Genomic DNA, 115343 nt, shown 5'->3' with positions numbered 1-115343 from the left:
CTTTTTATGTAATTATAATAGGAGTAATATGGTTGCTGTTTTATTTTGAAATCTCAATGGTTATATATATTGCAAGCTTTTTCTTAATTTTAATGATGGTTAGCATAAACTATTTAACTTTTCATTTTGTTATTAGAAGCGTACTGAAGCTTAACTACGATGATTTTTCCTTAAGGTTAATTAAAAAGGTTAATCATAAAACTAATGGCTGACATTGTTAATTTTTTTTAACCTTTGCTAAAATTATAGGAAGGTAGACGGAATTGTGTTATAATATATAATAAATTAAATTGTCTTTATATTCTTGCATAAGAAAAAAATAGCATTATTTATAAAATTTAAGCATTTTTATAGACTTCATTAATCCTTTCACTTAAATAGAAAATAATTTATACAAAGTAATACATTTTTTATACATAAATTGGGGTAAATTAATATAAGTATCGTTGGAAACTATTCTAATCTGTTTAACTATTACTTAGCAGAATGTATAATTGCAGCATATTTATAGTAAATGGACTGTAGATAAATGCTGCTTTTTATAGAAGTCCCAATAGTGATTTAGATATTTCTGGATCATATCATATTAACTAATTAAGGAGGTTTTTTTATGCACAAAAGACTTTTTATCCCTGGACCAGTGGATGTTGCACCAGATGTATTAGAAAAAATGGGAACCCAAATGATTGGCCACCGTACTAAAGAAGCTTCAGTATTACAACGTAGTATTTCTGATAAAATGAGAAAGCTTATGTATACTGAAAATGAAATTCTTTTATCAACTACATCAGGTAGTGGATTGATGGAAGGTGCAATCCGTTGTTGTACACGAAAAAGAGCAGCAGTATTTTCTGTAGGCGCTTTTGGAGACCGTTGGTTTAAAATGGCTAAGGCAAACGGTGTTCCAGCAGATAAATTTTCTTCTGAACTAGGTCAGCCAACGACTCCAGAAATGGTAGAGAAAGCTTTATCAACTGGAAAATATGATTTAGTAACGATTACTCATAATGAGACTTCTACAGGAATTCAAAATCCAATTGAAGAAATTGCAGAAGTTTTAAGAAAATATCCAGATGTTATTTTCTGTGTGGACACAGTTAGTTCTTTAGGTGGAGCAAAAATCGAAGTAGATAAGTTAGGTATTGACGTTTGTATTACATCTACTCAAAAATGTTTAGGATTGCCTCCAGGGTTAGCAATTTGTTCTTTCTCTCAAAAGGCATTAGAAGCAGCAAGACAAGTTGAAAATAGAGGTTTATACTTAGACCTTGTAGAGATTTATGATTATATTCAAAAGAAAGATTACCAATATCCTTCTACACCATCACTATCCCATATGTTCGCTTTAGATTATCAATTAGATAAAATTATGGAAGAAGGTATCGAAAATAGGTTTGCTAGACATAGCCAAATGGCTAATTATGTTAGAGAATGGGCAAACAAGCACTTCGAAGTATTACCAGAAGAAAAGTATGCTTCTGAAACATTAACCACGATTAAAAATACAAAGGAAATTAGCGTTAAAGACCTTAATAATAAATTAGCAGAAAAAGGCTACATGATCTCTAATGGTTACGGAGATTTAAAAGATAAAACCTTCCGTATTGCCCATATGGCAGACACTACGTTAGAAGATATAAAAGTATTATTAAATATTATTGATGAAATACTAAACCAATAAGGGGGTAGTTAATATGGCTAGAATACTTGTAGCAGATGGAATGGAGCAAAGTGCTATCGAATCCCTTCGAGCAGCAGGACATGAACTTGTTGAAGAATTTTATGAAGCAGATGTGTTAAAGGAAAAAATCAAAGAATTCGATTGTATCGTTGTTAGATCAGCCACCAAAGTAAGAAAACCAATTATTGACTCTGCCCTTGAAACAAAACAGCTAAAACTTGTTATTCGTGGTGGGGTTGGGGTTGATAATATTGATGTAGAATATGCTATGGAAAATGGCATTCAAGTAAGAAATACACCCTTAGCCAGCAGTGCATCGGTTGCAGAATTAGCAATTGGTCATATGTTTGCATTAGCAAGACACATTCATATTGCTAATGTTACCATGAGACAAGGTAAATGGGATAAAAAGAAATATGAAGGAATCGAATTAGCAGGAAAAACCCTTGGTCTAATTGGTTTTGGTCGGATAGCTAAAGAAACTGCTAAAAGAGCAAAAGCTTTAGGAATGAAAGTAATCTATACAAACAGATCTGGAAAAGTTGAAGGTGAAGATGAATATACCTATATGCCCTTTAATGAACTCATTTCAAATTCTGATTTTATATCCCTACATATTCCAGCTGGTCCAGAAGGTAAGGCTGTCATAGGAAAGCAAGAATTTGAAATGATGAAGGATGGTGTGTATATTATCAACACTGCCCGTGGTGGCGTAGTTTGCGAAAAAGCCCTCTTAGAAGCGCTAGATACAGGCAAGGTAGCTGCAGCTGCAATTGACGTATTCGAAGAAGAACCAACTAAAAATGAAGCACTGTATACCCACGACAAGATTTCTCTTACACCCCACATTGGAGCATCTACTGGTGAAGCTCAAACAAGAATTGGAGAGGAAATTGTAGAGATCATAACTAACTTTTTTAAATAGGAGGAATATGAATGGCAGTAGTTAAACCCTTTAAAGGAATAAGACCTAATCCAGAATTAGCAGAGCAAGTAGCAGCCCTGCCTTATGATGTTATGAATCGTGAAGAGGCAAAGGCAATGGCAGGAGATAATCCCCACAGCTATCTTCATGTAAGTCGTTCTGAAATAGATTTACCAGAAAGTGTTGATCCATACGATCCAATTGTTTATCAAAAAGCTAATGAAACCTTTAAGTTAATGCAAGATCAAGGTGTTTTAATTCAAGATGAAGAGCCAAGATACTATATCTATAGACAGATTATGGACGGTAGAGCTCAAACAGGAATTGTTGCTTGCGCTTCAATTGATGAATATGTAAACGATACCATCAAAAAGCATGAGTTTACAAGACCAGTTAAAGAAGTAGATAGAATTAATCATTTTGACTATTGTAATGCCAATACAGAGCCTGTATTCTTTGCATATCGATCAAAAGCAGAAATACAAGAATTAATTTATAACTGGATCGATAATCATAAGCCTGTTTATGATTTTACAACTGAAGACGATATTGCCCATATTCTTTGGGTAATTGATGATGCTTCTGTAATTAACTCTATTGAAGAAATGTTTAAAGGAGTAGATTACCTCTATATTGCAGATGGACATCATAGAACAGCTTCTGCTGTAAAAATTGGACTAAAAAGAAGAGAAGAAAACCCTGGTTATACAGGTGATGAAGAATTTAATTACTTTATGACAGTTATTTTCCCAGATGAAGAGTTATTAATCATGGACTACAACCGTGTTGTAAAGGATTTAAACGGTAATACTGTAGAAGAGTTCTTAAATAAAGTTTCTCAATCTTTTACAATTGAAGAAGTTGCAAGTAGTGAACCCTATAAGCCAGAAGATAGACACATTTTTGGAATGTATTTAGAAAATAAATGGTACAAGCTTACTGCAAAAGCGTCAATCATCAATGAAGATGATCAAGTAGAAAGACTAGATGTTAGTATCCTTCAGACGAATCTACTAAACCCTATTTTAGGGATTGAAAACCCACGTACAGATAAGCGAATTGATTTCGTTGGTGGTATAAGAGGATTAAAAGAATTAGAGAGAAGAACAAGTACAGATATGAAGGTAGCTTTTGCATTATATCCACCTTCAATGGAAGAATTATTTGCTATAGCAGATGTAGGAGAAGTAATGCCTCCAAAATCAACTTGGTTCGAACCAAAGTTAAGAAGTGGTCTATTTATTCATGAATTATAGAATAAACAGACAATAAAATTATAAACTATAAATAACAACCCTTACCTTGGTAGGGGTTGTTATTTATGTTATAATTTAGAAATAGAAATCGTTAGAGGAGCTGACACAAGATGAATTACTATTTAGGTAAAAAAGTAGAAGTAATAGTAGATAGACCCTTGGGTTCAAAACATCCAGAACACAATCTCATATACCCAATCAACTACGGCTACATCCCCAACACATTATCGGGAGATGGAGAAGAGATTGATGCCTATGTAATAGGTGAATTTCAACCATTAGAATCTTATGAAGGATATGTAGTGGCTATTATCCATAGAAAAAATGATAATGAGAATAAATTGGTGGTAAGTAAAGAAGAAAAACTTTATTCGGTAGATCAAATAAGAGCATTAGTAGAATTTCAAGAGAGGTATTTTGAGTCAGATATTATAACCCTACAGCAGTTTTATAGTAATAATAAAAAACAAAATGATGAAAATAGCTTAGCCTTAGATTTTAATCACGAAAAAAAATCCCTATTAGAATTACTTGAAAGAGATGGTAAAATGGTCTTAGCTACTTCTCTAAACAATCAAGTAACAGCTAGAACTATGAGTTGTATCATCTTAGGGGAAAAAATTTATTTCCAAACTGATAAAGTCTTCGAAAAGTATCATCAAATAATAAATAATCCGAGGGTTGCCCTATGTATTAACAATATTCAAATTGAAGGAGTTGCTGAAGCTAAAGGACATCCCTTAGACGAAGAAAACAAAGATTTTTCAGAAAAATTTAAAAAGCTAGAATATAGAGCCTTTGAAAAATACTCCCATATGGAAAATGAGGTTTTAATAGAAGTTGAGCTTAAACTAGTAACCATATGGAGGTATGAAAAGGGGAGGGCCTTTAGAGATTATATAGATTTTAAAAATAAAATAGCTTACCGTAGCTATTATGAACACAGCTAGTGATAGTAAAGCATATTCTATTGACTAATAAGTGAAAGACAAAATTATTTTAAGGAGGTGCAATTCCCTTGAAAAGTAGTATTCTAAAAATTATACTCATAAATATAAAGGGGGGCATTGCCCTCATATCTTTACACTTCATTAGAACAAAGCTATCCTTTACAGATGAATATTACTATCTTAAGTTAATCACCAGTTCTGCTATTGTTTTATCACTACTAGGATTATTAAATTATATATTTGAGGAAATTGCATAATACCATAAATCTGAATTTATATTCGTTTTATGCAAAGGTGAAAGCTGAGTCGTGCATTGTGAAAAGCAGATGGCCGAAATCTAAGATTTCGAGGCAGTCGCTTTGTTATAAACTTTAATACTAATTACAAATGTTTATAATATTGAACTGTTAGTATGAAAGTTTATAACATCATTTATATTACTCATTGAACACTAAACAGCGAAGTTTTCATTTTGCATTAATATAAATTTAATATTAATTATGCAATTTCCTCATTTATAAATGTAATACTAGATGATGCTGATGAAACAAAACTGTAAACCTTTATCGGAAATTAAGTAGATTGAAAACCTTGGAGAAATTCCATTCTAAGAGGGGGAAAAAGAATTGTTTAAGAAAAAATTATTTGGTATTAGTCTTATCATTGCATGTATATTAATCTTTATTATTCCAGGCAAACTGCCAGAAGCACCATCAGGGGGCATGTTTAGATATGAATATGGGTTCCCTTTAAGATTTATAACATTACATCAATACAACCCAACTAGCCGCTGGTTAATGACTAATTTAATTTCTGGGAATAGAAGCATCGCATTTGATCCTGTCACCTTAGTCATAAATGGACTAATCATTTATTATCTAATTGGTTTATTTTTTCCTTTTAGTGAATCCCTAAAAGAAAAAAGCCCCTTAAAGGATAAAAAACTATTTAAGTATCTAGGTCTTCTATTTATAACAATTTTATTAAATTACAAGCTACCCCATAATTCTAACTCAATTATTCAATATATTATTCCAGACATTACAAATGGAACTAGAACCTTACACATATCTAGTTTCCCAATTCTAATCCTCTTTGCCTTTAGTATAGGAAGACTGTTTGACCTACCTAGATTTAAAGAACACAATAAAATATTGCTATTTATTGTTGTCATTGTCGTTGTTATTCCTTTAATGGTATATTCAATTAACTTTTCTAGAACTGCCTTTCATACCATAGCTGGAAGTGAGCTTTCTGCTCTTGACTGTGACTTTAAGAATAGCAGTATAGATTTTAATCATATTAATGATGATGAGGCTGAGATAAAGGTAAGACTTGAGCTAATAGACTACACGACCAAAGATAAAGCCTTTAAAGTTAACGTTCATATTCCAGATCAATGGAAGTTATTTTTTGGTGTAGAGTACTTTCAATTACCAGAGATGTATACCACCGAGGGTCACAATAAAATAACAATAGAAGAGGTATTATATTTTGAAATTGGCGAAGGGTATAAACTGCTAGATGTTTTGAATTTTCGATGGAGAAATGAAACCTTCTACTATGAACTATATAACGATGAAGAAAGGATTATGTTAAAGGATCATGGGCAAAGAAGTTCTATAAGATTAAATTTTTTAACTATTTTTCCATTAATAAATGCTATATAATTAATAGTGCAGTATTATTTAGCTTATGTAGGGGGAACTATAAATGACCGAAAAAGTATCAGCCAGACTTGTAGAAGGTAGTATTTCAAAAAACCTATTTTCTATTGCCGCCCCAACAATGTTGGGGTTTATGTTTCAAATGTTTTACGATTTAGTAGATATGGTTTGGATCGGTAAAATATCAGCAGAGGCAGTTGCAGGTGTAACCATTTTTACTACAATGTTTTGGATTGCTAATGTACTAAATGATATTATAGGGACAAGCTCTATCTCTCTTATTTCCCAAAGTTACGGTAAGGGAGACGAAGACCGTACAAGTCTATGCATTGAGCAAGCATTAACCTTTAAAGCTTTAGTTGCAATAATAGCAGGGATCATCTTTTTAATTATTCTAAAACCACTTCTAGGCTTTTTTACCACTGATGAACTTGTATTTCAATCGGCAATTAATTATGGTTACATTAGGGTCTTCTTTTTACCAATCATGTTTTCCTCCTATACGGTTAATACTGCCTTTCGATGTGTAGGGGATGCAAAAAGACCCATGATCATCATGATTATAGCCGCCATCTTAAATATCATATTAGACCCAATTCTAATGTTTGATATCATTCCTGGAACATCTATCCCAGGCTTTGGTTTAGGTGTATTTGGAGCAGCCTTGGCAACTGTAATTTCTGTCTCAGTTACATTTATTGTTGGGTTTGCATTTATTTTATCTGGTAAAACTCGAGTGAAGATTAAGTTAAAAAGACTTCTAAAGTTAAATAAGGAAATTGATAAAAAACTAATTACAATTGGCCTACCAGCAGGTGTAGAAGCATTGTCTAGAAACCTTGTGGGAATTGTTACCCTTAAGTTTGTTACCCTTTATGGAACAGATGCAGTAGCTGCGATGGGAATCGGTAATAGGCTTTTTGGTTTTGCCTTTATGCCTCTTGTTGGATTATCAATGGGAAGTAGCTCAATTGTTGGTCAGAGCCTAGGGCATGAAAATTTAGATCGAGCAAAAAAGACAGCAAGATATGCTTCATATTATGGAGCTTCAATGATGGCTATTGTAACCTTATTAACTTACCTATTTCCAGCTGAAATTATGGGTATTTTTATAAAGGAGACTTCGGTAATAGAGGTAGGTATACCCATGTTAAGAATTATTGTACCAGGCTTAATATTGGCAAGTATTATGATGGGGACGGGAAGTGTCTTTTCAGGCTCTGGATATAACTTACCCTTTTTAGTGTCTAGTGTGATAGGAAAGTGGGGAGCTCAAATTCCACTCCTTTTTCTAGTGGTGTATCTATTTAGATTACCGATTGAAGCTGTATGGTTTACATTTGTCATCGGTAATCTTGTAGAAATGATTGTGATGTTAATATCCTTTAAAAAGGGAGCATGGGAAACAATGAGGGTATAAAAAAATATGATATAAAAACTATAAAGCATTAAGAAAAGTCAGCTAGCTTCTCTTAATGCTTTTATAATGCTAATCCATTAATAATTATTACTAAATTATATCTATTAGGCTTATAATTGAACACTAGTCTTTTATATTTAAATTATGTCTTCGTTGCAACTCATTACGTAAAGTTCTTTTATATTAAATAATTAAAAAGATTTTCCTATTCCTTATAAAAAATGTATGAAGCTATGTTTCGCTATTTTATCAGAAATTCAGCAGCTAAATAGTAAGTGTCAAAATCACCAGCAGATCGAAAATTAAGTATATCTTTTATAATACGATATTCACCTGAATCTAAACTTCCGTAAAGCCATTTCCAATCAACTGTCCAATTGGCATCACTTCCAGAAGATAAATTATAACCAATATCATTAAATCCATAATTGCCCTCAATCATTACTGGGACCCTATACCAATTTCCATTAATCTTTTTTTCTAACCAATAGTGTTCACCAAAGATACAATTATAGTTGGAAGAATTCTCAAAATACAAAGTCAAACCTGTATTAGAAATAGAATCGTTAATAACAGTCATTTTAACACTGTCAAAACTATTTAAAGTATGGTAAATTGAAGCATCCCATTCTAACTCATTAATTTCACCAGATATACTCAGTTTATTACTATAGGTACTACATCCTGCTATCAGAGAAACAACGATCAGAATACAACTAATGTAATATGTTTTTTTTAACATTTTCCCACCTCTTTCTTATATTTTAGACGTAAAACAAACTAATTTGTTCCAAAAAAAGAACTGCATGGAGGGGAGCCAGCAGTTCTTAGTTAGTTGGTTATAGCTTCTTACCAACTTCGGTAACAAACCAATTCCATGTTTGATGGGAAGAAGCTCGATAATTTGAATCGATTAATATTCTAGGGCAATTTTTCCCAGACCAATTATTATGGGTCCGTAATCGTCCTGTTCCCCATCCATATTCTCTGAGGATCTTTGCCGCCATGTTAATGGCATTATTTAATGTAGTTGTTCGATTACCACTTTCACAAATTTCTAAACCAATACTTTTTCTATTACCTGTCCCATTACTACCATCACCAGCATGCCAAGCAACCTCATTAAATGGTATTGCCTCAATTGATTCATTTTGATCAACTACAAGATGCCATGAAGCTGTAATGGTGTTACTAGAATTGGTTAACCAATTTCTTTCACCAGGGGCATAGGAGCTAGGGTTAGCGGTGGAATGAATCGTTAAATATTCAGGAATCATTGCCAAACCTGGTCTTCTATTATAGGGAGTAGAGGGTGGTATATGATTTACTGTGTAGGGATAGTTAAAACGTAGATATTTTAGTCCTTCCTCAATACCACTATCAATGTGGGTAGCATTATTTTCGATGTAGATTCCACCAAACCCACAGGTAGAAGCAGTTGTGTAGACTTGCGTAACGGTCCTATTACTAACTCTAATGTCGGCTGCACTGCCATATAAGTGCATACTATTAGCACCCCCACCTATACCATTGTTATAATTAATACTTCTAAATCCAGAGACAATCGTAACTGGATTATTGCCAGCCTTCCTTCTTAGGGCCTCCAGCTTCCACATTAAACGGCGTACATTTTCCCTTACTGTAGTAGCTCCCACCTTACCACCAGTGAAGCCGCCATTTCCTTTACAGTGAAATTCGCTCCAAGCAAAATGACGAGTAGAACCATCTGTTCCATCCAACCAATTTAATTGTTCATGGGATTGAGGTCCAACGATTCCATCTGCAATTAACCCATAGGAGCTTTGAAAGCGAATTACTGCAGCTTCAGTTTGAGGTCCAAACGAGCCATCAATTGAAATACATACTTCCTGTGGAGAATCTGATGCCCATCCAGCAACTTTAATTTGCAACTCCCTTACATCTTCACCAGTATCACCACGTCTTAATGTTCTAGTCATAATAACGCCTCCTTAAATTTTTAATTATATCTAAGTACCTTAATGAGAAATCTTTAAAGAGTAAAAATAGTAGAGGTCTTAGTATATTTAATAAAAGGAGTTGAAGTTAGAAAATGTAAACTATGATTGTAAAATTAATAAACATAATATTAAGGAAAATGCATTACAATAAGGATAAATTTTCTTATGCTATATTTTAGATTAATAATAATTTATAATAAATTATGCAATTTACTGACTTATATATTATAAATAAACATCTAACACAAATAATAGAAATAAGAAAGCAATTATGATACCATTATAATTGATGAAATGATAAAGAGGGTGAAAACTTGAAAAAACTATATATAGTAAGACATGGTGAAACAAAATGGAACATCGAAGGTAGAACACAAGGATTACAGGACTCAGCCCTAACCGAAAAAGGGCTAAGACAAGCAGAATTATTGGCAAATAGGTTAAAAACAGAAGAGATAGACATTATTTTTTCTAGTAGCTTAGATCGAGCTAAAACGACAGCTGGTATAATAGCTGATTATTTACATATTCCATGCCATTATAAAGAAGAACTTAAAGAACTAGGTTTTGGTAAATGGGAAGGTTTGACACTAGATGAAATTAAGGAGCATTATCCAAAAGAATTAAATGACTGGCATTATAATCCTCATCTATGTAAAATTCCTGAAGGTGAAGATATCTTGTTAGTTCAAAAAAGAATGATTCAATTATTTAATGAGTTACAGCATAGACCAGAAGAGAACGTACTGTTAGTTAGTCATGGCGCAGTTATTAAATTATTTCTCCTAGCTTTTTTAGAAATGCCCCTAAACCATTACTATCGAATAACTCAAACTAACTGTGCTATAAATATAATTGAATTTAAAAATAAAGGACCTGTTCTAACAAAGTATAATGATACATCTTATATGGAAATACTCTTAGAAGGAGAACTGTATGACGAATAATAATGTAATTGTAATCGGTGGTGGGCCAGCAGGGATTATGGCAGCCCTCACCGCTGCGAAAAGTAAAAAAAGAGTGATTTTAATTGAGAAAAACAATGAAATCGGTAAGAAGTTAGCTATTACTGGTGGCGGAAGATGTAATGTTACTAACACTGCATCTCCAGAAGATATGATCAAAAAAACAGTTACTAACGGCAAGTTTTTATATAGTGCCCTAAACACCTTTACAAGTTCAGATTTAATGAATCTTATAAAAGATAAGGGAGTCCCATTAAAAGTAGAAGCTGGTGGTAAAGTTTTCCCTGTTAGTGACCGCTCAAGGGATATTATCCATTTATGGGAAGAAGAACTTAAGCTTCATAAAGTCGAGGCATGGTACAGAAATACAGTTAGTAAAATTATTGTGGAAAATGGTGAGGTAGTGGGTATAGAATTAGAGAAAGGTAATAAACTTAGTGCTGGCAAAGTGATCATAGCCACAGGCGGACTATCTTATCCTGCTACCGGTAGTACTGGTGATGGCTATCGTCTTGCAGAATCTGTAGGCCACAAAATTATTCCGCCTAAACCAAGTTTAGTACCCCTTGCTATTAGTGAAGATTGGATTAAAAACTTAATGGGAATCTCTTTAGAACATGTTAGAATTACAGCTACACCTAATAAAAAGAAAATAATCTCTGAAGGGCCAATGATCTTTACCCATTTCGGACTTTCAGGGCCTACAATATTAGAAATGTCTTCATATTTAAATCAATACTTAATTGAAAAATCGGTTAAACTAACATTAGATCTTATTCCTGATCTATCAGAAGAATCCGTTGAAAGAATATTTCTGAATCTAGAGCATAATGGCAACAAAACAATTAGAAGTATATTAACTAAATATCTTCCCAAAAACCTGATATCAAAACTGCTAGAGATATTAGAAATAGATGGGGAAATAATTTTGAACCAATTAACTAAAAAAGCTAGAAGTAAATTATTATCTGCCCTTAAGAGAACAGAACTGACAGCTTCGGGTTTAAGAAGCATTAAAGAAGCGATCATAACATCTGGTGGCGTCTCTGTTAAAGAAATTAATCCTAAAACAATGGAATCAAAAAAAATAAAAGGACTATACTTTGCAGGCGAAGTAATTGATGTAGATGCACTAACTGGAGGCTATAACCTACAAATTGCATTTTCTACTGGTTACTTAGCAGGAAGTAATTTATAAGAAAGGAGGGAGACTATTGCGAAAAGATAACTTCTTTAGTATTCTCGAGAAAATTCTTCTAGTACCAGCTATACTATTATTAATTACTGTTATAATCTATAATTCCCTCGAGATGGTTAATATTCAACAAAAAACTGTCCTACTAGGAAACAGACAAGAGTATAATCTACAAGCACTAGTCTCTCCCTATGGGGAAATTACAATATCAATAGATGGAAATGCTAATTATCCTCAACTAGAATTAATGATCAATGGACTAGTTGCAAAAAAATTTAATGAGGATAATAGCGTTACAGTATCTGTCAGAGATGGGGATTTAGTTCAAGTAAATGCTTCTATGTATCAAGAAACTATTGATATTAGATTAGATGAAGCCTCCAATAATATTAGAATTCCAAACTTACATGCTACTTGGACTTTGAATAGCAATATAGTAGTACTATCGACAATTCGTATTCAATGACTTGAGAAATTGGTGAAACTAATGTATAATTTTCTATAGACAACCACCACCGATTGGTGGTTTATATTTGTTAATAGGAGGAAAACTAATGGAGGCAATACAAATTGCCATAGACGGTCCTGCTGGAGCTGGGAAAAGTACCATAGCTAAGAAAATTGCGAAGGATTTAAATTATATCTATATTGATACAGGTGCAATGTATAGAGCTTTGACTTACCAGGTGCTACAGTCAGGTATTCCCCTTCATGAAGAGGAAAAGATCGTAAAACTGGCGAATGAAACAGACATTATGTTTAGAGATGGAAACATCTATCTTGATCAAAAAAATATTAATACAGAGGTTCGTAGCAATAATGTTAGTCTTTATGTATCCCATATTGCTAAGATTTCAGAAGTTAGAAACATTTTAGTCGATATGCAAAGAAAAATTGCAGCCAATCAAAATGTCGTTATGGATGGTAGAGATATAGGCACAAATGTACTACCTAACGCTGCATTAAAAATATTTCTAACTGCATCTGTAAAAGAACGTGCTAAAAGAAGGTATGAAGAACTTATACATAATGGCTCTACAAAGGAAAGCTTCGAAGAAATAGAAGCCCAAATTCAAAAACGGGATGAAATCGACGCTGGTAGAAGTTGTTCACCCCTTGTTCAAGCAGAAGATGCAATAACAATTGATACAACAGGTCTCACAATTGATGACGTTTGTAAATTAATTAAAGGGCTTATATCAGAAAAAGTCCCAGTTTATAAATAAAAATTTGTATGTATGATAAAATATTTCATATAAAAGAAGGAATTTTATATAATTTATAGAATTTTTATAGGTCTACGAGTTGAAGCCTATTTTAGGAGGATTATAAATGAAGGTTATTTTAGCAGAGTACTCTGGTTTTTGCTTTGGAGTAAAAAAAGCCATAGACACAGCATTTGATGAAATTCGAGAGAATAAAAATCATCAAAAAATTTATTCTCTAGGTCCATTAATACATAATCCTCAAGTGGTACAAGAACTTAAACAAAATGGTGTCGAGGTAATTGAAAACCTCGAAGAAATCAACGAAGGTAATGTGATTATACGTTCTCATGGCGTACCTGAGAGAATTTATCAGGTAGCAGAAGAGGCTAATCTCAAATTAACTGATTCTACTTGTCCCTTTGTACGAAGGATTCAAAAAATCGTAAAAGAATATTATGATAAAGGCTATCAAATAGTCATTATCGGAGATCCAAATCATCCTGAAGTTATAGGAATTAATGGTTGGTGTAATGATGAAGGGATTATAATAGAATCAGAAGGGGATATAGAAGGATTATCTAGTGATACCCCAACCTGTGTTGTTGTTCAAACCACAATGTCTATTGCAGTTTATGAAGGATATGTAGAACAAATTAAAAGCAAAATTAGAGACTTAGAAGTTTTTAATACAATTTGTAATGCAACACGTCAAAGGCAAGATGCTGCTAGAAGATTAGCTGAAGAAGTAGATGCAATGCTGATAGTTGGCGGATACCATAGCTCAAACACACAAAAACTTGTTTCTATATGCAAAGAAATTAAACCCGAAGATACTTATCATGTAGAAACAGCTGATGAATTGGATCTTGATCAATTATCAAAATATCAAACGATTGGTGTTACAGCTGGGGCATCAACCCCTCACAAAATCATTAACGAAGTAGCAGAGAAAATTAAGCGTATATAATAAACTTAAAATACTAGGAGGTTTTAATAATGAGTGATATGTTTAACTTTATGGATGAAATTGAAAAATCTATGGTGAGATTACATAGAGGTGAAGTCGTAACAGGTAAAGTAATTAACGTTACCGATAATGAAATTATGGTAAACGTAGGATACAAATCTGATGGTATTATCCCAAAGGAAGAAATATCAAACGACTACTCAGTTAATCCAAAAACTTTAGTAAATATCGGAGACGAAATTAAAGTTTATGTTATTAAGGTAGATGATGGCGAAGGAAACGTTCTTCTATCTAAGAAAAGAGTAGATATGGAAAAAGGTTGGGAAGATTTAGAGAAAATTAAAGATAGTAATGCAATTATTGAAGCAAAGGTTGTTGAAGTTGTTAGAGGTGGAGCAATTGCCATCGCAAGAGGTATTCGTTGTTTTATCCCAGCTAGTCAAATTTCAGATACTTTTGTAGAAGATTTATCTACTTTCGTAGGAAAGAAATTTAACACAAGAGTAATTGAAATCGATCGTAGAAAGAACAAAGCTGTATTATCAAGAAAAGTTGTTTTAAAAGAAGAAAAAGAAGAAGCTAAAAAAGATGTTTTAGGTAAAATTGAAAAAGGACAAAAGATTAAGGGAAGTGTTAGAAATATAGCAGACTTTGGAGCTTTTGTTGATATCGGTGGAATAGATGGTTTAATTCATATTTCTGACTTATCTTGGAATAGAGTTAAGCATCCATCTCAAATTTTAAAGGTTGGAGATGAAGTAGAAGTAGAAGTATTAGATTTTGATAAAGATAAAGAAAGAATTTCTTTAGGTTTAAAACAATTACAACCACAACCATGGGATTTAGCGGAGCAAAACTATGCAACTGGTGATATAGTAGAAGGTAAAGTTGTTAGAATGGTTGACTACGGTGCTTTCGTTGAGTTAGAACCAGGTTTAGATGGATTAGTTCATATATCGGAAATCAGTGAAGGATATGTAAAAAAACCTTCAGAAGCCTTAGAGATTGGACAAATTGTTAAGGTTAAAGTTTTAGAAGTTAATGCTGAGCAAAAACGTATTAGTTTAAGTATTTCAGCAGCTAATAAAACTGAAGGAGAGGCAGAATTTACAAATGATGAAAGTTCTGTAACGATAGGAGACGTAATTAATTCTGATGAAAAATAAAGAGTCTTTGACTCTTTATTTTTTACAATAAGGGGGGACAAGTAATGGAGGGCTATCCGTTATTTATTCAGAAAATTTATAAAAAAACAGGCATTGATTTAGCTAGTTACAAAGAGCGTCAAATGAAGCGGAGAATTGAGTCCTTGATTGCAAGAAATCACTATGATTCCTATGATGATTATTTTAATGCCCTTTGTAATGATGGTAAATTGTATGAAGAATTTATTAACTACCTAACAATAAATGTTTCAGAATTCTATCGAAATCCTCAGCAGTGGGAAGTTTTAGAAGAAGATGTACTTCCAACATTATTAAAACATAAAAAGAGAATTAAAATTTGGAGCGCAGCATGTTCAACTGGAGAGGAACCCTATTCTTTAGTTATGCTACTAACCAAATTTATGTCATTACAAGATATCAGCATTTTAGCAACTGATATTGATTTAGGTGCTATTGCTAAAGCAAAAGAAGGGATTTATACTGCCAAAAGTATAGAAAATCTCCCTAAGGATTTTGTTTCTAACTACTTTCAGTTAGTAGATGGTAAATATCATATTAAAGATTCTATAAAAAAACAGGTTACTTTTCAAAAACATAATCTTCTAGAGGACCCCTATCCTCCTGATTGTGATTTAATAATATGTAGAAACGTTATGATTTATTTTACAGAAGAGACTAAGGCCAAAATGTATCATAAGTTTTATGAATCATTAAACGACCACGGAATCTTTTTTGTAGGTAGTACAGAACAAATTATTTTACCTAATAGATACAAATTAACGCCAACAAAAACATTTTTTTATAAAAAAATGACATAAATTTTTTATCTCCTCCATATTCCTTTTAATTAATGGATTTTGGGAGGAGATAAACATGCTTAAAAATAGAAGGGAGGCTATTCATTGAATACCAAAGAACTTATTCAAATCTTAACAGAAACACCTGGTGTTTCAGGCTATGAAGAAGAAGTTTCACGTGTCATCGAAAATCAACTAAAAGATTATTGTGACGAAGTGAGAAAAGATTCATTAGGTAATGTTATTGCTTTTAAAAAAGGAAGCAAAGGGACTGGCAAAGTTATGCTAGCAGCCCACATGGATGAAATAGGGTTAATGGTTAAAGAAATCGATAAGAATGGTTTTATTAAGTTCACCAACATAGGTGGTGTAGACCAAAGAACTCTTTTATGCCAAGAAGTAATCATCCATGGAAAAGAAAAGGTTTATGGAATTATTGGAGTTAAACCCCCTCATCTAACTACTGAAGAAGAAAGAGGTAAAGCCTTAAGTATCGAGTCATTAATGATTGATACTGGGTATTCTAAGGAAGAAGTAGAAAATCTTGTATCCATCGGTGATGTCGTTACCGTTAAAAGACAACTGATTACCCTACAAAACGATTGGGTAGCAGGTAAAGCATTGGATGACCGTGTAGGGGTAGCTGCTTTACAGATTTGTTTAAAAGAACTTCAAAATTATAACCATCATGTAGATGTTTACTGTGTGGCAACTGTTCAAGAAGAAGTTGGCACCAGAGGAGCCATTACTTCAACTTTTGGAATTGAACCAGACATTGGTATTGCAGTAGATGTTGGTTTTGGTAAGACTCCAGAATTAAGTCAATATGGAACGATTGAAATTGGTAAAGGACCAGCCCTCACAACAGGTCCTAATATCCATCCTGCAATATTTAATAGTTTAAAGGAAACTGCAAAAAATGCCTTTATTGGATATCAAGTTGAAATAGCCACTGGCCACACTGGAACAGATGCTTGGCCAATGCAAGTAACAAAGTCTGGTGTAGCAACAGGGGTATTATCTATACCTCTAAGATATATGCATACCTCTGTAGAAACCTTAAGTCTTTCAGACGTTGAAAAGACAGGTAAGCTAATGGCTCAATTTATCATGAGCTTAAATGATAAGGATATGGAGGAGTTCTTATGTTATTAGAAAAATTAACGAATGCCTCAGGTGTTTCAGGTGATGAAAAAGATGTAAGAAAAATCATCCTTGATGAATTAAAGGGCTATGTAGATGAAATTAAAGTAGATCGTATGGGAAACATCATAGCAAAGAAAAAGGGGAAAGTAGATAAACCCCATATAGCTTTAGCCGCCCATATGGATGAAGTAGGTTTTATGGTTAAGGGAATCGACAGTGCAGGTCTAATTAAGTTTGCACCTGTTGGTGGAGTTGATGCACGTATATTAATTTCTAAGATGGTTTACGTTGGAAGTAAACGTATTCCTGGTGTAATTGGGGCCAAAGCTATACATATGCAAAAGCCTGATGAGAGAAAACGAGCTGTGTCTATTGATGAACTTTATATAGATATTGGCTGCAAAGATCAAGCAGAAACTGAAAAACATGTTTCCGTTGGAGACTACATTGTTTTTGATGGTAAATATACAGAATTCGGTAAAAATAGAGTCAAAGCAAAAGCTTTAGACGATCGTGTAGGTTGTGCCATAATGGTTGACCTACTAAAAATGGATTTACCAATAACAGTTACTGGAATCTTTACTGTACAAGAGGAAATTGGTCTACGGGGAGCAGAAGTTGCTGCTAATCAAGTAAATGTCGATTTAGCAATTATTTTAGAAGGCACTACTTGTTCAGACGTATCAGATGTTGAGCCTCATTTCCAAGTAACCGAGCTTGATAAAGGTCCTGCTATATCTTTAATGGATAGAACATCCATCTATCACCGTAAATATGTAGATTCTTTGGTTAGAACAGCAGAAGAATATAATATCCCTTGGCAATATCGTAAGACTACTTTCGGTGGAAATGATGCCGGAAGATTCCATCAAGCAAAGAGTGGTACTCCATGTGTCTCTGTAGCAGTTGCATGCCGTTATATACATTCTCCAGTTTCTGTTATGAGCATGGATGACTTTAAGAATACCAAAGAATTAATGGTTAAATTCATCGATAAAATTAGCAAGGGAGGCGTGCTATAATGTATACAATTAATAAGGAATTAGTTAAAAAATTATGTTCTACATATTCACCTTCAGGAAATGAAAATAGAGTTAGAGAGATTATTGAGGCTGAAGTAAAGGGCTATGTCGATGAGGTTTATACAGATGCCCTAGGTAATTTAATTGCCCATAAAAAAGGAAACGGTAAAAAATTAATGTTAGCTGGACATATGGACCATATCGGTTTAATGGTTACTTTTATAGATGAAAAAGGGTTTTTACGTTTCACCAACATTGGTGGAATTTCACCATCAATTTCTCTTTCCCAAAGAGTTATCTTTGAAAATGGAACGATTGGTGTGATTGGTAGTGAAAAGTTAGATAGTTTAAAAGACTTAAATTTAGATAAATTATTCATAGATATCGGGGCATCTTCGAAGGAAGAGGCTGAAAAGATGGTATCTATTGGAGATACTTGCGTATACTATGCAGAATGCTTAATTGATGATAAAAAAGTATTCTCGCCAGCATTAGACGATCGTATCGGTTGTTTTATTATGATTGAAGCTTTAAAGTTGATGAAGGAAAGTAATAATGACCTTTACTTTGTTTTTACAACACAAGAAGAGCTTGGACTGAGGGGAGCTAAAACAGCAGCCTATGGAGTTAACCCAGACTTTGGTATTGCCTTTGATGTAACTGCAACAGGAGATACTCCGAAGGGCATAAAAATGTCAGTAAAACTAGGTGAAGGCCCAACTGTAAAGGTTAAGGATAATTCTGTAATATGCCATCCAAAGGTTAAGAACTTCATGATAGAGCAAGCAAAGAAAAACGATATTCCATATCAATTAGAGGTCTTAGAATTTGGTGGAACAGATTCAGGTGCAATTCATTTAACTAGAAGTGGAGTACCTTCTGGGGTAATGTCTATTCCTACAAGATATATCCATAGTACTAATGAAATGTGTGCCATTTCCGATATTGAAAATGCCGTTAAATTAACTGTTAAATTAATCGAAAATGAAATAGAGTAATAATAAATCTCTTTACAATAGTTAAAGCAGGTATATAAAAATGAGGATTTTTCAGAATCCTCATTTTTTTATGTAAAGAATTTCTTCAATTTGACACCGAAGGACTTTTGAAGGACTTTCCTCTGAACTTCCCCTCATCATAACATACTGAAAATTTGAGGCTAAATATAAGCAATCTATACAGTAGCATATTATTGTTATATATACATAAATCCTTCAATATATTAATAATATAGTAGAATTATCAGGAGGGGCCTTAGAATGATTATAGTAATAAAGAAAAAAGTAGCCTTTAGTCTATTAATATTAATTTCTCTATTATTGGTAATTGTAATCTTATCTTTTTTTTCTTCGGGATTATTAAATGTTATACAATTCAATAACAAAGATATTTTACAGGGGAGAACAATCGTTATCGATCCTGGTCATGGTGGAATAGATGGAGGCACACATTATAAAACAGAAATTCTAGAAAAGGACATTAATCTAGACATTGCCCTTAAGCTTCGCAAAGAGTTAGAAAAAAAAGGAGCAACGGTCATTATGACTCGAGAGACTGATGATTCTCTTGATGATCATGTTAACAATGGCAATCGCCATTCTGAGGATTTAAACGCAAGAGCAAGAATAATTAATCAAAGTCAACCTGAACTCTTTATTAGTATTCATGTTAATTATATCAATAACATAGAAAAATTTGGTCCTATTGTCTTCTACTATAGATCCAGCGACCCTAGCAAAAGCCTAGCTGAACATGTTCATAGAAACTTAAGTAAATTATCTGCCTATGAAAACAATCATAGTAAACTAGAAAAAAATCCGCTACCTAATAATTTTTTTGTCTTGCGGAATACAATCTCCCCAGGGATATTAGTTGAAACAGGATTTATTTCTAATGAAAAGGACAGACAATATTTACAAAACGAAGAGCATCAAGAAGAAATAGCAAAGATGATTACAATAGGAATAATGGAATACCTTTCGTTGCGATAATATCATATGAACTATAACTATTATTAAGTATTTATTAATGAAGTTCTTTTCTGTTATATAATGTATCTTTGTCAGCTTTAGTTATATTTTGAAAGGGTTGATTTGATGAATCAGCTTTATGTTCTAATCATTAAAAAAAAGCCACTGACAATAATATTGTTCATTTCAGTACTAATACTATTAGCATTAATTATTTGGGTTAAGACAGATTATTTTGAGGAAGTAATAAATTATAGATATGATGACTCAGTTGTTGTTAGAAGTGGCTCTGAGAGGGAAAAATTAATCGCTTTAACTTTTGATGATGGTCCTCACCCACGATTTACCCCTGAAATCTTAGATATACTATATGAATACAATGCAAAGGCAACTTTTTTTGTATTAGGAAAACATGTTAAATTGTATCCAGAAGTACTCCAAAGACTAATAGATGAAGGTCATGAAGTAGGAAATCATACATTTACCCATATTGACGTAACAAAATCATCCTATGGGAAAATAAGTAAAGAGTTAGACGATACAGATAATATCATTTATTCAGTAATTGGTGTTAAACCTAATATTTTTCGCCCTCCCTTTGGTTTTTTAAATAATAATACATTACATATTGTAAAAGAGCGAGGCCATCGAATTGTTTTATGGACTGCTAATCAAGATCCTAGAGACTGGAACAGCCCTACTGCAGATAGCATAGCTAATCATATCATAAGAAATGTTGGCAATGGTAATATAATTCTATTGCATGATTATGTTCCAGAAAAAAATAGTCAAACTGTTGAGGCCCTCAAAATTATCATTCCAGAACTCATTAAAGAAGGTTATCGATTTGTAACTATTTCTGAGCTTCTAGAGATGTCAGATTTACGATGAAAATTAATTGACAGGCTTTTTATTTTTAGCAAGCCGAGGTGATCCAAAGCCTACCCTTGCAACAAGGCAAGATAGCGTTATTTCAGAAGACCATGTAGATTATAAAAAAGTCTTGGATTTTATTAATTCAAATAATAGATAAAGGCAATTCTCTTAATCTAAACTACATCACCAAAAGCACAAAGAGAACCTTTTCTTGTCGAAATAACTCAAGAATCGTCCCAAACAATTGAAAAATAGAGGAATTTGTATTACGAAAATCTCAATCTTTAAAAGGAGAAAAGGGGGAGGATATTGAAAAAGATAGTAGGGGGTGTAGCAAATGAAAAAAAACAACGATATCTATTCAATTAAAGAAGTTGCAGAAATCACAGGGTTTGAAGCTCATGTTATTCGTTTCTACGAGAAAGAATTTCAACTTAAAATTCCAAGGACCGAGGGAAATAGAAGATATTTCACTTATAAAGAAATAGAAGATTTGCAGTATATTAAAAAGCTACAAGATAAAGGACTAACTAATCCACAAATTAGACAAGTTCTTAAATCACCAAAAATTATTATAGATTCCAAGCAACGAAACGAAGTAGCAATATCAAATAACCCAAAATCAGTTACCGAAACAACAGATAAAGTAGATCATGAGACATGGCTTAGGGAAGCAGTAGATTTTATAAAAATGGAAGTTACTGAATCATTAAAAGGTTTAGACCACAAAAAAGAAATAGAGGAACTATCTCAAAAAATAGATGAATTACGTAATCAATTAAATAACCAAGAGAAGGATGTATTAATTGTTGAAAATGCTAAATTAAAGATGAAACTAAAAGAAAAGTCTTATGAAGTTGCTGAACTTAAAGACAGGCTTAAAAGAGATCAACATCAAAAAAAATCCTTCTTCGAAAAAATTTTTACTCCTAAAAAAACAAAAGAGAGTATTCGTATATAAATTTAGTAAATTGCTTACTCATAACTATTAATTTATATAAGTTTCATGTAAGAATGTAAGTAGTAAAAAAATTGAGGGACCCATTGGACACTAAATAGAGATTTCTATTTTGCATTAATATTTATTTAATATTAGTTATGCAATTTTATTAATCAAACACTAATACCTTCCCAGAGATATAAGCTTTCTAAATCAAAAGTAAAATAAAAAATAGGTTAAAGCAGAAAATTATCAAAGTAAAGGTAACTATCAAAGCAAAAGTGATTATGAAAACAAAGGTTATTCTAATCTACTGGAGAATAGTCTTTGTTTTATTTTTTTTGATTTATTCTTTTGATTTATTCTTTTGATTTATTTATTTTTTTTATATGTATTTTTATTTACTTTCTTTAACTAATTCTTTTAGTAAATCCAATTGTAGGATTAACTCACTAAAATTAAGGCAAAATAATAAAAAAGCAACTCTATGAAGCTAATAAATGGTATAATAGCTTTCAGAAGAAATAAAACTTAATTTATGAAATACAAACATTAAAGGATGATAGAGCTATGACAAATTTTTTACCGATAAGCAAAGAAGACATGAAAACAAGAGGGTGGGATCAATTAGATTTTGTATTGGTTTCTGGTGATGCCTATGTAGATCATCCCTCCTTTGGGCCTGCAGTGATAGGAAGGATACTTGAAAATAGAGGATATAAAGTTGGGATTATTCCGCAACCAAAGTGGGATACAACAGAAGGTTTTAAGGTCTTAGGAAAGCCAAGACTAGGTTTTTTAGTTACCTCTGGAAATATTGATTCTATGGTAAACCACTATTCCGTAGGGAAAAAGAGAAGAAAAGATGATCTTTATTCCCCTGGGGGTAAAGGTGGTTATCGACCTGACAGAGCCACTATGATTTATTCCCATCGAATAAAAGAAGCCTTTAGTGATGTCCCGATTATTCTTGGAGGTATAGAGGCAAGCTTAAGAAGATTTGCCCACTATGATTATTGGGATAATAAAGTTAGAAGATCAATTCTATTAGATGCTAAGGCAGATTTAATTGTCTATGGCATGGGTGAGAGGCAAATTGTAGAAATAGCAGAGGCTTTAGAAAGTGGTCTACCTGTCTCTGAAATCACTTTTGTTAGGGGTACGGTGTATAAAACAAAAGATAAAGGTAGAGCCTATCAGCCGATATTTTTACCCCATTACGATGAAATACTAGAATCAAAGAAGAAATATGCTGAAAGCTTTATGTATCAATATAATAATATGGACTCAATTGTCGGAAAACCGTTAGTAGAACCCTATAGAAATTTCTATGTTGTCCAGAATCCTCCCCATGAGCCAATGACTCAGGCAGAGTTAGACAATATTTATTCGTTACCCTATGTAAGAACCTACCACCCCATCTATGAAAAACAGGGGGGGATTCCAGCAATAAAGGAAGTTAAGTTCAGCTTAATTAGTAATCGTGGTTGCTTCGGTAATTGTAATTTCTGTGCTATAACCTTCCATCAAGGTAGGGTAGTTCAGTCACGAAGTCATCAGTCAATTTTATCTGAAGCAGAAAAAATTGTTTGGGACCCAGAATTTAAAGGTTATATCCATGATGTAGGTGGTCCAACAGCAAATTTCCGCCATAAGGCATGTAAAAAACAAGAAAAACATGGAGTATGTAAAGATAAACAGTGTCTTTTCCCTAACCCCTGTAGTCAGTTAAAAATTGATCATAAAGACTATTTAAAATTATTGAAGAAATTAAGGGAATTACCTAATGTTAAAAAAGTTTTTATTCGTTCAGGTTTAAGATATGATTATTTGATTCACGATAAAAATGACGAGTTCTTTAAGGAGCTTTGCAAAAATCATGTAAGCGGCCAACTTAAAGTAGCACCAGAGCATATATCCGATCAAGTTCTAAAAACAATGGGGAAACCATCGAAGGAAGTTTACGAGAAATTTGTAAATAAATACAATAAAATTAATAAAGATTTAGGGTTAGACCAGTATTTAGTACCTTATCTAATGTCTAGTCACCCTGGTTCAACTTTATGGTCTGCAATAGAACTGGCAGAATATCTAAGAGACTTAGGTCATATGCCAGAACAGGTACAAGACTTTTATCCCACACCAGGTACATTATCCACCTGCATCTATTATACTGAGATGGACCCAAGAACTATGGAGCCAGTCTACGTACCTAAAACTGCCCATGAAAAGGCAATGCAACGGGCTTTAATTCAATATCGCAAGCCTCAAAATTATAATCTTGTCTATGAAGCTCTAGTAAAGGGTGAAAGGGAAGACTTAATAGGCTACGGTAAAAACTGTCTAATTAGACCAAGACACGAAAGACAATCATTTAAAAAGGACAAACAAAAGGATCATAAGAAGAAAGGGCAAGACAATAGAAAATCCCAAAGTAAGAAGGAGAAGAATGACAGAGGTTCTAGGCAGGATAATAAAAAGAACACCCCTATAGGAAAAGATAATACTAAAACTAAAAATAAAAATAAGAATAATGATAAAAACAGAAATACCAAACCTGCAAAAAATACTTCAACCAGTGGAAAACAAGGAAATAATAAAAATAGAGGAAAAAGAAAGTAACTTTTTTCTTTATAAAGCCATAGTCATAAAAACTATTTAGATGAAATTTCAAATAATTTCAAATAGTAAGCACAAAAAAGCTGTCTTAGATTTAATTATCTTAAGACAGCTTTAATTTATGTTTAGCTAAATTATGATTTGAATTTATTTCTTGATGTTATACATTTCATTAATCTTTGATATTTAATTAATCTATATAATCATAATGTCTCTAGACAGTTCTACCAGGGTAGTTAGCAACTGCTTGCTTTAAGATCTCCATAGATTTTCTTAAATCATTTTCATTTAAGATGTAAGCAATTCTAGCTTCATTTTTTCCTAAACCAGGAGTTGCATAGAAGCCTTCAGCTGGAGCTAGCATAACCGTTTCTCCATCAACATCAAAATCCTTTAACATCCAGATAGTAAACTTTTCAGCACAATCAACAGGTAATTGAGCTACAACATAAAAGGCACCAGTAGGCTTTTTACATAATACACCAGGGATATCATTAAGACCTTCAAAAACAATATTTCTTCTCTTGTCATACTCTTTATTAACTTCTTCAAAATAGTTCTCTGGAGTCTTATATAGCTCAACAGAACCAACTTGCTCTAAAGTAGGAACACAAAGTCTTCCTTGGCAAAGCTTTAGAATTTGTTTCATTAAGTCTTTATTTTTGCTAGCAAGTGAACCGATACGAGCTCCACAGGCACTATATCTCTTAGATACACTATCTACAATGATTACTCGATCTTGGATTCCTTCAATATTTCCAAAGCTAGTGTATTCTAATCCATCATATACAAACTCTCTATAAACTTCGTCAGCAATAATGAATAGATTATATTCTTTAGCTAGGTCAGCTAATAATTGAATTTCTTCTTTTGTGTAAACTACTCCAGTTGGATTACCAGGGTTTGAAAGGATAATAGCCTTAGTTCTTGGGTTGATAGACTCTTCAATTTCCTTTCTAGAAGGCAGGTGGAAACCATCTTCAGCTCTACAAGTAATAGGTGCTACACTAACGTCAACCGCCGCACTAAATCCATTATAATTAGTATAGAAGGGCTCTGGTACTAATACCTCATCTCCAGCATCAGCTACAGCAATAATAGCAAATAATAGAGCCTCAGAACCACCATTGGTAATTAGAATTTCATCATTTTCATAGTGCATGTCATACTTTTTGTAGTATTTAATAATTTCATCAATCAACTCAGGCATCCCTTGTGACAATGAATATGCAAGTACCTTCTCATCGAAATTTCTAATTGAATTCATAAAAGACTCTGGTGTTTCAATATCAGGTTGTCCGATATTTAAGTGGTATACTTTTTTACCTTGCGCCTTTGCTCCTTGAGCATATGGAACTAGCTTTCTGATTGGAGACTCTTGCATAGAAGTAATTCTCTTTGAAAAATTCATATTAATTAACCCCCCTAAATATGTAATTATTCCTTATCAATTTTTATCATATCATATTTGTAAATAAAATTATACAAAAAACTGGGTGAAATCAAATAGATGAAATAATCAAAATAGTTTTAAAATACTTTAAACTTTCTTAATGAATTTAAGCTAAATAAAAAACTATGAATCTAACTGTTTGACAGAAATATATGTAATACATTACAATTAATACAATTAACGTACCTAATTAATCATATAATTTATCCTTCTAAAGATTAGAAAATTTTACTATGAAAAGGAGGGAACTAATTGAAATCTACTAAAATATTATTAGTGATTGTGATAGGTTCTATTCTTATTTTTTTAAATTCAGGTTGTACAATTTTAAAGGCTTCTACTACATATGATGCAGAAAAAACCATCAATGACCATTTTAAATACAAAAGTAATAATGATTTAGAGATGTTTGAAACAACTATTTCAGAAGATTTGCGGCACTTAGATTGGAACTTTGATAATATTGCCTCTATTGAAATTCTAAAGCTAGAGTTAGACACAAACAAAAATGTAAAAAACAGCTATATAGAATATGGTAGAGGTAAATTAAAAAATGTAGTAAAAAATGATATTAAAGTCTTCTTAGTGAAGTATGAAATCCTATTACATGAAGAAACAATGGATCATAAAAATGGAATCTATGAAAGGTATTACTTTCTTATTAAATCCAACGGAGAATGGTTAATTGACGATTTTGGAATGTAACGAAAAATAGCACCAAAAAAGATAATCTTTATTCTGATGAATTAAGGGACTCATTACATAATGCTTTTGTATCCAATTTAAAATAAGCAATCCTATTCGTTAAAACAACGCCTTAATTTTTGCATATAGCAAAAATAGGGTGTTTTTTTATGTTTTATTTGTGATATTCCTACAAAGACCAAAGTCTTTCTTGGGAAAATTTAAAGGTTAACTTCGTTGAAACTCACTACGTAAAGTTCATTTTATTGAAATAATTAAAGTAGAACTTTCTATTTGTTATAAAAAATTCTTTGTAATGAACGACAGTAGTTAGCCATATATATGTAAAAACCCTTTATGGACATGTTAGTGTAGGTTTTCATATTTTAACGGAGGTGAATTGCATTGAAAGGTTTTAAATATTACAAACCCCAGAGTTTAAAGGAAGCTAGTGAACTTTTAAAAGAATATAATGGTGAAGCCCACATTCTTAACGGGGGAACAGATCTAATAATAAGGATGAAAGAGAATTTTTTACATCCCAAAGCTGTGGTTGATATTAAACACATACCGGGGTTACATGCTATTACCTTTGACAAAGAAGATGGCCTTCGAATTGGTGCTTGCCTATCCTTAGGAACTATTGCCCATCATCGAGATGTTGTAGAAAACTTTCCCATCATAGCTGATTCTGCAGAGGTGGTAGGTTCTGGACAGATTAGAAATAGAGCAACTTTAGTAGGTAATATTTGTAATGCTTCTCCTTTAGCAGACACCGCCACACCTCTTTTAGCTTTAGATGCTGAAGTTATAATCTACTCACCAAATGGAACCAAACTAATTTCTATTCATCACTTTTTTAAAGGAGTTAGAAAAAACTGCCTAAATGTTGGTGAAATTGTGACAGGGATTAAGATTCCCTATTCTAAAAATCTTAAAGGGGCTTTTAAAAAGGGGTCTAGAAGACAAGATGTTGATCTTTCAACTGTATGTACCTCAGTTGTTAAAATAAATGATGAAATAAGAATTGCTTTAGGGGCAGTTGCACCAACACCAATAAGAGGAAAAATGGCTGAGGCTTTTGCAAAAGGAAAAAATTTAACTCATGAGACGATTACAGAAATAGCAAAAATAGCAGTAGCTGAAGCTTCACCTATTGACGATGTTAGAAGTTCTAAAGAATATCGACTCCATATGGTGGAGGTATTAGTTACAAGAAGTCTTGAAGAATTGAAAGTCTAAGGGAGTTGATAATTAATGAAACATGAAATTTATTTCACACTTAATCATGAGAAAATTCTTCATGAAGTTAAAGCTAATAAAACCCTCCTTCAAATGCTAAGGGAAGATTTTGATCTAACGGGAGCTAAAGAGGGGTGTGGTCAGGGAGAATGTGGCGCATGTACAGTATTACTTAATGGAAAGCCCATTAATTCATGCTTAGTGCTGGCAGTTGAAGTAGATGGTAAAGAAATTACAACCATCGAAGGTTTGTCTGAAGGGATCAATTTAGATGAATTACAAAAATCCTTTATTACTAATGGAGCTCTACAGTGTGGTTATTGTACACCAGGAATGATTATGACAGCAAAAGGATTTTTAAATGCTAATCCAACCCCTACCTTAGAAGAAATAAAAGTTGCTATTAGTGGAAACTTGTGTAGATGTACAGGGTATAAGCGAATTATAGAAGCTATTATTGAGGTTGCAGAGGAGAATCAAAGTAAAGATTAGTGGGAGGGGATATTGGTGAAGTATGTGGGAAAAAGCGTAACAAGAGTTGATGGAATAAAAAAAGTAACAGGAGATTTAAAATATGTAGATGACCTAAAGATGCCTGGGATGCTCTATGCTGCTGTTAAAAGAAGTCCTTACCCCCATGCTAAAATTATCAATATAAACATAGAAGAAGCCATCAAATTACCAGGGGTAAAGGTAGTAACTACTGGGAAAGATTTCCCCAAAAGAGTAGGTCTTTACTTGGCCGATAAAACCTTTATGGCAGTAGATAAGGTTAGGTATCGAGGAGAAGCTGTTGCGGCAGTAGCCGCAGAAACGAAAGAAATTGCAGAAGAGGCAATAAGTCTTATCAAAGTTGATTATGAAGAATTGCCAATAGTATCAAATGTTTTAGACGCAATAAAAGAAGATGCTCCTTTAATTCACCCAAACCTAGGAGAATACAAACATGCACCAATTTTCCACACCCTACCAGGAACCAATATAAGCGAACACTTTAAGCTTAGAAAAGGTGATGTAGAATTAGCATTTGAACAGGCTGATTTTATCTTGGAAAGTGAATTTTATGTACCCCATATTCAACATTGTCCAATCGAGAATCACAGTGCCATTGCACAGTTTGATAGAGAAGGTCGTCTGACTGTTTGGGCTAGTTGCCAGTCCCCATATGCTGTAAGAGCAGCGCTGGCAGATGCCTTCAAAATCCCTAGCCATAAACTGAGAGTCATTTCTCCCTCTGTAGGTGGCGGGTTTGGGGCTAAAGCAGGTACAACTTTAGAAGGAATCATCATTCCCCTTGCAATGAAAACAAAGGGTAGACCTGTAAAATTAACCTACTCTAGAGAGGATGAGTTTAATAACTCTTATGTAAGGCAAGCCATGTATGCCACCTTTAAAACTGGCGTAATGAAGGATGGTAAAATAGTTGCTCTAAAGTCTAATTTTATATGGGATGGTGGAGCCTATACAGAGTATGGCGTAAACATTGCAAAATCTGCGGGTTTTGCTGCAGCAGGTCCCTATGATGTCGAAAATATCCATTGCGACTCTTATGCTGTATATACAAATAATCCTGTAGGGGGTCCCTATAGAGGATTTGGAATGTCAGAGATTCATTTTGGCATAGAGCAGAATATGGATATTATTTCTGAGAAGTTAAAAATAGACCCTATTGAAATTAGAAAACTAAATGCCCATAAACCCGGTGGCAGAACGGCAACGAACGCTTTGGTTGACGATGCTTGTGGTCTTATTGATTGTATCAATAAAGTAATTAATGACATCGAATATCATAAGCCTTCCCAACAACCTAAGGAAGATTATAAAGTAAGGGCTAAAGGATTTGCTTGTGGAATGAAGGCCCCATCTATGCCTAATAATGCAGCTTCTTCTGCCATTATACGAATTAATGAAGATGGTTCTGCCTATTTATCCGTCAGCGCTCAGGATATTGGTCAAGGTTCTGATACAGCATTAACACAAATTGCAGCTGAAATACTAACCATTCCACCTGAAAACATAAGCATTAATACAGGTGATACTGCCCATAATCCCTATGAGTGGCAAACGGTGGCCAGCCGTATTACCTATTCAGCTGGAAATGCAATTATTAAAGCCTGTGAAGATATAAAGGAACAGCTATTCCATTTAGCCAGCATTAAATTAGGGATTTTTCCAAGAGACCTACAGCTGGAAGAAGGATTCGTTAGATCTAGCATCTATCCTAATAAAAGAATACCAATAAAAGATTTAGCATTAGGGCTTTCAATGGAGGACGGCTCTGCTGTCCATGGTCCTTTGATTGGTAGAGGTACTTTTATTCCAGAGAATATACGAAATTTTGATATGGATACTGGTTTAGCAGATAATCCAGTTGTTTTTTGGACCTATGGATGTTACGGAGTTGAAATAGAAATCGATACTCAAACAGGAAATATTAAAGTATTGAAGGTTGCCTCCTGTTTTGATGTAGGCAAAGCTATTAATCCTGATCTAGTAAAAGCCCAGTGTGAAGGTGCTATTGTTCAAGGGATTGGTTCTGCTATATTTGAAGAAATAATTATGCAGAATGGTAGATTCATGAACCCATCCTTTATGGACTATAAAATTCCAACAGCTAATGACATACCAGAGATGTTGGTTAGCTATGTAGAGAATCGACAAAAAGATGGTCCCTTCGGAGCCAGAGGAATGGCAGAACCAGCAATGATCCCTGCTGCACCAGCAATTGCCAGCGCCTTTTATAACGCAACGGGAATAAGAGTAAAAGAACTACCCCTAACACCTGAAAGAGTTGTAAAAGCATTAAAAAATCATAAAATACTAAATAAAAAATAGTGAAATTAACTAATTAACTAATTAGCTAATCTATCCTACATCTTTAACAATGAGGCAACTGCACCAATCTTCTTAATTTATATTAATATAAAGAGTTAATATAATGAATTAATATAAAGAAATACTTCACTATAACTATTTTTTTGGTAAACCTCTCCAAAATTAAGATTTTATAGTCACTAAAGGATGTGTAACAAAGTGCATGCAATCGAAATATGTAGTCATCTAAAAAGGGATATCGAAACTGGTAATATACGTCGAGGGCAAATCCATTCAATTTTTTCAAGGGCCTGTAATATTATATCCCATGATAGGTTAGTAACTTTACTAAAGGAAGATAAGCCAATGGCACCCTATTGCATTAAAGTTAAACCCTATAGTCAAAACTTTTATGACTTCAACCCTTTAATAATCTATGGCGGGTCTTCGGTTAATTTTTCTTTAAAGGGCTTAAGGCTACAAAGTCAAGTTGCTTCATTTACCCATAATATAGATTTTGACCTCCATAACTTAAACATGTGGAAACCACAACCTATTTTTGATTTTAAAAAAGACAAATTAGAAAATGTCTATAAGAAGATGGAAATTTCATATCACTATCTATACCATAAAGGAAATCTAGAAGGAATGGGGGCTTTGTTCTTTAACCTCGATCTAAATCAAGCCCAACAGTTCATCAGTAAAAGATTAATTACTTTTATTGAATGTGCAAAAAAAATGGATAAAATTCATATTTCTAAAGCTACATCTTCTATCATAGGTTTTGGCCTAGGCTTAACCCCTTCAACCGATGACTTTATTACAGGATTAATGATTGCTAATGTATATTTTGCAGATTACTTTAATAAAGATAAAAGGGACATCTTATCTTTCAATGAGGAAATGATTAAAGCCGTAGCTGGCAAAACAACTTTAGTTAGTGAAAATCAATTAAGGGATGCCGCTAGGGGTGAGGTTAATCAAACAGTAAGAAATTATATCATTAACTTATTATCAGTGGTAGATGATCAAGGATTTTATAGCGGATTAGAAGACTTAGTAAGAATCGGTAATACATCAGGATCTGACCTGCTTTGTGGAATCTTAATTGGAGCTAGCAATATTTTAAATAGTTAGGGGGAAAGATGGTTGAAGATCATTTATGAAATCCGCAGAAATACCTATTATGATTCAGTAACCCTAATGTTAATTACAAAGGAAGTGAAGAAAAAAACAGGGGTTATAGAAGTTTTATTAGGCATGGCAACCGACTTAAATAAAGAACTAGCAATAAATCTAAATCTTTGTAGTAAAGAAATAGAAGAGGCAGGAGTAAATGATTTTTTTATAAGTGTACTAACGGAAACAGACTTAGATATTAAAGAAATTTTAAAAGATGTTGATGAATTATTAATGTCAAATAAAAATGATGATCAAGCTGAATATAGCCCAGTTACCCTAGATTCTGCATTGAAATATCAGCCAGACTCTAACATTGTCCTTATCTCTGTAGCAGGTCAATACGCAGCTGAGGAAGCAAGAAAAGCGTTAGAACAAGGTCTTCATGTTATGCTCTTTAGTGATAATGTTTCCCTAGATGAAGAGCGGGAACTTAAACAATTAGCATCGGAAAAGGGATTATTAATGATGGGTCCCGATTGCGGAACAGCCATTATCAACCATGTTCCTTTAGCATTTGGAAACGTAGTTAGAAAAGGTAATATTGGAATAATTGGTGCTTCTGGAACAGGTACACAAGAAGTAAGTGTATTAATACATAAGCTTGGGGAAGGTGTTTCTCAAGTACTTGGAACAGGTGGAAGAGACTTAAGAAAAGAAATTGGTGGGATTATGATGCTTCAAGGCTTAAAGAGCCTCTTAATGGACCCTCAGACAAAAGTAATTGTACTAATTTCTAAGGAACCCGATGGGGAAGTTGCAGATAGAATCTTAAAATTAGTTTCAACCTCTCATAAACCTGTGGTTATCAATTTCATAGGTGGTAATAAAGAAGAAATTGAAAAATATGGAGCTTATAGAGCAATAACATTAGAAGATGCAGCCTATAAAGCGGTTTCTCTCCTAAGGGGCATTCAATTAAAAGATTTCGAAGATTTTTCTTTTGATAGCTCAATTATTCATAAAATTGTTAAAAAGGAAGTTGCTGGTTTTCATCCTTCCCAAAAATATATTAGGGGATTCTTCACGGGGGGAACCCTTGCAGATGAAGCGATGAAGCTAATAGCAGATTTTTCTCTTCCATTATCTGATAATACATCAAATACAAAGAATATATGCATAGACCTTGGGGATGACCAGTTTACCCTAGGAAGACCCCATCCAATGATTGACCCTGCCATCAGAGCTGAATGGTTATTAAAATCAGCCTCCGATGATGAAGTTGCCTTAGTATTATTAGATTTTGTATTGGGTTATGGTTCCCATAAAGATCCAGTTGGTGAAATGATACCAGCTATTAAAGAAAGTAAAAAATTGATGAAGGAAAGAGGCAGATCCCTTTCAGTGGTTGCTTCGATTTGTGGTACAGAATTAGACCCTCAAAATTTAATTGAATCCAGCAGAAGGTTAGAAGATATAGGCGTGATTCTTATGCCTTCTAATGCACAAGCAGCGAGATTATCGGCTTTAATTCTTAAAGGTATTGAAAACCATGGGGGTGTAGCGGATGAATAAAATTAATCAACTGTTTCAACAAGATCTTAAAGTAATTAATATTGGACTAGAATCCTTCTATCGTGATCTAAAAGAACAAAAAACTAAAGTGATTCACGTTAATTGGAGACCAACTGCAGGGGGGAATAAACGGCTAATAGCACTTTTAGCTCAGTTAAAGAAATAAGAATAAACTTATGGGGGATAGAAGGGGGAGCGTTAATGATTAAAGAAAAAATACGAAGAGCCAACCAAGAAGCTTTAGATAGAATTCTAAAGGCACAACCCACCTTAATAGGTATCGGTAAAGCAATTGATGAGGTTCCTGGAATGGAAAAAAATATGATTCTTCATGCAGGACCCCCCATCAAATGGAAGGACATGACAGGTCCACTAAAGGGAGCAATTATTGGTGGACTGATTTATGAAGGCCTAGCCCACGATGAAGAAGAGGGCCTTAGGCTAATCGAATCAGAAAAAGTAATCTTCGAACCCTGTCATCACCACCTTGCGGTTGGACCAATGGCTGGAGTTATTACTGCATCCATGCCAGTATGGATTATCAAAAATAAGACCTTTGGAAATTATGCCTACTGTACATTAAATGAAGGATTAGGAAAAGTTCTTAGATACGGAGCCTATAGCCAAGAAGTAATTCAAAAACTAAAATGGATGGAAAAAAAGTTAGCCCCAATACTAAAAGAATCCCTTGAGTTATCAGGAGAAATTGATCTTAAAAGTATCATTTCGCAAGTTCTGCAAATGGGAGATGAGGGACATAATCGCAACAAAGCAGGTACTTCCCTCTTAATTAGGGAGTTAGCACCTTATATCACCATGACAAACTATTCATCAGTAGATCAATACGAGGTACTTAAGTTTATCCATAGCAACGACCACTTCTTTTTAAATCTAACAATGCCAGCCTGTAAAGCTACCCTAGACCCTTTAGCAGGAATTAAGTATAGTACATTAGTTTATACCATGGCTAGAAATGGAACTGAATTTGGAATAAGGGTCGCAGGCATTAAGGGAAGATGGTTTACAGCTCCTGCTGAGATCATAGATGGGCTTTATTTTCCTGGTTATACAATGGCAGATGCAAACCCAGATATTGGAGATAGTGTAATAACAGAAACAGCAGGTATCGGCGGATTCGCTATGGCAACTGCCATTCCCATTGTACAGTTTGTTGGTGGTACCCCCGCTGATGCTATGAATTTTACAAAATCAATGTATGAAATTACAGAAGGAGAAAGTCATCACTTTAAAATACCTGTCTTGAGTTTTAGAGGAACCCCAACAGGAATTGATATTATGAAGGTGATCGAAACTGGTATATTGCCTATCATTAACACAGGGATTGCCCATAAAGATCCTGGGGTGGGACAGGTGGGCGCTGGTTTAGTTCGTCCACCTATGAAATGTTTTGAAGAGGCGTTAGAAGCTTTTGTCGCTATGATACAAGAGGAAGGAGAACCTGCTTAATTACATGTTTTATTAAATTAAAGGGAGGAATTATAATGAACATTCTTGATTTATGGAAAAACGTAAAGATGTATGATTTAACTCAAAACCTAAGCCATTTAACCCCACCGTGGCCAACCTATGAACCGCTACAGATAAAATTTTTTAAGCGATTATCCCCTAATGGTGCCAATGGGCAATTAATAACAACCTCAAATCACGTTGGAACCCATCTTGATGGCCCGCTACACTTCGATACCTCTGGAAGGGATATTGCTTCTCTGCCTTTAGATAAATTAGTAGGACCAGGAGTTGTGGTTGATCTCTCAGACATCGCTGAAGATTATGGCATCTATACGCCAAAGGATATTACCGATAGAGTTGAAGTTAAAAAAGGCGATATCTTAATCATTAATACAGGTTATCACAAGTATGGATGGGATCAACCAGAAGCTGATGAAAGAAGATATATGCTAAGACATCCAGGGCCATCAATGGACTTCATCAAATGGGCGCAAGATATGGAAATTAAGTGGATTGGTGTTGATTGTGGCTCTGCCGATCACCCAATGAACACAAAAATTAGAGAATGGGAACCAAGAGAAGCTAAAATGGCTGATGAGTATTTACAAAAGAAATATGGTGAAAGTTTAGAAGAAATTTATAGTTGGCCCGACACCTACCAAGCAATGCATGTTCAGGTATTCCCAAAACCTCATGAAATTATCCATGCCGAAAACTTGGGGGGAGAAATTGATCAGATTCTAAACAAACGTTTAATAATTGGTTGTTTTCCATGGAAATTTGTAGGTGGCGAATCTAGTATCTGCCGCATTTTAGCCTTCGACCTAGAGGCCTAATATTATGAAGGAACATATAGCAGCATGTGTTCAAATGGCAGTCGAACCAAATCAAATAGAAAAAAATATTCAAAAGGTTTGCTATTGGCTAGAGAAATCAGTAAAAGAATATGAAGCAGAGTTAGTTGTATTCCCAGAAAGCATTACGACTGGTTTCACACCAAATATGACTTCCGATGAATTTTACCAACTCCTTAAGCCAATCCCTAGTAATCACACAAAACCAATTCAAAAACTTGCAAAGGACTTGGGTGTCCATGTTATCTATCCTCTTTACGAAAGGGGGAAAATGCAGGGAGAAGTACTGAATAGTTCTATTTTAATTGATGATCAAGGAGAAATCCTTGGGAATTATCGAAAAACCCATCCTTTTCCTACCGAAAGAAAAGAAGGAGGTGGCTGGACGACCCCAGGTAAAAACCCAGTAATGGTAGAGACTAAGCTTGGGAAAATTGGAATGATCATCTGCTATGATGGCGACTTCCCAGAACTTAGTAGAGTTTTAGCCCTAAAAGGAGCAGAAATTATCACAAGACCTTCTGCCCTGCTAAGGAGTTATGAAATATGGGAACTAACTAATAAAGCCAGAGCCTACGATAATCATGTATATATTCTTGCTGCCAATGCTGTTGGTGCAGATGCAGGTGGCAACCTTTATTTTGGTCATAGTATGATTGTAAGCCCAATCGCTCAAACATTGGCTCTGGCAAGAGGTGGCGAAGAAATCATCGCTACAAAGCTAGTACCAGACCCCATCAAATATGTTAGCTATGGTACAAAATCTCCGATGATTTTCGATCATTTAGAAGATAGAAACCTAGAAGTATATCATGGAATTTTACAGGAGGGAAAAAGCTCCTTTGAACCTTCTAAGAGAATTCCCTATAAAAAATAATGGGGGGCAGGATAAAATGGAGTGTCCTTTAGAAAATATAAAAGTATTGGATCTGTCTAGGGTTTTGGCAGGGCCCTACGCCACTATGATTTTAGGGGATTTAGGAGCAGACATTATTAAAGTTGAACTGCCTAACACAGGTGATGATGCTAGGCAGTTTGGCCCCCATGTTAACAATGAAAGTGCCTATTTTATGAGTATTAACCGCAATAAAAGAAGCATAACTTTAAATTTAAAAGAGCATGAGGGTAAAAAAATTTTTCTGGAACTGATTTCTCAAGTAGATGTACTCGTAGAAAATTTTCGACCTGGAACAATGGAAAAGCTAAACTTAGGATACAAAGAATTAAAGGAGGTTAATCCTAAACTAATTTATGCCGCTACATCTGGCTTTGGTCATTCTGGGCCCTATAGCAAAAGGGCTGCCTATGATGCTGTGGTGCAGGCAATGGGGGGAATCATGAGTATTACAGGGGAAAAGGGTGGAAAGCCAACAAGGGTAGGTTCCTCTATTGGTGACCTTACAGCAGGTATGTTTACTGTTATAGGGATATTAACAGCCCTTCATAGCCGAAGTATTACTGGAAAAGGACAAAAAGTTGATGTTGCTATGCTAGACTGTCAAGTATCTCTACTAGAAAATGCGATTGCAAGATATGCCGTAACAGGGGAAGTGCCGAAGCCAGGGGGTAATCGTCATCCTTCCATTGTACCCTTCGAGTCTTTTGACACCCTAGATGGCGAAATAATGATTGCAGCCGGCAATGATGCCCTGTGGAAAAAATTGTGCCTCATTCTTGAAAGAGAAACATTGGTTGATGATGATAGGTTTAAAACTAACCCGCTAAGAAATAGTAACTACGAAGCTTTACGACCATTAATTAGCGAGGCTTTTAAGCTAAAAACCACCGCAGAATGGCAATTGCTACTTGACAATGGTGGCATTCCTAATGGACCCATCAACACAATAGATCAAGTTTTAGAAAATCCTCAGGTGCAGGCAAGAGAGATGGTAATAGAAGTAGAACACCCAGTAGCTGGTAAGTTAAAAATGCCCGGAATCCCAATAAAACTAAGTGATACACCGGGAAAAGTTAGAAGACCTGCTCCTATACTAGGACAGCATACTGAAGAAATATTGAAGGAACTACTCCAATATAGCAATGAAAAATTAAAGCGTCTAAAAGATAAAAATATTTTCTAAACCTATTATAAATTAGTTACTCATTGCTTCCATAAAAGGAAGCAGTATTTTTTTGAAAATAAGTATAAAATTTACGTTTATTAAAAACTGTGTTTAGATTGCTAAGTTGTGGTAATATTATATAGAAAAGAACTAATGCCATAACAGTTTATTTCGATACTTGATTAAAACAGTTCCATTTTTATAAATAATTATCTTTGACATTTGCAGCCTAGTTATGTACAATAAGTTTGGGTAACGCAAATGATTATCATAATCAATTGATTAAATGTATAGTTAATAGGGAGGTATTATCATGAGTCATATCCATATTCCAGATGGAATTATCGGTTCTGTATGGTGGATTACAGGTTACTTAATTGCTTTAGGTATTATCTATTTTGTTTTAAGGAAAGTAGAAGGTGAAGAAATCAGACGTAAAGTTCCAATGATCGGTATTGTAACAGCGATTATGATTATAGGGATGTCGGTTCCTTTAGGTATTGTACCAGTTCATTTAACCTTAGCTGTACTTTCAGGAATATTAATAGGCCCTGGATTTGCCTTTATATCTGTTTTTGTTGTAAACCTTATGTTGGCCCTTGTAGCCCATGGAGGAATAACCTTAGTAGGGTTAAATACCTTAATTGTTGGGACAGAAGTGTTAATAGGTTATTATCTTTTCAAAACATTAAGTAAAAAGCTAGGACAAATGCCTAGTACTGTAATTGCAACTTCCATAGCCTTAATTATATCCATGACGATGATGGTGACAATGGTGGGTTCTTTAGCTGGACTTAGAAATGCAATGCCAGACTTTCATCTCCATTCCCATGAAGAACAGTTAATTGAAGAAGGTCATGAAGAGGCTATAGAAAATGATGAATCACCAGCAGCTGGTGCTAAATATATTTTCTTTACAGGTTGGGCTGCGGTTATTATGGTTTTTGTAGTTGGTAATCTATTAGAATCCTTTGGTACTGCTTATATCATAAGGTTCTTTATGAAGGTTAGACCAGATTTAATTTACGAAAAAAAACCAAAAGAATTAGATGAAAATTTAAAGATAGATCAATAGTGAAAATTTAGCTAAGATATTAAGTATAATGTAAAGTAGGGGATGTAAATGCATATAGCTGAAATAGATCAAATATCAAACACAGGAGATAGCCTTTTTCATAAAGCTAAGGCTATCTCTAAGCTTCTTTTAACACTATTTCTCTTAACAAGTTTTATTATAACTAATGACGTTGTAAAATTAGGAGCCTTAATGATTATAGTAGGGTTATTTTTCTTCATTAGTAAAGTGCCATTAGGGCAGGTAGGACACCTTATTGTTTACCCTGTTATATTCAGTATTTTATTTGCGATTTTAAGATTTCAGCAATCATGGATACTAGGGATTATCGTTTTACAGAAGGCAGTAGGCGCAGCAATGACAATGGTTCTTCTTATAACAACCACCCCCTATGTTGACATTTTTGCTGTTTTCTCACTATTTCTTCCAAAATTATTAGTAGATATCTTACTATTTACCTATCGTTCTTTATTTATTTTAATTGGACAAATAGAAAACTTAGTTAAGAGTATTAAATTAAGGGGAGGTTATCATCCCTATAATATCATTGCTAACTTAAAAAATATTGGTGCTGCCATTGGCGTTATGATTATTCATTCCTTTGAAATGAGTGATCGAATGTACCAAATTTATACACTAAGAGGCTATAAGGGGGGCATTCCCATGACAGTAGCCTTATGGCCAATGAAACCAATAGACTATATGATCATAAGCTTAGGCATAATAACATTACTAGGGACGGTGATACCATGGAACCTATAATAAAAGTACAGTGTTTAAAACATATTTATCCCGATAAAACAGAAGTAAGTATATGTGGATTAGATTTTATCGTAAATCCAGGAGAGAAAATTGTTATTCTTGGTCCAAATGGAGCCGGTAAAACCACATTATTGTCTCACATTCTGGGACTTCTTTCACCTGTAGAGGGTACAGTAGAAGTAATGGGACTCAAACCTTATAAAAATTTTAATACCATCCGTAAAAACATTGGTGTTGTTTTCCAAAATGTTGATGAGCAAATTATTGGGCCAAGGGTTTATGATGATATCGCCTTTACCCCAAGAAATGAAAGAATGAATAAGAATGAAATAGATGAAAAGGTTAAAAGTGTTGCAAGATGCTTAGGAATAGAGGGCTTATTAGACAAAATCCCCCACTACCTAAGTGGTGGACAAAAAAAGAAGGTTGCCCTTGCAGGTTCTATGGTTATGTTACCGAAAATACTGATTCTAGACGAACCCTTTGATGCGCTAGATCCAAAATCTAAAGCTGAGATGGTAGCTCTATTAAAAGAATTAAATGAAATTCATGGGATTACATTGATTATTACCACCCATGATATAAACGTAGTACCTGAAATAGCTGATCGAGTATATGTGTTAAATGATGGTAAAATTGTTACATGCGGAAACCCACAAGAAGTCTTTAACCAAGTTGAAGTTATGAAGGCGGCAAACCTAGAACCACCTTTACTAACAGAACTTTTTTCTAGGTTAAAAAATAAAGGATATAACATTAAAATACCAAAAAACCTTAAAGAAGCAGAAGAAGAATTAATTAAATTATTAGAAACTAAAAAAATCATTACTGATTTTAACATTACAAATGAAGAAAAGGTTGTTTAATGAGGAATAAGCTACTAAACATAATAAGAATTGGGTTACTGGTATTAGGTATTTATGTTATCTGTTCACGACTACCAATCGGTTCTAAAGAGGATTTACTTCTCTTTTTTCAGCAAATGGAGAAGACGCCCCTAAGTGGAGTAATATTTATTATCATAACTGTGGTTGGTAGTCTATGCTTTATGCCTATTTCTTGGATGAAGGCAATTGCCGCAATCTACTTTGGCTTAACCTGGGGCTTTATTTATTCTTTATTAGCTGCAATTATTAGCTGTAGTTTATCTTTTGGAATAGCCCGACTACTTGGTAAAAGTTATATTCAAAGAATGCTTAATAAGTTTATTAAAGGAAAAGGAAGTAAATTTCTGACAGTATCTAAAAATATTGAAAAGTATAGTTTTGAATATATTTTCTTATTAAGAAATGTTTATGTCGTTCCTTTTACACCAATTAACTATTTCTTTGGTATAACTAACATTTCTTTTAAAAAATATCTTTTAGCTAGTATTTTGGGAATGATTCCTGGTACCTTTACCTATACCTTTTTCTTTGCTAAATCCATAGATATTCTTGAAAATTGGAGATCTGGAATAATTCCCATCTCATTTTTACTGCTATATTATCTATTAATGGGTTTCTTGAAGAAAAAGCTAGAGGCAAGAGAAAATATGCATGTTAAAGGAAAAATTAATCCTTAAAGACTTGTATTGAACTCATTAATATGTTAAATTATAAAATGGACAGTTCGAGAGCCTCCTGTCCTTAAATAAAACTAAGGCATTAATCATTTAGGGTCATATCATACTGAAATACCTTTGGGGGGCTTCCTAAAGGTTTTTAGGTTATGGTGATTTTATTGTGGCACCTTAAGGTCAATGCTTAGTATCTTAATAACTTATATTTTATAATCGAGGCTACCTATTTAGGTAGCTTTTTTGTTTGTTGAATAATTTTCTATTATATTTTGACATGAAAGGAGCTTTTCCATGAAGAAAGTGGGACTAACAACCACTGTTCCTGTAGAAGTACTCTTCGCAGCAGGAGTTACTCCGGTGGATTTAAATAACATCTTTGTTACTAGCGGAAAGGCATTAGATTATATAGAGTACTCTGAAGTGGAAGGCTTTCCACGAAACCTATGTGCTTGGATCAAAGGATTATATGCAACTGCCCTATTAACCGATATTGATATGGTTATTGGGGTGACAGAAGGTGATTGTTCTAACACAAAAGCCTTAATTGAAGTCTGGCAGTCTAAAGGGAAAGAGGTTGTCCCCTTCGGATTTCCCCAGAATAGAAGATACGAAATAATTGTTGAAGAAATTAATCATTTAATGAACTATTTTAATGTTGATTTAGAAAAAGTAGAAGAAGTTAAAAGAAGACTTTACCCAATCCGACAAAGAATTAAGTACCTTGATGAATTAACTTGGAAGACAAACCAAGCAACAGGCTTTGAGAACCATTTATGGCAGGTTTCTTCAAGTGATTTTAACGGAAACCCTAATGCCTTTTCAGATGAACTTGAAGCAACCATCAAGGAAATAGAGATTCGACCTCCCTTTCCCCAAAACGAAGTGCGATTAGGCTATATTGGGGTACCGCCCATCATAGAAGACCTTTATGATTTGGTAGAAGAAAATGGTGGCAGAATTGTCTTTAATGAAGTACAAAGAGCCTTCACGATGGCAAAGGAACCTATTGATACAGATATCTATCAAATGTATTTGAACTTTACTTATCCCTATCATTTAAATAGGCGACTAGAAGAAATACAACAAGCAATAGAAGAGAGGAAATTAGATGGCATAATTCATTACACCCAGAGCTTTTGCTACCGTGGTATCGAAGATATCTTAATTAAGAATCAATTGAAAGTGCCTGTATTAACCATAGAAGGAGATTTCCCCAGTAAAGCTGATGCCCGTACAAAGTTAAGGCTAGAATCCTTTATGGATATGTTAAAGGATTTTAAGGAGTGATGAGATGAGAACATTAGGAATTGATATTGGCAGTAGAGCAGTAAAGATTGCCCTTTTAATAGATGGCGTGCTAGAAAAGGCTGAGATTATCAGTACCATGAAATTTTATCGTGATTTTAGTAAAACGGTGGATGGAGAGGTAATGGTTAACCTTGATGCATTAGGATTAGGAGAAGTGAATCAGGTAATCAGTACTGGTTACGGTAGAAATAATATTCAAGTGGCTGGGGCTAAGGTAATTAATGAGCTTAAAGCCCATGTTTACGGAGCGTTATATCAAACCAAACTTGAAAACTTTACCCTACTAGACATTGGTGGCCAAGATTTCAAGGTAATAAAAGTAGAAAATAGCATCATGACTGATATGATTCTAAATGATAAATGCGCTGCATCTAGTGGCAGATATCTTGAAAATATGGCTGCTGTATTGGAGATTTCCTTAGATGAACTAAAAAAAGAATATGTTAATCCTGTACAGTTAAATACAACTTGTGCAGTATTTGGAGAATCAGAATTAATCGGTCAAATTGCCTTAGGTCACACGACTAGCCGACTGGCGGCAGGAATAAACTATTCTCTATATAAAAGAATAAAACCCCAAATACAAAAATTAAAGAGTAAAGTCTTGGTTTTAACTGGTGGTGTAGCCCAAAATGAAGCCATTATCCACTATCTGAAGGAAGACTTTGCTGAAGTTGTTATTCCAGAATATCCCCAGATTAATGGAGCTATTGGCTGTGGCTATCTTGGTTTGATAAAAGAAAGGAAGATTGGTAATGCATAACAAAACAATAGATGTAACGAAGATTTTTACCTTTGATAGTGCCCATAAGCTAGATCACTACGAAGGAGATTGTAAATATCTCCACGGACATACCTATAAATTAGAGGTAACCTTAAGGGGAAAGGTTGATTTTAGAGGAATGGTAATGGACTTCAATGACTTAAAAAGTATTGTTAAAGAGAAAGTACTTAATAAACTGGATCATCGATATTTAAATGATATTTTTGATTTTAATACAACCTGTGAAAATATGCTTGTGTGGATATTTCAAGAACTAGATGAAGCCATTTCTGATGACCGTGTAAAGCTTCAAAAACTGGTTTTATGGGAAACCCCTACTAGCTTCGGAACTTTAGAAAGGGATCAATACTATGCTGAAAGTTAATGAAATCTTTTTAAGTATTCAAGGAGAAGGTATCTCAACAGGATTACCAACTATTTTTGTTAGACTTTGCCAGTGTAACCTGCGTTGTTCCTACTGTGATACCATCTATTCCTACTCAGAAGGAGTTGAAATGTCCCTTGAAGATATTGTAGACCGTATTAATGCCTTTGGTTTCAAAAGGGTATGTTTAACGGGTGGCGAACCCTTACTACAACCAGAGGTTAACGATCTACTTAAGCTATTGGAAGATTTTGAAGTAAATATAGAAACCAACGGTACAGTAGATGTGAGTCAATTTTCCCTTGGTAAAAGCCATCGCTTTACGATGGATATGAAAGTCCCATCTTCAGGAGAATCTGATAAGCTGTGTTTAGATAACTTGAAGCATCTTAAGGAAACCGATGAAATTAAGATGGTGATCGGTAATCGCGAAGATTATGATTGGACAAAGGAAATTATAAAGAAACACTACCAAAAGGGATTATTAACCTATTCGCCAATATTTAATAAGATAGATCCCAAAATAATAATAGAGTGGATCCTTGAAGATAAGATTGATGCTAGATTTCAATTACAACTTCACAAGGTACTATGGCATCCAGATGAAAGGGGAGTCTAAAGATGAATGAAAAAAGGGTTTTAGAAGCTGTGAAAGTGATTCTGGAAGAAATTGGAGAAGATCCTAATAGAGAAGGTTTAATGGATACACCAAAGAGAGTTATGAAGCTTTTCAAAGAAATATATGGGGGCATTGGTACTGACCCTAAAGAAGAATTAAACGCTGTTTTTGAAGAAGACCATAGAGACATAGTCTTAGTTAGGGATATTCCCTTTTATTCAACCTGTGAACATCATCTCGTACCCTTCTTTGGAAAAGTCCATATAGGATATAAACCTAATGGCAAAGTAGTTGGATTAAGTAAACTTGTTCGATTAGTAGACAATGTTTCTAGAAGAGTTCAGGTTCAAGAACGTATGACCACCATGATAGCCGAGGCTATTCAAGAAAAATTAGATCCTGAAGGAGTAATCGTAGTCGTAAAAGCAGAACATCTATGTATTAGTATGAGGGGGATTAAAAAACCAGGATCCCAAACCACCACCATTACCACAAGGGGACAGTTTGACGAGGACGAGAAATTACAAAATAAATTTTTTAATATGTTGAATGTATAGGAGGGGTTCAAATGAAAAAGGCTGTTGTTTTATTATCTGGAGGCTTAGATAGCACAACTTGTATGGCTGTAGCCCATCATGAAGGTTATGAACTTTATCCAGTTTCTTTTGACTATAACCAAAGACATAAAAGAGAAATTAATCTTGCAAAAGAAGTAGCTACTTTCTTCAATGTAAAAGATCATAAAATATTTACAGTTCAAAATGTTGGAGGCAGTGCCTTAACTGATTTATCAATTGATGTGCCAGATTATGAGGGAGATGGAGAAATTCCTATAACCTATGTGCCTGCTAGAAATATTCTGTTTCTAAGTTATGCCCTTGGTTATGCAGAGGTAATTGGGGCAGAGGCCATCTTCATAGGAGTGAGTTCGGTAGACTACAGTGGATACCCCGATTGCCGACCAGAATTTATAGATGCCTTCCAGCAAGTAATAAATGTTGGTACAGCAGCAGGAGTGAAGGGTAAAGGAATTGAAGTAAAAACTCCCCTTATGAAGTTAACTAAAGCTGAAACGGTAAAGCTTGGCTTAAAATATAATGCACCCTATCACTTAACAACCAGTTGCTATAATGGAGGGGAAGAAGCTTGTGGGGTATGCGATAGTTGTGTGCTAAGACTAAAAGGCTTTGAAGAAGCAGGAGCAGAGGATCCGATTTTATATAACCAAAAATAGACTATGATTTATTATTAATATATATCAATATAGCTAGTTTAATCAAAACTTAATATTTCTATTTGTATTATTTTTATTAAGTTTTTTTTTATGATAAAATGACCATGACTTCTGAAGAATAGAAAGGTATAATAGTAAAAAAGTAATTGAGATAATTGCATATTGATATTAGATATATATTATGCAAAATAAAAACTACGCTGTATCTATTTAATGAGAAATACAACTCTAGATTACGGCTCTATGGTATGATAGAATACCCTCAATTATATAATGCTGATTTGCCATAAAAGTTTAAAATAAATAGAGAAATGGGGTTTCTTATGTTTAAGTTTAGCAGAAAAACAGAAAAAGATCTTATAATCATAGAAAAGGATTCTAAGATAAAAGCTCTACTAGATCAAATGACAGAAATCTTAGTGGAAATTAATCAGATAGTAAGTTCTACTAAGGAATCTACTTCTGAGATGGATGAAACAGCTAAGAAACAATCTTTAGCGATGACAGATTTAGTTGCCACAATTAAAGAGTTTACTAAAGGAACAGAAGAAATCACCCATAGCATTACCAAACTTTCAGACATTATAGCAACTACAACCCAGAAAAGTGAAGTAGTAAAGGTAAAGACAAATTATTTGGTTGATCGTTCAACACAAGGTAAATCTTCGATGGCAGCTACTGATAATAATGTTGCAATCGTAATGAAGGCAGTTACCCAGTTATCAAAGACAATGGAAAGGGTTGGAAACTCCACTTCGGAGATTCGTAATATCATCCAAATTATAGATAATATTGCAAATCAAACAAACCTTTTGGCCCTGAATGCTTCCATCGAAGCTGCCAGAGCTGGTGAGCATGGAAAGGGGTTTGCTGTAGTGGCACAAGAAATTAGAAAATTAGCTGAAGATGTTACAGGTGCAACTCAGAACATCGAAAAATTAATACTTGATGTTGAATCGACAACAAAAAACGCAATAGAAGATACTGCATCTAGTACCCAAAGTATTCAACAAGTCCATGCCTCTGTTAATGAAACTGATGAGGTATTTGAAGAAATTATATCTTCAATTAACGAAGTTCAACATCAATTAACCGTGATTATTGAAGAGATTGAAACTGTAAATGAATTTACCCATGACATTGTAAGTATTACCGAAGAACAGCTTGCTGGCTCAGAAGAGATATTGTCGTCTGCTGAAAGTGTAGATGCTATGGCTATCAATACAATGGAAAACAGTAGAGAAGTATCTAATTATGCAGAAAGTCTTTTTAAACAATCTAATACTGCGGCAGAACATATTGTGGGTCAACTTAAAAGTATAGCAGGTACTAGTGGCGAATATGGCTATCTATTTTATAGACATAGTACAGAGGGAATATTTGAATATGTCACAGAATCTGTAAGGGAAGTACTTGGTTATACCGTAGACGAATTTATGAAAAATTTCGAGAGTTTTCTTACTGATCATCCCATGAATGCAGAAGTGTTCAAGCATACTGAGCTTACTATTCAAGGTATCCAACAACCTAGGTATCAATTAGAATTGTTGAAAAAGGACAATTCCAAATGTCTTGCTGAAATTACAGAATTTCCTGTTTTTGATCAGTCGGGTAAAGTAATCGCTGTTGAAGGATTAGTACAAGTATTGACTGCTTAATTATTAAAATATAATTCCTTAAAATAACTCATAATAATTATTTCTTAATGGAAATACATAGCTACTTCCATGTAATTACTAATATCAAAGAGATGACATTAAAAAGTAGAAGGATTATTACTTTTGACCCACTGAATTATATTGGAAATTGCATTATTAATATGAGATTTAACAGAAAGTGAAAACTTTGCTGTTTAGTGTTCAAATTTTTTTGCAACTTCCTCAATGATCTATGATTGTTAAAAAAATTAAAAATAACTTAACTTTGATAGGATGCCTCTAAGTAGTCACTGTAATTTAATTACTAAACTACTTTGGAGGTTTTTTTATATAATCCTTTGTTAATCCTTTGTTAGTCCTATATAAGCGCTTTCCTCTTGAAAGATTTAACATGAATATCTAAAGCTATTATGCACATCAATAAATTATAGTTATCTCTACATCAACATGTAGATAATTTAATATGTAAAATAAAAGAAATATATTTGTAATACAATAGAAATTGACTTTATAGACTTTTATTCATATGATAGTTGTATAGTAGTGGGTGAAGCTATTGAATACAAACAATATCAATAAATAATATAACAGGACCTAGAGTGGAGGAACAAATTTGAAAAGACTAAAAGGAAATAAAAGAATTTTCATCGCAGCTTTAATTGTAGTATTTTCTTTAAATAATAGTATCATATTCGCAGATACAGTAGATAACTCTCAAAATATTAATGAGGGTGAAGTTAATAGTACAATACAGCAAATAGAAAGTACGCAGGTTTTACAAAATAAAAACTATACAGATCATGTAACCCTGGTTATTGACAGTACAGAGGTCTATCACAATGGTGATCTCTATTATTCTAATTTCCCCAATACGATCCGCAATGGAGTAACCTACATACCTTTAAGAGTTTTATCAGAAAGATTAGGCCTAACTGTTGAATTTGATAACTCAACTAAGCAAACAAAAATTAAAAACAATGCAATGGAACTTCAATTTCAAGTTAACCAGTCCCAGTATAGAGTTAATGGACAACGGTTAAACTCTACCCATGGAGTACCATTTATTGAAAATGATACCCTTATGGTACCGATCCGTACATTTGTTAATCACTTTAATATTAACGTAGAACCAGAGTTAGGAAACAACTTTGTTCACTTATATTGGAGTACTAGACCAGTTGCTAAGTTTTCAGTTAAGCCAGACAAAATTTATGCTACTCAAACTGTTGTTAATTATACTGATGAGTATGAACATCCACAAAATATTGGAATTGCCGAGGAGGTTTGGGAAGGTAGAGTTGATATATTCTCAGCTCCTGGTATTTATACAGTTACAAGAAAGGTTCAAGACCTAAACGGTGTATGGAGTGAGCCCTACGAATTGCAAATAACTGTTGTTCCTGCAAATCAACCACCAGTTGCAAAATTTAATACTAACAAGAGTAAATATAAAATAGGAGAACCGATCACTTACTTCGACCAGAGTTATGATGATGAGAATGCAATTACGACTAGAAAATGGACGAATAATGAGCCAGCATTTTTTGAAGCTGGGGAACAGGAAATTACTTTAGAGGTTGTAGATCAACATGGATTAAGTAATACCCTTACAAAAACAATTACCATTACTGATGATGTCATGTATACACGTGATGACTTTAATCCTTGGTTTACACCTGTAGGTCAAAAGTATATATTTAATAGACAAAATATCATTTCATTTCCATCGATTAAATATGATATAGAACACGAAACCCATACATTATACCGAAGCAATAGCCCAGAAACCATTAAGGAAGAAGGAATCTACTACCGTGATATTGTACAAGACAATGTTCGTGTAATGATTCATAAACAGAATCATCTAGAAAAGCCAGTGCATATTTATGTTGTAGCCACCAACATTAATGAAGAACCAGTGGAAATTAAAACGCCAAGTATTGGTATTGGTGGACCTCACGAACTAGTAACAACTACAGGAAAACTCGGCTTAGCACGTTATTTCAACAGTTTAAAATCACCAAGTCAAACAAGTGTTGTACTTGAACCAGGTGAAACTAAAATCATTTTCCCTGAAATTAACAGAGGTAGAGTTCGAAACAATGAGACATTATCAGTTTATGCAGAACTTCATACTTCCTTACCAGTGGAAATTCAAACGGTTATTCTAGATACTGAAAAAGATTTATTTGAAGAACTACCTTTCTTACCAGATATGCCAAAGGATGGGATCCACACTAGAGGAACCTTCTACCAAGGTAATCGTACAATCAGAGTTTCTGAACTAGTAGGTAGTGAAACCAAACGAATTGTCTTTGGTGATAGTGTTGAAGACGTAAGAATTCCTGGTGTAGACCAAATGTCTGGTGAAGAAACCTTGAATTTAGGAAACTTTGGTGTCTTATACAACCTAAAACTTGAGAAAGTTGCCCCAAACAGTATCATTCTTTTAAATGCTAGGGGAGGTTATTATAGCGGTGCTTTTCTAGTAAATGGTGAAGTTGTTCTGGTTACAGATGGAAGTCACTTATTAAACTCTAATGAAGTAGGTGTACTATATAAAACTGGAAACCGAGAAGAGGCAGTAGACATTGCTTTTATACCTGCATCGGGAAGTAATTTACCAATAAATATTGTAATTCAGCCATTACCTGAAAGAAAACATTAAATGTTTACAATATAGAATATTTGTGATATAATTTGTAAAATTCAAACAAAAAAGGCAATGAAGAGAAGAGTAGTTAAGAAGTGCTTTTTTACAGAGAACTCCCACAGGTGAGAGGGAGTATTAGGTTTCTTAATGAATAAAGCCTCGGAGCTTCGTATTGAACTATTTAATAGGGATGATACGACGGTCTTTCCCGTTATAGAAATAGGGTATAAACATTTTGGCCGTACCTGAAGAGGTTAATATGGTGACATATTGACAAACTGAGGTGGTACCACGAAGGATAATAACTCTCGTCCTCAAGATTAATAGTCTTGGGGGTGAGGGTTTTTTATTTTGTTACTATCTTTTATTCTTCTGCTCCAGTAAATTATATATTAACTTGGAACTTTTTTTATTTAAATACGTCATATGTTATAGTGATAAAATTAGAATATTATTTAAATAACCTATTAAACTCCTACACATAAAGTAAAAAAGGTCCTACCGACCTGTTCATGTGGAGGGGAGGTGACAATAAATTGAACTAAATCAACATTAGTGCTAAAATTAATATAAGGGATAACATCCTTAATAATCCTATTATTTCGTTACAAAATTAATGACATAAATTTAAAGAAAAGAAGGGCTCATATGAAAAAATATACTAAAGGTTTTATTTTATGCTTTGTGCTTTATTTTACAGTACTTTCTTTAGTAGGGTGTGTTAGCACTACTAATACCTCAAATTCGAGAAATTTCGGAGAAGAAACAGAAAGCCAATTACTACCAGCCTATGTTTATCAAGGAAATGATAAAAAATGGGGTTTTATCGATGTTACTGGTGAGTTTATTATTCAACCTCAGTATGACGAAACCTATGACTTTACCCACAATTTGGCTATCGTAAGGGAAAAGGGGTTCTATGGTGTTGTTAATAAAAAGGGAGAGTACGTTTTAGAACCAGAATTTCTTTATATACAAGACATCCATGATGATGTTATTGTTGGAATTAAGAATGATTACAATCATTATAGGTTGTATAACCATAATGGAAATTTAATCAAAGAAGTCAATGGAAATATTAGTGAATTTAGTGAAGGTATAGCTCTTTTTACCACTTCCAATGATTGGCCAAATGATAGATATGGGTATCTAGATACTAAGGGTAATATTCTAATAGAAGAAAACTTACTAAAGGGTACGGCCTTTCAAGATGGTGTAGCAGTTGTTCAAACTGAAGATATGACTTTTAGCGTTATCGATAAAAAAGGAACAGTTTTAAATATTTTTCAAGAAAGTATTATAGGAGAAATTAGCGAGGGCGTCTTAATCTATAGGGATGAAGTTACATCAAAAGTTGGCTACATCTCAATAAATGGTGAGAAAATCACCGAAGCAATTTTTGATGACGGGAATCCCTTTAAAGATGGATTAGCTGAAGTAATGATTACAGATCCTATTGGTAATAATTCTTACGGCCTAATTAACAAAGATGGTGACTATGTTTTAGAGGTAGACTACAATGGAATACAAGTGATTAATGAAGAATTGTATGCAATTAATAATTCTTCCGATCTAATAGGTCGTGTCTGGGACGATTATGTTCCAAAGGCAATCTTAGACCAAAATGGTGAATTGATAAGTGATTATATCTATTATCAAATTGGAAAGGTGACACAAGACATCTATTATGTTTTTGATGGAATCAACAGCTATATAACGGATCAGCACTTTGCTCCTTTACCTAATTTTCCTGAATTAAATGGGGCAGTAGAAATAACCTTTATTAATGGCATCTTTAAGATTCAACTAGATCATGAATTACTTTATCTTTCAGAGGAGGGTAAGACCATATGGCAGGATGAATATACCTACCCCCTAGCCAATGGCCCAAGTATTATCAAAAAGAAACTTAGAAGTGATCGATTTAACTTGGTATATTATCCCCAACTGATTAATCATCCTAATGCTTCAATTGAAAGGGATTTAAATATCTTAATAGAAAGTATTTTCCTTCCTGATGATGAAAAAGCTACAGATGAAGATTTTGAAGATTACTATCAAACGATTGATAAAGACTTCGAAGTTAATGAAATAGGAGAACTTCTTACTATAGTTGAAAAGGGATACCTCTATTTTCTAGGTGGTGCCCATGGTACCCCTTGGATCAAAAGCCACCATATAAATATTAACACAGGAGAGTATTTTACATTGAATGATCTATTCTTGCCAGATAGTAATTATCTTAGTAAGTTAGAGGCAATTGTATTAGAGCAAATAGAAGAACAACAAAAAGAAGATCCCATCTATTTTGAATGGGCCTCACCAACAGTTACCGACCAACAATTCTTTTTATTAACTGATGAAGGATTAGAAATTTATTATCAAGTTTATGAGATAGCCAGCTATGCAGTAGGAATGCCATCTTTCTTTATCCCCTATGAAGAAGTAATGGATCTCCTAAATACAGACGGTAGTTTTTGGAAATCCCTTGATATTTAAGCTACCCTCAAATATTATTTTTGTAGAATTTAAAAACTATGCCTCCCATAAAGGCATAGTTTTTTCTTATAAATTAACACATGATGGCATTATTTACTTTTTAGTGAATTTTTAATGTCAAATATATCTTCTTCATTCTGATGAAGCTTATGTTTAATAAAGGTAACCTCTTTTTTAATTATCGTCAGACTATCGTATGTAGACCTTTTAAATTCCCTTAAATCTGGTAATTGACCTGATAAACTGTCAAACTTTTTTTCAATACGTTTTTGTCCAAACTCAATATTAAGCTCTCGATCATCAAGGCTAGCTACTTTTGTTTCCAAATTAGAAACTCTAGCATCAAGTTTTAAAATCTTCTCATCTACCTTAATAATCTTATTCGTCAAATTCTGAATCTGTCCATCAAAACTTTCTACTTTACAATCCAATTTAATAACTTTTTCGTCTAATATCTCAAGTTTTGATAATATTTCTTTAAGTAATTCTTCCACAATAATCCCCCCAACGTTAAAGTATCGGCGTAATTAGATACTTGCTATTTTCTGTTATCCTTTAGCTAAAGGCATTCTAGTAATCCTTAGATACTCTTTGATAAAATAATTTAAAAATAGACTATGTTTTTCGATGTAAACAATTACACAAAACTGTAATTCTTATGGTAATTATATCATTAATTTCTATTAAATGTATATATTCTAATCTATCAATTATCTAAACTAATCAATCTATACTCAAATTACTTGTAAGAGAAGGAAATTTACCTATTTTGTGGAATATAAATTATAAAGCGACTTATCCTAGTTAATTTTTCTAGCTAATGTTATATACTTTTTTACAAGGGCAGATTTAATCAAGATTAAATTTTGGATATAGAATGTTAATTTTTTCGATTTTATTCTAGAGGAGGTCTTTGATGTTTGGGGGATTCTTACTAATTTTAATGGCTTTATTAATTCTTTATATTCAAGAAACTGATTGGCATAAGGAATACATCTATAACCATAATTTCGAAGAAAGAGAAGAAATTCTAGTTGATATAAGAAAAATTATAGCAGGCTGTATGATTTTTATAGGAATAATCATTATCATTATTAACTTATTCATTAAGTAGATGATTTTTTTAGAGGATAATCTTCAAGATTCATTTAGATTTTATCAACGGAAAAACTTTGAAATTAAAGCCTTAAATATAATTTCAGTCGAACAATTTAATCCAATTAGATTGTTTATCTGATTATCTTGAAACCCATTAGGTAACGTTCTTTTATATTTATATCATTAATAAAGAATTTTCCTATTTGTTATACAAGTTTGATGTAGATTTCAAGACAAATAATAGGGCTAGTAGAAAAAACTAGCCCTTAGTAATATATTAGAAAGGTAGTGTAGCTAAAAACAACTAAAAAATATGATCTCATTTAAATCGATACCAATAAACCGCCATCTCTGTCCCCAAAACTGCCACCCAGCAACTGATCTAGGTCCTACAAAGACAGGAAACAGAATAAATCGTCTCCGATCGATTAATTCAATTCTTGTAAAACGGTATAGACAAAATCGAATAGCTCCTGGATCAACCGCGAAGGGGCCAAAGAAATCGTCTATAGGTGGTGGCGGTCCAACCGGTGGTAGTCCGATTGGAGGTTGGGGGATACCCGGTGGTCTATCAAAGGGAGGTGGACCAAAAGGAGGTCTACCAAAAGGGGGTCTACCAAAGGGGGGTTGTTGAGAGTAATTAGCATAATGATCCATCTAAATCTCCTCCTTAAATAATAAGAAGTATTATATACATTACTAGCAAAAATTGTAACAAGTTAAGTTGTGGGTGTTGTATCCTGCTCCATAATATGAAGTACGTTGCTATTTGCTCCCTTAAAATTAGATATTCAAAGTTAATTAAATTCAATGCAAAGAGTTTTAACATAAAATATTTTAATTCATATCATATAGGAGGTTTTATTATGGCTATTATTGTTGAACATATGGATACTTGTAATAAATATATCTTATTAGGTACTGGCTATGGGGTCTACAAAGACACAAGAGAAAGCTTTTTTGGTGGTAATTTATTTCCCCACATAGATAAAGGTGATATACCAGTAGTAGCAGTAAGTGATGGAAATGGAATGATTAAATGGTTAAGTAGTGACTCAGTAAGGGTTTTAGAAATAGATGGTATTAAGATTGAATCCTTTGTAGGGATCCATACTGACGGGCAAGATAGCCATAGTCAATCCGAAGAAATGAATGAAACTTGCCCTGCTTGTAGTACAAATGTATCTGCAAATGCTAGGGTTTGTTATTCCTGTGGACTTACCCTCATTGATGATGAAAGCTAAGTGCCTTCATAAGCATCCCCCTAAAAACTATTAAATTAACTAAGACATTTCAACGACAAAAGTATAAGGATGTGGTTTTATGAAAAAAAGTAATAAAAGTAATGCTAGCAAATTGCTATGGTTAATCATCTACATGTCTATTGGCGGTATAATGGGATTCTTGATTGGTAAAGCTAGGTCTTCAGGATTGGAATTACCAAAAGAATACCGTGCATTATCAACATGGCTTAACATATTAATTTTTATAGGCACCTACATTGTAACTGTGGCTTTTCATGAGATGGGGCATTTTCTTAGTTTTTTAAGAAATGGAATTAAAATGAGGGCTTTAATAATAACAATATTCGTATTTATAACGGAACAAGGTAGTTGGAAGTTAAAAATTAGACCCAATAATGTTACAGGAACGGGAGGCATTGCTGTTCCAGACCTTGAGGTTGTAAAAGGTGAAGATGACTTTAGTAGACTACAAAAGGCATATGCTAAAGCAATTATTGCAGGTCCAATTGCTTCAATAATTTTTTTGTTTGCAGGCATACTGATCAGTATCCCGATTATGCTTCTTACCACAAATGTCTATCTTAAGTCATTCCTATTAACGTTTGTTATCTCTTTAATTATAATAACTTTTGTCTTATTAGCGTCATCTTTTATAAATAATGAAATAGCTATTGGTGACTTTCCAGCCTACAAACTGGCAAAAAAAGACACTTACTTTATTGCAATTCAACTTTATCAATATGCATTGTTTTCCTCTTATCCAGACGAGGTCAGAAAAGAGAATACATATTTAAGAAATGTCCTTTTAAGAGAATTAGAAAAGAAATTAGCTGATCTAGATACTCATGTGTTTACTCTTAGCATTATAGACGCATTTTTAGTAGAGTATTTAAGCGATTTAGTTAATGAACTCCCCTGTATAGTGATAGACTACATTGAGTTTTTGCAGGAGTCACCTGAAGCCATAAACAAGATACTAACCTCGGAGAATGCTTTAATACTATGGTTTCATATTATTAGATTCAATCATTTAAATGAATCCACTCAAGATAAAGCTAACGCTTTATATAGTAGGATTAAAGAACTAAAAAAACTTAAGTCTCCTGTTGAACTTTACTTGGCAAAGCAAACCGATCATTTATTAGGCATTAAGGATAATAGTCAATATCTACTAAACAAAAATAATATTCGAATATCTAGTGCCCATGGACTTTGGAAAAATTTCGAAGGATATTTTCTAGATGAGATAAGATTAAATGAAATGACTATTAATCAATAGCCCCATTGAGCTACTTTTAACTTGCGAAATTAAAATTAGAGAATTCCAATAGCGAATTGTCTAATTTAATTTAATCTATTCTATCTAATAAATCATCGTTAAGAATTGGAGGTAAATCTATGAAAACAGTTGTAGTTTACAGATCGAAGACAGGTTTTACTAAACAATACGCCGAATGGATTGCACAGGAACTCTCAGCCGACCTTCTCGAAGGAAATAATACAAGCTTAGAGAAATTGTTAACATATGATGTAGTAATTTTAGGTGGGGGTCTATATGGCTCTGGCATTAATGGTCTTAAGCTAATAACAAAGAACTTTCAGACCCTTAAAGAAAAGCAATTAATTGTATTTGCCACAGGTGCATGCGTTGGTAGAGAAAATGAAATAGCCGGGATACTCAATAAAAACTTTACCCTAGAACAACAGCAGAAGATCAAGTTCTTCTACCTACGGGGTGGCTATAATCATTCATTAGTAAATCCAATGGATAAGTTTTTGATGACACTACTTAAGTGGAAAATAAAAAGCAAAAAAACTTTAACACCCGATGAAAAAGGGTTACTGGCAGTCTACGATCATCCAGTCAATTTTACTCGAAGAAAAAATATAGAAAAGTTAATTACTTATGTACTTCAGTTATAATATAATTCCTTAACTAAAAGAAAAGAGGGATAACCTTGTATCAAGAAAATAGTATTTATAATAAACCAGAAGTGTATGACCTTCACTTTAATGATAGGAAAAGAGAGATGCTTCACGAATATTATAAAAGAATCTTAGAAGGAAAGGAAATTTATACGATACATGATTGTAGTTATGGCACGGGCAACTTAACAGATGAATTAGCAAGAATGGGTTATAAAGTTTCAGGTTCCGATCTAAGTTCTTCTATGATTCAGCAAGGGGTAGAGAAAAATCGTCAAGAAGGCTTAGCTATTGATTTGACACAATGTGACTTCAGAAACTTGACTAATCACATCCATAATCAATTTGATTGCGTCATGAGTACAGGTAACTCCCTGGCCCATGTTTCTAACGATGATGTTAAAATAGCCTTGAAGGAAATGACTTCTTTAATTAAAGATGGAGGCTATATCTATATAGACCTTCGTAATTGGGATAGAATTTTAGAAACCAATCAGCGTTTCTTTTATTACCCACCAATCATTAAGGATAATGAAAGAATTAATACAATTCAGGTATGGGATTACAATCTTGACGGTACAATGACCTTTAATCTATTATATACATTTGAAAAAGACCATCAAATTTATCACCGAGAAGAATTTAAAGTAGTTTATTATCCTTTAAAGAAGGATTTTCTTATTCAAGAACTTAAGAACTTAGGTTTCAAGGACATTTGTATTATGAATTTTATTCATGACCATATCAAAGACTTTAACAACATGGAATGGTATGTAATTATGGCAAAAAAGTCTATTGATTAACACTTTATGAGAATTGAAACATTTTAATAAAAAAGGAGATAATTTGATGGATGAGGTTATCAAATTAGTAGAAAATTGGTGGGATAAGATTTCTCTAGTGGAGGAATTAGATTATGATGATGAATATATCAATAGGCAGCTCAGGTGGAGAGAAATAGAACCCCTTCTTGTAGATGTTAAAACTATATTAGATATAGGGGGAGCTACAGGGGCTTTTTCTATCCCCTTGGCTAAAATGGGGTTTAAGGTAACCCATGTTGACATTTCAGATAGTATGTTAGAGGTTGCACGATCTAATGCAACGAAAAAAGAAGTTTCAAAAGATAATATCCATTTTGTTAAAGCCGATGCAAGAAATCTTCATATGTTCAAGGATAATGAATTTGATTTAGTATTAAACTTTGATGGCCCAATCTCTTTTTCTGGTGACGAAGCTAGTAATGTAATTGCTGAAAGCTGTAGAGTAACTAAGAAAAAGCTTTTAATTTCTGTATCAAACAAGGCATGTATGGTAGCAACATGGTTAAACTACAGCATGCAATCATTAGGGGATATTAGTAGAGCAGTAGAAGAAATGGCTCTATCTGGCGTTTGGGATCGCAGTAAGTATAACCTAGATGATCATTTTACTACTATATCAAAACTTAGAGCCTTTACAGCAACAGAAATTAAAGATGAACTAGAAAAAAATCAAGTTAAAGTCAAACATGCTCGAAGTATAGGTAGCTTAAGCCATCTCTATCTCCTACATTTATACAGACAAATGCCATCAGAAGAGGTAAAGGAGGCAATGAATAAAATCTGTAGGGTAGATGGATTTATTGATTTGTGCGAAAAATTTGATAAGGAAGTTATGCCTAATGGGCCTGGGTCCTTTAGAAGAGCAGGATTAATTGCCTTAGCAGAAAAATGTTTTTGATAGATCATGAAACAGCCTTTTATTTTATAAGGTTGTTTTTCTTAGCATTAATTAATGTCTACAAGAAATTTCTGAACAATTTTTTATTTACCTCTTTACATCGAACTAATGTTCGGTTATAATGATATTATCAAGTTAAGGGATGATACCACGGAGGTGTATATATGAAATATTTTATTTTTTCAGGTAAGGTAAAAGATCTCAGAAATTACTTAAAGGAATGGAGCAAAGAAGAAAAACAAACTAATTATTAAAAGGCAGGATAAATCCTGTCTTTTTTTATGAAAAAATTTAAGTTATAATAGATAGATATAAATAAGCTAATAATAAACATAGATTATCGTAATTAGGGAGGAAACTTATTTGAAACGAGAGACAAAATATGAAGTTACTTCATTAGACATACAAAATCAACAGGAATTTATTGACGCAATGAAGAACTTTAATCTTCAAGAATATGCTAAAGATCAAAGAAAGAAAAAATACATAGTCATTACCTATGGTTGTCAAATGAATGAGCATGACTCTGAAAAGTTAGCAGGGATGCTTCAAAATATGGGTTATGAAGAAACAAATGATAAAAAAGTAGCTGACATTATTATCTTTAACACCTGTTGTGTTCGTGAAAATGCAGAACTTAAGGTATACGGTAATATCGGCGCTTTAAAGAATCTTAAAAAGAATAACCCAGATATGGTTATCGCTGTTTGTGGTTGTATGATGCAACAACCTCAAGTAGTTGAAGAGATTAAAAGAAAATATAGGCATGTAGATTTAGTATTTGGAACCCATAACCTACATAAGTTTCCAGAGCTATTAGTAAATGCAAGACATACAGAAAACATGCTAGTAGATGTATGGGAGCAAGAAGGAGAAATTATAGAAGGAATTCCTTCTATCCGCAAGTATGGCCTTAAAAGCTTTGTAAACATTATGTTCGGTTGTAATAATTTCTGTACCTATTGTATTGTCCCTTATACAAGAGGACGTGAAAGAAGTAGAGAAGTTAATGATATCGTTTCTGAGGTTACTGACTTAGTAGCTAACGGTACTAAAGAAGTTACTTTATTAGGTCAAAATGTAAATTCCTATGGAAAGACATTAACTGAAAAAGTCACCTTTGCAGATTTACTAAGAGAATTGAATAAAGTAGAGGGGTTAAAACGTATTAGGTTTATGACATCTCACCCTAAAGATCTATCCGATGACTTAATTAATGCAATTGCAGATTGCGAAAAAGTTTGCGAGCATGCCCACTTCCCCTTTCAGGCTGGAAGTAATAAGATTCTAAAGGAAATGAATAGAGTATATACAAAAGAACAGTATTTAGAGAAGGTTGAAAAACTAAAAGCTAAAGTTCCAGACATTTCACTTACTACTGATATTATAGTAGGTTTCCCTGGTGAAACAGAAGAAGACTTTCAACATACACTTGATGTTGTTAAAGAAGTTAGGTTCGATTCTGCTTTTACTTTCCTTTATTCAATTAGACAGGGAACTCCTGCTGCAAACATAATAGAGCAAATAGATGAAGAAACCAAGCATGAAAGATTCAATCGTTTAGTAGATCAGGTTAATGAAATCTGTGGAGAGATAAATCAATCTTACCAAGATAAAGTAGTTGAAGTTCTAGTAGAAGGGCCAAGTAAAACAGACCCTAAGAAACTAATGGGTAGAACGAGACAAAACAAGCTAGTGAATTTCGTAGGAGATGAATCATTAATAGGTGAAATTGTTAATGTTAAAATTATAGACCCTAAGACTTTCTCTTTAAACGGAGAGATTCATCTATAGGTTCTAGGATTACAGTACTATCTTCTAACACAATATATTCTATATAATATGAAAAGCCCAGTAGGTAAGTTGACTCCATCACCCTTCTGGGCTTACCACTATGTTTATAACTATTGCTATTGCTTTAGATATATTTTATACAAGATTGTTTAAGATGAAAGACATAATGCATACCAATACAGGAAAAGCTTTAGCACAAGAGAGAACATGATATTATATGGGTTTATTAAAAATCTATATAGCATTTTAAAGGAGGTCTTCCACCAATATGGAACTTACTGAAGACAATAATCAAGACAAAATATCTATAAATGAAAACAAAGAAGCTTGGAATAAAGTAGCTTATGAAGCTTGGATTCAAAAATATGGAGAACCAACAGAAGCAGCAAAAAAAATACAAAAAAATCCCTTAAAAAGTCTTTCGGTACTCGGTGAAAAATTTGGGGATGTATCTAATAAACGTATTCTTAACTTAATGGGATCCAACGGAAGTAAAGCAGTAGCATTAGCCCTTATGGGAGCTGAAGTAACTGTAGTCGATTTTTCCGAAGGGAATAGAAGATACGCTATGGAAATGGCAGATGCAGCAGGAATAAAGATAGAATATCTTCTCTCAGATGTACTTAAGCTTACTGATGATGTCCTTAATAGCGACTATGACATCGTTTTTGCAGAAATGGGAATTCTACATTATTTCTTAGATTTAAGTCCCTTTATGAATATTGTTTTTAGAGCTTTAAAAAGTGATGGACTTTTTGTAGTTAGAGACTTCCATCCAGTTACTACAAAACTCATTTCATCAAGGGGAACAACTGCCAAAATAAGAAAACATAAGGTTACTGGAGACTATTTTAGCACAACCTTAGAAGAAAGTGACATTGCTTATTCTAAACATCTAACAGAAGCAGAACCAATTAAGGTACTTCTTCGAAAATGGAATATCGGAGAAATTGTAACAGCAGTTGCAGATTCTGGTCTTATAATTAAGTCACTAACCGAAGAACCGAATCTATCCTGCGAAGTATTTGATAAAGGGATTCCAAAATCCTTCACTTTGACAGCGAGAAAGTAATAATAATCTTTTTTTAGTTAGTTTTGGTTTGATAATTTATATATCCTTTCATTAATAATCTTTTGATTAAACTCTCCCCACATGGGTAAGTATAAAGAATACATTCTTCTAATATGTATTCTTTTTTTATGTAGAGTTTTATAATGTTAATTTATTTAATTTTATGATAAAAGAAAGAAAATGTTTGAAAATTTCACACTAACCCTTTATAATATATTTAATTCTTTTATTTTTTACAAAAGCTTTGACTAATAGTTTAATGATTTCTTAATAATAATAAGATTCTTATAGGAGGTGGTTCCATGAAAAAGAAAGACCTTATTAGACTTGCTATTGTTTCTTCTGCTATATCAGTATTGTGGGTATTTTACATGAACTACAAAATCTAAGTAATTGTTTCATAAATGATTCAATTATTTTAATAAGGAGCTAAAAAAATGAATTATTACCACATCATGCTCGATAGAAAGAAGATCAACAACCTAATAACACTTTGAGGATAGAATACTTTCAAATAGATTCTATCCTCTTTACTTTTTTAAGAGGTTCTCTATACTGTTTTTTATTTGAGGAAATTGCATAATTAATATTAAATTTATATTAATGCAAAATGAAAACTTCGCTGTTTAGTGTTCAATGAGTAATAGATTATTTTATCAAGGAAATTACTCATCTCACAATGCACGACTCAGCTTTCACCTTTTCATAAAACGAATATAGATTCAGATTTATGGTATTATGCAATTTCCTCATTTATTAAAGGAAAATTTAATTTTGTATAGAAGTATTAATTATAATAAATATAATGTAACTTTTAGGAGGTTACCATGCCATTTACTTTTGCTCACCCAGCAATTTTAATCCCTATTCGTAAAAAGCTAGAAAGACACTTTAATTTCTCAGCCTTGGTGATTGGCAGTATGATACCTGACTTTGAATATTTTGTAAGATTCAGACCAATAGCTTATTATAGTCATTCTATTATGGGGCATTTTCTCTTTAATATTCCTGTTGGATTATTCGTCTTTATTTTATATCATACTGTAATTAAAAAGCAGTTAATTCAACACTTTCCTAAACCCTTTGATGGATGGTATAAATCCCATGCTAATCACAAACTAGATTTATCTTTAAATAAGGACTTTTTTATTGTGATTGTATCTTTACTGATTGGTGCCATCAGTCATGTTTTTTGGGATGCATTTACTCATCAAGGCGGCTATTTTGTTAGACTTTTGCCAATTCTTCAAAGAAAGATGACCATTAATGCATTTTCTATCCCCCTATATAAAATTTTACAACATGGCAGCACTTTAGTAGGCTTTGTAATCATCATATTTTATCTATATTTAATTAGAGATCGAGAAAACAGCAAAATGAAAAGAGAAAACAGTAAGACTAAGGTAATTTATTGGTTTTTAAACTTAACTTTAGTCTTTGCAATTACATATACTAGAATGATATTAGGCTTCGGTGGTATTTACTTTAGATATTTCGGTATTATAATCGTTACATTAATTAGTAGTAGTTTAATTAGCATTCTTATTGTTTCAATCATTTTTAATATTATATCGTTGCCTACCGAATATGGACAAAAGTAAGGCATTCATAATCCCATAAAGGAGAGAGTTCTTAATGGAAGGGTTAGCTATATTATTTTTTATTATCATTGGAGTTTTCATCTACACAATAATGCAATTAGAAGGTTACCAAAAGAAAATCCATAATCATATTGAATCTATAGGAGGAAAAGTTGTAAGTATCGAAAAAAGGGGTATGTTTTCAGGTATTGGACCTTTTAGTATCGTAGGTAAAAATAGAACAATTTACAGAATCCTATATATTAAAGGAGATAGACAAAAAGAAGGTTGGGTAAGATTTGGGGGCTTAATGGGACCAGATTGGCGATTATAGAAGAATACATAATGATAAAGAATCAGGAGGAAATAGAATGAAGGTAGATTTTTACGAACTTGGTACAGTAGATAATCAAAAACTAAAATTTGGCGTAGTTGCAGCATATTCTAAAGGAAAGCTTGTTTTAGTTAGACATAAAGATCGAAATACTTGGGAAATGCCAGGTGGTCATAGGGAAGATGGAGAGGATATTAACGATGCAGGTAGACGTGAATTAGTAGAAGAGACAGGAGCTAAAGATTTTTCTATCAAGCCTAATTGTGAGTATTCCGTCACTAGAGATGGTGTTTCTTCCTATGGTAGACTTTTTTATAGCGAAATTTCAAGTTTTGATGAGCTTCCCCATCTTGAAATTGCCGAAGTAAAACTATTTACTGAGGTTCCAAAGGAACTAACCTATCCTGAAATAATACCTAGATTATTGCACCATACTCATTTAACTATATTATAAAAAAATAAAGGAGTATTTTATGACTAAAGATATCATCATTGAAAATACAATAGAATACGTACAGTCCCAACTGGCAGGAGAGGGTAGTGGTCATGATTGGTGGCATATACATCGAGTATATCAATTAACCAAGACCATAGCGGAAGAAGAAAAGGCCGATTTATATATTTCCTCAATGGCTGCCCTTCTCCACGATTTGGCTGATGAAAAATTAAATGAAAGTGAAGCTTTAGGTATAGAAAAGGTAAAAAATTGGCTAATAAGTCAATCTGTCCAAGAAGAAGACATTGATATTATCATCGAAATTATTTCTACCATCTCCTTTAAGGGAGGAAATGGACCCAGCCTTAGTAGATTAGAAGCTAAAATAGTACAGGATGCAGACCGACTGGATGCCATTGGTGCCATCGGTATAGCAAGGTGTTTTACCTATGGTGGGTATATTGGAAGTGTCCTTCATGATCCAAGCATTTCCCCACGGAAGAGTATGACAAAAAAAGAGTACAGAGATAAAAGTAAGTCTACAACCATCAATCATTTTTATGAAAAATTGTTAAAACTGAAGGATTTAATGAATACAAAAACAGGTAAACTAATGGCAGAAGAACGTCATAGTTTTATGGAATGTTATTTAAAGCAATTCTATCAAGAATGGGAAGGTAAATAAGATAATCACCCTTTAATGATCAGTCATGGTCATAGGGTGATTATCTTCGTTAAAATGAGATTTAATATCATTATTCTATCGATGAAAGTAGTTAATGAAGAATAATTTTGTTATAATAGTTTTATATGTAGTAATAGTAGAAGGAGGTGGGCGTTTGAAAAAATTAACTCCCATGATGCAGCAATATATGGACATCAAAAATAAATATCAAGATACCCTATTGTTATTTCGTTTAGGGGACTTTTACGAACTATTTTTCGAAGATGCCCTAACAGCTGCCCGTGAATTAGAGATCACCTTAACAGGTAGAGATTGTGGTATGGAAGAACGGGCACCAATGTGTGGCGTTCCTCATCATTCAGTAGATAGCTATATAGATCGTTTAATTACTAAGGGCTATAAAGTTGCCATTTGCGATCAGGTAGAAGATGCTTCCCAAGCAGTAGGAATTGTTAAACGTGATGTAGTAAGGATTATTACTCCTGGTACCATCATTGACACTAAACTCTTGGAAGAAAAAAAGAATAATTACTTAATGTCTATTTTTGGTGACGAGAGGGGTTGGGGAATCGCTTATGTCGACATCTCTACTGGTGAAACCTTCTCGACAGAAATAACAGGTGAAAATCTAGAAAGTAAGCTTTTAGATGAAATAGGAAAAGTTCAACCAAAAGAGATCATTTATTATACTGATTTAGAAAAAGTTAAAGACTTAAAAGACTTTTCTCTAGAAAAGAAGTTTAGTCTAGTAGTCCATCCTCAGCCCCAATGGTGTTATGAGGAAGAATATGCTATCGGACAATTAAAGGGACAATTTAATGTTATGGCCCTCGACGGATTAGGCTTCCATACTAGTCATTTAGGTATACATGCTACTGGCGGACTAATCGACTATTTAAGTACAACACAAAAAAGATTCCTTAGCCATATCAACAAAATTAATGTTTACCACATTAGCGAAACAATGGTATTAGATTTAACCACTAGAACAAACCTAGAACTTACAGAAACCATTAGAAGTAGAAGTAAGAAAGGGTCTTTACTTTGGGTGCTAGATAAAACCCAAACAGCAATGGGGGGAAGAATGATTCGAAAATGGATTGAAGAACCCCTTTTAAATCCAATTAAAATTAATCAACGTTTAGATGCTGTTGAAGCCTTAAAGGATGATCTCCTCTTAAGGCAAGAACTAAAAGAATACCTAAAGAATGTCTATGATTTAGAACGATTAGCTGCAAGAATTTCCTTCGGTTCTGCTAACCCCAGAGATTTAGTAGCTCTAGAAAACTCGATTCAACAATTGCCTAGCATTAAACAGCTTTTAACAAGCCAAAAGGGACTGATAGAGAACCTCTATCATCATTTAGATTGCCTTGAAGACATTGGCAGTTTAATTAAACGAGCAATTGTAGAAGATCCTCCCCTAACCTTGAAGGACGGAGGAATTATTCAAAAAGGATACAACCAAGAGGTGGACATGCTGCAAAGGGCAACTACTGAAGGAAAAGAATGGATTGCTACCCTAGAAGGTGAAGAAAAAGAAAAGACGGGGATTAAAAACTTAAAGGTTGGTTTTAACAAAGTTTTTGGATATTACCTAGAGGTAACTAAGTCTTATCTTAAGCTAGTACCCGATAGTTATCAAAGAAAGCAGACGTTGGCCAACTGTGAGCGATTCATTACACCAGAGCTTAAAGAGATGGAGTCAAAAATTTTAGGGGCAGAAGAGAAGGTAATGGTGCTAGAATATCAATTATTCATTGAAATAAGAGAGAAGATAGCAAAGGAAGTACAAAGAATACAAAAAACTGCTTCTAGTATTGCAGAACTTGATGCCCTTTTCTCATTAGCAGAAGTGGCAGCGGAAAATCAGTATGTGAAACCACAAGTAAATAATGAAGGTAAAATTAATATAAAAGAGGGCCGTCATCCTGTTGTAGAAAAAATGCTGGATCATGAAATGTTTATTACTAATGACTCCATAATGGATCATAAAAACCATCAAATTTCCATCATTACAGGTCCTAATATGGCAGGTAAATCCACCTATATGCGTCAGGTGGCTGTGATCATTCTCATGGCTCAAATAGGTTCCTTTATACCTGCAGAAGAAGCTACTATTGGTATTGTAGATAGGATCTTTACAAGGGTTGGTGCCAGTGATGACCTATCTCAAGGTCAAAGTACCTTTATGGTAGAAATGAGTGAAATGGCTAATATTCTAAATTGTGCTACCGCCAATAGCTTGTTAATATTAGATGAAATAGGAAGAGGAACCAGTACCTTTGACGGTTTAAGTATCGCATGGTCAGTTATAGAACATATCAGTAACAATGTTAAAGCAAAGACTCTTTTCTCAACCCATTACCATGAACTAACTGAACTGGAAGGAAAGATTACGGGAGTTAAAAATTATCGGATCTCAGTAAAGGAAGAGGGAGAAGATATTATTTTCCTAAGAAAAGTTATTGAGGGTAGTGCAGACAAAAGCTATGGTATTCAGGTAGCTAGGTTAGCAGGTCTCCCTAAAGAAGTAATTAATCGTGCCAACGATATACTACTACAACTAGAAGAGAATGATATTGCTAAAGTAGAGATAGATCCAACGGCTCAAGCTAGAGAAGTGGCAGCAACCTACGATTCTGAAAGTAGCAATGCTACGGATGATACTAATATTACTACTGATACTTCTGTTACCTTAGATACTATTGCTACTTCGATTACGCCACAGCAGTTAGACTTTAATTCAATGCTACAGCAATCGATATTAGATGACTTAAAAGAGATTAATCTATTAGAAACCACCCCAATTGAAGCATTAAATAAATTAGCACAGCTTCAAAAAAAACTTTCTCAGTTTCCTCAAGGGGGGAAATAGTCAATGATTAAAGTATTAGATGAATTAACAATCAATAAGATTGCAGCTGGTGAAGTAGTGGAAGGTCCCTTCTCGGTAGTAAAAGAATTAGTAGAAAATGCTATTGATGCAAAATCAACTACAATCCTTCTTGAAATAAAAGAAGGGGGTAAAAAATATATAAGGATTACTGATAATGGAGTAGGGATTCCCGAAGAACAGGTTGAAACAGCCTTTTTAAGACATGCTACTTCTAAAATAACAAAATTAGAAGATCTTGAAGAGGTGATTTCATTAGGCTTTAGGGGAGAGGCCTTAGCAAGTATCGCTTCTGTTGCTCAGGTAGAAATTATTACTAAACCAAAGGATCAACCCTATGGTATTAGTATGGAAATTGCGGGTGGAAAAGTCATTAGCAAAAAACAAGTGGGCTGTCCCTCTGGAACAACTATTATTGTAAAAAATATGTTCTTTAATACCCCCGCTAGAATGAAGTTTATGAAGAGTACCAGTAGTGAAACCTCTAAAATTAGTGAAATAATTACTCGATTAGCCTTAAGTAAACCTAGTATTTCCTTCAAATATATTAACAATAATAATATTATGTTTACAACCAGTGGCAAGGGAGATCTATCTCAAGTTATATTATCTGTTTTCGATAAAAATACTTACAAAAGTTTAATTCCTGTTAATAGCCAATTAAATAACCTTAAAGTTGAGGGTTATATTAGTCAACCTAGTTATGCCAGAGGAAACAGAAGCTATGAAATTGTCTTTATAAACGGAAGATTTGTTAAGAATAAGTTATTATTTCAAGCCATTGAAAACGCCTATAAAGAGCGTTTACCCATTAACAAATATCCTGTATGTATGATTAGTTTAAGTATCGACCCACGCTTTATTGATGTTAATGTTCATCCTACTAAAACAGAGGTAAAATTCCATCATGAGGATGAAGTTTATCATGGGGTGTATCGTGTTGTTAGTGAAGCCCTAACTAAAAGAATGTTAATCCCGAAACTTGAAGTAACAGAAAGGGTTTATGAAGGAAAAATTAACACAAAAACTAAAGATGAAGAACAGAAAAATCTAGATAAAGAACTGAAAAATTTTAGAGAAAATCATCAACATCAACAGGATCATAAGTTAATGAAGCAAGTCTCTAATAAAACAGAAGGATTAAAGACTTTAGAAGTTGATAAAACTGATAATAATCCTAAAGATTCTATAGACCAAAAGATCATTCCATCAAAGGAGATCAAGGAAGACCCTCCAGATAAGGAAAGTAAGCAAAAGAACAGTGTAGAAATTTTTAAGGATAAAACCGCCTACATTACGAATAATAACAAAGAAATGTCTATTGAAAAGCCTTCAACTTCCCATCAGGTTTTAGAGCAACTCTTGATTAATGAAGAAAACTTAAGCCATCATAATATGGTAAAGGAAGAGGAAGATATCCAAGAAAGTTTTATAAATTCTCTTTTAACGAATCAAAAAATTATTGGACAACTATTTAATACTTATATATTATTAGAAAAGGATGCTTCCTTGTATTTAATTGATCAGCATGCTGCCCACGAAAGATTAGTCTATAATAGAATCATGAAGGAGTTTAAGGAAGAAAAAGTAATTAGTCAGCAATTATTGTCTCCTTATGTACTTAATTTATCATCAGAAGATTATGGTGTGTTAATTCAACATATTAATAGTTTTAAGACAATAGGTTTTGACATTGAAGATTTTGGGCAAAATACCCTTATTATAAGGGGTGTTCCTGTCCTTTTAGGTGTACCTAGGGATTTTAATTTTCTTCTAGAGACGATAGATGATTTTAAAAATGGATACGATCGTAAAATCCCATTTCAAGAAAAACTTATCCAAAGGGCTTGTAAAGAAGCAATTAAAGGGAAGGATCAACTAAGTACTATGGAAATTAAAAAGTTATTAGAAGACTTAAAAGAACTTGAACCTCCATTAACTTGCCCCCATGGTCGACCAATCGTCCTTTCATTAACTAAATATGAAATTGAAAAATACTTCAAAAGAATTCAGTAGAAGGGAGAGGAACCCTTGAAAAAGAGATTACTTTTTATAGTAGGACCTACGGCTGTTGGTAAAACCGATACTGCAATACATCTAGCAAAAAAATTAGAAGGGGAAATTATCTCTGCTGATTCAATGCAAATCTATCGGTATATGGATATCGGTACTGCAAAACCTACCGTAGAAGAACGTGAAGGAATTCCCCATCATTTAATGGACTGTGTAGACCCAGATGAGACCTTTTCAGTAGCAGAATTCCAAGCTCAAGCAAATGCCGCCATTGAGGACATTACAAGTCGAGGTAAGCTCCCCATCATCGCTGGTGGTACAGGTTTATATGTAAACTCCCTTTTATATGAAATGGACTTTACCACAACGATTTCAAATTGGCAGCTACGACAAGAATTAGAAGAACTGGCTAAAACCCAAGGAAATGAGTACTTGCATAATAAACTAAAGGAAATGGACCCTAAGGCAGCCGAAAGAATTCATCCCAATAATGTTAAGCGGGTTATTAGGGCAATCGAAGTTAATTCTGAAGGTGGAGAACAAATGGGGGATTTTAGTACTGATATAAGAATGAATGAAGCCTATAACCCCTATATGATTGGTCTCACTAGAGATCGTCAAGAACTTTATGAAAGAGTTAACTTAAGAGTAGATATTATGGTTGAACAAGGTCTCTTAGAAGAGGTGAAAAAACTATTAGACATGGGCTATCCAGAGGATTTAGTAGCTTTTAAAGGTTTAGGATATAAAGAAATAATTGGGTATTTAAAGGGCCAGTATAGTTTGGAAGAAGCTAAAGAAATTTTAAAAAGAGATACTCGCCGTTATGCTAAACGGCAATTGACATGGTTCAAACGATATGATATGGTTAAATGGTTTAATTTAACAAATATTTCATCAAAAGACAAATTATTTCAGCAATTAGTTGAGGATATTGAAGGATATTTCAAATCCACATAGAATAGTTTATATTATAAATGTTAGAGGAGGCAATTGAGGATGAAAAACAACATCAATCTGCAGGATGTTTTCTTAAATCAAGTTAGGAAGGATAATACCCCAATAACTGTGTATCTAGTTAATGGTTTTCAGTTAAAAGGTTTAGTTAAGGGTTTTGATAATTATACAATCGTGTTAGATTCAGAGGGAAAACAACAAATGATCTATAAACACGCAGTATCTACCATCTCTCCTACAGTTCCTGTTAATTTAAGTCAATTAGTTAAAAACCAAATGCAAGGCTAAAAAATGATATCTATGTATATTTGTACTTAATTATAGACCGTCTTTAATCAAGACGGTTTATTATTTTTTTGACTTCCATTGAATATGATTAAAGTAGCAACTATTTCGAGGTGATAAAATGAAGAGAAATAAGGTTGAGTACATAAAGGGTAAGTACATCGATTTTGAAGGGGGCAATTTATCAACAAATGAGTTTTTTGATTATTTGATACAACAATCAAGAGGGGCCAACTATTCCAGTAAAGACCCTAAAGTTCAAGAAGAATCTATTGAGGGTATACTTGAAGAACTAAGGGAATTGATTGGATTAGGAGGAATTAAAACCCTGATAGATGAGATATTAGCCTATACTGAAATACAGAATAAACGAAAGGCCATCGGATTAAATGCTGATGCCCTTGTATTACACATGGTTTTTAAGGGGAATCCTGGTACAGGAAAAACAACTGTGGCTCGTTTAATAGGAAAAATTTTTAAGGCTAAAGGGGTCTTATCTAGTGGCCATATGATTGAAGTAGAAAGGGCCGATTTAGTGGGAGAATATATTGGTCATACAGCAAATAAAGTAAGGGATCAAGTAAAACAGGCCCTTGGTGGTATTTTATTTATTGACGAGGCTTACTCTTTAGCCCGTGGTGGAGAAAAGGATTTTGGTAAAGAAGCTATTGATGCATTGGTAAAATCGATGGAAGATCATAAAGATAACCTCGTTTTGATTCTTGCCGGATATAAAGAAGAAATGGAGGATTTCTTAAAAATAAACCCAGGGCTTAAATCTAGATTTCCCATCCATATGGATTTTGAAGACTATACAATAGAAGAGTTATTAGAAATTGCTGAATCGATGGTAGCTGAAAGGGAATATACCTTATCTATATCAGCAAAAGCAAAACTCTGTCATTTACTATCACAAAAAAGACTAAGGGATGGTGTTCATTCAGGTAACGCACGATTGGTTAGAAATCTGATTGAAGCAGCAATAAGAAGACATGCAGTTCGTCTTAAAAGCAAAACTGACTACACAAGGGAAGACTTAATGATTTTAATTAGGGATGATTTTAAAGAGGAAGATAAAAGCACTAGTTAGAATAGGTATTCTTTTATTTTATTAGGCATATGTTGTAAAGAGTGGACAATATTTCAGCATTGGAGGGTGATAAAACATATGGAATCTTGTATACTTATAGGCAAACCCAATGTAGGAAAAACCTCTTTTTTTTTAAGTTTTGCATCCTATTTAGGGGTTTCAAAATATCAACTACTCTTCAAAGGTCTCGATGGAGAGGTTCAAAGACAATCCTATGGAGTAGAACTAGCAAAAAAATATTTTGTTAGTAGCAGCCCCTTCAAAACCAAAGAACTATGTGAAATTCAACTTACAATCCCCATCTATAAAGGTACTCAACAGCTAAAGTTGCTAGATACAGGCGGATTAACTGATGGGATACATTTTGATCCTCAAGTTAGAAAATCGATGGCTTTAACAATTAAAAGTATTGAAAATACAAAGGTATTGCTACATATGATGGATGCGTCGAATGTATCTGGTAATCAAATTAATTCTGTCAGCCAAATCGATGATCAAATAAACCTTTTGGGAAGGTCAAAAGGCAAGTATTGTATTTTAGCAAATAAAATGGACTTGAAGGATAGTCAAGAGGGGCTTCAATTACTACAAAAAAGATATCCTACAACCTATATCATACCTGTTTCAGCAATAAATCGAACAGGATTTAAAGAGGTGAAGATGTTTGTGGCTAGAAATATTTAAACGTTATATTTCCGTGTTTCTTCTAGGGATTGTTATTAAACTCCTTGATGATGAAGTAGATCAAGACCAAGAGCTAAGGGGTATGCCAGACAATCAAGTATTACGGGAGCTACAACTATATAAGCTCCCCTACAGTTTATTATTTCTTTCCATAGCCATGATTCTTGATCCCCATTATAGTTTTGCATTATTCTCTGGAGCATATATCACTGGCATGTTCCACATCACAAACCAACGACTACCTTTAAAATTAAAATCTTATCAAGAAATAATCTTAATTACCCTCTTAAATATTTTACTTCTACCCATTGATGTATTTTTTCATGGTATGTTTCTTATTTTTATTATTCAGTTGTTGGACGACTTACTAGATCTAGATTATGATATAACCTATGGTTATTTTAACTATGTTCATTCCTTTGGAAAAGTCGAGGTAGGAATCCTTATCTTAATTTTTATTATTGCTTCCTTCATGCTATCATGGGTAAATACTTTAATTATTTTGCCCTTAGGGATTTTAATAAACTACTTGTATTCTTGGTTGTAGGAGGGGTATAATGCTATATGGATACATAATCATACTTTGTCTAATTATGGTGTTACTAGGTTATGCTACAGGAAGACGGATCGGTATAAAGGAAGGTTTCCAAAAAGGATTATGCCAAGTACCTTTAGATCTGAAATTAGAGTATTTTGAAACTAGTAAATGTCCTATTTGTACAAAAGAACAAGGTAAGAACTACAAAGGAGGAAAAGGTTAAATGCCTTATGAAGATAATATTTTAACTACACTATTTGGAATTTCTCCAAAACTAATTGAAAGAACAAAAGTAATTGAGGAAGATATTAAAGAGGTTTTTACTGAGTATGAAGAGATTAAAGCATATAATCAATATAAAGTACTAAAGGCCATGCAGGAATGTCGACTTAGTGACCAACATTTTCAGTGGACCACAGGCTATGGCTATAACGATTTAGGAAGAGATAAGCTTGAAGAAATTTATGCAAAAGTTTTTTCTACTGAAGATGCTATTGTAAGACCCATCATTGTGAATGGAACCCATGCCCTAACCTTAGCCCTTTCTGGTGTTCTATCTCCTGGAGATGAAATGGTATCAGTTACTGGAAAGCCCTATGACACCTTGGATGAATTAATTGGCCTTAGGGGAGATTATCATCTAAGTTTTTCAAAGTTGGGAATCAGTTATAAACAAGTAGATTTTACTCCTGAAGGAGAGGTAGATTTTAAAGCAATTGAAAGAAGTGTAAATGAAAAAACTAAATTAGTTTATATTCAACGTTCGACTGGCTATAGCTTTAGAAGGGCCGTAGACATAGAAACCCTTGAAGAAATCATTTCCCTTGTAAAAGGAATTAACCCTAATATTATTTGTATGATCGACAACTGCTATGGAGAATTTTTAGAAAAGAAAGAACCTACAGAAGTGGGGGCTGACCTAATGGCTGGCTCCCTCATTAAAAATCCAGGGGGAGGACTAGCCCTTGCTGGAGGTTATATTGTAGGTAGAAAGGACTTAATCGAAGCTATTTCTTACCGAATGACTTCACCAGGTATCGGCAAAGAATGTGGCTTAACCTTTGGACAGTCAAGAACCATGTTTCAAGGTCTTTTTTTAGCTCCCCATGTAGTATGTGAAGCCATGAAGGGAGCAGTATTTTGTGGCAGGTTATTTGATGATGCCGGTTATACTGTTAGACCAACGGCCCAAGATCGTCGAAGTGATATTATCCAATCGGTTGAGTTAGGAGACCCAGAGAAGGTATTGGCCTTTTGTCGTGGTGTACAAGCAGCAGCACCAGTAGATTCTTATGTAACACCTGAAGCATGGGACATGCCAGGGTATGAAAATCCTGTTGTAATGGCAGCAGGGGCCTTTGTTCAAGGTTCTTCAATTGAATTAAGTGCAGATGCACCAATAAGACCACCTTATATTGTATATTTTCAAGGGGGATTAACCTATGAGCATTCAAAGCTAGGGGCCTTAAAGGCATTGCAAAATATTATTGACTTGAAATAGACCTTGCTTCTACTCCTTATACCACCTCTCTAATTTGTGCAAGAAAAGAGAGGAAACCATCAGATGAAATGAGTAAAATATCCTTAGAAGGAGCTGATCTAATGGAATGGATTGAAAGACTGAACCAATCAATTACTTATATTGAAGAACACTTAACCGAAGAGATAAACTATGATGAAATTGCAAAAATTGCCTGCTGTTCTACCTATCATTTTCAGAGAATGTTTACCTATATGGCAAATGTCTCTTTATCTGAATATATTCGCCGTAGGCGAATGTCTTTAGCAGCAGTTGATCTTCAAAATGGCGAAGAGAAGGTAATTGATATCGCCCTTAAATATGGCTACAGTTCTCCAACTGCCTTTAATCGTGCATTTCAAAGTGTTCATCAAATTGCCCCCTCTTTGGTAAGAGAAGAAGGTATTTCGGTTAAGTCCTTTCCACCCATTAGCATCAAAATTACTGTAAAGGGAGTGGAAGAAATGAATTATAGAATAGAAAAAAGAGAAGGGTTTCGGATTGTTGGTGTTTCCCAACCCCTACATCGAGAAATTGAAAAGAACTTTGAAATTGTACCCCAGATGTGGCAAAAAGCTGGTGTGGATGGCACCATTGGCAAATTAGCCAGCATGATGGAGGGACAACCAATGGGGCTTTTAGGGGTAAGTGCTTGTGGTAGCGAAGAAGAGTGGAGATATTTTATTGCTGTAGCCACCTCTCAAGAGATTGATGATTCATTAGAGGAATATCATGTTCCTGCTGGTACATGGGCTATTTTTACCGGTAGTGGAACAAACCTGTCTATTCAAGAACTAGAACAAAGGATAGTAACTGAATGGCTTCCTACCTCTGGTTATGAATATGCCAATGCCCCCGATATAGAAGTTTATTTAAATGCAGACCCACAAAATACCCAATATGAGGTATGGATACCTGTGATTAAAAAATAAGAGCATAAGTGGAGAATAAAAGAGCTTTCTAAAGGAGGCTCTTTTTTTGATTATTCTATCATATTCCTTTATTTTGTAATGAAGTTTTGTATACTTACAGTAATTTACATTAACTTGAAGGGGGGAGGGTCGATATGATGTATTGAGATTGTATATGGTAACAATCTTCGTATTTATGATGACAATTACTTTACAGAAGGAAGAGGTCTAATACCTGATATATGGGTTGATCCAAACCATGCTCTAGAAAAAGTAATTTATCTTATTGATTATTATAATCTTATTTTAATAGAGGATAAATAAATTAAGCAACATTTATATTAATGTATAATGGCAGTCCCAATAAAGTAGTAATCTCTAATAAGTAATAAAAATAAACTGCTCTATAAAGATACTATCGATCTCTAGAAGCAGTTTATTTTCTTCTTATTATTAAAATTAATTTACTATATTTGATATAAAGAACGAGCATTTCCATATCATAAATACCATAAAAGACATTTCATTTCTTTCAAAAAGAACAGTAATTTAATATGAATAAAAACTTGAATTTCATATAGTACTGTAAACTGATTAAAGATTAATAATACTACCATCTTTCAGTTGAATCATTGGAGATAGGGGATAATTAACAAAGTCTCTAAATCCAATAATCATTCCTTGTTGGAAATTATTAAGGGTAATTTGTTGGCCCGTTTTTAGAAATAGTGTTCGATCAATGAAAATTCTTAAAACATTTGGGTCAAACACACTTCCACCTTTTTCCCAAATATGTTGTAATGCCTGTGTTGGCTTTGCTCCATCATTATAAAAATAGCCACCAACTATTTCATCATAGGCATGGGCTATGCTTATAATTCTACCATAAAGATTTATGTCAGAAGCCTTTTTACCATTGGGGTATCCACTTCCATCATAGTATTCATAATGATCTAATATACCGCATAGAATGGTCTCTTTTCTAATAACCGGTAGACGATCTGCTAATTTCTTTAATTCTGCTAATAGTAGTTTATAAAAATCTTGATTTGATAATTTCCTCTTTAAACGCATGTCAAATTCCTCTGTAGGTATTTTGGTAACAGAAATATCTATAAGTAGAGTTGTAAGTGCTAAATCTAGTAAGTTTTCATCTGTTAATTCTAAGGTTAATCCGATCATTAAAGCTGTTGCGGTGGTATTAATGCTATGTACTAATATAATATCTCGATAATTTTTAAGTCTATTAAGTTCATTATACAAATCGATATCTTCTAAAATGATATTAACTAAACTTTCTCTAAGTTTTACAGCTCTTTCCTTTAAATGAGTAGATTCTAATTTTTTTTCAAATGAATTGAAAAAAGGCAACTTGAAAAGGTAAGATACAAAATCATCATTTCTAGCATATTTACTATCTGTATTTTCTTCAATTTCAGATTCAATGTTTGCTCTGTTATCAACAAAGGAATCTTTATTTAAATCTAAGTTAAGAGATTTACTATATATTTCACTTAACTGTTCTTGCTCTTTAATTAGCCAAGGGTCATTATATAGCTTATTTTCAATATAGTTTTCAAAGGTATAATCAGATGAAAGTACAAGGGCATAAAGGTCATGAGGAACTTGTTTCTTAATTTTATGGGCTAAGTCAAACGAGAGGATCTTATATTGTTTTACTAACATTAAACCATCTAATCGAAAGATAGGATGGAGTATTACATCTCCATTCATTAAATCTTTAACTTGTTTTTTAATAAACACCTTAGTTTGTCCAGAAACTTCTGTTTTCATATTAGTTGCCTCCTTTTTTGTTTCAATGATTAGTTGAAGAGAAAAGCAGAAAAAAATCTCCTTTTATCTATTATAGTAAAAAAGTGCATCTTTTTGAAGGAAATTTTGTAAATTTTCTTAATTTTATCACATTTAATAATAGTTAGTCTCTATATACTTATAAAACATAAGGAATAACCAATCATCCTTGGAAATTTAATATTTAAGTAGCAAAAGATAAAAGAACTGCTCCTTTAAGATGTATATCTCTAGAAGCAGTTCCTTTAATTTTTAGAATAGTTTTTTATTGAAAATAATTTTTTATAAAAGATGGGGCATTATCTGTATCATAAGTACCAAAGAAGGACACTTCATTTCTTTCATTAACAAATCTGACTGTATACCCGTTTGATCTGTTGTTTCTCCACGGAGTATAATAACTAAGAAGGATTTCTTCAATTTCTTCTTTATCTATAACTTTTAAAGATTTATCTGTTTCAATAAATTCTACAGTGTAAATATTATGGAAATCTTCTCCAGATTCAATTTCTTCTACTAAAACATAGCTAATTTCTTCTGGCATCACCCTAGCTCGTTCTAAATAACCTTTTTCTTGAAGCCAAGCTTCAAACTTCTCGAAATTTTTATGCCAAGGTGCCCTTAGAAAGTTTATGTTTCGTCGATAGGAGTTAGAGTATTGATCATCTTCAAGCATTAAATCTAAATATGCCCAGGGCTCTCTCATATCATAAAGATCATCATAGTCGGCATTTCTAATTTCCTGTTTAATTATCTCAATTGCCTCCTGAATTTCAACGGGATCAACAATCGTTAAACGATCATTATTACTTACGCCAACTTTTTCAAAGGTAAGTTTTTCAACTTTGCTAGTATCAGCAGATAATACGTCATATTTCATTACTTTATCTTCTAATGACTCCCTTAGCGGTTTAATATACTCTTCATAGTTCTTTTGATCTATACGATAACCTCTTGCTATTTTCTTCCCGTTTTGAAGGTGATATACCAAAGAAATCTCTATAATATCAGGATTGTAGTAGCCCACATTCTCATTAGACCAAGAGTTTGATTCCTTTAGTATTTTTTGATGAAGCCCTTGAATGATTTCAATATTATCTGGTGTAATATAAAGCTGCCTATTTAGGGTATTATTATATTGTCCACTGTGATAAGCGTAAAATCCATTGTTAAAATAAACAGCTTCTATTTCGTCAAGCTGCGGAACCCTTGAAGTATAACCAGTAAAGTCAAATAAAATAGTAACTAATACAATAGTCATAAGAGCAAAATAGGTTAGATAACCCCTAAATGTCTTTTTGTTAAAAATCCTTACAGATTTTTGAATAATTGCTTCTGCCACAATATAACCAAACAGAGAAGCGGCTAAATACCCAAGCAGCATCCAACCTTTTCCACCATGGACATTATAGATGTATACCCCAAATAACACCATAAAAGAGAAGGTGACACCGTATTTAAATAGATGGTTGAGAGTTCTAAATACAATAACTTGGCTGCCTCTTTCTAGTTTTCTTTTATTGTATAGATATTGACCTAAGAAATAAATCGCCACAGAAAATATAATATACCCGATCACATTTTTAAGGGTAAGGGGATGCCTATATAATTCTGCTATTTTGATTAATGGTGACAATCTAATAATACTATCTCTGTTATAAAAGCCTGATCTAAAACCAAATAATAGGGTCTCTAAATTACTTGTTACCAACATTAGTAGTCCAGTTGGTAATAATAGCACAATATAAGTTAATACTCCTTGGGCAATAGATACGCCAGTAACTACCCCAGCAAATACAGTACTTAAGAAAATTAAAGAATTCATTAAAATTGTTGTTCCTGCCCAAACACCAATGTTAAGTTCAATAGCGTAGGGGGTTAAATAAATAACCTTTAATGCCCAGCAGATAAGGGCAGTTAAAATAACAGGGATTGTTAGAAGTAACAGACCTAATAAGACATGATTAGCATATAAAGAACTTCTTTTAATAGGTAAACTATGAATCATGTCATTAGCACTTTTATTCTGCAAGTAATTAAATAGTAAAATTGCCAACAATACAGGAACGATATAAATTAGAAAATGTTGAAAGGGTCCAGTTCTAAAATTAAATAGTCCCTCAATGTCATAAAAACGATCGCCTCTAATAATTACGGGTAATCTCAATAAAATTGAAAGAGGAAATAGAAGGAATAGGGCAATAAAGTAGAGTACACCCATCCAATAAAATCTTTTAAAACTATTCTTTAATATTCCTTTATTCAATAATGATGTTTTCAATTGCATATCCGATATCCCCCATTTCATAAATAAATATCTCTTCTAAGGTTAAGGGTAAAATATCTAGAATTACAGGTTGATATTTATTTAAAGTATTTAGTAAAGTATCTTTATCTCCCTTAATTACGAAAAGTTCTACACTTCCTCTTTTCTCGTGATAAAGATAATTAATTTGACTTAAAAAATCAGCTGGAGGCTGCTCTTTAAAAACAACCTGAATTTTATGAGTATCTTTTTTTAAGTCATCCAAATCCTTTTCAATTACTAGATTTCCCTTGTGAAGTATACCAATATGATCACATAAATCTTCTAATTCCCTTAAGTTATGGGAAGAGATCATAATTGTTAGTTCTCTTTCAGCAACATCTTGTATCAGTAGGTTTTTAACTTTTTGTCTAATAACAGAGTCCAGTCCATCTAAGGGTTCATCTAAAATAAGTACCTCTGGCATCATAGACAGTGAAAGCCAGAAGGCAACCTGTCTTTGCATTCCCTTAGACAATTTATGTATCTTCATATTAAAGTCTAAATTGAATACCTTTTGAAGACTTTGATATCTACTTTCGTTCCAATTGGGATAGATATCCCGATAAAATTTAGCCATATCTTCAATGCTATAGGAAGAAAAGAAGTAGAGGGCATCAGATATATAAACTACCCGTTGTTTTAGATCAACATTTTCAAAAACCCGTTCACCGTCAATCATTACTTTACCATGATCTTCTTGATAAATTCCAGCTAAGGTTTTAAGGAGGGTAGTTTTCCCAGCTCCATTGGAACCTAGTAAACCATAGATTGATCCTTTTTTTACGTGTAAATTTAAATTTCTAATTGCTTCAATATCCTCAAATTCTTTAGTTAAGTTTATAGCCTCAATCATTTTTCTTTACCTCCCCCAATGTTGTGATCAACATGAGTAATTAATTCAACTAATTCTTCTTTATTCATACCTAAGTAAATAGCCTCCGATAAAATTTTTATAAGTTCATCCTTTAATTTTTTTAATTTTTCTTGATGAATACTGCCTATGATCGGTGCCACAAAATTCCCCTTTCCCTTTACAGTATAAATGAACCCCTGGCGCTCTAATTCTCGATACGCCTTTTGTATTGTATTTGGGTTTATTGTTAGTTGTTGAGCTAAAACCCTAACCGACGGTAGCTGCTCATCGGGTTTCAATACTTCAGTGATGATAAGCTCCTTTAATTTTTCAATCAACTGTTCGTAAATCGGCAAGCGACTTCTTAAATCTAATTCAAACATTGATTCCCTCCTTTCTGTATTAAGAGAACTAACTGTATTACTACTGATAATACAGTTAGTATATTATATATTCTTATAAATGTAAATAGATACTAAAAATTTATTCTAGGAGATGGGAAAGGGAGAAGAGAAGGGAAGTGAAAAAAAGAATGAAAATACCATAATAGATTATTAATTCCATAAGACGGGGTAGACCATCATAAACAAAAGGAGGGGAGAGGACTGAAAGAAAGCAAAATAAAAAGCAGCACCATTAGGTACTACTTTATCAGATAGCCTTGTATACATGAACATATTTTTAAGACTAACATACTTATATGTACTAGCTTTTACATTTTTCTAAACACACCTATAACTTTACCGAGAATAGATGCTTCTTTAACAATAATAGGTTCCATAGAACTATTTTCTGGTTGAAGACGAATATGATCAGCTTCACGATAAAAACGTTTTACTGTTGCTTCTTCTCCAATTAAAGCGACAACGATATCTCCGTTACGGGCTATTGACTGTTGTCTAACAACGACATAGTCTTGATCCATTATGCCAGCTTCAATCATGCTATCACCTTTAATGGTCAACATGAAAACAGTAGAATTGCCACTATCTATAAAATCCATTGGCATAGGGAAGGTATCCTCAACATTTTCAACTGCAAGAATAGGTTGACCAGCGGTAACCTTACCAACAATAGGTATATTAATAATTTCTTTTTTTAGTTGATAATCAACAGTATCATTAAGTAATATTTCAATCGCTCTAGGTTTAGTGGCATCTCGTCTGATATACCCTTTATCCTCTAGCTTTGATAGATGCCCATGGACAGTGGAAGTTGAACGTAAACCAACTGCTTCACAGATTTCCCTTACAGAAGGTGGATAGCCTTTTTCATTAATTTGACTTTTCATATACTGTAATATTTCAATCTGTTTGGTATTTAAATCCTCAAACATGGAAGTAACTCCTCTCTATAAGTGAATAATTTACTACATTATACCATAGGATGCCAAAATATACAAACATCCGTTCGTAATTTCTGGATTTTTTTAATCTTCATCAATCCATTCAAAGTTTTTAACAATTTCCCTTTTAACGTTCTTTTTATGGGCTGCATATAATTGAGTGGTAGTGACATTGTCATGGTCTAGCAGATTTTGTACATCGTAAATAGAAAATCCCTGCTGAATTAATGATGTTGCCGCTGTTGCCCTTAACTTATGAGGACTATAGCCATTTTCAGGACTTGTTCCCAAGACAAAAGATGTATACTTTTTAACTAGGTTCCGGATGGCTTTAGTCGTCATCCGCTTTTTTTGTAGCGAAAGAAAAAGGGCGTCTTTATTTTCATCATCTAAAGTTTCCTCTTTAGGACGCTCAAATTCAATATATTCCTTAATTACTTTTTCACAGGTTCTATTAGTTGGCATTAAAACCTCTTTGCTCCGTTTTCTATATATTCGAAATTCACCTCTATTAAAGTTAAAAGAGGTGATATTTAGTTGCTGTAATTCGCTAAGTCTAAGACCATAGGTAACAAAGAGCAGTAGGATTGCACGATCCCTTAGTTTTGTTTTTTCCCAATAACTCTTTTCTTTTTCTGTGAAGAGTTCTCCAGATTCAACAGCATCTAATAGACGGGCAACTTCATCGATTTCAAGACGTTTAATAGCATCTGGTTGTGGTTTCGGTAACCTAATGGGGTTAAAACCATCAGTAATATTATTCTTTATAACCTCATCACGATACAAAAACTTAAATAAAACCGATAGAGAAGACTTCTTTCTAGCCAACGCTCGATTATGGTTCTCCATAACCTTTACATTGTGATCTTGCTTGATCATATATCTTGTACAATAATCTCCTATAAATCGATTAATATCTTTAGCTGTTATATTACTAAACTCTTCTGCAGTAATCTCCTTTAACCCTTCAGCAGAAGTAATGTTGGTTTCCTTCACTAAATACCTGCAAAAAAACTGGATATCCTGAAGATAAGCCAAACGAGTAGAAAGGGCAACTGCATTTTTTAAGTAGATAAAAAAATCCCTCATAAAAACAGGAAGTTGAGATTCAATGTCTAAACATGTCTCAATAGTTTCATGTTCCTTTAATACGATATTATCTGGTCGATCTGACTTGTTATGTACTGTTAATTGTTTTTTATTAGCCATAAAATCACCCCTTATCCCTATTGTAAACATAAAAACCAAACTAGACAAGGGAGAATATTGAAATATAAACAATATCAAGAGTATTAAAATAAAATAGTACTCATTTCTTATAGCCCTTCTCATTTGTAATCTAAAACTATCTATTATATAATTACTTATTATATGATTGGTTATGATATATAACATGATGTAAGAATAAATTCATGGAGTCCCACGTTTCAGCTTAGAAATTAAGCAATATATGTTTATGAGCTTTAACACATGTTATGTTCTACTATTTCAATTAATGAAGTATAAGTAAGTGGTAATGATAAAATGGAAAAAATACGATATACAGTTTTTTATAATAAGGACTATTCTTATAGAAGAGGTGGTTAATAGTGGGTACGAATGTGGGTAAAAAAGACATTAAAGAAATTTATTTTGTAAGAAGTATTGTCTGTTTATGCGTGGTCTTAGTTCATTCCATTACTAGGGTTAATGATCTATATACAGGGATACAGAGTCCCCAAAGTGAATTACTATTATTATGCATTCGACTCATATTCACCTTTGGAACACCTATTTTCATCTTTTTGTCAGAGTTTCTATTGGCATATTCTTACCCCAATGAAATGCCCAGTAACTTCATGGGTAAAAGGGTAAAATATATTCTTATGCCCTATGTATCCATGTCCTTTCTCTATGGGTTTGTGATGGTTTGGGAAAATGGGGTTGAAGGCTATTTATTTGGGTCATATATGGTGAATGTACTCATGAATCTTGCCTTCGGATTTTACAGACATGGTTATTTTATTTTAGTAATATTCCAGTTTTACTTTATTCATATATTGTTCCATAAGAAGTTAAGGCTACTGAATCCCATAAAAGTGATTTTAGTCTCATTCCTTATTAATGTCATCTATTTAGGATTCTTTAGCTTTATTCATCCACCAGCAATACCCTTTGGTAATCAACTTTGGGATGGTTTATCTTGGGGTACTTTTCCTTCGTGGATTTTCTATTTTACTTTAGGATTTTATATAGGGGGAGACTACCAACAATTTAAAACTCTATTAAGAAAATATAAAAAGGTTATTAAAGTACTCCCAATCTTTACAGGAAGTATTGTCCTTTATCTATATCTAAAGGGAATGATCACCTTCAATAGTTCTAAAAGGGTAGATATGATTTTATTTTCTACCAGTATGCTTTTCTTACTTTTTTATATCTCAACTGCTAAGGTTAAGATTCCTAAAATAGCTCAATGGTTTAGTGGATACTCCTTTGGAATATATTTATTCCACATGTTATATTTAGCTTCTTTAACGGGGATACTAATGGATAAAAATTATTACCATATCAGTCCTGTTATCATGTTATTTTTACTGTTCTGCCTAAGTACATTATTATCAATTTTTACGACCTATGTTTTAGGTAAACTACCATTTGGTGTCTATATCGTTGGAAAAACCCCTAATAACAGCAATAAAATTAGAATTATTGATGAAAATTATTCCAAAATAGCTAGGTAAAATGTTATACTTGTACTATACTTTTTACAATATTACTAAAGAGGTGGCCATATGGAAATTTTAATCGTCGTTGCAATTATTGTGATCCTATTCTTGATCTACTTCGTTCCTTTATATAGGCGAACAAAGAACTTAGAGAAAATGTTAAACAAAGGAACAAATTTATCGGCTTATATTAGTGAGGTAGAAGCCCATATCAATAAAACTAAAAATAAGAAGTACCAAAATTTCCTTCTAATTAATAAAGCATCTGGACTGGTTGCTCTAGGAAAATATAAAGAAGCTGTTAATCTTCTAAAGGTCTTTGATAATAAAGATCTGAAGGAACTGCCAAAGGTCTATATTGTGCAATACTACAGTAATTTATTATACGGTTTATTAATTACTGAAAAACACGAAGAGGCCGAAAGATTGTATGCGGCAACCTATAAACTTCTTTCTGGGTACATTAATCATAGAGCCTTAAGAAATCTACTGCTATCAACTTTTGGAACCTATGAATATTATTTAGGTAATGTAAATAAAAGTAAAGAATTATTAAATGAACTTTTTAAATCTAAGGAACTGACTCCATTACAAAGAATTTCTAGTCTTTATTACTTAGGCATGTTAGATTTAAAAGATGACAACGCTTCTGACGCTAAGAATAAGTTCGATGAAATCTTAAAGGTTGAACATGATAATCCTTACTTTAAAAAGCAAGCTTCTAACCAATTGAAAAACCTAGAATAATGAAACTTAATATAATATAACTTAAAATATTTACAAATGACGATACCACAGCTTAATGTCTCTACTAGCTGTGGTTTTTTATGTATTAATTTGAAGGATTTTACATCAACTAAGCGAATACCTTTAGTAAGAAGTAAAACATCCAGTCAGGTTTAAAAGACCTCAAAAATTAATACGCTAAGCTTGAGCTTCAGGAATTACAAATTTACGGAAATTTTAGTATAGACAATTAAGCCTATACCAAATGTCTAAAATTAATAAGGACAATTAAGAAAACTTAGATAGAGAATGCTATCTATCATAAAAAAATTGGAGGGTTAAATGAAAAAAACGATCCTATTAATAACTCCAGAAAATCAAGAAATTAATTATTTCCGAAAAAGGCAGTTTAATAATTTTATTCAGATTACAATGCCTTATTTAGCTGCTTTTATTAATGAAGAACACTACGACATAACCCTTATAGACGAATATAATCAAAAGATTCCCTTTAAAGAAGATTTTGATTTAGTTGCCATAACAGTTAATACCCCCAATGCTAACCACTGCTATAAAATTGCAGAAGCATTTATGTCTAAAGGCTCTTATGTTGTAATGGGAGGCCCCCACGTTACTTTACTCCCCCATGAAGGTACGCTCCATTGCAACAGTATCATTATTGGAGAAGCGGAAGAGACTTGGCCTCAATTTCTAATAGACTTTTATAATGGAGTTCCTAAGAAAATATATCAAACAACAGATACACCTAGTCTAAAGGGGATCCCTACTCCTAAGAGGAGTTTAATTCGGAGAAGATTTTTTACAAAGGGAGCCGTCATTGCATCTAGGGGCTGCCCCTATAGCTGTAGTTACTGTAATCTAAAACAAATTTACTGTAATTCCTTCCGAACACGCCCTGTTGGAGAAGTAATTGAAGATATTAGAGAAATAGCAGGTAGGTATTTTGTATTTTGGGATGACAACTTTTTTGGTGATATAAAGTTTGCTAAAGAATTGCTTAGGGAACTTAAACCCTTAAAAAAGAAATGGGCAGCTCAAGTTACTCTTGATCAATGTCAAGATGAGGAATTATTACAGTTAGCTAAAGAATCTGGCTGTATCTATTTCTTTATTGGCCTAGAATCCTTTTCAGAAGCTAGCCTTCAAAGTGTAAACAAAGGAATTAATAACGTTAAGGGTTATCAAAAAATTATTGACCTCATCCATCAATATGGAATTTCTCTTCAAGCAGGAATTATTTTTGGATTTGATACAGATGCAAAGGATGTATTTAATAATACTTTATTAGCCTGTAATCAATTGGGGATTGATGGCGCAACTGTCAGTATATTAACTCCCTTGCCTAAGACACCATTGTACAAACAATTAAAGGAAGAAGGTAGGCTACTAACAGAGGATTGGACCCACTATAATGGAAAAACAAGAGTCGCCTATCAGCCTAAAAATATGACGCCAAAAGAATTGTTTGAAGGGTATATGAAGTTTAGAAAAGAATTTTATTCCTTTAAATCTATTTATAAAAGACTAAAGAAATCAAGAACTAATCTTTTACATAATTTAATCGTAAACTTAGGATATAAAATGAGCCTATAAATCTTTGATAAAGAGAAAGGGGAGAAGTGAAAACAATGGATGCTATTAAGTTTATAGAAGTTAATGACCAATTAAAAGGAGAATGGATGAAAGGCTCCCAGTGGAGTGAAGCAATTAACGAGAGGGTTATTCATACAAAAAAAGAAAATGGTTTTTCTATCATTGCAGAATATAATCATACTCCTGCTGGAATCATATCCATTAAATATCAAGAACTTATTAATCCTTTAGAGGATCTTATAGAAGCCTATATCGACAATATAGAAGTAAAGAATCAGTTCCGTAATAAAGGAATTGCAACAGCCCTTATCAAACGGGTATTTGAGATAATTAATGTAAAGCAACCAAAACCTTACCAGGTACGGGCATGGTCTACAATAGATAAAGTGGAAATGTTGAATCTTTGGAAAAAATTAGGGTTTTGTTTTTCTTCTACCTCCTACCTACTAAAAGAAGGGAGAGAGATTAAGGGTTATTATCTTACAAAGAAAATATAGGATGAAAGTGATATAGACTTTTTAGTTATATAGGGGGTATGATACAACATATGAATTTATTAGAAGATATTTATTTAGAATTGCCGTTACATGGACTCAAACAAGAACATGAACTAGGAGTAACAGAGATCCATAATAAAATGGGCATACACCTCTATCGAATAGAATGTAGAAGATACGATAAAAGTTAGTCAAAATCATCATCAAAAGGGAGGGTGGGAAATGAATCAAATTGCTATCATCTCGGATATCCACGGAAATATACCTGCACTTAATGCAGTTTTAGAGGACATTAAAGTACGAAAAATAGATAAAATCATCTGTTTAGGTGATTTAGCTGGAAAAGGTCCTAACTCTGCTGAAGCAGTTGATATGGTTCGCCAACATTGCCAAGTGGTTCTTAAAGGAAACTGGGACTATTATTTAGCAGATGAAGACCCCTTAGATTCTTTAAATCCCTCAAACTATTGGCATCAACAGTTATTAGGAGAAGAACGGTTAAAGTACATGAAAAACCTTCCCCTTTATGTGGAGTTTTACTTAAGTGGAAAGCTAGTAAGGCTATGTCATGCTTCCCCCAATGACCTATTTCATCGAGTCTATCAACATTCTGCTTTGGTTGAACTTCTTAAATTATTTGAAGAAACTCCAAGCCTTAACAAAAAAGCTGATATTGTTGGATATGGTGATATTCATGGAGCATACATAAATTATTTCGAAGATAAGACTCTCTTTAATGTCGGTAGTGTGGGTAATCCCTTAGATATACCACAGGCTGCCTATACCATCTTAGAAGGAAAGTTAGACTCAAAAATATTGGCCCCTTATTCGATTACTATTGTTAGGGTTCCCTATGACATAGATAAGGCCATTAACCACGCTATATCTTCTGATATGCCCGATTTAGAAGAGTATATCAAAGAATTACAAACAGCAGTCTATCGTAAAAAGTTAAGTAAAGAATAATTATTTTTATAACCTCTTTAGTATATAATCAGTAGAGTTCTCCCTTTACCTACTGAGATTACTAAAAGAGGTTTTATTTTTTAGATTGGTTATATTTTTTTATAATCAAAAAACTTTTTAAGATTTTTAAAGGTATATTATATATAAAGAAAAGTTAAACTCCAAATAAAATAATACTCATTAATAAAATGATAATCATTTCAAAAAACTTTTTATTAGATTGGGAGGTATATTATATGAAGACAACATTGAAGGGTGGTGACATAGTGAAGGAATTAGTTAGTAGAATTAAGGATGGCGATAAAAAAGCTTTTAAAGCCCTTTATGATCAATATGCAGACTACGCAATAAGGGTAGCTACAGTAATTACAAGGAATAAAACCTATGCAGCTGATGCAGTACAAGAAACCTTCATTCGTATTTATAAAAATATAGATAGCTTTGATGAAAGCAAACCCTTCGAACCATGGTTATATAGAATTTTAGTGAATGAATGTAATCGTTTATTAAAAAATCAGTCAAAGACCATTGCTATAAGCGACTATATTGAAGAGAATCCTTTATTATCAGAGGAAGATTCCCATAGGTTTGAAGAATACGAGGACTTATACTCAGCAATTCAAGAATTAGAGGAAAATAACCGGGTTCCTATTATATTAAAGTATTTAAAGGGTTTTTCAGAACTAGAAATTGCCGATACCTTAGATCTAAATGTCAATACAGTAAAGTCTCGCCTATATAAAGGTAGAGAAAAGCTTAGACAAATGTTGGAAAAGTACAGTGAAGGGAGGAAGCTATATGAATAGAAAAATAGATGACGAACTGGATGAAAAGATTAGAAACTCTCTTTTGAAGGAAAGTAAAGCTTCAGTAGAGTTAAAAGATGAAATATGGAATAAAATTGAAAAGAGAATAGATGAGGTTCATTATGAAAAGGATTTTAAAATGGAGGGATCTAGAAAAATGAGAACTGAAATTAAAAAGAATAACAGTAGAAAAAGACTTTGGGGTATTGGTACAGTAGCGGCTGCCCTTTTGATAGTATTTTTAGCCGGCACCGCTCCTGGTCATGCCACTATAGATAGAATAAGAGAGTTTTTTGCACCAGAAAAAACAATAACTGAAGAATTAGAAGGTATGGAAGAAGAACGGGATGTAACGCTACAAAAAAGCAAATTAGGTTATGTTATCTACTTCGATGAAGAAATGTTTAAAATGGATGCTCTTGATGGGAAAGACAAAATTGCGCCTATTCATCAGGCAGATTATGTACCTGAAGTCTATATGGAAATCCAGCAAGTTACAGATCAAAGTATTGATGAATTAAAAGAAGCACTTGAAAACCTAGTTAAAGCAGAATACGAAATCAATAGAACTGAAGATTCTGTTACCAGTCCTGTAGAAGGTATATTAATTCAGGGACAAAAGGGTTATCAATGGGATGATATTGTTGTTAGATACTACTTGATAGATAATACAGAAGGTGGCACATTTATCATTAAGCAACAATTTTTCGTTGAGGCTTTCGAAGGTTTTGGTGCTCGCTTTAATAATATGCTAAGAGAATTTCACATTATTAAATTAGAAGAATAATATCCCATAAACTGGCTGCAGGTTTATTGCTTGTTGATTAATTCGAACACAAGTATATCTCTTCCAATATTACCTCTTAGCTTGTTAGCCTTCTAGTTTTATCCATGTAAGTAGCCTTGTAAAAACATCTTAGTTTTTAATCTTAATTTTATCTTAATAATAGAATTACCTAGCTGTAGGAGGGTTTCATTTCCTACAGCTTTTGCTATCTTTTATCTATCTAATTAAACAACACTAATGAAGATCAACTAATGAAACTAAATCTAAATCTACAAAATTCATATTAAAGAAGTTCATTAGAAAAATAGTGTATATCACTTTATACTTTGTATAAGCTTAAGTTATATTATTAAATATTTTAGGAGGGTTTGAATGAATTATGTCAAATACTAAAGCAGTAGATTGTTTTTAATACAATAATTACGTTAAGAAGATCTTCATGAAAATAGTTATGTACATTGCATAATGTCCCACAGAACTTATATTCATTTATTGGAAATGTTAATCTAGAATTTATCATGATGTTTAAAAAAAGAAACGAAATCCAACTATTATTTATATCTATATCAAGGAGTTGTTATTAATGCTTATTTCAATGATTGTTGCAATGGGTAAAAATGGTGTTATCGGAAAGGATAACGGTATGCCCTGGTCTCTCCCAAGTGATCTTCAATACTTCAAAAGTACAACAATGGACCATCCTATTATTATGGGAAGGCGATGTTATGAATCCATAGGTAGACCTTTGCCTGGGAGAAAGAATGTAGTGCTTTCTCGATCTGTTAAAATTATTGAAGGGTGTGAGGTTCTCCCTTCTATGAATGATGTTTTTGAAACATTTAAAAATGAAGATGAGGTATTTATCATAGGTGGAGGGCAAATTTATAAAACATTTCTTCCCTATGCTAAAAAACTTTATATTACCTTAATTGATGAAGTATTTGAGGGAGATACTGTTTTTCCTAAGATAGATTTTAATGAATGGAGACTACTTTCAAAAAAAGAAGGGATCGTCGATAGTGATAATCCGCATAACCACACATTTTATGTTTATGAGCGTGAGGAACGTGTTTAAATTATTAAAAGCTCACCTAAAGAGGAACTTTTCCGATTCTGTATATCCAAGCATATTAAAAACTTCATCAATCTATAAACTATTACTATGACCCTGTAATTTCCTTACGATACTATTAATGAGTCAATTTATGGGTATTTATTAGATGTGCCATTGTTATTGTCATTACACAGTCGTTGCTCAATCACTTAAGGTATATGATTTTCCAAAGTTGTATTAACTAGTTATTTTTATTCTATTTATATAATAGATGGCAAGATAATCCCTTAATTTGAATATAATTTAAAATCTAATGTTACATGATAAAACAATCAAAATGAAGTTTTTAGGTTAGGAGGTAGTAAAATGCAAAAACTTAAAGTATTAAATGTAGATGTTGATGGTTGTATCGGTGATCTCGACACTCCTTGGTTAGAGGAATATAATAGAAGATACAAAGATAGCCTCACTCGTAAAGATATTTTAACTTGGGATATCCATACTTATGTCAAACCAGAATGCGGAAATAAAATATATGATATTTTGAGGGAACAAGGTTTCTTTCTTAAGGTTATACCTATGGACGGAGCTTCAGAGTTATTAGAAAAATGGAGCAAAACCCATACTATTAATATTGTTACCGATGTACCATTAGAAGGACAAAATGATAGAACTGAATGGTTAGCAAAATATTTTCCTTTTATCCCGAAAGAAAGAATCTTTTATACAGGAAATAAAAAAGAGGTAAAGGGCGACTTAATTATTGACGATAAACCATTAAATTTGGAAGAGTTTCCTGGGATTAAGATTTGTATCGATTACACCTACAATAGAGAAATTACTTGCGAGCATTACAGGGTCTATTCTATCCAACAAGCCTTTGATGTGGTTCAAGCTATTGAAGAGGGTAACCAAGAAATTCTACAAAAGTACTTCTCAAAGAAAAAAGCAGCCTAAAGCTGGTAAATATAAGGGACAGAAATCTGTCCCTTTTTTTGAAACACTGATGTTGTAAATTTTTAGGGGGAAGAACCTATGACGATAACTATTAAAGAGGTAACTAAGGAAGAACTACAAGAATATGCCAAAATTCCCATGTGGCATACAGTCACCACTATTTTAAAATTAGAAAAGATTAAGGGAGGACTCGGTGGTATTATCTTTGAAGAAATAGAAGTTGAACCTTACATAAAAGATTTAGGTAAAGAAGAGAAGCCCCTTATATGGGAGAAAAATTTTGATATAAGTAACTGGGGTTTTTTTATAGCCTATGACGATGACAAACCTGTTGGTGGAGCATGTCTTGTTTATAGAACAGAGGGAGTTAATATGTTAAATAGTAGAGAAGATCTATCTGTATTATGGGATATAAGGGTTCATCCTGATTATAAGGGGAGAGGGATAGGCACAATGCTTCTTTCTGCTAGTAAAGATTGGAGCAAAACAAGGAATTGTAAACAGCTAAAAATCGAATGTCAGAACAATAATGTTCCTGCTTGTAGGTTCTATGCTAAGAACGGAGCTATTCTAGTTAGTATCGACGAATATGCTTATTATGAAGACAACGATGAAGAAGTCCAACTAATTTGGTATCTAAATATTAATTAATATAAATTTAATTAATATAAAAAAAATAGAAGATAATAGCTTATTAATAAAGTTAGTTGGAAGAAGATCAACTTATTCTTATATAAATATGAAACATAGGAGGGTATACTAATGAAGAAATATAAATCATTGTTAATAATTTATGTACTGCTTTTAGGTGTAATGACTCTTTCTGGATGTAGTGATGACTTTACTTCTGGGCTAAAATATATGGGTATAGATGCATCATCATCAGAATATGACTTTGGGGAGTATCAAGAAATCATTGCAAATTTTGAAGATTATTATACTACAATCGATTTACTAGTCCATGAGCTATTAGAAATAAATATTGAAGATCCTTCTGAAATATTAAATATCTTGGAAAATTTATATTCAAAAAATGATCAACTAATTATAAGTGTTTATTTTGCTAAAGAATCGGGAGAATTCAATCTCTACCCATATCTACAACTGCCAGATGGTTATGACCCTAGAACTCGTAACTGGTATTATGAAGCCGTAGAAGACGGGGTTCATCTATCCGATATTTATGTTGATATAACTTCCGAATCTTACTCTGCTACGATTAGTAGGCCTGTTTTAAAGAATGGGAAAGTAATTGGAGTGGCGGGGATAGATTTTAAACTTAAATAAATTAATCTGATATACCTTGATTTATATTTTTCCATTATTAAATTAATATTGTTTTAATATCCCTTACGTAATTTATATAGAGGTGACACCTTTGATCAACTATTCAATTATGAACATAATAATTTTTCTACTTTCAGTCATTTTTATTTTTGTTGCAATTTATGGCACACATGTTGTTAGAAAACACACTATTAAAATTAAGAAGAACATTCCTAATAAAATTAAGTACATACATATATCAGATATCCATAATAAACGTATCTTTTTAAATGGTAAACTTAGGGACATTATTAATTCTAATCAACCTGATTTTGTCGTAGTAACGGGTGATTATTCAGCCAATCAAAAGAATTTGCCTGATGTTATTAAAGAACTAGGCTGTATCAATGCTCCTGTGTATTTGGTCTTAGGGAACTATGAACGTAGAGAAAAAGTAAATCTATTTAAGAAACGATCTATTACCTTAGATCTTTTAATGGAAGAGGTCAAAAAGTATCGTCATTTAAAACTACTAATTAATGAAAGTCACTTATTAAAAGTGGGAGCTACAAATATATTTATATACGGTTTCGATAATTCCTCCTATGGAAATGAGTCCTATGATCTTACCAATAAGCAACTAAATAGTCACTTTAGTATTATGTTGGCCCATTCACCAAGGATTATTAGATACATCGAAGCTAATCAAATTTCTTTCAATCATATTTTGGTAGGTCATACCCATGGCAAGCAAGTAAATATCCCTTATTTAAGCAAAACACCCTATGATGAATTTCACATTGGTTTTAAAAAAATTGGTAAGGATCGCTACTTTTCTATATCGAAGGGACTAGGTACAACTAAAGTCTCTTTAAGGATTAATGCACAACCAGAAGTTGTTATTTATGAGGTTAGTGGAGAATAGATGTCACCTAACCTTATAAGATAATACTCGTATATTGTATTGTTAGATCTTACAGTATAAGCTTTAATAATCAAGTAAAGGGCTATTATAAATTTGAAAATGATGCTGCTCCTTAATCTTTATATGAAGAAGTTCAATTAGACTACGGAGTTTAGAAAGTTAAATTAGAAGCTTAATTTTTTCATTTAGGAGGCTTGAATAAAAATGGACGTTAACGAATTTCTTTGGATTGAAGATGGAGATGTACTATTTAAGCATGGTACTGTCTTTGGCACTTACTCATATTATGGATGGCAGGATAGTCTAGGTCTTGCTTTTTATGGATATATTGAAGGTTACAAAAATGGAGCAGATGAATTAATCGATATTGCATTAGAGGCAGGTAAAAAGGGAAGAATAGATGTTTTAGATACGTTTATCTATCCAATTATTTTTTTATATAGACAGGTTATGGAACTTTGCTTAAAAAATATTTATTTAAAATACGCAGAAGTATCACCTGAGGAAAAAATAAAATATATCAATAAAGTGGGACATGATTTGAAAAAATCATGGGTATATGTTAAGCCTATCATTATCAAATATTCTGCTACTGATGAAGATAAAAAAAGTGTTGATATAGCAGAACAATACGTAAATCAAATGAATGATTTTGATCCAACTTCATTTGGGTTTAGATATCCTACAGATAAAAAAGTAGAATTAAACCACAAAAATTGGGTGTATATTGATTTACCAAATTTAAAGCAAAAAATGGATAAATTCTATAACTACTATAATGGAGTAGATCTACAAATATCTAGTAAAATAAATCTTTAAAATAGAAATTATTTTATATTAATATGAATCTTATATTAATTATAGTTTTACTACACATTTTTTCTCAGATAACCAGTTCAATCACATTATTAAATTTAATCTAGTTATTCATAAATAAAAAAGGTTATAAGGGTTCAACATGTTACTTAACTTCAAAAAAAAGGGAAAATTTTCTTTAATTTATATAAAATTATAATAAAATTTTCTTTTCGGTCCAACTATTCCCTAAATATACATTTAAAGAATAGTTGTAAAGGTTTCGCTAGACCTCTTTTTAATACTAGTTTTAGCATTATTTAATCTATTATTCATTACTTGAATTGTGCTACTTTTTATCTTCTATTATTAAATTCTTTTTCACTTTTTATTAGTTTTTAGATCCATATATCTTTTATTTATTGGCAAAGTAGCTTAATTAATATAATCAATTGATCAATATTATAATTAATATTATGAATATCCAACTAGATTTTTGTATTTATTATTTAGATTGATCAGCTCTTTAATATTTTTTAATGAATCTCTTTAGTTTAATTATTTTCTTGAATTTAAATATTTTTTCTAGTTTATATTTAGTAAATCCTTTGTAATTAATTTGTTAAGATTTTACCCTAAATTTCTATTTAATAGCTTTGTTAATAATCTCTCTATTAATCCCTTAATTGATTCGATCTATTAAACTAAAAATCCTATTTCTTAATCTAACTGTAGATCACTGATCTAGCTTAATCATCTCATAACAACACCATCATTATATTAATATTTATTGGAAAATCAATGTTTATAAACTATCCTGTGAATAACTATTAGTTTTATCCACAGATATCGTTAAATATTTAACTAAGTTTTTATTTTTGCAGCTTCTATTTCCCGACATTCTTCTCTATCTTCGACAAAGCTTTATTTTGTTGTCGACAATTTTTTTATTAGACAATTCTAAGTAAATTCTTCATGAACTAACATGATAGTTTTCTTGCAAAATAAATGACCCCTTCATTATTGAAAGAGTCATTTGTTTAAGTATAATAAACGTCTATTCTTCTATTTATTTTTCAAATGTTGTTCTGTTACTTATTTACAAGTGCTACTTCTATGGACTTCAGTATAGCCTTACTACTGATAGTAGAGCCCGTTACAACATCAACATCTAGACTCTGGTTTGATATTACCCTATTAATGATATCCGAACCTTCATGTCCTTTGCTATGATCATGGGCTAAAAGCTCAATATCTACTATTTTATGATTATCAACAATAACCTTTACTTTCGCAGTTACCATCCTAATAGCGTATTCTCCCTCATAACTTCCATCAATAACTTCATCTAGACCTAGATCAACTAAGTTTATTTGTAAAGCTTCAGCAGTAGCTCTATTTGCTTGAAAGTATGGCAATCCATAATTAAGAGCCATCAAAATTATCATTATACTAATTACTGATATGACAAATAATTTTACTTTAGGTTTTTTCATATAATCCTCCATCTAATACTAATACGATACATTCTTTCCCTATCTAATCTAAGAATACTTAGGAAATGATATCAGTGATCACAATTTCTGTTTTTAACTTTTTATCTCTTCGATTTAAGAAAATATAAGACATTACTAAAAAAACAAAGCCTACACCAATTCCAAGCAATTCTTTATAATCTTCGTAATTGAAATAACTAGAAACCGTCATACCTATCATTATACCTAAAAACAAGCTAAAAAGAGGTACAATATATACTAGAAAGGCAGCCTTCATCACTGTTTTACTTTCTGAATATAGTTTGACATACTGTCCCACTGATGCATTTACATGATTTTTTGCCTTAACATATACCTGTGTTGGAGAACACCCTCCTTTACAGGAAGAACAATTTTCGCCACATGCACTAACCCTCCTAATTTCAACCAATGCTAGTTCTCCTTCTAGAGATTTTACGACACCTATTTTTTCCATTTCACTACCTCCATAGATATAGTTCCCCTTATTACCCTCTACTCTATTCCGCTAGAATCAATACCAAAATTTTTACTATTATTTTTACTACTATCTTTCCAACTACTATCTACTGTAGTAAATCCTACACTTTAGCGTAGGAAATGATACTCACTCACCAGCATAGTACACTAAAGAGCTTTCCTTTCCTTTGTTTTATACCTAAAGATAGTTCTTACATATAAAATTAAGCAATTCTCATGCCATCTAAACTACAGCAATTAATAACCCCCAATCATCTGGGGGTAAATAAGTGTTTATCATTATTTTTCACTATTTTTTACTATTTTTTCTTTTTACTATTTCTTAATGAAGGAAAGATAAATTACTGCCAGCACACCACTTAAGACCATACCTAATATAACTCTATTATTAATGAATGAAATGTTTTTGTCAACTACGCTAGTCGGGCTAAAGATCTCTTCTAAATTGTAGGGCTGATCTTCGACAAGTGCTGTAGTTACTGCTACATTATCTGCTGAGAAGATTAGAAAATCCTCTCCTGTTGCATTCTTTAAAAATACCTTATCACCTTCAAAGTAATAGTCTATAGGCTCGCCATTAGTATTAATATAATATTCTAGTACTGTAAATTCAGCCTGTAATATATGGGGTAAATCATTCTTATACAGTTTTAGGGATTCATAGTCTCCATTGTTGGCTTTAAAAGCACCATATTTTATATAATAATTTAATATCTTCTTATCTAAGGATAGAACTAAAAAATCTCCAACTTGTGGTTTTTCATTTATGCCTATATAACTAAAATCGTTACTAAGGGATATTGTTCCATTAGGAAGAATTCCACTAATAACATGTTTTACTTCAACTCTATAACTGTTCCCAACTTCATAAACTATTTCTCCAATAATAAGGGCTTCTTGATCGTTATGGGTTATCCTCCACAATATGTCACCAGCAAATACCTCAGAGGAAGATACTAAAAAGAGTACTAGAATAATAATACCTAAGATTGTCTTTCTATTGTTCATCATTGACCTCCTTTTTCATTATTATTTTCTTAGTTTAAATATCTCCATTAATTTTCTTAATTATGTTATCGATACCCATTTTATATCCTTTACTTACTAATTGTAAGGAAAATCTAAAAACAGCAACTTTAAGTATGTCTCTTACTTGAAATTACTGCTTTTATATTGGACTACTATTTAATTTTTATAAACACATATGCTTCAAAACTTTCTAAATCTCTCTGATCAATATTTTTATTACCTATAAAGGATAAGTTTCTAAACTGTAGACGAACATTAATATTTTCATTCGCTGTAACAACGGCTAATTCCTCACTTTTAAGACTACCTCTATATGCTCCATGTTTTTCTGGTATCGACTCAGTCAAATCTTCTAAATTGATATTAATAAGCTCTTGATCGTCTCTAGAAATGGTTAGTTTCTTAGTGTTAGCATTATATACCATACTTACTTTACTATTTTCTGATCCATCTACACTACCTAGTTGTTTGTAGTCATATCCATAAGATCTCAAAATCGTAAAATAATCAAAGTCACTAATATCAAATACCAGGTCATCTTCATTCACAAAATAATGATAATATTCACGATAATTATAATTATTAACATTATGATAAGGGAAACCAAAAACTTCCTCCATATCACTAAAGGAGAAATTTTTATCTAGATACTTAACATCATCAAGAGAATGGTTTCCATTAAAGTAGCTCAGAATTTGACTAATTTCAACTTGTGCATTGAAAGGTAATTCATCAACAGGCCTAATTTCTCCATCTTGAAGTAGACCATTTTCAACTAAGATATTGCTAAATCTCTGATTTTGACTAAATTTAGACACTGAGTAACTACTTAATGGACCAACAACAGAAATAATAGCAATTAAAGCAATTGAAATAGTTACGATTATGCTTCTTGCTTTTTTTCTGAAGGCAAAGTAAATCATACAACCAGTAACCCATAAGCCTAAAACTAAAACAAAATATCTTCTTTCAGTTATTCCATATGCATTGATTCTTATTCCAATAGAAATAAACATCATAGCAAGTAAAGGCAGTATTCCTTTTGGAAGGATTGTCGTGAAAATTCTTCCCCATTGGTTAGATCCAACTAGAGGTTTGATAAAGAAAACAACTATTGTGGAAATGACAGCGTACCACAAGACTAGATTAGAGATTAAACCTTGGGGCCACTCCCTAGTTATTACTACCTTAATAAAGTAACTGTATAGTATAATTGTATAGGCAGATAATAAAGGCGTTACAATGTATAAGAATAGTACTTTAAATACCTTTGGATACTCATTTAACTTTAATTTCTCATTATAAGTAGGTAATTCTCCTAGGAAAAAAGCAGGTGCAAAGATGCCAACTACAATAAGCCATATATCCATATATAATCGATTAGGCATTGGTACAGAAAATAATTGTTCTATTGTAAATAATATAGCCACCAGACCTAGAAACAGTACTACCGAGTAGAGGAAGACAATAGCAAAACGGGTCACTAGTTTGATCACATAGAGTTCATAGTTTTCCCGTTGATAAAAATAGGGTATTATCGTAAAAATTAAGTAGGAAGCAATAGTCACAGCAATATACCTAGTTATATCTACCATTTCCCTATCCTTCAGACCAAAAAGATAATACAATAATAAAAAAGCTGCAACTACAAAATATATACCGCCCTTAATACTATTCTTTAATCCTTTGCTTCTCTCAAAATACATTTTTGTAGAAAGGGTTATAGGTACCCCCAACGCCAAGACCATAGCTAATCTAGTTAAGGTATCTCTTAAGGCTGACTCCTGCCAGTCTAAATGATTCATATAAATTAATATAAACACCGTTAATGAAGACAACAGTAAGGATTCTGGAAATCTTTTAAAGCTTGTTGATAAAACCGATACGATGGATTTCATGAGTTTGGAAATTCTGTTACCCATTTAATTCCCCCTTTTCTTGATATAGCACTAAATCACTATAGAACAATAGACAACTTCAAATATCCACTAAACTTCTACATTGCTATTTCCACTTTAGTAAGGAAATAAAGCCATTTTGTTGCCGTTCAAACCCAAATTTATTATAAAATGATTCTTCCGTAGGTTTTGTAATTAATATAGGGTTTAACTTATGTTCTTCTAGTAGTTCCATTAATGCCCCTACTATTTTACTACCAATACCATTTCCTCTATAATCCTGATGTACCAATAGGCGCAAAATATAGGCATGTTTGATTCCATCTGATAATACTTGAACAAAACCGATTAGTTTGTTTTCTGCATCTCTTGCCGTAATCCAGCCCCAAGATAGTTTTATTGTAGCTTCTAACTTTTCAATTGGATTAATGTCCCATCCTATAGTAGCAAGAAACTCATTTAATTCAACTACATCTATTTCCTCATTAATGATTATATTCATATAATAGATATCCCCCCTTAAAGACTAGTTCCTAACGTCTTACTTCCCTCTTACCAATCATTTATCTACCTTCCCTTGAGATTTTATATAAAACGTGTTTCCTAAGGGAATGATCCTCTGGAAGATTAGGATGCATAAATTCACCGGCTTTTTTCATATTAAGCTTCTCCATAACCTTAATTGAACGCTGATTTTCTTTGGCGGTAAAGGAAACAATCTCTGGAATTCTCAACAAATTAAATGCAAATGCCAGACAGGCTTGTGCTCCTTCTGTTGCTAGCCCCTTTCCCCAATGTTGGTAGGCTAATCTCCAACCAATTTCAACACATGGAGTAAAACTAGCTTCAAAGTTTGGCCTACTAAGGCCTATAAAACCAATAAACTCCTTTTTTGATAATAAATCTACTGCATAGAGCCCAAAACCATTTTCATTTGTTTTCTCTTCAATTTTTTTAATCATTTCTTCGCTTTCTTGCTGAGAAAGAAGTTTTGGAAAGTACTCCATTACCCGTGGATCTTGATTAATTTTACTAAAGGGAATGAGGTCAGCGTCATTCCATCTTCTTAACCCTAGTCTTTTAGTTTTCATAATATAGGTTTCCATTTTAGTTGATAACCTCCAAATTTAGAAATTAACATAATATAATTACCGACAACCATATTTAAGGTTTAGTCACTTCTTCTAGTGTCTTAAGATAATCCATTGCTTCCTGATCACTAAAACCACACATATCTTCTGTTGGCTTCAATTCAATACATACCTTTGGCCTCTCTGGTGTCCCAAATAACTTACATAAATGACCTTCTGTCAGTTGAATACACCTAACCCCAGCTGGTTTTCCCTTTGGCATACCTGGTATAGGTGATGAAATTGATGGCGCAATACAACAAGCTCCGCAACCCTCTCTACAATTCATTTAATCGTCTCCTGTTCCATAAATAATGTGAAATTCTTAATACGAATTTCTTCCTACAACACTAGAATAATAAAATATCCATTTCATATCCATAATTATTGAAGAGCTTCTATTTAAGCATATCATATCTTAACTAGAAACTACAGAGTAGATAAGCTTAAACTTCTAGTGATCTACTAAAAGAAATTAAAGAGAGATGCTTCAATTTAAAATCCATAGAGTATTAGCCTTTAAATTGATCAATGGGCTATTATCTATGGATTATCAATCATTATCTATAAATCAAAATTATAAAATTAAATTAGATTAAAAAGTTAAATTAGATTAAAATAGTTTAAATCAAAGTTATACCAATAGAAGAAATCTAATCCATTATATGTTTTCCTTAGCTAATTTCCTTTTATAATTAATCTGTAACCAATCTTCTCGCTTTAACTCCCAATAGGATTCCTTTGGTTCTGCAAACTCAGCTGGTATAGTCTCCTTAAGTCCACATCTAGCAAATAATTTCTTAGCTTTGAAGTTTCCATTAGTTGGCTCTGCCCATACACTAAGTATATTTTTTTCATTTTCGAATATGTGATTAATCATCGAAATAAAAGCTTTAGAAGCTAATCCCTTTCCCTGGGCCGTTGGTAAAAATTTTATATCTAAACCTGCCCTTTTATATTTAACATCTATATCATAATATAGCTCACCACAGAATCCCACCTCTTGATGATAAACAACAAAATGATAAGCCCAATCTCTTAAGCTAATATTACAGTACCATCCCCATATATGGGAATCTGTCATGTTTAATCCTTTGGGGAACCCCACCCACTTCATCACTTCTCCATTATTCCAAAGTACTAGAATTTCTTTTAAGTTTTCTTCAGTCGTTTTTTTGATAATGACTTTATCATCTATACTATACACGTGGTATCCCCCTTGTTGATAAAACTTTTATTCTGTCATAAAGTTCTGTGGCTATTCAAATATCATATCTTATGAATTGAATGAATCATAAAAAAAAATAGCTGTATTAATTTTACACAAAATCAATGGATAATCTGATCATGTCCCTGCACTGAATTCCATTTTCTAAAATTTCATCTTCGTAATATCTGACAAAATAGTCCCTCTCAATAGACTTAATTCGAAAACCACATTTTTGATATAGGGCTAATTGGCTGATACTAGAATTCCCTGTTCCAACCTCTATTGTCTTATAGCCAGCCCTTTTTACTCTTTCTATAGCATCTTCTACTAACATTTTTCCAATACCATTACCCTGATACCCCTCATCAACGGCAATATTAACTAACTCCATGGTAAAAGGCCGAGTATTTATCAGCACATATACCCCGACAGGTCTACCTTCTACATCAATAACATAAATGCTGCCTCTCTCAACACAATCAGCAACACTTTCATGAGAAGGATCAGCCAATAGTAAAAGGTCATATGGTATGTCCAATTTACGATTTAATTGATAGATCTCTGTTTTATTCATAATCATTTCTCCCAATCCATTAATTTATTTGTGTATTAATTTTCCTAGACCATATTAATTTTTTTATACACTATTACAAGAATTAAACTTCTCTTACACCATTTTAGACTGTAGTTTCAATAAAATTTGTCGAAGTTTGTATGAAATATTATTTTTTTTAATTTTTAATCTTCTAGGCGTCTGAGGCTATATGTCCCTTTTCCTCCATCCTTTTTTTATACTTATCCAATACCACTATTAAAGATTTTTCTAAATCGATACTAGTCATATTTGCTATTGTAATTAAGGAGAACAACACATCTCCTATTTCCTTTTCCCACTCATCAGATAAAGCTAATGATTTTTTACCATAATTACTTCCCTTTAATACTTCCTTTGCCAACTCTCCAACCTCAGAGACTAAATCTAAAACCCTAACCTCAACAGTTGCATCAAGATTATTATTTTTGATAAAAACCTCAACTTTATTTTGTATATCTTTTAATTCCAATTTGACACCTCTTCTCTTATTACTATATAGAATTATCTAGATTGATCTATTTCTTCTTCATAAATTAAAGTACCCTTATAATCAAAAGCAAGGAGCTTCAATGGGATATAAGGCGAAAGTTTCTGGTCCCAATGAAAGATAAATAGCCCTTCCTTTACTTCAGCAGCTAAATGCTGAATCTCATCTTCATACATAAGGACTAGTTGAAGTTTAACAATACTGGGGTCCCTTATATAACCAAACACCCTTTTAATTTCTTGATCCTTTCGCAGACTCTCAGTTTTTCCAAAACTATAGCTAAAAGCCTTATTTTCGTCTATCTCCAATGGTGAAAATGTATCTTCTGGGTACCACTGCAATAATTCCCTTCTCGTACCATGGGCAGTTACCCAATTTTTATATCTAGCAAGGTAAATTTTAATAGTACCATAATCAATTTCTTCAATAATTTCTGAGGGTCCAAAATAAAGAGCTGCCTCTGCTACTCTAAAGGCCTCCTCTGAAGAATTTTTACCGTTAAAAAAAGGAGATATAACCAGAGTAACCATTATCAAAAGGACGACAAATATCCAATGTATGATCTCTTTTCTCCATCTAGTCATATAAAGTCACCTCTCCTACAGGTAACTTAATCTCCATTCTTCTATCAAAAGCTTCATAAACTAACATTAAATATTCAATAGCAATAGAATCCTTAGGTTTTTTAAAAGCAATTAAACCTTCATGCCCCCTTAGACCTAAAGAACTTTTATTGACATCATTCGACTTTTTATACTCTATACCCCTATTGTCGAAAAACCTCAGTTTATCGTCGGGAAAGCCATAAAAAACATTAGCTACATTTGTCGAATATCTTATATAGACTAAATCATCGGTATAAATTAAACGCTGAACAATAAATGAACTCCCATCTAATTCACCCTTAATTTTGTATTCGACAACTTCTGCCCTTCCATCCTTAACCATTGCCTTCATCTCTTCATCATAATATTTTCCGTTGGGAAACCTTAGTACCAGTCCAGGTATAATAGCCATCACACAAACAAATATTATTGCGGCTCTAACGATTCCTGTAACTTGCATTGCTTTCATTTAAATCACCTTTTTCTACTCAATTAGTCATTACATACCTAATTATTACCAAAGTAGAAATTTTTACAACTAATTTACGTTATTTGATATTATACTCAAAGTCCTGGCCTAAGAATTTATCTCACTATAGAATATACAGCCTATTTATCTGAGCGCATCTTTGTTTACAAGTATTACCTTTTTAAGGAGCTACTTCTTTTAACTATAAACATTCAATATCTAGTCAAAATTCCCTCTATGTCTCGGCCAAATTCCCCTAATTTATCTGGATATTTTTATCAGGGGACTTGATATCACTTCTATATAATTCACTCCTATAGAAGACAAAATTATAGTTAATTATACAACTGTCTACATTTTTTCCTTATAATCACTTGATAATATGTATCAATTAATAGTGGTAAATTTATTAAAAGTTATTAATTTTATTATTATGGGGCAAATTATTTACGGAGGTGTCTCTTATGAAGATTAGACTAGGATATGTAGCTATTGCTTTAAATTTACAAGATGGTTCTCCTAATAAGACAATCACTTATAAACGTTTCTCAGAATTACCCGACGATGAAGTCAAATTATATAAATTGCAGTCAATCACGAAGGAAAACTTAGAAAGGACTCGTAGAATATTAATCTATAATAAGGCCCATGATATAATCCTTTATCGATTTACTTCAAAGTTAGTTCCATTAGTTACCCATGAAGAGGTCTTCGATTGGGACTATATTCAACCCTTTGAAGAACAATATAAAAATCTAGGTAACTTCATTAAGGAAAAGGGCCTTCTAGTTAGTGCCCATCCCGATCACTTTACAATTATTAATACCCCTAAAAAAGATGTTCTTGCCTCATCCCTAAAGGACCTAGAATATCATGTCAAAATTTTTGAAGCGATGGACTTATCTCCTAAGGAAGCAAAACTTGTGATCCATGTGGGGGGTACCTATGGCAGTAAAAAGAAAGCGATAGAACGCTTCATTAGTCAATTTAAAGAACTTGACCCAAGATACCAAAGTCGCATTATATTAGAAAATGATGACAAATCCTTTACAGCTCGAGAAGTACTCTCAATTTGCCAAGAACTTTCCATACCGATGGTTCTAGATATTCACCATCACTTCTGTAACCATCATGGAGAGAATTTAAGCGATTATTTAGAAGCAATTTTTAATACTTGGAATAATGAAACTCGACCACCAAAAATCCATGTCTCAAGCCCTAAGTGTGAGAAGCAAATTAGAGCCCATGCAGATTTTGTAGATATTAATTTTTTAATGGAATTTATTAATAGTGCCAAAACATTAGATAGGGATTTTGACATTATGGTAGAGGCCAAACAAAAAGACCTTGCCTTACATCAATTAATGAAGGAATTTGAAACCATTGAAGGAGTGGAAATTCTTAATGGAGGGGCTATTAAATTATAAAAAGACCCAAGGGTTACCTCGAACTTTCTATTTTATTATTGATATTGAGTTAGTGCCTTATATTGGTCCTCACAATAGTGTTGGAATTGACCAAATAACCCTGATTGTTGAGGGATCATGTGATGTTGAAATAGTAGATTTTAGACATATAAAAGACTTTATAAGGGACTTTCCTGTAATATTTTCTCTAACGAATAATCATGATTAATCTAAGAAAGCTTGAAATCCATTTTATAAAATAACTGTTAAAACAACTAGGGATTAACCTAAATGCTATCTAAGTTAATCCCACCATTAATTACTTAGGTTGAACAGTGTCTACAGCATTATAGAACTTTTATTCCAAATTCTATCTTACTTCCTTAACCTTCCAAAACTCATTAAATTTACCTACAATTAATGTGGTAAAAGTTGGCTCTGTAGCACCAGCAGAAGTCCCCCAGTAATACTTTAGCTGTACCTCAAAAGTTTCTTCATCTAATTTTTTTCTATTGATTTCTTCGTAGTCAGTTAACCAAGGACTAGAGCCACCAATAATCCAAAATTTATCAGTAGGTTCTCCTCTTTCATTAATTAATTTTGCCTTCTGTTCAGGAGAAGCTACCCCATATTGATAGACACCATTTCTAGTTCTCTCTGCCTCTACCCATAGTTCAACAACTTTATCAATGGAGGTTGTCCCCAACTGATCTATAGCCTGTTGAAAAAATGAAATTTGACCTTTACTCTGTTGCAGGTCTATCTGTAACATATAGGGTTCATTATATGGATCACTTGCTTGAAGATTAAGATCCATAATCTCTTCTTCTTGATAATTTAAGTTAATACCGTATCCATAATTCATAATTATTAGTACCATCGTAATACTTATCAAAACTACAGTTCTAACAATACCTTTCATAACTAATCATATCCTTTAAGTCATTTTATTGTAGCGTTAGTATTTGTAATTTTAAGTTTTTTTATAAGATTTCTTTGTTTTAAAGTATGTCTCGATTTTTTAACTCTATTATTGCGTCTCGAACTGCTGCCTTAATGACAAAATAAAGAATAATAGCTGGAATCAACGAATACAGCAACATCACGCCGATACCAGAAAAAAACATATTAAATGCATTCATTGTAAGACCTCCTTCGTTTTAAGCAATCCATTATACCCACAACTCTAAAACACCACCACATATGGAGATTTGTGTGTAACGTGATTTAAAACCGGTTTCCTTTAACATATCTATAAAGCTCTCTGCAACAATGTAATATTCATCTGAATCCCATTCTTCACCTACTTCTTTTTGACAATTTTCTCGGTCTATGAATTTTTCAAAAGCTACATCTGCTAGAATAATTTTTCCACCCGGTAAGATTAATTCCTTCAACCTATTAATAAATTCAATCTTCTCTTCATCTGTTAGATGATGTAACGCATAAGACGAAACAATATAATTAAACTTCATTTCCATTAGCTCACTACATAACCCTTGGGTGATATCACAACAATAAAATTTTCCATTAGGCATTTTAGTTGAAGCTTCCTCAATCATTTTGGGTGAAAAATCTACACCATATATGGTGGCACCTTTCTTATAAAGTTCCTCAGTTAATAATCCTGTACCAATTCCGATGTCTAAGACCTTCTTATCCTGTGGTTTCTCTACCTTACTGTGAACATAGGCTAAAACTTGATAGTACCCTTCAAAGGGATAGCCCTTAGCCTTGGCAATATCATCATCATATTTTCCTGCCCATTGATCAAAACCTTTATTGTCTAACATATGCTTCCTCCTATTCTAAACTTCACTTGCATTGCCTTCCCCCAAAAATGGCTGATACATCATAATTGCATGATTTTCCGTTATGTACTGATCCTCAGTTATTTCTTTGTTTAAATTATATCTACGTCTATAAATTATATTATGTCTTACGTAGCCACCCCAATGTTCTAAAGTTATTTTATGATCTCTTTCATAAACTTCATAAGATTCTAAAGGTTGGCTTCCCCTTCTCCATTCTCCTATCAGATAATCATCTGTTAAATACACCGTCAATTGATAATCTTCATTTGTTGGATTATAAATTCTTAAGTCAAGATAGTTATACGCACAGGTGGCTCCACTTCCAAAAGGTTGAGTCCTATTAGAATCTGGAAATACATCATAACTATGTCGATGACGTTCTACCACCTCTAAAGGAGTATGGAGGGTCATCCAATAAATTAAGTTAGATAGCTGACATAAACCTCCACCCACTCCAGGTTTAAATCCTCCATAAAATAGCACCATTCCATCCACATATCCTTTGCTACGGCTAGGTTTGCCTATCAGTTTCCAGTAAGAAAATGTTTCACCTGGTTTAATGATAATTCCATTGATCCTTTTAGTAGCAATCTTTAAATTTGTAATTTTATTGTATTGATACCACATATCAACCTCTTTTAACTTTCTTAATAAAGGTGTTTTATGGGTGAAAATACAATAGGGAAGTAATTTATTACTATGGGTCTTAGGAAACTTTGTTTTTCCAAAGTACCACTCTAAATACCGTTTAATTGTATAATAATTTTTACCTAATAGAATTCTATACTTATTTCTTTTAATTGGTCTCATCATCTTTTCTAGTTATCCTCTACCCTCCTGCTGACTATAGTTTCTTACCAACATTCCAGAACTTTTAAACATTCCTAATGATTTATAAAATGGGGTAAGCTCATCATCGCATAGTAAATCTATCATGTAATAATCCTTTAAGGTGTGAAGCATTCTTTTTACTAACTCCCTTCCGATACCCCTACCTTGGTATTCTGGCAACACCTCTAGTAAAGGAATATAAGAAGATAAGGTCTTATCAGATATAGCATTTATAAAGCCCACTACCTCTTTTCCTTCTTCCTTAACAGCAAGCCAAATGTATGTACTATTCTTAAGTATCTCTAGATGTTTTTCTTGAGAAGGTGGATTTGGCCAACCGACAAAAAAGCCATGTAATTTTTCCTTTTCAATATTATCTATACTGTTTATATAATTAATCATATATCTAAAAGCTCCTTTTGATTTACTTTTAGTTTTGGAACAAAGCCTTCCTCAGAGATTTAAAGGATGACTTCGTTGAAACTCATACCTTAAATTTCTCTATATAGAATAATTAAAGTAATACTTTCCTATGGATTATAAAACTAATTCTAAATGAATATCAAGAGGTTCCAATTGAAACAATTCCTCATCTACCTCTTCCGCCAACCTACAACCTACTGACATATAAAAATCCACCGTATTTTTAGATGGTGTGGCAGAAACGTATATTTTCTTTGCACCTCGTTCGATCCCTTCTTCTTTAATCATTTCAATTAATCTTTTAGCTATTCCTTTTCCTCTATAGTTATGACTAACAAACAATACATCCATCTTTAACTGGTCTTTTAGTGAACCCCTAAACTTATTTTCTAATGAGGTAATTCCTACTAATCGGTTTTCATCAAAGGCCCCTATTATAATACCTCCAGTATGATGAAGGTCATATAATCTTTTTAAGATATCTTCTTGTTCTCCGGGTGGAAAACCCATCATGTTATAATACTCCTTTTCTAAAATTAGTTCTCCATTTCTGAAGTAATAAATTTCCTCAATTACTTCTTGGCGATCTATCGTTAAAAATAAATTTATTTCATCATCTTTAACCCTTCTAAACTCCATTTCCCATCCCCCACTTTCTGTAATCACGATTCTAATTAATCCCCTTTACCCATTTATTTTCTAATCAACTAAGCTCTTTGCCATCATCATAGTGGAAGGAATAGCATAAGGTTTGAGCTTAGAATCTTTATAGGCTTTTATTTCAGACTCAACATTAGAAATACATTTAAAACCAAGTTTAGAATAAAAGCTAATTGCCCAATGGGCTTTTTCATGTACTAACAATACAATTTCTTGATAGCCCTCTTTTTGAGAACGAGAAATCAACTGCTTTAAAATTAATTCTCCATAACCCTTTCTTTGGTATGAAGATAAAAAATATAGGGCAGTTAAATATAATGTGGCTGCATCTAGTTTAGTAGTTCCTATAAATCCTATAGGCTCATTTGTTAATTCTATTATGTTTATTGAGTAGGTACTAGGCAAACCCTCTTTCATAAACTTATCAGCCTGTTTATCAAAAGCACCTGGCAAAATATATTGATATAGTTTAGAAGTATTTAAACAAACTAACCTTAAAAAATATTTATCACCATCTGTCGCACTTCTATAGCTCAGCAAATTGTCACCCCTCCCTTAATCGCTAATGAATATGTTTTTTTCACATAGTTCATCAATATTCTACCATTCTCAAAGTAGCTCCTTAAGTTACTTAATATAATTCATTTGAAATATCTTGAAAAAAATGTTAATTCTACTGTACTATTTCTTTTTATATTGAAAAAATTCCTTCTTTTTACATGATTTTCTTGACATCTAGTTACTTAATATAAGTTATTAGATATTTGAGGAAATTGCATCATACCATAACGCTAAATTTATATCTTTTATGAAAGTAGAAACTGTGTAACCCTTTGGGAAAAATTGTGAAAAGTAGATGGCTAGTCTATTAATTTTACGTAAGTATAAACAAAGGGAAGTAAAAATAAGAAATAAAATAAAGATAGATACCATTTAAGTATCTATCCTAAAAAAATGTTATATACCAGTCAACATCATTTCTTCTTATCTAACAATATTAATTCCTTTAAGAGTTCTTCTCTTTCTGCTTTTTCTAATTTTTCTAAAAGTTCATGCCGTTCCAACTTTTGAAGAAGCTGATAGAGTTTTAATATCTCTTCTGCATTCAGATCATCTGCCTTGATACCCATCGCTTTAGCTCTTAGATATTCTAAGGTTATTATCTCTGAAATATTTCTCTCGTTATTTAAGTCTCTCTTCAACTTAATCCCCCCAATGACTGAAAACCGTTATCTTTACCTCTTTATATTATTTATTTGATATTTACGATTTACTTTGCTCTTTAGTATTTATTTAGCTATTTACTATTTTATGCATAAATACTTATTAGGCAGGTCTTTCAGTCTTAAAATCCTTTAAGTACTTTCACTTGTTTATTGGTTTATTTAGTCCTGATCTTTTTTGTCCTTTTCTTTTTCAATTTTTTCTACAACCTTGTATAATTTATCAATGTCAATTTCATCGGATATGAGGGCATTAGCCCTTTCTCTAATTGTCTCTAAGGTTATTTTCTTTTCTTGCGGTTGTTTAATTTTATTAGTTTCCTTCTTTTCGTTGTGATTTTTACTCATTCTAACTCCCCCTAACAATTATCCTTAACAATATATCACCATATGTGTTTATATATATTATAGGGGTTTTTTTACAATTCGTCAACGGAGCTAGAACTTATTTATCTCTTCCTTATATCATTTGGTTTAAGCACCTATCTAGTTTCCTACCCATAGTAAAATCAATCACTTTATGTGTTTTAAACTAAATAGATCAATTACTACTTAAATAAATCAATTACTTAAGAAGATATAGAAGTTGCAATAACAGCACTGGATTTTGTAATGACTTCTAATTTTAAAGTTTAAAACAATAATCCTTCAATAATAGATAAGATATAAAATCAAAATATTTAAGTGGGGGGCGAATAGTGTATTATAGGGTAACTAGTAATATAAATAATCAATAAAACTGATTTTCTAAAAAAACTTTCAATTGACTATAGGTCATGGGGCGAAGGTACATTTCCCTTAAAAATCGCCTTTTCGATTCATTACCTAGTTTTGATGCAGCGCTTTTAAAAAAGTCTAAAGCCACACCATAGGAATATAAATTTGCCCTATAAAATCCATCCTCCTTAGCTTTCGATAGTCTATCTAAGATTTCATTTTCTTCTGCCAACGGATACCTTGTCTTATAATAGTTCAACACCACCTTAAGGGGGGTTCCCATATTCACCTCAATAAAGGCATTGTTCTGAACCATGTGATGTAATTCATCTAATAATAATTCTAACTTCATGTATTCATCTATTTCGTCAGAAAAAATAAAATAAATTAACCCTTCAGCAACACCTTCCAATTGAAATATCTCAGGCCCATAATCTTCTAAACAACCACACACTTCGCTAATTTTTAATTCTCTAATTTGATGTTTCCAAGTACTTAGCTGTAGTGCATGGCCACATACTTCATGTATGATGGCATATTTTAATGAAGCTGGGCTAAAGCTACCTTTGTTTTTATGAAGATTTACCCTTAAAGAGTATCCCTCTTCTTTTATCTTTAAATAATATCCATAAGGAATGTCTTCATTTATACATTCAATCTCTACAGGTTCTTTAAACTTCAGATTTAAATAATCCTCTGCCTTTTTCATCAACCTTACCATTTCTTTACCTAGCTCTTCTTTAAGTTCTTTCTCTTGGTAGGTAATATTATAAAATTGTCTTTTTATCACTTCTGGACTATAGGCTATATTTAATTTCGTAAAAGAATCTTTTATTTCATTGGTAATCGACTGAATTCTTTCCTCACTAAAAAGAAAAGGTTCTACTCCAATTGTCCTTTTTAAATACTCTCTATAATTTAACCTTTCTCCCTTCATATGTTGTAAGTATGTAATGGTTGCCATCATCTTATCAATAATGTATTGATCTTCATCAGTGACGACTTCAAGATTATCTTTATGAGTTTGGAAATCTTCAATTATTTCACCAATATCTACAAAATCCTTCCATCCACCTGTATGCACAAATGATTTTGCCACTTGCTTATTTAAGAATTTTCTACAACCATGAAATGATTTTACAATATCACCATCTCTACCCACTGGCCCTCCCCCTCTTTAATTACATTAGACGAAATATTACAAATATTGTTCGACAAATTGAAACATTTATTTTAATAATTTTCCCATATAATATTCATCAAGATACTGACCTTCTACTAGACAAGATCTTTCCTTAACTCCTTCAATCTTAAAACCCATCCTTTGATAGAGGGCAACAGCTCTTGCATTACAAGTCATTACTGTCAATTCAAGTCTTGTAATCCCTTTTTTCAGTGCCCATTGATCTAGTCTTTCAAACATTGCCTTACCGATCCCTTTACCTCCATAATCCTTTATAATGCCAATAATAATGTAAGCACTGTGGTTAATTCTCTTAGCAAAGCCCCTTTTAGCAGATAAATACCCTACAAGCTTGCCATGATCTTCTGCAAAGATTAACAGAGAATCCTTAATCTGAGCCTCTATTTCCTTTCTTTTTTCTTCGATTGTTGTTTTTCTTTCCCCAACTTCATATAACATATAATTAGACTCCTGATCTAATTGAAATAATAAATTTAAAAACCCTTCTGCATCTGATGGTTGAGCTTCTCGTAAAGTTAACATGTTAGTCTCCCCTGTTCAAAATGTTATGATAAATGTGATAGCGTAATAAACCTTAAGCTTGATAGTCAACTCTTAAAGAAACATAAAGGAGAACTTTTAAAAGAAATTCTTCACTAGTCAGCTAATTTCCAATTGTATCCAGTTCACTTCCATCAAGGTTTATCTTTTTAAGCTGAAGTTCACTGTTATATTCCCCTGCATAAAAATAAATATAATCATCTATAATATGCAAATGCCTAGCTAAGCCATTGTATAAGATTTCTTTCTCTTTAGTTTCAGTATTAATTCTATAAAGATAAGCATCGTTTTTTTCTGGGTTTCGGGCAAAAACATACACCCATTCATCTTTAACATTCATTTGTCTGTTGAATTCCATTTCATCAGATTCTGTTACTATTTCTTTATTTCTGCCATCATGACTAATTCGACTAAGGTTATTATTATCGAAGTAATAAATCCACTTTTTATCCATCACTATTTTATCTATAGTGTCATCTGCAAGTACTTCTTTTACCTTTCCGTCTGTGCTTACTCTATTAATAGTAAAGTCCTCATTATTAATATAATAAATCCAATCTTCTATTAAATGTAAAGATGTAGCATAAAATTCATCTATAATCTTAATAGTCTCACCACCCGACTTACTCATTTTATAGATACCACCATCTTGAAATGAAACCGAAAAATATAGGTAGTCCTTTGACAAATTAAGATTATTTGCATTTATGCTAATTAACTTAGTATTATTACTGCCATTTTTACCCATTCTATAGATCCCTTGTTCAGCACCTGTAGGAATAACATAGTATAGCCAATCTCCATCGACAATTAAATTAATAAATGTATTCCCTTCTAACAACTGATCAATATTGCCATCCTTTGAATCTAATTTAAAGAGTCCAGCATGATTCCAATTTGAAAAATAAATACTCCCTTCATCTCCATAAAATAAACCAACGTTTGAGCTATTTGACAAGCTATTTCCATCTGCAACCATATCATCCCCACCAATACTACACCCACTTATTAGAAAGACAACCATAAGCATAATTACTACTAACCTTTTCATAGAGTAACCCCCTTATCATTATTAATCCTAATTAAGATATAAGCTGTTTTTATAATCGCTGAAAAATATACCCATCTAAAAATCCTCTTTCATCTTGGTATACCTCATGTTTTAATAGCTTTAAGTCCTCAAATTTTTCCATTAACTCATTTTCTTCTAAGCAGAACCTACGTGGAAACCCATTTTCTTCAGATTGTCTATAATTAAAGGTATTAATTAGTAAAATTCCTTCTCTCTTTAATAAGTTAGGAAGAAGGATCAATATATCATCACTTGGTTTAAAATGGTTTACAATAATATTATTATATCTACCTAATTCACTCACCGCTTTATGATTAGATAAATCTATGAGTTTTTGAGAGATCGTAAGGTTATTATTAGAAGCAAAGATTTCAAGACGATTTAGACCTTCTTCTGAAAAATCTACACCTGTTACAGAAAAACCTACTTTGGCTAGATAAACCGAATTACGTCCATCCCCACAAGCTAAATCTAATACAGTTCCCTTTTGAAGTAAATCAATGTTTTCCACTATAAAAGATTCTGGAGCCATTAATTCGTCTCCTCGTTCTTTAAATTTACGATTCCATTTTGCCCTTTCAGTAAATAACATAATGCTAGCCTCCTTAACTAATCTATTATAATTTTTATTGTTATATACTTTGGTCTTTTTTCGTAAATTAAAGCAGAATATTTTTTAAGCTGCATTTTATAATTTATTTCACTAAGCTGGTTGACAGTTATCATGTCCAACTACTCTTATATATTGTGAGAAATTTTCCTACTCTATTACTTTTCTACCATAATTACCATATTATATCATTCGATGACTAATTATATCATTTGATTTTCAGTTTTACAAATATAGTAAACTAACTGTTCATAGATTATGGAGACCTGAGGAAGTGGCAGTGCTTCAAGTTTAATATCTAATATTTTTGAGACATAAAAACACCCCAAAAATTAGATTTTTAGTCTAATTTGAACTGCACCCTGTCAAGTAGACATTGGAAATAATAAAAACTAATTTAAGCGGCCATAGCTCGAAATTCCATCGGGCTAAGGTCGCTTAATTTCTTTTGTAATCTCTTATGATTATAGAAATGAATGTATTCATCTATTGCCTCATTTAGATCCTTGAAGGTATTGTATTTATTGAGATAATACTTTTCACATTTTAGAGTTCCAAAAAAACCTTCCATTGGCCCATTGTCAATACACTTTCCTACACGTGACATACTTTGCGTCATTCCCGCTGCTTCTAATTTATGTTTAAACCCATTTGAAGTGTATTGGTATCCACGGTCACTATGA

General features: G+C 32.8%; 121 protein-coding genes and 1 other annotated feature (1 of these 122 running past the window's edge). Of the genes, 84 read left to right on the top strand and 37 right to left on the bottom strand.

What is annotated here, in order from left to right:
- The 8 genes from T335_RS0112780 to T335_RS0112745 form a co-directional block, all read left to right on the top strand.
- Positions 1 to 212 carry the end of a hypothetical protein gene (locus T335_RS0112780; protein WP_026477905.1) on the top strand. It extends 439 nt beyond the left edge of the window, so only the last 212 of its 651 coding nucleotides appear in the window; its start codon lies beyond the left edge, outside the window; it ends in the stop codon at positions 210 to 212.
- 398 nt (positions 213 to 610) lie between these two features.
- Positions 611 to 1681 carry a pyridoxal-phosphate-dependent aminotransferase family protein gene (locus T335_RS0112775; protein WP_026477904.1) on the top strand — a complete coding sequence of 357 codons (1071 nt, stop codon included), beginning with the start codon at positions 611 to 613 and terminating at the stop codon, positions 1679 to 1681.
- Between the two features lie 13 nt (positions 1682 to 1694).
- The gene (locus tag T335_RS0112770; RefSeq protein WP_026477903.1) at positions 1695 to 2606 is read left to right on the top strand and encodes a D-2-hydroxyacid dehydrogenase; all 912 of its coding nucleotides are present in this window, start codon (positions 1695 to 1697) and stop codon (positions 2604 to 2606) included.
- A gap of 11 nt (positions 2607 to 2617) precedes the next feature.
- Positions 2618 to 3862: a DUF1015 domain-containing protein gene (locus T335_RS0112765; protein WP_026477902.1), complete on the top strand. Its 1245-nt coding sequence runs from the start codon at positions 2618 to 2620 to the stop codon at positions 3860 to 3862.
- A gap of 110 nt (positions 3863 to 3972) precedes the next feature.
- Positions 3973 to 4812 (top strand): inorganic diphosphatase, encoded by an 840-nt coding sequence (locus T335_RS22030; protein WP_084281296.1) that lies wholly within the window; start codon positions 3973 to 3975, stop codon positions 4810 to 4812.
- A gap of 68 nt (positions 4813 to 4880) precedes the next feature.
- Positions 4881 to 5069 carry a hypothetical protein gene (locus T335_RS0112755; protein WP_026477901.1) on the top strand — a complete coding sequence of 63 codons (189 nt, stop codon included), beginning with the start codon at positions 4881 to 4883 and terminating at the stop codon, positions 5067 to 5069.
- A gap of 369 nt (positions 5070 to 5438) precedes the next feature.
- On the top strand, positions 5439 to 6482 hold the full coding sequence (locus T335_RS0112750) for a hypothetical protein (RefSeq protein ID WP_026477900.1): 1044 nt from the start codon (positions 5439 to 5441) through the stop codon (positions 6480 to 6482).
- 43 nt (positions 6483 to 6525) lie between these two features.
- The gene (locus tag T335_RS0112745; RefSeq protein WP_026477899.1) at positions 6526 to 7899 is read left to right on the top strand and encodes an MATE family efflux transporter; all 1374 of its coding nucleotides are present in this window, start codon (positions 6526 to 6528) and stop codon (positions 7897 to 7899) included.
- Positions 7900 to 8140: 241 nt separating this feature from the next.
- On the opposite strand, the gene T335_RS0112740 is transcribed toward T335_RS0112745, so the two are convergent.
- Both T335_RS0112740 and T335_RS22580 read right to left on the bottom strand, forming a co-directional pair.
- A complete protein-coding gene (locus T335_RS0112740; RefSeq protein WP_026477898.1) occupies positions 8141 to 8641 on the bottom strand; it encodes an immunoglobulin-like domain-containing protein in 501 nt (166 codons plus the stop codon).
- A gap of 97 nt (positions 8642 to 8738) precedes the next feature.
- Positions 8739 to 9857 (bottom strand): D-Ala-D-Ala carboxypeptidase family metallohydrolase, encoded by a 1119-nt coding sequence (locus tag T335_RS22580; protein WP_207640676.1) that lies wholly within the window; start codon positions 9855 to 9857, stop codon positions 8739 to 8741.
- 335 nt (positions 9858 to 10192) lie between these two features.
- Here T335_RS22580 and T335_RS0112725 point away from each other — a divergent pair, with 335 nt between their 5' ends.
- From T335_RS0112725 to T335_RS20645, 14 genes are all read left to right on the top strand, one after another.
- The gene (locus T335_RS0112725) at positions 10193 to 10825 is read left to right on the top strand and encodes a histidine phosphatase family protein (protein WP_026477897.1); all 633 of its coding nucleotides are present in this window, start codon (positions 10193 to 10195) and stop codon (positions 10823 to 10825) included.
- Entirely contained in the window at positions 10815 to 12041 is a 1227-nt protein-coding gene (locus T335_RS0112720; protein WP_026477896.1) for a BaiN/RdsA family NAD(P)/FAD-dependent oxidoreductase, read from the top strand. Before T335_RS0112725 ends, T335_RS0112720 begins: the two co-directional genes overlap by 11 nt.
- 16 nt (positions 12042 to 12057) lie before the next feature.
- Positions 12058 to 12504: a hypothetical protein gene (locus T335_RS0112715; protein ID WP_026477895.1), complete on the top strand. Its 447-nt coding sequence runs from the start codon at positions 12058 to 12060 to the stop codon at positions 12502 to 12504.
- 88 nt (positions 12505 to 12592) lie between these two features.
- Positions 12593 to 13264 (top strand): (d)CMP kinase, encoded by a 672-nt coding sequence (gene cmk, locus T335_RS0112710; RefSeq protein ID WP_026477894.1) that lies wholly within the window; start codon positions 12593 to 12595, stop codon positions 13262 to 13264.
- 106 nt (positions 13265 to 13370) lie between these two features.
- Positions 13371 to 14213 carry a 4-hydroxy-3-methylbut-2-enyl diphosphate reductase gene (locus T335_RS0112705; RefSeq protein WP_026477893.1) on the top strand — a complete coding sequence of 281 codons (843 nt, stop codon included), beginning with the start codon at positions 13371 to 13373 and terminating at the stop codon, positions 14211 to 14213.
- Between the two features lie 29 nt (positions 14214 to 14242).
- Positions 14243 to 15379 carry a 30S ribosomal protein S1 gene (rpsA, locus tag T335_RS0112700; RefSeq protein WP_034328438.1) on the top strand — a complete coding sequence of 379 codons (1137 nt, stop codon included), beginning with the start codon at positions 14243 to 14245 and terminating at the stop codon, positions 15377 to 15379.
- 44 nt (positions 15380 to 15423) lie between these two features.
- Positions 15424 to 16197 (top strand): CheR family methyltransferase, encoded by a 774-nt coding sequence (locus tag T335_RS0112695; protein WP_026477891.1) that lies wholly within the window; start codon positions 15424 to 15426, stop codon positions 16195 to 16197.
- An 84-nt stretch (positions 16198 to 16281) separates the two neighbouring features.
- Positions 16282 to 17331: a M42 family metallopeptidase gene (locus T335_RS0112690; protein WP_026477890.1), complete on the top strand. Its 1050-nt coding sequence runs from the start codon at positions 16282 to 16284 to the stop codon at positions 17329 to 17331.
- Complete coding sequence (locus tag T335_RS0112685; RefSeq protein WP_026477889.1) at positions 17322 to 18344, top strand: M42 family metallopeptidase; 1023 nt, start codon at positions 17322 to 17324, stop codon at positions 18342 to 18344. The genes T335_RS0112690 and T335_RS0112685 overlap by 10 nt, the downstream gene beginning before the upstream one ends.
- Entirely contained in the window at positions 18344 to 19342 is a 999-nt protein-coding gene (locus T335_RS0112680; RefSeq protein ID WP_026477888.1) for a M42 family metallopeptidase, read from the top strand. The genes T335_RS0112685 and T335_RS0112680 overlap by 1 nt, the downstream gene beginning before the upstream one ends.
- A gap of 261 nt (positions 19343 to 19603) precedes the next feature.
- Positions 19604 to 20335 (top strand): N-acetylmuramoyl-L-alanine amidase family protein, encoded by a 732-nt coding sequence (locus tag T335_RS0112675; protein WP_034328437.1) that lies wholly within the window; start codon positions 19604 to 19606, stop codon positions 20333 to 20335.
- 105 nt (positions 20336 to 20440) lie between these two features.
- Positions 20441 to 21205, top strand: a complete 765-nt coding sequence (locus T335_RS20655; protein ID WP_051569301.1) for a polysaccharide deacetylase family protein — start codon at positions 20441 to 20443, stop codon at positions 21203 to 21205.
- Positions 21206 to 21527: 322 nt separating this feature from the next.
- Positions 21528 to 22151 carry a helix-turn-helix domain-containing protein gene (locus tag T335_RS20650; protein WP_051569300.1) on the top strand — a complete coding sequence of 208 codons (624 nt, stop codon included), beginning with the start codon at positions 21528 to 21530 and terminating at the stop codon, positions 22149 to 22151.
- Between the two features lie 549 nt (positions 22152 to 22700).
- On the top strand, positions 22701 to 24752 hold the full coding sequence (locus tag T335_RS20645; protein WP_084281294.1) for a YgiQ family radical SAM protein: 2052 nt from the start codon (positions 22701 to 22703) through the stop codon (positions 24750 to 24752).
- Between the two features lie 211 nt (positions 24753 to 24963).
- Here the strand turns inward: T335_RS20645 and T335_RS0112655 are convergent, their stop codons facing one another.
- Positions 24964 to 26160 carry a pyridoxal phosphate-dependent aminotransferase gene (locus T335_RS0112655; protein WP_026477886.1) on the bottom strand — a complete coding sequence of 399 codons (1197 nt, stop codon included), beginning with the start codon at positions 26158 to 26160 and terminating at the stop codon, positions 24964 to 24966.
- Positions 26161 to 26454: 294 nt separating this feature from the next.
- Here T335_RS0112655 and T335_RS0112650 point away from each other — a divergent pair, with 294 nt between their 5' ends.
- The 24 genes from T335_RS0112650 to T335_RS0112535 all read left to right on the top strand — a co-directional run bounded on the left by T335_RS0112650 (position 26455) and on the right by T335_RS0112535 (position 52540).
- On the top strand, positions 26455 to 26907 hold the full coding sequence (locus T335_RS0112650; protein WP_026477885.1) for a DUF4829 domain-containing protein: 453 nt from the start codon (positions 26455 to 26457) through the stop codon (positions 26905 to 26907).
- 384 nt (positions 26908 to 27291) lie between these two features.
- Positions 27292 to 28128, top strand: coding sequence for an FAD binding domain-containing protein (locus T335_RS0112645; protein ID WP_026477884.1), 837 nt, complete (start codon positions 27292 to 27294; stop codon positions 28126 to 28128).
- A gap of 15 nt (positions 28129 to 28143) precedes the next feature.
- Positions 28144 to 28620: a (2Fe-2S)-binding protein gene (locus T335_RS0112640; RefSeq protein ID WP_026477883.1), complete on the top strand. Its 477-nt coding sequence runs from the start codon at positions 28144 to 28146 to the stop codon at positions 28618 to 28620.
- Between the two features lie 15 nt (positions 28621 to 28635).
- The gene (locus T335_RS0112635) at positions 28636 to 30963 is read left to right on the top strand and encodes a xanthine dehydrogenase family protein molybdopterin-binding subunit (protein ID WP_242837299.1); all 2328 of its coding nucleotides are present in this window, start codon (positions 28636 to 28638) and stop codon (positions 30961 to 30963) included.
- A gap of 198 nt (positions 30964 to 31161) precedes the next feature.
- The gene (locus tag T335_RS0112630) at positions 31162 to 32079 is read left to right on the top strand and encodes a DUF2877 domain-containing protein (RefSeq protein ID WP_026477881.1); all 918 of its coding nucleotides are present in this window, start codon (positions 31162 to 31164) and stop codon (positions 32077 to 32079) included.
- 12 nt (positions 32080 to 32091) lie between these two features.
- Positions 32092 to 33636, top strand: a complete 1545-nt coding sequence (gene fdrA / locus T335_RS0112625; RefSeq protein WP_026477880.1) for an acyl-CoA synthetase FdrA — start codon at positions 32092 to 32094, stop codon at positions 33634 to 33636.
- The gene (locus T335_RS22020; RefSeq protein WP_084281291.1) at positions 33629 to 33802 is read left to right on the top strand and encodes a fdrA domain protein; all 174 of its coding nucleotides are present in this window, start codon (positions 33629 to 33631) and stop codon (positions 33800 to 33802) included. Before fdrA ends, T335_RS22020 begins: the two co-directional genes overlap by 8 nt.
- Before the next feature lie 35 nt (positions 33803 to 33837).
- Complete coding sequence (locus T335_RS0112615) at positions 33838 to 35103, top strand: YlbE family protein (protein WP_026477879.1); 1266 nt, start codon at positions 33838 to 33840, stop codon at positions 35101 to 35103.
- A 35-nt stretch (positions 35104 to 35138) separates the two neighbouring features.
- The gene (locus T335_RS0112610; RefSeq protein ID WP_026477878.1) at positions 35139 to 35942 is read left to right on the top strand and encodes a cyclase family protein; all 804 of its coding nucleotides are present in this window, start codon (positions 35139 to 35141) and stop codon (positions 35940 to 35942) included.
- 4 nt (positions 35943 to 35946) lie between these two features.
- Positions 35947 to 36837: a carbon-nitrogen hydrolase family protein gene (locus T335_RS0112605; protein WP_026477877.1), complete on the top strand. Its 891-nt coding sequence runs from the start codon at positions 35947 to 35949 to the stop codon at positions 36835 to 36837.
- A 16-nt stretch (positions 36838 to 36853) separates the two neighbouring features.
- Positions 36854 to 38041, top strand: coding sequence for a CaiB/BaiF CoA transferase family protein (locus T335_RS0112600; protein ID WP_026477876.1), 1188 nt, complete (start codon positions 36854 to 36856; stop codon positions 38039 to 38041).
- Positions 38042 to 38336: 295 nt separating this feature from the next.
- Positions 38337 to 39098 carry an energy-coupling factor ABC transporter permease gene (locus T335_RS0112595; protein ID WP_026477875.1) on the top strand — a complete coding sequence of 254 codons (762 nt, stop codon included), beginning with the start codon at positions 38337 to 38339 and terminating at the stop codon, positions 39096 to 39098.
- Positions 39099 to 39146: 48 nt separating this feature from the next.
- Positions 39147 to 39860 carry an energy-coupling factor transporter transmembrane component T family protein gene (locus T335_RS0112590; RefSeq protein ID WP_026477874.1) on the top strand — a complete coding sequence of 238 codons (714 nt, stop codon included), beginning with the start codon at positions 39147 to 39149 and terminating at the stop codon, positions 39858 to 39860.
- Positions 39848 to 40726 carry an energy-coupling factor ABC transporter ATP-binding protein gene (locus T335_RS0112585; RefSeq protein WP_026477873.1) on the top strand — a complete coding sequence of 293 codons (879 nt, stop codon included), beginning with the start codon at positions 39848 to 39850 and terminating at the stop codon, positions 40724 to 40726. The genes T335_RS0112590 and T335_RS0112585 overlap by 13 nt, the downstream gene beginning before the upstream one ends.
- Positions 40726 to 41424: a TVP38/TMEM64 family protein gene (locus T335_RS0112580; RefSeq protein ID WP_026477872.1), complete on the top strand. Its 699-nt coding sequence runs from the start codon at positions 40726 to 40728 to the stop codon at positions 41422 to 41424. Before T335_RS0112585 ends, T335_RS0112580 begins: the two co-directional genes overlap by 1 nt.
- Before the next feature lie 288 nt (positions 41425 to 41712).
- Positions 41713 to 42708, top strand: a complete 996-nt coding sequence (locus tag T335_RS0112575) for a 2-hydroxyacyl-CoA dehydratase family protein (RefSeq protein WP_026477871.1) — start codon at positions 41713 to 41715, stop codon at positions 42706 to 42708.
- A 4-nt stretch (positions 42709 to 42712) separates the two neighbouring features.
- The gene (locus T335_RS0112570; RefSeq protein WP_026477870.1) at positions 42713 to 43492 is read left to right on the top strand and encodes an acyl-CoA dehydratase activase; all 780 of its coding nucleotides are present in this window, start codon (positions 42713 to 42715) and stop codon (positions 43490 to 43492) included.
- Positions 43485 to 43877: a 6-carboxytetrahydropterin synthase QueD gene (gene queD, locus T335_RS0112565; RefSeq protein ID WP_207640675.1), complete on the top strand. Its 393-nt coding sequence runs from the start codon at positions 43485 to 43487 to the stop codon at positions 43875 to 43877. The genes T335_RS0112570 and queD overlap by 8 nt, the downstream gene beginning before the upstream one ends.
- Positions 43864 to 44496, top strand: a complete 633-nt coding sequence (locus T335_RS0112560; protein ID WP_242837298.1) for a 7-carboxy-7-deazaguanine synthase QueE — start codon at positions 43864 to 43866, stop codon at positions 44494 to 44496. Before queD ends, T335_RS0112560 begins: the two co-directional genes overlap by 14 nt.
- A 2-nt stretch (positions 44497 to 44498) precedes the next feature.
- Positions 44499 to 45053 carry a GTP cyclohydrolase I FolE gene (gene folE / locus T335_RS0112555; protein ID WP_026477867.1) on the top strand — a complete coding sequence of 185 codons (555 nt, stop codon included), beginning with the start codon at positions 44499 to 44501 and terminating at the stop codon, positions 45051 to 45053.
- A gap of 11 nt (positions 45054 to 45064) precedes the next feature.
- Positions 45065 to 45730, top strand: a complete 666-nt coding sequence (queC, locus tag T335_RS0112550) for a 7-cyano-7-deazaguanine synthase QueC (protein WP_026477866.1) — start codon at positions 45065 to 45067, stop codon at positions 45728 to 45730.
- A gap of 323 nt (positions 45731 to 46053) precedes the next feature.
- On the top strand, positions 46054 to 47388 hold the full coding sequence (locus T335_RS0112545) for a methyl-accepting chemotaxis protein (RefSeq protein WP_026477865.1): 1335 nt from the start codon (positions 46054 to 46056) through the stop codon (positions 47386 to 47388).
- A gap of 613 nt (positions 47389 to 48001) precedes the next feature.
- Positions 48002 to 50056, top strand: a complete 2055-nt coding sequence (locus T335_RS20640; protein WP_051569299.1) for a stalk domain-containing protein — start codon at positions 48002 to 48004, stop codon at positions 50054 to 50056.
- A gap of 48 nt (positions 50057 to 50104) precedes the next feature.
- Positions 50105 to 50360, top strand: a binding site (T-box leader).
- A 329-nt stretch (positions 50361 to 50689) separates the two neighbouring features.
- The gene (locus tag T335_RS0112535) at positions 50690 to 52540 is read left to right on the top strand and encodes a WG repeat-containing protein (RefSeq protein ID WP_026477864.1); all 1851 of its coding nucleotides are present in this window, start codon (positions 50690 to 50692) and stop codon (positions 52538 to 52540) included.
- Between the two features lie 89 nt (positions 52541 to 52629).
- On the opposite strand, the gene T335_RS0112530 is transcribed toward T335_RS0112535, so the two are convergent.
- A complete protein-coding gene (locus T335_RS0112530; RefSeq protein ID WP_026477863.1) occupies positions 52630 to 53034 on the bottom strand; it encodes a coiled-coil domain-containing protein in 405 nt (134 codons plus the stop codon).
- Between the two features lie 422 nt (positions 53035 to 53456).
- Between T335_RS0112530 and T335_RS0112525 the strand changes: the two genes are divergently transcribed.
- Entirely contained in the window at positions 53457 to 53654 is a 198-nt protein-coding gene (locus T335_RS0112525) for a hypothetical protein (RefSeq protein ID WP_026477862.1), read from the top strand.
- A 278-nt stretch (positions 53655 to 53932) separates the two neighbouring features.
- Here T335_RS0112525 and T335_RS0112520 read toward each other — a convergent pair whose 3' ends face one another.
- The gene (locus T335_RS0112520) at positions 53933 to 54295 is read right to left on the bottom strand and encodes a hypothetical protein (protein WP_026477861.1); all 363 of its coding nucleotides are present in this window, start codon (positions 54293 to 54295) and stop codon (positions 53933 to 53935) included.
- A 209-nt stretch (positions 54296 to 54504) separates the two neighbouring features.
- On the opposite strand from T335_RS0112520, the gene T335_RS21695 reads away from it, so the two are divergent.
- The 21 genes from T335_RS21695 to T335_RS0112405 all read left to right on the top strand — a co-directional run bounded on the left by T335_RS21695 (position 54505) and on the right by T335_RS0112405 (position 75345).
- Positions 54505 to 54882, top strand: coding sequence for a zinc ribbon domain-containing protein (locus T335_RS21695; protein ID WP_051569298.1), 378 nt, complete (start codon positions 54505 to 54507; stop codon positions 54880 to 54882).
- Between the two features lie 79 nt (positions 54883 to 54961).
- Positions 54962 to 56161, top strand: a complete 1200-nt coding sequence (locus T335_RS0112510) for a M50 family metallopeptidase (protein ID WP_026477860.1) — start codon at positions 54962 to 54964, stop codon at positions 56159 to 56161.
- A 119-nt stretch (positions 56162 to 56280) separates the two neighbouring features.
- A complete protein-coding gene (locus T335_RS0112505) occupies positions 56281 to 56805 on the top strand; it encodes a flavodoxin domain-containing protein (RefSeq protein WP_026477859.1) in 525 nt (174 codons plus the stop codon).
- Positions 56806 to 56840: 35 nt separating this feature from the next.
- Entirely contained in the window at positions 56841 to 57611 is a 771-nt protein-coding gene (locus T335_RS0112500; protein WP_034328432.1) for a class I SAM-dependent methyltransferase, read from the top strand.
- A gap of 46 nt (positions 57612 to 57657) precedes the next feature.
- Positions 57658 to 58530, top strand: coding sequence for a class I SAM-dependent methyltransferase (locus tag T335_RS21690; protein ID WP_051569297.1), 873 nt, complete (start codon positions 57658 to 57660; stop codon positions 58528 to 58530).
- A gap of 363 nt (positions 58531 to 58893) precedes the next feature.
- Entirely contained in the window at positions 58894 to 60324 is a 1431-nt protein-coding gene (gene miaB, locus T335_RS0112485) for a tRNA (N6-isopentenyl adenosine(37)-C2)-methylthiotransferase MiaB (RefSeq protein WP_026477857.1), read from the top strand.
- 268 nt (positions 60325 to 60592) lie between these two features.
- Positions 60593 to 61396, top strand: a complete 804-nt coding sequence (locus T335_RS0112480) for a class I SAM-dependent methyltransferase (protein ID WP_026477856.1) — start codon at positions 60593 to 60595, stop codon at positions 61394 to 61396.
- Positions 61397 to 62223: 827 nt separating this feature from the next.
- A complete protein-coding gene (locus tag T335_RS0112470; protein ID WP_026477855.1) occupies positions 62224 to 62997 on the top strand; it encodes a DUF4184 family protein in 774 nt (257 codons plus the stop codon).
- A gap of 34 nt (positions 62998 to 63031) precedes the next feature.
- The gene (locus T335_RS0112465) at positions 63032 to 63310 is read left to right on the top strand and encodes a hypothetical protein (protein WP_026477854.1); all 279 of its coding nucleotides are present in this window, start codon (positions 63032 to 63034) and stop codon (positions 63308 to 63310) included.
- A gap of 37 nt (positions 63311 to 63347) precedes the next feature.
- The gene (locus T335_RS0112460) at positions 63348 to 63764 is read left to right on the top strand and encodes an NUDIX hydrolase (protein WP_026477853.1); all 417 of its coding nucleotides are present in this window, start codon (positions 63348 to 63350) and stop codon (positions 63762 to 63764) included.
- Positions 63765 to 63783: 19 nt separating this feature from the next.
- Entirely contained in the window at positions 63784 to 64431 is a 648-nt protein-coding gene (locus tag T335_RS0112455; protein ID WP_026477852.1) for an HD domain-containing protein, read from the top strand.
- A 154-nt stretch (positions 64432 to 64585) separates the two neighbouring features.
- Entirely contained in the window at positions 64586 to 67309 is a 2724-nt protein-coding gene (mutS, locus tag T335_RS0112450; RefSeq protein ID WP_026477851.1) for a DNA mismatch repair protein MutS, read from the top strand.
- Positions 67310 to 67312: 3 nt separating this feature from the next.
- Entirely contained in the window at positions 67313 to 69343 is a 2031-nt protein-coding gene (gene mutL / locus T335_RS0112445; RefSeq protein WP_026477850.1) for a DNA mismatch repair endonuclease MutL, read from the top strand.
- 15 nt (positions 69344 to 69358) lie between these two features.
- The gene (gene miaA, locus T335_RS0112440) at positions 69359 to 70300 is read left to right on the top strand and encodes a tRNA (adenosine(37)-N6)-dimethylallyltransferase MiaA (protein ID WP_026477849.1); all 942 of its coding nucleotides are present in this window, start codon (positions 69359 to 69361) and stop codon (positions 70298 to 70300) included.
- A gap of 39 nt (positions 70301 to 70339) precedes the next feature.
- Positions 70340 to 70585: an RNA chaperone Hfq gene (gene hfq / locus T335_RS0112435; protein ID WP_026477848.1), complete on the top strand. Its 246-nt coding sequence runs from the start codon at positions 70340 to 70342 to the stop codon at positions 70583 to 70585.
- Positions 70586 to 70703: 118 nt separating this feature from the next.
- Positions 70704 to 71672, top strand: coding sequence for an AAA family ATPase (locus T335_RS20625; protein WP_051569296.1), 969 nt, complete (start codon positions 70704 to 70706; stop codon positions 71670 to 71672).
- Positions 71673 to 71750: 78 nt separating this feature from the next.
- The gene (locus T335_RS0112425) at positions 71751 to 72356 is read left to right on the top strand and encodes a GTPase domain-containing protein (RefSeq protein ID WP_026477847.1); all 606 of its coding nucleotides are present in this window, start codon (positions 71751 to 71753) and stop codon (positions 72354 to 72356) included.
- Complete coding sequence (locus T335_RS0112420) at positions 72337 to 72903, top strand: hypothetical protein (RefSeq protein WP_026477846.1); 567 nt, start codon at positions 72337 to 72339, stop codon at positions 72901 to 72903. The genes T335_RS0112425 and T335_RS0112420 overlap by 20 nt, the downstream gene beginning before the upstream one ends.
- A 10-nt stretch (positions 72904 to 72913) precedes the next feature.
- Positions 72914 to 73117: a hypothetical protein gene (locus T335_RS0112415; protein ID WP_026477845.1), complete on the top strand. Its 204-nt coding sequence runs from the start codon at positions 72914 to 72916 to the stop codon at positions 73115 to 73117.
- On the top strand, positions 73118 to 74395 hold the full coding sequence (locus tag T335_RS0112410; RefSeq protein WP_026477844.1) for a methionine gamma-lyase family protein: 1278 nt from the start codon (positions 73118 to 73120) through the stop codon (positions 74393 to 74395).
- A 101-nt stretch (positions 74396 to 74496) separates the two neighbouring features.
- Positions 74497 to 75345 (top strand): AraC family transcriptional regulator, encoded by an 849-nt coding sequence (locus T335_RS0112405; protein ID WP_026477843.1) that lies wholly within the window; start codon positions 74497 to 74499, stop codon positions 75343 to 75345.
- Between the two features lie 573 nt (positions 75346 to 75918).
- Here the strand turns inward: T335_RS0112405 and T335_RS0112400 are convergent.
- The 6 genes from T335_RS0112400 to T335_RS0112375 all read right to left on the bottom strand — a co-directional run bounded on the left by T335_RS0112400 (position 75919) and on the right by T335_RS0112375 (position 82851).
- A complete protein-coding gene (locus T335_RS0112400; protein WP_026477842.1) occupies positions 75919 to 77118 on the bottom strand; it encodes an HD-GYP domain-containing protein in 1200 nt (399 codons plus the stop codon).
- A 283-nt stretch (positions 77119 to 77401) separates the two neighbouring features.
- A complete protein-coding gene (locus T335_RS0112395) occupies positions 77402 to 79423 on the bottom strand; it encodes a DUF6449 domain-containing protein (RefSeq protein WP_026477841.1) in 2022 nt (673 codons plus the stop codon).
- Positions 79395 to 80297 carry an ABC transporter ATP-binding protein gene (locus T335_RS0112390; RefSeq protein WP_026477840.1) on the bottom strand — a complete coding sequence of 301 codons (903 nt, stop codon included), beginning with the start codon at positions 80295 to 80297 and terminating at the stop codon, positions 79395 to 79397. The genes T335_RS0112395 and T335_RS0112390 overlap by 29 nt, the downstream gene beginning before the upstream one ends.
- Positions 80294 to 80680 carry a GntR family transcriptional regulator gene (locus T335_RS0112385; RefSeq protein ID WP_026477839.1) on the bottom strand — a complete coding sequence of 129 codons (387 nt, stop codon included), beginning with the start codon at positions 80678 to 80680 and terminating at the stop codon, positions 80294 to 80296. Before T335_RS0112385 ends, T335_RS0112390 begins: the two co-directional genes overlap by 4 nt.
- Before the next feature lie 329 nt (positions 80681 to 81009).
- A complete protein-coding gene (lexA, locus tag T335_RS0112380; RefSeq protein ID WP_026477838.1) occupies positions 81010 to 81633 on the bottom strand; it encodes a transcriptional repressor LexA in 624 nt (207 codons plus the stop codon).
- Positions 81634 to 81726: 93 nt separating this feature from the next.
- Positions 81727 to 82851, bottom strand: a complete 1125-nt coding sequence (locus tag T335_RS0112375; RefSeq protein ID WP_026477837.1) for a tyrosine-type recombinase/integrase — start codon at positions 82849 to 82851, stop codon at positions 81727 to 81729.
- A gap of 380 nt (positions 82852 to 83231) precedes the next feature.
- Between T335_RS0112375 and T335_RS0112370 the strand changes: the two genes are divergently transcribed.
- From T335_RS0112370 to T335_RS0112305, 14 genes are all read left to right on the top strand, one after another.
- Entirely contained in the window at positions 83232 to 84365 is a 1134-nt protein-coding gene (locus T335_RS0112370; protein ID WP_026477836.1) for an acyltransferase family protein, read from the top strand.
- A 51-nt stretch (positions 84366 to 84416) separates the two neighbouring features.
- Entirely contained in the window at positions 84417 to 85097 is a 681-nt protein-coding gene (locus tag T335_RS0112365) for a hypothetical protein (protein WP_026477835.1), read from the top strand.
- A gap of 321 nt (positions 85098 to 85418) precedes the next feature.
- Positions 85419 to 86690: a B12-binding domain-containing radical SAM protein gene (locus tag T335_RS0112360; protein WP_026477834.1), complete on the top strand. Its 1272-nt coding sequence runs from the start codon at positions 85419 to 85421 to the stop codon at positions 86688 to 86690.
- Between the two features lie 35 nt (positions 86691 to 86725).
- A complete protein-coding gene (locus T335_RS0112355) occupies positions 86726 to 87187 on the top strand; it encodes a GNAT family N-acetyltransferase (protein WP_026477833.1) in 462 nt (153 codons plus the stop codon).
- Between the two features lie 50 nt (positions 87188 to 87237).
- The gene (locus tag T335_RS22305; RefSeq protein WP_156943685.1) at positions 87238 to 87378 is read left to right on the top strand and encodes a hypothetical protein; all 141 of its coding nucleotides are present in this window, start codon (positions 87238 to 87240) and stop codon (positions 87376 to 87378) included.
- Positions 87379 to 87409: 31 nt separating this feature from the next.
- Positions 87410 to 88153 (top strand): metallophosphoesterase family protein, encoded by a 744-nt coding sequence (locus T335_RS0112345; RefSeq protein ID WP_026477832.1) that lies wholly within the window; start codon positions 87410 to 87412, stop codon positions 88151 to 88153.
- A 236-nt stretch (positions 88154 to 88389) separates the two neighbouring features.
- Positions 88390 to 88959 (top strand): RNA polymerase sigma factor, encoded by a 570-nt coding sequence (locus T335_RS0112340; RefSeq protein WP_242837297.1) that lies wholly within the window; start codon positions 88390 to 88392, stop codon positions 88957 to 88959.
- A complete protein-coding gene (locus tag T335_RS0112335; RefSeq protein WP_026477830.1) occupies positions 88952 to 89746 on the top strand; it encodes a hypothetical protein in 795 nt (264 codons plus the stop codon). Before T335_RS0112340 ends, T335_RS0112335 begins: the two co-directional genes overlap by 8 nt.
- Before the next feature lie 583 nt (positions 89747 to 90329).
- Positions 90330 to 90821 (top strand): dihydrofolate reductase, encoded by a 492-nt coding sequence (locus T335_RS0112330; RefSeq protein WP_026477829.1) that lies wholly within the window; start codon positions 90330 to 90332, stop codon positions 90819 to 90821.
- A gap of 345 nt (positions 90822 to 91166) precedes the next feature.
- Positions 91167 to 91757, top strand: a complete 591-nt coding sequence (locus tag T335_RS20620; protein WP_051569295.1) for a 5' nucleotidase, NT5C type — start codon at positions 91167 to 91169, stop codon at positions 91755 to 91757.
- A gap of 78 nt (positions 91758 to 91835) precedes the next feature.
- Positions 91836 to 92408: a GNAT family N-acetyltransferase gene (locus tag T335_RS0112320; RefSeq protein ID WP_026477828.1), complete on the top strand. Its 573-nt coding sequence runs from the start codon at positions 91836 to 91838 to the stop codon at positions 92406 to 92408.
- A 111-nt stretch (positions 92409 to 92519) separates the two neighbouring features.
- Positions 92520 to 93044 (top strand): cache domain-containing protein, encoded by a 525-nt coding sequence (locus T335_RS0112315; protein WP_026477827.1) that lies wholly within the window; start codon positions 92520 to 92522, stop codon positions 93042 to 93044.
- Positions 93045 to 93135: 91 nt separating this feature from the next.
- A complete protein-coding gene (locus T335_RS0112310; RefSeq protein WP_026477826.1) occupies positions 93136 to 93948 on the top strand; it encodes a metallophosphoesterase in 813 nt (270 codons plus the stop codon).
- A gap of 204 nt (positions 93949 to 94152) precedes the next feature.
- On the top strand, positions 94153 to 94767 hold the full coding sequence (locus T335_RS0112305; RefSeq protein WP_026477825.1) for a hypothetical protein: 615 nt from the start codon (positions 94153 to 94155) through the stop codon (positions 94765 to 94767).
- 1067 nt (positions 94768 to 95834) lie between these two features.
- On the opposite strand, the gene T335_RS0112300 is transcribed toward T335_RS0112305, so the two are convergent.
- From T335_RS0112300 to T335_RS0112245, 12 genes are all read right to left on the bottom strand, one after another.
- Positions 95835 to 96239, bottom strand: coding sequence for an FMN-binding protein (locus T335_RS0112300; protein ID WP_026477824.1), 405 nt, complete (start codon positions 96237 to 96239; stop codon positions 95835 to 95837).
- A gap of 58 nt (positions 96240 to 96297) precedes the next feature.
- On the bottom strand, positions 96298 to 96714 hold the full coding sequence (locus T335_RS0112295; RefSeq protein ID WP_026477823.1) for a SoxR reducing system RseC family protein: 417 nt from the start codon (positions 96712 to 96714) through the stop codon (positions 96298 to 96300).
- Between the two features lie 338 nt (positions 96715 to 97052).
- Positions 97053 to 97745: a hypothetical protein gene (locus T335_RS0112290; protein WP_026477822.1), complete on the bottom strand. Its 693-nt coding sequence runs from the start codon at positions 97743 to 97745 to the stop codon at positions 97053 to 97055.
- 173 nt (positions 97746 to 97918) lie between these two features.
- Positions 97919 to 99688, bottom strand: a complete 1770-nt coding sequence (locus tag T335_RS0112285) for a DUF4153 domain-containing protein (protein WP_051569294.1) — start codon at positions 99686 to 99688, stop codon at positions 97919 to 97921.
- An 82-nt stretch (positions 99689 to 99770) separates the two neighbouring features.
- A complete protein-coding gene (locus T335_RS0112280; RefSeq protein WP_026477820.1) occupies positions 99771 to 100166 on the bottom strand; it encodes a GNAT family N-acetyltransferase in 396 nt (131 codons plus the stop codon).
- A gap of 61 nt (positions 100167 to 100227) precedes the next feature.
- Positions 100228 to 100770, bottom strand: coding sequence for a GNAT family N-acetyltransferase (locus T335_RS0112275; protein ID WP_242837296.1), 543 nt, complete (start codon positions 100768 to 100770; stop codon positions 100228 to 100230).
- Positions 100771 to 100828: 58 nt separating this feature from the next.
- Positions 100829 to 101083: a YkgJ family cysteine cluster protein gene (locus tag T335_RS0112270; protein WP_026477818.1), complete on the bottom strand. Its 255-nt coding sequence runs from the start codon at positions 101081 to 101083 to the stop codon at positions 100829 to 100831.
- Between the two features lie 372 nt (positions 101084 to 101455).
- Entirely contained in the window at positions 101456 to 102001 is a 546-nt protein-coding gene (locus T335_RS21685; RefSeq protein ID WP_051569293.1) for a GNAT family N-acetyltransferase, read from the bottom strand.
- 112 nt (positions 102002 to 102113) lie between these two features.
- Positions 102114 to 102578: a GNAT family N-acetyltransferase gene (locus T335_RS0112260; RefSeq protein WP_026477817.1), complete on the bottom strand. Its 465-nt coding sequence runs from the start codon at positions 102576 to 102578 to the stop codon at positions 102114 to 102116.
- A gap of 172 nt (positions 102579 to 102750) precedes the next feature.
- On the bottom strand, positions 102751 to 103068 hold the full coding sequence (locus tag T335_RS0112255) for a MazG nucleotide pyrophosphohydrolase domain-containing protein (protein WP_026477816.1): 318 nt from the start codon (positions 103066 to 103068) through the stop codon (positions 102751 to 102753).
- Between the two features lie 32 nt (positions 103069 to 103100).
- Positions 103101 to 103670 (bottom strand): hypothetical protein, encoded by a 570-nt coding sequence (locus tag T335_RS0112250; protein WP_026477815.1) that lies wholly within the window; start codon positions 103668 to 103670, stop codon positions 103101 to 103103.
- Positions 103663 to 104160, bottom strand: a complete 498-nt coding sequence (locus tag T335_RS0112245) for a hypothetical protein (protein WP_026477814.1) — start codon at positions 104158 to 104160, stop codon at positions 103663 to 103665. The genes T335_RS0112250 and T335_RS0112245 overlap by 8 nt, the downstream gene beginning before the upstream one ends.
- Before the next feature lie 464 nt (positions 104161 to 104624).
- Here T335_RS0112245 and uvsE point away from each other — a divergent pair, with 464 nt between their 5' ends.
- Both uvsE and T335_RS0112235 read left to right on the top strand, forming a co-directional pair.
- On the top strand, positions 104625 to 105587 hold the full coding sequence (uvsE, locus tag T335_RS0112240) for a UV DNA damage repair endonuclease UvsE (RefSeq protein WP_026477813.1): 963 nt from the start codon (positions 104625 to 104627) through the stop codon (positions 105585 to 105587).
- Positions 105565 to 105795, top strand: a complete 231-nt coding sequence (locus tag T335_RS0112235; protein WP_026477812.1) for a DUF3888 domain-containing protein — start codon at positions 105565 to 105567, stop codon at positions 105793 to 105795. Before uvsE ends, T335_RS0112235 begins: the two co-directional genes overlap by 23 nt.
- Positions 105796 to 105936: 141 nt before the next feature.
- On the opposite strand, the gene T335_RS0112230 is transcribed toward T335_RS0112235, so the two are convergent.
- The 14 genes from T335_RS0112230 to T335_RS0112165 form a co-directional block, all read right to left on the bottom strand.
- On the bottom strand, positions 105937 to 106488 hold the full coding sequence (locus tag T335_RS0112230) for a hypothetical protein (protein WP_026477811.1): 552 nt from the start codon (positions 106486 to 106488) through the stop codon (positions 105937 to 105939).
- A gap of 79 nt (positions 106489 to 106567) precedes the next feature.
- The gene (locus tag T335_RS22300) at positions 106568 to 106708 is read right to left on the bottom strand and encodes a hypothetical protein (protein ID WP_156943684.1); all 141 of its coding nucleotides are present in this window, start codon (positions 106706 to 106708) and stop codon (positions 106568 to 106570) included.
- Positions 106709 to 106738: 30 nt separating this feature from the next.
- Positions 106739 to 107359 (bottom strand): class I SAM-dependent DNA methyltransferase, encoded by a 621-nt coding sequence (locus tag T335_RS0112220; RefSeq protein ID WP_026477810.1) that lies wholly within the window; start codon positions 107357 to 107359, stop codon positions 106739 to 106741.
- Positions 107360 to 107374: 15 nt separating this feature from the next.
- Positions 107375 to 108193: a VanW family protein gene (locus T335_RS0112215; protein WP_034328429.1), complete on the bottom strand. Its 819-nt coding sequence runs from the start codon at positions 108191 to 108193 to the stop codon at positions 107375 to 107377.
- 9 nt (positions 108194 to 108202) lie between these two features.
- Entirely contained in the window at positions 108203 to 108613 is a 411-nt protein-coding gene (locus T335_RS0112210; RefSeq protein ID WP_207640674.1) for a GNAT family N-acetyltransferase, read from the bottom strand.
- Positions 108614 to 108748: 135 nt separating this feature from the next.
- A complete protein-coding gene (locus T335_RS0112205; protein WP_026477807.1) occupies positions 108749 to 109273 on the bottom strand; it encodes a GNAT family N-acetyltransferase in 525 nt (174 codons plus the stop codon).
- 60 nt (positions 109274 to 109333) lie between these two features.
- The gene (locus T335_RS20610; RefSeq protein ID WP_034328426.1) at positions 109334 to 109834 is read right to left on the bottom strand and encodes a GNAT family N-acetyltransferase; all 501 of its coding nucleotides are present in this window, start codon (positions 109832 to 109834) and stop codon (positions 109334 to 109336) included.
- Positions 109835 to 110268: 434 nt separating this feature from the next.
- On the bottom strand, positions 110269 to 110496 hold the full coding sequence (locus T335_RS0112195; RefSeq protein WP_026477806.1) for a hypothetical protein: 228 nt from the start codon (positions 110494 to 110496) through the stop codon (positions 110269 to 110271).
- Between the two features lie 183 nt (positions 110497 to 110679).
- Complete coding sequence (locus tag T335_RS0112190; RefSeq protein WP_026477805.1) at positions 110680 to 110865, bottom strand: hypothetical protein; 186 nt, start codon at positions 110863 to 110865, stop codon at positions 110680 to 110682.
- 382 nt (positions 110866 to 111247) lie between these two features.
- The gene (locus T335_RS0112185; protein ID WP_026477804.1) at positions 111248 to 112396 is read right to left on the bottom strand and encodes a hypothetical protein; all 1149 of its coding nucleotides are present in this window, start codon (positions 112394 to 112396) and stop codon (positions 111248 to 111250) included.
- Between the two features lie 66 nt (positions 112397 to 112462).
- The gene (locus T335_RS0112180) at positions 112463 to 112960 is read right to left on the bottom strand and encodes a GNAT family N-acetyltransferase (protein ID WP_026477803.1); all 498 of its coding nucleotides are present in this window, start codon (positions 112958 to 112960) and stop codon (positions 112463 to 112465) included.
- Positions 112961 to 113081: 121 nt separating this feature from the next.
- Positions 113082 to 114029, bottom strand: a complete 948-nt coding sequence (locus T335_RS0112175) for a DUF5050 domain-containing protein (protein WP_026477802.1) — start codon at positions 114027 to 114029, stop codon at positions 113082 to 113084.
- A 49-nt stretch (positions 114030 to 114078) separates the two neighbouring features.
- Complete coding sequence (locus T335_RS0112170) at positions 114079 to 114642, bottom strand: class I SAM-dependent methyltransferase (RefSeq protein WP_026477801.1); 564 nt, start codon at positions 114640 to 114642, stop codon at positions 114079 to 114081.
- Positions 114643 to 115057: 415 nt separating this feature from the next.
- Positions 115058 to 115343: IS3 family transposase (locus T335_RS0112165; protein WP_026477800.1), on the bottom strand; the 286-nt coding region annotated here is incomplete at its 5' end.

It is taken from the genome of Alkaliphilus transvaalensis ATCC 700919 (genome assembly GCF_000621485.1).
Classification (GTDB): domain Bacteria; phylum Bacillota; class Clostridia; order Peptostreptococcales; family Natronincolaceae; genus Alkaliphilus; species Alkaliphilus transvaalensis.
This window is presented reverse-complemented; position numbering and strand designations above follow the sequence as displayed.

Coding starts and splice junctions, on each gene's coding strand:
- T335_RS0112585 (WP_026477873.1), top strand. CDS start 39,848: ATGGAACCTATAATAAAAGTACAGTGTTTAAAACATATTTATCCCGAT.
- T335_RS20655 (WP_051569301.1), top strand. CDS start 20,441: ATGAATCAGCTTTATGTTCTAATCATTAAAAAAAAGCCACTGACAATA.
- T335_RS0112590 (WP_026477874.1), top strand. CDS start 39,147: ATGCATATAGCTGAAATAGATCAAATATCAAACACAGGAGATAGCCTT.
- T335_RS0112330 (WP_026477829.1), top strand. CDS start 90,330: ATGCTTATTTCAATGATTGTTGCAATGGGTAAAAATGGTGTTATCGGA.
- T335_RS0112320 (WP_026477828.1), top strand. CDS start 91,836: ATGACGATAACTATTAAAGAGGTAACTAAGGAAGAACTACAAGAATAT.
- T335_RS0112345 (WP_026477832.1), top strand. CDS start 87,410: ATGAATCAAATTGCTATCATCTCGGATATCCACGGAAATATACCTGCA.
- T335_RS0112705 (WP_026477893.1), top strand. CDS start 13,371: ATGAAGGTTATTTTAGCAGAGTACTCTGGTTTTTGCTTTGGAGTAAAA.
- T335_RS22020 (WP_084281291.1), top strand. CDS start 33,629: ATGAATAAAATTAATCAACTGTTTCAACAAGATCTTAAAGTAATTAAT.
- T335_RS0112610 (WP_026477878.1), top strand. CDS start 35,139: ATGAACATTCTTGATTTATGGAAAAACGTAAAGATGTATGATTTAACT.
- T335_RS0112575 (WP_026477871.1), top strand. CDS start 41,713: ATGAAGAAAGTGGGACTAACAACCACTGTTCCTGTAGAAGTACTCTTC.
- T335_RS0112525 (WP_026477862.1), top strand. CDS start 53,457: ATGTTTGGGGGATTCTTACTAATTTTAATGGCTTTATTAATTCTTTAT.
- T335_RS0112280 (WP_026477820.1), bottom strand. CDS start 100,166: ATGAATATAATCATTAATGAGGAAATAGATGTAGTTGAATTAAATGAG.
- T335_RS0112365 (WP_026477835.1), top strand. CDS start 84,417: ATGGAAATTTTAATCGTCGTTGCAATTATTGTGATCCTATTCTTGATC.
- queD (WP_207640675.1), top strand. CDS start 43,485: ATGCATAACAAAACAATAGATGTAACGAAGATTTTTACCTTTGATAGT.
- T335_RS0112335 (WP_026477830.1), top strand. CDS start 88,952: ATGAATAGAAAAATAGATGACGAACTGGATGAAAAGATTAGAAACTCT.
- hfq (WP_026477848.1), top strand. CDS start 70,340: ATGAAAAACAACATCAATCTGCAGGATGTTTTCTTAAATCAAGTTAGG.
- T335_RS21690 (WP_051569297.1), top strand. CDS start 57,658: ATGGATGAGGTTATCAAATTAGTAGAAAATTGGTGGGATAAGATTTCT.
- T335_RS0112600 (WP_026477876.1), top strand. CDS start 36,854: ATGGAGTGTCCTTTAGAAAATATAAAAGTATTGGATCTGTCTAGGGTT.
- T335_RS0112180 (WP_026477803.1), bottom strand. CDS start 112,960: ATGTTAACTTTACGAGAAGCTCAACCATCAGATGCAGAAGGGTTTTTA.
- T335_RS0112230 (WP_026477811.1), bottom strand. CDS start 106,488: ATGAAAGGTATTGTTAGAACTGTAGTTTTGATAAGTATTACGATGGTA.
- T335_RS0112695 (WP_026477891.1), top strand. CDS start 15,424: ATGGAGGGCTATCCGTTATTTATTCAGAAAATTTATAAAAAAACAGGC.
- T335_RS0112390 (WP_026477840.1), bottom strand. CDS start 80,297: ATGATTGAGGCTATAAACTTAACTAAAGAATTTGAGGATATTGAAGCA.
- T335_RS0112290 (WP_026477822.1), bottom strand. CDS start 97,745: ATGAACAATAGAAAGACAATCTTAGGTATTATTATTCTAGTACTCTTT.
- T335_RS0112375 (WP_026477837.1), bottom strand. CDS start 82,851: ATGGCTAATAAAAAACAATTAACAGTACATAACAAGTCAGATCGACCA.
- T335_RS0112410 (WP_026477844.1), top strand. CDS start 73,118: ATGCCTTATGAAGATAATATTTTAACTACACTATTTGGAATTTCTCCA.
- T335_RS0112615 (WP_026477879.1), top strand. CDS start 33,838: ATGATTAAAGAAAAAATACGAAGAGCCAACCAAGAAGCTTTAGATAGA.
- T335_RS20620 (WP_051569295.1), top strand. CDS start 91,167: ATGCAAAAACTTAAAGTATTAAATGTAGATGTTGATGGTTGTATCGGT.
- T335_RS0112580 (WP_026477872.1), top strand. CDS start 40,726: ATGAGGAATAAGCTACTAAACATAATAAGAATTGGGTTACTGGTATTA.
- T335_RS0112655 (WP_026477886.1), bottom strand. CDS start 26,160: ATGAATTTTTCAAAGAGAATTACTTCTATGCAAGAGTCTCCAATCAGA.
- T335_RS0112425 (WP_026477847.1), top strand. CDS start 71,751: ATGGAATCTTGTATACTTATAGGCAAACCCAATGTAGGAAAAACCTCT.
- T335_RS0112770 (WP_026477903.1), top strand. CDS start 1,695: ATGGCTAGAATACTTGTAGCAGATGGAATGGAGCAAAGTGCTATCGAA.
- T335_RS0112400 (WP_026477842.1), bottom strand. CDS start 77,118: ATGAAAACAGAAGTTTCTGGACAAACTAAGGTGTTTATTAAAAAACAA.
- T335_RS0112385 (WP_026477839.1), bottom strand. CDS start 80,680: ATGTTTGAATTAGATTTAAGAAGTCGCTTGCCGATTTACGAACAGTTG.
- T335_RS20625 (WP_051569296.1), top strand. CDS start 70,704: ATGAAGAGAAATAAGGTTGAGTACATAAAGGGTAAGTACATCGATTTT.
- T335_RS0112720 (WP_026477896.1), top strand. CDS start 10,815: ATGACGAATAATAATGTAATTGTAATCGGTGGTGGGCCAGCAGGGATT.
- T335_RS21695 (WP_051569298.1), top strand. CDS start 54,505: ATGGCTATTATTGTTGAACATATGGATACTTGTAATAAATATATCTTA.
- T335_RS0112520 (WP_026477861.1), bottom strand. CDS start 54,295: ATGGATCATTATGCTAATTACTCTCAACAACCCCCCTTTGGTAGACCC.
- T335_RS0112360 (WP_026477834.1), top strand. CDS start 85,419: ATGAAAAAAACGATCCTATTAATAACTCCAGAAAATCAAGAAATTAAT.
- T335_RS0112560 (WP_242837298.1), top strand. CDS start 43,864: ATGCTGAAAGTTAATGAAATCTTTTTAAGTATTCAAGGAGAAGGTATC.
- T335_RS20645 (WP_084281294.1), top strand. CDS start 22,701: ATGACAAATTTTTTACCGATAAGCAAAGAAGACATGAAAACAAGAGGG.
- T335_RS22300 (WP_156943684.1), bottom strand. CDS start 106,708: ATGAATGCATTTAATATGTTTTTTTCTGGTATCGGCGTGATGTTGCTG.
- T335_RS0112675 (WP_034328437.1), top strand. CDS start 19,604: ATGATTATAGTAATAAAGAAAAAAGTAGCCTTTAGTCTATTAATATTA.
- T335_RS0112470 (WP_026477855.1), top strand. CDS start 62,224: ATGCCATTTACTTTTGCTCACCCAGCAATTTTAATCCCTATTCGTAAA.
- T335_RS0112545 (WP_026477865.1), top strand. CDS start 46,054: ATGTTTAAGTTTAGCAGAAAAACAGAAAAAGATCTTATAATCATAGAA.
- T335_RS0112190 (WP_026477805.1), bottom strand. CDS start 110,865: ATGAGTAAAAATCACAACGAAAAGAAGGAAACTAATAAAATTAAACAA.
- T335_RS22030 (WP_084281296.1), top strand. CDS start 3,973: ATGAATTACTATTTAGGTAAAAAAGTAGAAGTAATAGTAGATAGACCC.
- T335_RS20650 (WP_051569300.1), top strand. CDS start 21,528: ATGAAAAAAAACAACGATATCTATTCAATTAAAGAAGTTGCAGAAATC.
- mutL (WP_026477850.1), top strand. CDS start 67,313: ATGATTAAAGTATTAGATGAATTAACAATCAATAAGATTGCAGCTGGT.
- T335_RS0112170 (WP_026477801.1), bottom strand. CDS start 114,642: ATGTTATTTACTGAAAGGGCAAAATGGAATCGTAAATTTAAAGAACGA.
- T335_RS0112455 (WP_026477852.1), top strand. CDS start 63,784: ATGACTAAAGATATCATCATTGAAAATACAATAGAATACGTACAGTCC.
- T335_RS0112220 (WP_026477810.1), bottom strand. CDS start 107,359: ATGTTAGACAATAAAGGTTTTGATCAATGGGCAGGAAAATATGATGAT.
- T335_RS22580 (WP_207640676.1), bottom strand. CDS start 9,857: ATGACTAGAACATTAAGACGTGGTGATACTGGTGAAGATGTAAGGGAG.
- T335_RS0112535 (WP_026477864.1), top strand. CDS start 50,690: ATGAAAAAATATACTAAAGGTTTTATTTTATGCTTTGTGCTTTATTTT.
- T335_RS0112395 (WP_026477841.1), bottom strand. CDS start 79,423: ATGCAATTGAAAACATCATTATTGAATAAAGGAATATTAAAGAATAGT.
- T335_RS0112740 (WP_026477898.1), bottom strand. CDS start 8,641: ATGTTAAAAAAAACATATTACATTAGTTGTATTCTGATCGTTGTTTCT.
- T335_RS0112745 (WP_026477899.1), top strand. CDS start 6,526: ATGACCGAAAAAGTATCAGCCAGACTTGTAGAAGGTAGTATTTCAAAA.
- uvsE (WP_026477813.1), top strand. CDS start 104,625: ATGAAGATTAGACTAGGATATGTAGCTATTGCTTTAAATTTACAAGAT.
- T335_RS0112315 (WP_026477827.1), top strand. CDS start 92,520: ATGAAGAAATATAAATCATTGTTAATAATTTATGTACTGCTTTTAGGT.
- T335_RS0112260 (WP_026477817.1), bottom strand. CDS start 102,578: ATGAATAAAACAGAGATCTATCAATTAAATCGTAAATTGGACATACCA.
- T335_RS0112355 (WP_026477833.1), top strand. CDS start 86,726: ATGGATGCTATTAAGTTTATAGAAGTTAATGACCAATTAAAAGGAGAA.
- T335_RS0112175 (WP_026477802.1), bottom strand. CDS start 114,029: ATGAAAAGGTTAGTAGTAATTATGCTTATGGTTGTCTTTCTAATAAGT.
- T335_RS0112510 (WP_026477860.1), top strand. CDS start 54,962: ATGAAAAAAAGTAATAAAAGTAATGCTAGCAAATTGCTATGGTTAATC.
- T335_RS0112685 (WP_026477889.1), top strand. CDS start 17,322: ATGTTATTAGAAAAATTAACGAATGCCTCAGGTGTTTCAGGTGATGAA.
- T335_RS0112405 (WP_026477843.1), top strand. CDS start 74,497: ATGGAATGGATTGAAAGACTGAACCAATCAATTACTTATATTGAAGAA.
- T335_RS0112340 (WP_242837297.1), top strand. CDS start 88,390: ATGAAGACAACATTGAAGGGTGGTGACATAGTGAAGGAATTAGTTAGT.
- T335_RS0112640 (WP_026477883.1), top strand. CDS start 28,144: ATGAAACATGAAATTTATTTCACACTTAATCATGAGAAAATTCTTCAT.
- T335_RS0112680 (WP_026477888.1), top strand. CDS start 18,344: ATGTATACAATTAATAAGGAATTAGTTAAAAAATTATGTTCTACATAT.
- T335_RS0112775 (WP_026477904.1), top strand. CDS start 611: ATGCACAAAAGACTTTTTATCCCTGGACCAGTGGATGTTGCACCAGAT.
- T335_RS0112605 (WP_026477877.1), top strand. CDS start 35,947: ATGAAGGAACATATAGCAGCATGTGTTCAAATGGCAGTCGAACCAAAT.
- T335_RS0112465 (WP_026477854.1), top strand. CDS start 63,032: ATGGAAGGGTTAGCTATATTATTTTTTATTATCATTGGAGTTTTCATC.
- T335_RS0112245 (WP_026477814.1), bottom strand. CDS start 104,160: ATGAAAGCAATGCAAGTTACAGGAATCGTTAGAGCCGCAATAATATTT.
- T335_RS0112415 (WP_026477845.1), top strand. CDS start 72,914: ATGCTATATGGATACATAATCATACTTTGTCTAATTATGGTGTTACTA.
- T335_RS0112275 (WP_242837296.1), bottom strand. CDS start 100,770: ATGGAAACCTATATTATGAAAACTAAAAGACTAGGGTTAAGAAGATGG.
- T335_RS0112215 (WP_034328429.1), bottom strand. CDS start 108,193: ATGATGAGACCAATTAAAAGAAATAAGTATAGAATTCTATTAGGTAAA.
- T335_RS0112205 (WP_026477807.1), bottom strand. CDS start 109,273: ATGGAGTTTAGAAGGGTTAAAGATGATGAAATAAATTTATTTTTAACG.
- T335_RS0112765 (WP_026477902.1), top strand. CDS start 2,618: ATGGCAGTAGTTAAACCCTTTAAAGGAATAAGACCTAATCCAGAATTA.
- T335_RS0112250 (WP_026477815.1), bottom strand. CDS start 103,670: ATGACTAGATGGAGAAAAGAGATCATACATTGGATATTTGTCGTCCTT.
- cmk (WP_026477894.1), top strand. CDS start 12,593: ATGGAGGCAATACAAATTGCCATAGACGGTCCTGCTGGAGCTGGGAAA.
- lexA (WP_026477838.1), bottom strand. CDS start 81,633: ATGTTTGAGGATTTAAATACCAAACAGATTGAAATATTACAGTATATG.
- T335_RS0112235 (WP_026477812.1), top strand. CDS start 105,565: ATGGAGGGGCTATTAAATTATAAAAAGACCCAAGGGTTACCTCGAACT.
- T335_RS0112505 (WP_026477859.1), top strand. CDS start 56,281: ATGAAAACAGTTGTAGTTTACAGATCGAAGACAGGTTTTACTAAACAA.
- T335_RS0112460 (WP_026477853.1), top strand. CDS start 63,348: ATGAAGGTAGATTTTTACGAACTTGGTACAGTAGATAATCAAAAACTA.
- queC (WP_026477866.1), top strand. CDS start 45,065: ATGAAAAAGGCTGTTGTTTTATTATCTGGAGGCTTAGATAGCACAACT.
- folE (WP_026477867.1), top strand. CDS start 44,499: ATGAATGAAAAAAGGGTTTTAGAAGCTGTGAAAGTGATTCTGGAAGAA.
- T335_RS0112300 (WP_026477824.1), bottom strand. CDS start 96,239: ATGAAAAAACCTAAAGTAAAATTATTTGTCATATCAGTAATTAGTATA.
- rpsA (WP_034328438.1), top strand. CDS start 14,243: ATGAGTGATATGTTTAACTTTATGGATGAAATTGAAAAATCTATGGTG.
- T335_RS0112210 (WP_207640674.1), bottom strand. CDS start 108,613: ATGATTAATTATATAAACAGTATAGATAATATTGAAAAGGAAAAATTA.
- T335_RS0112305 (WP_026477825.1), top strand. CDS start 94,153: ATGGACGTTAACGAATTTCTTTGGATTGAAGATGGAGATGTACTATTT.
- T335_RS0112570 (WP_026477870.1), top strand. CDS start 42,713: ATGAGAACATTAGGAATTGATATTGGCAGTAGAGCAGTAAAGATTGCC.
- T335_RS0112295 (WP_026477823.1), bottom strand. CDS start 96,714: ATGGAAAAAATAGGTGTCGTAAAATCTCTAGAAGGAGAACTAGCATTG.
- T335_RS22305 (WP_156943685.1), top strand. CDS start 87,238: ATGAATTTATTAGAAGATATTTATTTAGAATTGCCGTTACATGGACTC.
- T335_RS0112270 (WP_026477818.1), bottom strand. CDS start 101,083: ATGAATTGTAGAGAGGGTTGCGGAGCTTGTTGTATTGCGCCATCAATT.
- T335_RS0112480 (WP_026477856.1), top strand. CDS start 60,593: ATGGAACTTACTGAAGACAATAATCAAGACAAAATATCTATAAATGAA.
- T335_RS0112595 (WP_026477875.1), top strand. CDS start 38,337: ATGAGTCATATCCATATTCCAGATGGAATTATCGGTTCTGTATGGTGG.
- T335_RS0112285 (WP_051569294.1), bottom strand. CDS start 99,688: ATGGGTAACAGAATTTCCAAACTCATGAAATCCATCGTATCGGTTTTA.